This window comes from bacterium (assembly GCA_022763185.1).
Taxonomy (GTDB): Bacteria; Bdellovibrionota_G; JALEGL01; order JALEGL01; family JALEGL01; genus JALEGL01.
Genome location: JALEGL010000006.1, coordinates 115,343 through 230,685, shown reverse-complemented (window position 1 = coordinate 230,685; position 115,343 = coordinate 115,343). Strand labels below are relative to the sequence as shown.

The window sequence follows — 115,343 nt, the reverse complement described above, 5'->3', positions numbered from 1 at the left end:
TTGTTGTCCCACAAGATAATGATTTGGATGGTCTTCTAAGCCAGGATAAATAACCTGCTTTACTTTAGCATGGCTACTCAAAAAGTCTGCTATTTCCACAGCATTTTGACAGTGTTTTTGCATTCTTAAGGCCAAGGTTTTAAGCCCTCTTAAAGATAACCAGCAATCAAAAGCTGAAGGTACGGCTCCAATTGAGTTTTGTAAAAACTTAATTTTTTTAAACCACTCCTCATCATTACACATGATGGCTCCACCAACTACATCAGAGTGCCCTCCAATATATTTGGTGGTTGAGTGAACAACCATATCGGCGCCTTGAATCAACGGATTTTGAATAAATGGACTGGCAAAAGTATTATCAACAACCAGCTTAACACCATTGTCTTGGCAAATTTGGCTCAAGCTCTTTATATCAATCAATTTAAGCATGGGATTGCTGGGAGTTTCTATCCAGCACACATCTACAGTATGTTGTTTAAAAAAATCTTCTACTTGGCTGAGATTAGAAAAATCTAGATAATCAAAATACAAACCATGCTTAGAAAATACTTTATCAAAGAGTCTGAATGTCCCACCATAGACATCATCGCTACAAACGATACGTACATTTTTATTTAAACTTTCAACAATACAGTGAATGGCTGCCATTCCAGAAGCAAAGCTAGCACAATACTGCGCTTTTTCTAATGATGCTAGACACTTTTCATAAGCATGTCTTGTAGGGTTGTCTGTACGCGAGTACTCATAGCCTAAATGCTCACCTGGAGACTTTTGTGCATACGTGCTGGTCTGATACAGTGGAACAATAACTGATCCTGTTTTTTCATCCGGTTCTTGACCAACATGAATAGCCTTACTTGCAAAATTGAGCTTTGTTTTATCCATCATTAGATATAACCGTTTTCTTTTAGCCAGGTATTATCATAAACTTTGCTTATATACCGTGAACCGCTATCCGGTAAAATCATTAAAAATCTTTTCTTACCTTCTGTTTTTTCTGCTACTTTCAAGCCGCCAGCAATAGCTCCACCGCATGATCCGCCAGCAAAAATACCTTCTTTGGCAGCCAACTCTCTAGTCATATCAAAGCACTCTTTATCAGATACTTGAATGACATCATCGATCAAATCAAAATCAATGGTATCTGGCATGAAGTCTTCACCAAAACCTTCCACTTTATAACTTGTTACCACTTTAGGTATTTCACCAGTTTTAAAATAATCATAATATATGGAGCCAATAGGATCGATACAAATGGCTTTTAAATGTGGAATTTTTTCTTTTAAATATTTTGCTGTTCCACACAAAGTTCCTCCGGTTCCACTAGCCACGACCAAATAATCCAGCTCGCCTCCAAGCTGTTGGTAAATTTCAGGTCCAGTACTAAGTAAATGTGTCTTTGGGTTAGAAGGATTGTGGTATTGATCAACATAAAATGAGTTTTCAGTTTCTTCTGCCAATTTTTTTGCTACCGAGTAATAACTTCTAGGATCATCAGGTTCTACCGCAGTTGGTGTCACCACAACTTGACACCCCATGGCTTCTAAAATTTTTATTTTTTCATTAGATACTTTATCCGGCATCACGCATATGCATTTAAACCCTTTTACACAGGCTACCATTGCTAGTCCCATTCCTGTATTTCCTGAAGTACACTCTATGATTGTGCCGCCTTCTTTTAATTTACCTTCAGCAACCGCATCATCTACCATTTGCTTGGCAATTCTATCCTTAATTGAACTTCCTGGATTAAAAAACTCAACTTTTACCAAAAGCTCATGTTCAAAGTTTTGACCAATTTTATTTAAACGAACAATTGGAGTGTCTCCCACACATTCTAAAATATTATTACGAATCATCCTATGCTCCTTAATTTTATATTATTATTTAATATTAATGGTTGAATACACTTGTTCAGAAAAAATATTGGGCTTAAATCCCTTAACTTTATTACTGATAACACGGCCAGTGGTAATATGAAAAATGGGAACCAGCTCAACACTATCTAAAAGAACACCTTCAGCCTGCCTAATTCCTTGCAAAACTTGAGGCCAGTACTCATGAGTAAAAGCCTTTTTCAAAGTTTTCTCAAAACCAATATGATAAAAACTACCCGCACTGGCTCTGCTGGGTAAAAAGGCTTCCAAAATGCCGAATGCATTATCAGGTAAAGCTCCCACTGTATCAATGGCTATATCAAAATCACCTTTAACAACTCTTTGATCAAATTTGCTTTGTTTTTCGGCTTGTAAAACTACTCTTTTAAAGGGCAAAGCATTTAAAAAAAGTTGTTGAATTGCCAAAGCTATTTTTTCATTGCGAGCCGTATCAACATACATAAACTGTAATTCTCCTAATTTTTTACAGTTTTTCCGACCCTTCTCAACACAGTAACCCAAGCTTTCAAGTTCATTTATAGCTCTTGTTTTTGAAAATGAAAATCCCAATGGCGGTTGATATCCCAAAACATTTTTGGGCATCATTGAATACGCTGCCTGATAATTGTTAAAGTGTAAGGATTGTTTAATAAAATCTCTATTGATTGACATGGCAATTGCTCTACGGATAGCAACGTCCTGTAAATTCTGATGCTTATTATTAAGCCTTAAAAACATGGTTAATAAATCTGGCTCATAAATATACTTATAACCATGCTGTACAAAATGATTTTTATACTCATCAAAATCAATTGAAAAACCTCTGTTTCCAACTACATGAACTTGTTGAGGTCCTACTTTCTCTATATTTTCTAAACTTTTATTGTAAAAAAGACTGATTTCATCTAGTTCAATTTTACTGGCCCATCGATGATAAGGGTTTTTACGCAATAAAATAACTTCACTATTTTTTCTTACTGGAATAAACAAACCATTGCCTACCCATGATGAAAAGTCTTGTTGTGTTTGTAAAGAATCCATAGTGTTAATTTTTCTCAAAGGCCCTGTCCATGGTCGAGCAAACAACATAATAGTTCTTAAATCATAATGTTCAAATTGAATTTTAATTATTCTTTTCCCTAAAGATTGCACACCCAATTCATTTGGCGATAGAATTTCACCTTCAATTAGTTTTTGAGCCCCTTTAATATGAATTAATTTTGTAATATGCGGGCTCTTATTATTTTTATTTAAGATGTAGTTTAAAGTATTAACATAGTCATCCGCTGTTATGTCTTGGCCATTTGACCATTTTAAATCAGACCTGAGTTTAAACGTAATGCTTTTTTCATCAAAACTCTGGCTATAGCTTTCTGCTGCCAAAGGAACAATCTTTCCTGTCTCAGGAACAACATACAATAGAGGCTCATGTAGCTGTAAACCTAATATGGTTTCAGTATATGTTTTGAGTTGACCTGGATGCAATGTTTTTAGTGGGCTTTGTGTAAACAGTCTAAAAACTTTTTTTTGTCTTTGCCTACGATCCACAGTTGAAAACTGTGATGCACATGATCCTAAAATCAAAAAGCTTAGGCCAAGAATAAAATAACTCCAATTTAATTTTAGTTGCTTACTATGCATGTTAATAGTTCCTTTTTTGCTTGTTCAAGTTGAGCTATCTCTTGCTGTAAAATGGCAAGCCAAAAAGAGTAATGTGCCAAACTTGCTTGCTTGAGTAAATCAACTCGCTTGATAAACACGCCCTGCCAAAAAAAATCTGTCTCTTCTCCTAAGAAAGATTGAGGAATATTCATTGGTGTTCTGAATAAAAACTCAATCCCCTCATAAGGACATGGCTGGATCACAATTTTTATATGTTCTGATTGTTCAAGGTCTTTTAACTTTTGAGTACAAGCAAAAATATTTGATTCTTGGCAAAAAACAACAACACTTATAGCTTGAGCATTATCACATTTATATTGATCAATAAATTGTTCCAAAGTCATGCTTTGCCTCTTAAAACACCTATAGCACTATGATCCAAATCAAAAATTTTATTTGCACATTCATTAACTTGACCAATATTAACTTTTTTTAACTTGTGTTCATATTCAAACAAGTCTTGCATTTGACCACCATTGATTGCGGATTCAGCCATTAAATAGGCCAAACTACTTGAAGCTTGCATATCTACCGCATGTTGACAAATAGCACACTCTATAGCTTCACTAAGCTCTTGTTGAGAGACAACTTGGCTTTTAAGTCGCTCAAATTCAACCAAAACTCTGTTTTTCACTTCCTCTTCATGCTTTAAGTTGGTTTTAGCATAAACAAAAAAAGCTCCCGCTTTAAGCAACGCAATGTTGTAAGCCATACTTTGATAAACCAAAGCTCGTTTATCCCTAAGCTCATTAAACAGCCTTCCACCCAAACCTGATAAAATATGTGCCAAACAATCTAAAACAACTTTATCGTTATCATTAAATTTAACACCTTTAAAACCAAAAACAAAGCCGACTTGCGATCCTTTAGTCATCGCAATATTTTCTACTGGGCTACGTGGCGGCATAAATGATAATACACCTTTTTTTTCTTCCTTGTTCACACCAGAATTTAAATCAAACTGTGACAATACCATTTCTTGGACTTGTGCATAAGGTGCAGGGCCAACGTAAGCAATAACCATATTAGACAAACAAAAATGTTCTTTATGCCAATCTAAAATATTTTCAGCATTCACGTTCATGATTGAAGCCGCATGTCCATATCGTGGCCATGCGTAAGGGTGAATTCCCATCAGGGCCTGATAAAAAAGTTCTACAGGTTTAAAGAATAAATCTTTTTCAATACCCGCGAGTTGATTAAAAATTTTGTTTTTTTCTTGTTCCAACAGGTCAGCATTAACATAAGGTTCCATGATCATATCTGAGATCGTCCTTAAACCTTGTTTTAAATTAACTTGAGGTAAGGTCATGGAGTAACCAAAGTGATCTGCAGATGCATCATAGCTTAATTGTATACCATGCGCTTCTAGGTTATCTTTAAATTCAAGTTGACTTTGATGCATGGTTGCTTGTGCCAACAAGCCTAAAGACGCATTGGTATACCCACTGCTTGTAAAAGTTTCTTCTAAACGGCCACCTTTAAAACGAATGCTTAGATTTGCCATTTGCACTTTTGGTTTTTGACAGTAGATCAGCTGTGCGCCACAAGCAAAACTTTGTTGCCTAAACCTATCTTGCTCATTTGATTCAACGCTTTGCTCAGTAAAAAAGGTATGCTCTAAAACTTCTGAGGATTCCGTGTTTTCAACTTTTTTGCTGTTATAACTGTTGAGGTACTGATCAATTCGCTTTTGTAGAGAGGCTATTTTCTGTTCAGCTTCATAAGCATGACCCATATGTTTGGGAACCATTTCTAAAATTTTGGCTTGAGAGAAATTTAAATAATCGTGAATAAACTGCTGTACATCTTTTAACTGTATATTTTTTAAGGTCTCTAAATAACTTATTTCATCATGATCCAAAGCTAATTGCTGCAAACAATGATTCATGTAGCACTGCTTGTAAGTTGCGTTAATCAGGCTTAAGTCTTGAGAAAAGTAATTGCTATGCAATATGTTTTTTGCTTTTTGCATATCACTTTTGACCAAGTCAGTGTTCTCATTGATGTCTTTTGCAAGAGCATACAAACTACTCAGGAGTATCTCTTGTGTTTGCGCTAAATTTCTAACTTCACACTCTGCTTCTAATAAAAAAACACTTTTTTGATTAAAGTGTAAAACTGTACTGCCTGCATGATCACCAAAGTTTTTTCCTAAAATACTACTTTTCCCTTTGCCTAACATAATGGCAAGTAAGTCTGCCAAAATCATACGATTTAAGTTAAGAGGAAATTCAAAGCCAAATTTACAATGACTATGAGCTTGATCAAATAAAACACGTTTGTAATTCAAACTATGACTTAATACACTTGGTTTAGAGTTGATGTTAGCTGCTTGCGCTGAATTTTTTTCTATACTCATTTCTTCAACCCTATCCTTTAAACACTGCTCCAAATGCTCTAGTGTTTGATCTGGGCTAAAACTGCCATAAATACATAAGTTTATATTTTGCGCTTGATAATAGTGCTGATGAAAGTCTTTAATGTCTTTTAACTCTAAATCAATGGTCTTGTCCTTTAGACTGCGCTCTTTTAAGCCGTCATTGTCAGGAAAAATCATGGATAAAAGAGCTTCTCGGCCTTGAATGTGTGAATTAAAAAGCTTTTTTTTCAATTCCTCAAATATGACTGATTTTTCCAGTTGTAAATCTTCATTGTCATAGTGATTGGATAATATCGCTTGCAGTTGTGCAGAAACAATTGGGAAGAAGTTTTCTTTTGTAGTTACTGCATAAAAATGTGTATGGTCTTGAGCTGTAACGGCATTGTGCACAGCGCCATATTTACGCATGCTTTGCAACACACTACTTTTATTCCCTGTATGATCTATGATTTTTTTTCGATAATACAAATGCTCTAGCATATGCGCTATACCCAAATTATGCTTGGACTCATGTTCATAGCCAACATTGACCCACAGCATAGAGCACACCAATTTTTCATCTGGGCGCGGACACAGCAAGACATTCAAACCATTAGATAATTTATACACCTGATTTTCTTTCAAGACTGGGCAATATTAACACGCTCCTCCTCATGCGTCATGAAAAACTTCCGTATTATCTACTTTAACAAAAAAAAGCTTATTTTAATTTACAGACCATTATTGAAAAATTGCATTAAGAGCTGTGCGATCAAAAGCTATGACATAACTATTGCTATCGACTAGACGATCATTTTATGCTATTTCTGCCAATCATGTTTGGCTGGAGTACACAAAACATTCTTAATTTTATCTACACCATCACCTTAGAAACTGTATTTTTGGGGTTTTGTATTATTATAATGGGTTTATCCATCAGTGAAATTAAAAAACGGCGTCGAGTTTTTGGACATACGCTTCTCTTTCTCTTGGGCGGCTTTCTTATTTTGGTCAGTTTTTATGTGAGTAGAATTTTTCTTGAAGGATAACAACAATGGTCGAAAAAAAATCTAAAAAACTTGCCTTTGAAGTGGCTTTGGATGAGCTAGAATCTATTGTCAATCAACTTGAATCCAAAGATATGCCCTTAGAAAAATCTTTGGACTTGTTTGAAAAAGGAATCAACCTGTCAAAAACTTGTACCCAACAAATTACTGAAGCTGAAGAAAAAGTTGATCAGCTAATGCAACAACTGAAAAAACAAGACCTGGCTGATTAATCGCGATGACGTCTCCACAACTTACCCAACTTTTGCAGTTTAGCAAAGATTGCTGTGATCGTTATCTTAAGACCTATCTAAAACAACATAACAATTTATCTCCTCGTTTAAAGGAGGCGTGTGAATACAGCTTATTTGCCGGAGGAAAACGTATTAGACCAGCATTGAGTTTTGCTCTAGCAAAAGACTTAGGTGCAAAGAACATTGATCAAATCACGCCCATTGCAGCGGCCATAGAGTGCATTCATACTTACTCTCTTATTCATGATGACTTACCTGCCATGGACGATGACAGTTTACGTCGCGGTCAAGCAACCTGTCATATTGCTTTTGATGAAGCCACGGCTATTCTTGCCGGAGACGCCTTATTAAATATGGCTTTTGAAATTTTATCTTCTCCTCAATGGGATCTTAGCGCAGAGAAAAAAACTCAAATCATGTCATATATCAGTCAAAAGTCTGGTGCATGTGGCATGGTGGGAGGACAAATGCTAGACCTTCTTCATGAAAACAACCCAAATTTAGATCAACATACGCTTGAACAAATTCACATGGGCAAAACAGCAGCCTTAATTAATGCCGCCTTGGTCGCACCTGCCATTGCCTTTGATTTAAATTCCCAAAAACAAGAAAAGCTCAGTACACTGGCCAATGAAATTGGTCTTGCCTTCCAAGTGGCCGATGATATTTTGGATGTGACCCAAGACTCACAAACTTTAGGTAAAAATGCCAACAGCGATCTTGAACATCATAAAAGTACCTATGTTTCAATACTGGGTCTTGAGCAAGCTCAAAACACCATGCATCATCTGCTTCAATCTATTTTAGGTAATCTTAAAGCTTTAGAATTAAAACACCATAACCTAGAGTGCTTAAGTACATTTATTATTGAACGAAAATCATAGATGATCAGCAATAGGCAGTATGGTTAAAAAAAAAAATACCCGAATTCGTCTTGATCAACTCTTGGTTGATCAGCATTTAGCCGACTCTAAGACCAAAGCTCAAGCCATGATTATGGCAGGAGAAGTTTATATTGGCGAAGAAAAACAAAGCAAACCAGGACATAAGGTTGCGCAAGATAGCCTTATCCATATTAAAAACATCATCCCTACTTATGTCAGCCGTGGAGGTCTTAAGTTGGCTGGAGCCCTCAAAGATTTTAATATTCAGCCAAAGGACCTTATTTGCTTGGATGTAGGAGCATCCACCGGTGGTTTTACAGATTACTTGCTGCAACACGATGCCCAACATGTTTATTGTATTGATGTGGGTAAGAATCAGCTCCATTACAAACTGCACCAACATCCAAAAGTATCCTGGCGAGAATCGCTTCACGTTAAAGACTTTAATGCAGAAAAAACTTTTTCTCCAATTGACTTAAGTCAAACCGTTGATCTGGTGGTGATTGATTGTTCATTTATAGCTTTAGAAAAAGTTATCCCTCATATTACCCAAGCTCTTCATAAGCAAAGTCAAGTTGTAGCACTCATCAAGCCCCAATTTCAGGCACAAGCCAAAGATCTGAACAAAGGCGTGATTAAAGATGAAACGCTAAGACAAAGCTTAATTACAGCTTGTATTGCCGAGATTGAAAACAATCTTCCTTTTAAGTACATGGCAAAAAGCGACGCCCACATCAAAGGCCCCAAAGGCAATCAGGAATGCTTTGTTTTATTTCAATTTCAAGATTAAAAAATTAACGTCGATTAATGCACCGTAGGCTCAACGATCTCATCATTGATCTGACCATCAAGCAATTGGAAATAGCCAAAAATCATGGCTTTTTGCAATTCATTATCCAAGCTTTGTAAATATGCTTTTTTTTCTTCAAAATTATCCAGCAATAATAGATCATTGAGCACATCATTAATTTCTTCAATCCTACCTTCAAACAGATCTAACAAACTATCGTGCTCATCACGGAACGTTTGCCTTATCATATCCAAACTGAACAATAAGTGATTGCCTTTACGACCTTCGTCTAAAATAAAGTTTAATTTGTAAAGCTCACCAAAGGTATCGGCTATATCCATCTTCATGACAACTTTCCTCATTCATTCTACTTTATACGCTTGAGAAAAAACGTCAAGCCCCACTTCACCATCTATTTTTCTGAAACAACAACTTTAATGTCTGGCTTTTTTTCGGCATAAAGCTTGTAACCTAAACTGGAAATAAAAAAGTCCAGCGTATTCCTCAAATCTTTACGGTGCACAATCCTATCCACCATCCCGTGTTCTAACAGGAACTCTGAGCGTTGAAAGCCTTCAGGCAAGGTTTGCTTGATGGTTTGTTCAATCACTCTAGGTCCTGCAAAACCAATCAATGCATTGGGCTCTGCCAAATGAACATCTCCCAGCATGGCCATGGATGCTGCTACACCTCCTGTAGTCGGATGGGTCAGTAAAACAACATAGGGAATACCTGCTTTTTTAAGTTTTTTGATGGCGGCTGAACATTTGGCCATCTGCATGAGCGATAAAATCCCCTCCTGCATTCTGGCTCCACCTGAGGCTGTAATCACCAACACCGGCTTTTTTTCTTTTAAAGCCAATTCATAAGTCCGGGTAAGCTTTTCTCCTACCACGGAGCCCATGCTTCCCCCCATGTATTCAAACACAAATGATCCTAAAACAAAGTCCTTACCTTTTATTTTGGCTTTGCCATAAATATAAGCTTCGTTTTCATTGGGAAGGTTTTTGGCTGTTGATTTAATTCGATCACTGTATTTTTTACTGTCTTTAAAATGCAGAGGGTCTATAGGCTTTAATTCATGATCAATTTCTTCAAAACTATCTGGATCAACGATACAGTCAATTCTTTGCCTGGCTGTCAATTTAAAATGGTGTTGGCAGTTTGAACACACCATTAAATTTTTAGCCAAGTCTTGCGCAAACAAAACTTCCTGACAAGATGGGCATTTTTCCCACAAACCTTCTGGAACATCCTCACGCTTTTTGGTTTCATTGGATATTCTTGGGGCTTTAAATTTATTTAACCAGCTCATAATTGTGACCTAGTTCCACCCATATCAAAAAAAATAGCTTTCGTAAGGTTTTAAATATCTTTAGCAGAATTCATTATAACGAGTATTTACTTGATAAATTACGCGCCGTGCTATAAAAATGAAGCGATTTTAAAAAATTAAACGAAATAATACTTGGAGGCAAAGCAAAATGAAACGCTTATTTCTATACACAGTTTTTTGTACTTTTTTTGTAAACTTATCTGCTCAGAACCAATTTACCGAAAAAAATATTTCTGATCAAATTCAGTTTATTGATAACGCTTTTAGCCTTAATAAGGACTTTAAAGGTTTAAGAGTCAGTTTAAAGAATGAATGGCAGCAATACGCTTTGTCCGCTATAACTAAAAACAACATTGATCGGTATTCCCTTATTTCTCCTACACAATGCTACCCTGCTGTTGAAGTTCCAAATACGTACCTTTGTGTTTCATACAAACAAGAAGATCAAAATCAAATTTTTGGAAGAATCTCTTTATTTTCTGAAGGGGTTGCTGAAATTTCTGCTGGAACAATTGTAGATTTTGATACTCCTTGGTTACAGTTTATGTATGAAGAAGTTGGTGGTCACGATATTTCAAGTCCTGCAATACTGGGTTTTTTTAATGCTGCATCTGAGGATGATATTAAGCTTTCGCAAGCTGAAAGTGCTTTTAAAAACAATGTATTGGTTCCTATTGTGAAAAAACAGATGCAAACTCAAGAAGGAGCTGATTTTCATATTATAACGGTCTCTCTACAAAATGCTTACCCGGCTGAACAAGTGCTTAGTCATGAAGCCCTACATGCTCAATACTTTGAATATCGGTCCATTCAAGACGCTGTTAAAAAATATTGGAATAACCACCTAACCCCTACACAAAAAGAATGGATTAAAAATCAACTCAACATGATTTATGATGTTGAAAACGAGTTTGTTTTACTCAATGAGTTCTTTTCATACTCACTAATGAGAAATGCAAATAATAACCGGCTCAAAGATTTTGCAGTTACATATGGCAATCAGCTTAGAGAATTTATAGAACATGAGTCAGGTATAGCAACCATTAACTTCTAAAATCTTATTTATAAAAAATAAATGTATTTTACTGTGGGAGCCTTTGAATTTTGGCTCCCAAGTGACTCAGTTTTTTTTCCATACTCACATAGCCCCTATCCAAATGATAAATTCGCATAACTTCAGTTGTTCCTTTAGCTGCTAAACCAGCCAAAACCAAGCCTGCGCTTGCTCGTAAATCAGTTGCCATGACTGGCGCTCCGGTTAATTGTTTGACGCCTTTAATATGTGCCACTGAACCATCAATTTCAATATTGGCACCCATGCGATTGAGCTCTGCAACGTGCATAAACCTATTTTCAAAGATGGTTTCCTCAACACGGCATTCTCCTTGAGCAAGCGTCATCAAAGCCATGTATTGCGCTTGCAAGTCCGTTGGGAAACCTGGATAAACTTCTGTAGTCATTGAATAGGCGGTGAGACTGCCACTGGCTTTAACCCACACACCGCCATCTTTGGACAAAGACTCCAGACCACAGAGACTAAGTGCATCAAAGACCTTAGCCAAAGCTTGTTTATCACAGCCTCTTAGAAAAATTTCTCCGCCCGTAATACCCGAGGCCATCGCATACGTTCCAGCCTCAATTCGATCAGGAATTAAATCGCACTTAAATCCTGATAAATGGCTTGTACCCTGAATATGCACGGTTGATGTTCCCATGCCCTCAATTTGACAGCCCATAACAGACAGCATTTGACACAATTGAACAACCTCAGGTTCAAAAGCACAGTTTCTAAAAGTACTCTTACCAGAAGAAATCAATGCCGCTGCCATCAGAGCATTCATGGTTCCGGTCACCGTGACCATAGAAAAAGTAAAGTCCGTTGGCCTAAGTTGCTTTGCCTTAGCAAAAACATACCCATTTTCTACTCTAATCTCTGCCCCCATTGACTCCATAGCTTTTAGATGCTGATCCACAGGTCTCACACCAATCGCACAGCCTCCTGGCAAGGATATTTTTGCTTCTCCAAATCTGGCCAATAAAGGGCCTAAAATTAAAATGGAAGCTCGCATTTTGCGCACCATTTCATAAGGCGCTTCTTTGGCCTGTAATTTTTTACCCGATAAAACAAGGGTGCTTGGCCCTTGTTCAAAAAAACTTTCAACGCCCAAATGATTCAAAATACTCAATAAACCCTTAACGTCTTGTAAGTTAGGTACATTACTTAAAGTGCAGGGTTCTTCTGTAAGAAGCGGTAAACACATCATGGGCAAGGCTGCATTTTTGGCACCACTAATGCTAACTTCCCCTTTTAAAACGTGACCCCCTTCAATTGTTAATTTTTCCAACACATCGACTCTCTTTCTAAAAAAGGTACCCAAAGGTAGCCGGTTACTTTAGGTACCAAATAATACATAAAAGTACCCAAAGTAACCGGCTACCTTTTCTGAGCTATAATCACTCTGTCAATCTCACTTAAATCTTTGATGCAGTTTAACACGGTAAAATCATTTTGCTCAAAAACTTTGTGCACGGCTTGACTTTGATTGATGCCAAATTCACAGATCATCATACCTTGTGCAGTCAGATGCTGCTTGGCTTGTTCAATTAATTCTTCATACAAAGCCAAACCTTCTTGTTCCGCAAACAAGGCTTTTTCCGGTTCTTGCAACACTTCTTGACTAAGCTTAGATTGATCCTGCCATGGAATATAGGGTAAATTGGCAACAATTAAATCATAAGAATCCTTTAGCTCATGCAAAAGGTCTGAAATAAACCATTCAATCTCAACTGCATGCTTCTGGGCATTGGACTGTGCTACATTTAAAGCATCAGCACTGATATCAATGGCTGAAACTTCAGAATTCTTTAAATAATGTTTGAGTGTAATGGCCAAGACACCACTGCCAGTGCCTACATCCATAATTTTTTTAAAATCATATCCTTTGGTGTTTAGGCGCAATACTTCATCAACAATCAGTTCTGTTTCAGGGCGAGGTATCAGAACATGTTCATTCACCTTAAACATAAGTCCATAAAATTCTTTTTCACCAATGATATAGGCTAAGGGTTTGGCTTGCGCTCTTTGAGTGATATAGTTTTTGTAGGTTTCTTCTTGTTGTACATTTAACTCAACATTATTGTTCAAATACAATTGTGCGTTGCTGCATTCTAAAATTTTTTCTAAAAAAATACTAGGAGCTATAGCTGCATCGTCTTTTTCAGCATCCGATAATTTTAATTTCCCCCAAGCAATGGCTTCTGTAACAGTCATAATGATTGGGTTTAAAGGGCTGCGTCTTTAAGTTGTTCCGCTTGAAATGATGTTCTTAAAGCCGTAATAATCTCTGCCAAATCACCTTCCATGATCAAATCCAACTTATGTGAGGTTAAGCCTATTCTGTGATCGGTCAATCGATTTTGAGGAAAGTTATAGGTACGAATCCGTTCACTTCTATCGCCACTACCAATCATAGACTTTCTATTGGAAGATTCTTCTTCTTGTTTTTTGGCAATCTCTGCTTCTAGTAATCTTGACTTTAAAACTTTTAAGGCCTTGGCTTTGTTTTTGTGTTGGGATTTTTCATCCTGACAAATAACCACAATGCCTGATGGAACATGGGTAATTCTCACCGCCGAGTCTGTGGTATTTACACTCTGGCCTCCAGGTCCGCCCGCACGCATGACATCTATTTTTAAATCTTTGTCTTCCACTTTAACATCAACATCGTCGGCTTCAGGCAAAATAGCCACGGTGACGGCAGAGGTATGAACACGACCACTGGTTTCTGTTTGCGGTATTCTCTGGACTCTGTGCACGCCACTTTCATATTTCAGTTGGCTGTAAGCCCCTTGCCCTTGAATCAAAACAACAATTTCTTTGATACCACCCAAGCCGGTTTCATTTTTAGACATGACTTCCGTTTTCCAATTGAGATTTTCAGCATAGCGGAGATACAAACGCAACATATCCGCAGCAAATAAAGCTGCTTCATCGCCACCGGTACCGGCTCTGATTTCCAACATGACATTTTTATCATCATTAGGGTCTTTGGGCAGTAAGAGTAATTTGAGCTGACGAACCAACGCTTCATCTTGTTTCTCTAACTCTTCCAGTTCAGCTTTAGCCAAATTGGCCATGTCTGGATCTTCAGATGACTCTACCATTTCCTTGGCACCTTCTATTTCTTCGGTGATTTTTTTGTATTGTCTGTAGGTTTCAACCAACTCTTTTAAGTCAGCGTACTCTTTGGATAGTTTTTGAAATTGATTTTGATTGCTAACAACTTCTGGTAGGGACAATTGCTTTGATAAATCTTCAAAACGCTTTTCAACATCTTTTAAATGTTCCAGCACGCAAAGTCCCTTAACAAATGATCATCATACAACGCGTAAGCTTAAGCTTACTTGCTGCCGTACTTTTTCTTAAAGCGATCGATACGACCTTCAGTATCAACCAAACGTTGGTTACCTGTATAAAAAGGGTGACAAGCTGAACAAATCTCAACTCTAATTTCGTCAACGGTAGAGCGGGTTTCAAATGAGTTTCCACATGTACAAGAAACGTTAACGGTATTGTATTCTGGATGAATATCTTTTTTCATCATTATCTCCTAACTGTAATTACTTATGCCGCTTGCGGTCATACCACCCAGGGAAAAAGCATAACATTAAGCTTTCCCATCAAACTTTTTTATCTCAATAATTTTTTGCGAATACTTCCGCACTTTATTTGAGATCATAAAATGGTTAAGTAAGTGCTGCCACTTAACATATACGCACAAAGCTTGCAAGCAAGCTTTGTGTTATTTCAAATCCATGAACAGATAAACATTTCTCACTTTTTTTGGGCATGCATGCCTCTCATACGTACAGATTTTTTTGTCGAATCAAATCCTCAACAACCTCAATATCTTGGCTTAAGTATCGGTCTTCATTGGCTTGGGGACATTTTTCTCTAATAACGGTTACGGCTGTTTCTATGCTATGAGAGCTTTTTAAAGGCCTAAGCAATTCAATGGCTTCTGCTGAACACAGGGCTTCAATGGCCAAACAATGATAAGTATTATCTATGACTTGTATCAGCTTTCTGCCGGCATTGGGCCCCATGGACACATGATCCTCTTTATCATTGCTGGTTGAAACAGAGTCCACTGAGGCAGGATGACAAAAAATTCTGTTTTCTGCCACCAATGATGCCATGGTGTATTGGGCAATCATCAAACCATTGTGCAAACCTGAACCCTTAGCCAAAAATGCCGGCAACTGTGAAAACGTGGGGTTGAGTAACTTGGTCACCCGGCGTTCTGCGATATTACAGACTTCTGCCAAGCCCATCGCCAAGTAATCCATGATAAAGGCCAAAGCCTGGCCATGAAAATGGCCTCCAGAAATACTCTCACCTTTGTCTGCAAAAATAATAGGGTTATCGGTAACTGCTTGCAACTCAGTGTTCAAAACATCCTTGGCATGGCGTAAGGTTTGTTTGCAGGCTCCATACACTTGTGCAGCACACCGCAAAGAATATGGATCTTGCACGCGTGTACAATTTTCATGGTTTTTTAAAATATCTGAACCTTTAAGATACTGCCTGACTCGTTGCGCTGTTTCTACTTGCCCAGGATGGGCTTTAAGAGCATGCAAGTCTTCATCAAAAGCTCTGATGGAGCCTTGCAAAGCATCCAAACTCATGGCCAAAATAAAGTCGGCCGTATCCATCAGATACTCTGCATGGTTTACGGCTATAACGGCTTGCGCAGCCATCAAATGCGTCCCATTGATCAAGCCAATGCCGTCTTTAGGGCCTAAAACAACAGGTTTTAAACCAAGTTGTTGCATAGCCTGGCTGGCTTGCATGATCGTGCCTTGATAAACAACCTTCCCTTCACCCATTAAACAGTAGGCAACATGCGCCAAAGGTGCTAAATCCCCAGAAGCACCAACGGAGCCTTTCTCTGGAACCACGGGTATAATGTCATGGTTTAAAAAGTCAATGAGCCTTTGAATGATATTTTCTTGCACACCAGAGTGACCCTTAAGAAGACTTTGTGTTTGAATGAGCATCATAGCTCGAACAATTTTTCTAGATAAAGGCTTACCCACCCCTGTACAATGCGAACGAATCAAATTGACTTGTAACTCCGCCGTATCCTTGGCTGCAATATTGACTGAAGATAAAGACCCAAAACCGGTATTGATCCCGTACACTGGGGCTCCTTTTTCAACACAATCTAAAACATAGTCCCGTGCTTTTTTAACTCTAACTTTAGCCTCTTGAGAAAAACTAAACTGAGTGCATTCACCAGCACTCTGTTGAGCAAAAACAGCAATATTCTCTAAATGCAGATTGTATCCATCCAACTCAAATTCATTGTGCATGGTCTACCCCTAACATATTTGTGATTCTTTAGGAATCATGTATATCTTTAATCTATATGAATACCGACTTTATTAAAAATTTAGACTTGGCCCACATAGAAGCCCCTACTGGATCAGCATTGCATACCAAAGGTTGGCAACAGGAAGCAGTGTTGCGCATGTTGCTCAACAACTTAGACCATAGAGTGGCCGAAGCCCCAGAACAACTGGTTGTCTATGGCGGCACCGGCAAGGCTGCTCGCAACCGTGACTGTTTAGAAGCTATTTTATATGAATTGTGCCAACTTGAAGACAATCAAACCCTTTTAGTGCAATCCGGTAAACCGGTGGGCGTCATTCAAACCCATGCAGATGCACCCAGAGTCATGATTGCCAATTCCAACCTGGTGCCCAAATGGGCCAATTGGGAACATTTTCATGAACTGGATCAAAAAGGTCTGATGATGTACGGACAAATGACCGCGGGCTCATGGATTTACATTGGCAGTCAAGGCATTATTCAAGGCACCTATGAAACCTTTGCTGCAGCAGCTCAAAAACATTATCAACAAGATAACTTGGCGGGTAAACTTGTGGTCACTTCTGGCCTTGGAGGTATGGGCGGTGCCCAGCCCTTGGCGGCAAAAATAGCCAAAGCTTGCTCCTTAAGTGCTGATATTGATAAGGCTCGAATTCAAAGACGTTTAGACGATAAATACTTGGATATTATGGCTGGCTCCATTGATGAAGCCATTGATTTGGCCTTAGAGCATACCCAACAAAAACGTAATACCTCTATTGGTGTGCATTGCAATGCCGTTGAACTCTTGCAAGCTTTGTTGGATAGAAATATTACGCCTGACTTGCTCACTGATCAGACCTCAGCCCATGACCCTTTAAATGGCTATGTGCCTGAAGGCATGAATATGCAAGCCGCTTTGGACTTAAGACAGAGTGACCCACAAAGCTATACGCAAAAAAGCTTAGATACCATGATCAAACACGTCAGCTTAATGAATGAATTAATGGACCGCGGCGCCCATACCTTTGATTACGGCAACAACCTGCGTGGCTTTGCAAAAGAACACGGCATGCAAGATGCCTTTCGTTTTGAGGGCTTTGTACCCAAATACATTAGACCCCTGTTCTGTGAAGGCTCTGGACCTTTCAGGTTTGCAGCTTTAAGCGGTGATCCACAAGACATTGAACACTGCGATCAAGCTTTACTAGAACTGTTTCCAGAAGAAGAAAAACTTAAAAACTGGCTCCTGGCCGCCAAAGAGCATATTCCTTTTCAGGGCCTGCCCAGTCGTATCTGCTGGCTCAAGTATGGGCAAAGACAAAAAGCGGCTTTAAAATTTAATGAATTGGTGGCCAATGCTACGCTTAAAGCACCCATTGTGATTGGCAGAGATCATTTAGATTGTGGCTCTGTGGCTAGTCCAAATAGAGAAACAGAAGGCATGAAAGACGGCTCTGATGCTGTATCAGACTGGCCTTTACTTAACTTGATGTCCGCTACTGCCAGCGGTGCAACTTGGGTCAGCTTCCATCATGGCGGCGGTGTGGGTATGGGCTACTCACAACATGCAGGTTTAGTGGTTTTGGTTGATGGCAGCGAAGCATGCAAACAACGTTTAAGCAGAGTTCTAAACAATGACCCACAAATGGGGGTTTTACGCCATTGTGATGCAGGCTATGAACAAGCGCTTGACTTTGCTCAAGCGCATAATATTCACATCCCCATGGCCAACAAAAAATAAACATGAAAACTTTAATCTCTCATTTACGTAAGTTGCAACATTTTGATGCCAAGGGTCAGATTGTGCAAATGCAAGACTGCCATGTTGTCATTGATGCAGATGGTAAACTTGAACACGTTTCTGACAAGCCCATTCAAATCAATGAAGCTGTTAAAAGCATTGATGGTCAAAATTTACTTGGACTCCCGGCATTGATTGATTGTCATACGCATAGTATTTTTGCCGGTAACCGTGCCCATGAATTTGAGATGAAATGCCAAGGAAAATCTTATCTAGATATTGCCAAGGCAGGTGGCGGTATTCTTTCCACGCACGCAGCAACCAAACAAGCCAGCGATGATGAACTCCTATCCTTACTTAAACAACGCATCCAAAAATTTCAGGTGCAAGGTGTTTGTGGTTTAGAAATCAAAACCGGTTATGGCCTTAGCCATGAACAGGAAATCCGTCAATTGCGCTTACTCAAACAAGTACAAAAGGATTCTCCAATAAAGCTTTGGATCACATATATGGGTGCGCACGCTATCCCCAAAGGCATCCCAAAACAAGATTATCTTAATGCAATTTACAGCCAATCTTTACCTTTAATTGCCAAAGAAAAGTTAGCAGACTTTGTTGATATCTTTATTGATGACGGTTTTTTTTCAGCGCAAGACTTACAAGATATTATTCAACACTGTCGCAGCTTAAACTTAAACGTTAAAGCTCATATTGATGAGATCAAAAACCTAGGCGCTGCCGACATTGCTGCCAAACATAAAATTGTCAGCGTTGATCATTGTCGCCACACCACCCTTAAGCAACTCAAAGCACTACACGCCGCAGGCGTGCAAGTGGTTTATTTGCCGGCCACCAGTTTTTACATCAATGAAGGTTTTGTCCACATGCAAGACATTCGTCCGACCGGTGTCAAACCAGCCATCAGCTCAGATTACAACCCTGGCTCACAGCCCAGCATGTCTTGGCCTTTTTTACTGCATTTGGGCATGAAAAAAATGGGGATGACAGAACAAGAGTTATTGTATGCAAGCTGCATTGCGCCGCTAAAAGCTTTAAATGAAGACCTTGCTGATTGGTCATTGACGCAAGGACAGAACTGTAAACTCAATCTTTTTCAAGCCAAAACCTTATCCGAACTTGCCTATAGATATGGTGAAAATTTATGGCAACAATCCTTCATGTCTTTTTAGCAATGAACAAGAAACTTGAACACCACTTTTATTCACCAGAAAATTATACCGCAAAGGCAAGAGCCACTGTTGGCTCTCATTGCTTAACAAAAGACTTTAACCAAGCATTGTGGTTTATGATTGGGGTTCCAGATGACCGAGGGGTAAAAAATAACTACGGTCGTGAGGGAGCAAAAGAAGGTCCCAAGGCGTTTAGAGAGGCTTTTTATAATCTGTCTTTGGGTTCAAATGCACCTACTCCAAACAGTATCTGTGACTTAGGCGACATAAAACTCGCCCGAGACCTTGCGTCCAGCCATGAACAACTCAAACACATCATTGCCCAGATCAAAACAACGTTTACTCAAAGTAAAGTTTTGGTCATTGGTGGTGGCCATGACATCGCCTATGCAGAAATAGCCGGTTGCCTTACCACCAAAAAAGATGCTCAAGATCATCATATTGTTAATTTGGATGCTCACAGTGATGTCAGGCCCTATGAAAAAAACAATATTATATCCAGCGGTACCCCTTTTTATAGACTGATCACTGAATGTGGTATTTTGGGCAAACACTACCACCCCTTTGGTTTACAAAAAGCATCTAACAATGCCCAGCTGGTTGAGTGGATGCAAGATCAAAACGTTGATGCTCACTGGCTTGAATACATGCCCACCGATACTCAGCAACTAAAAAAATTTTCTCAATTGATCACAGCCATGAACACCGTGCCTTGGCATTTCAACATTGATTTGGATGCTTTTGCAGCATGCCATGCCCCTGGGGTTAGCGCTCAAGCAAGCTTTGGCCTAAGCCCACAGATTTTGTTAGACTTCGCTCCTTACAACCTAGCTCTAAACTCTTTACAAAGCATGGGCATTTATGAACTCGCCCCCAAATACGATACATATAACAGAACGGCCAAACTCGCCGCCAAAATAGTCTACAACGTTATGAGCGCATAAAGAAAAAGTATTGTTTTATTTGAAACCAATTACCATTTCCCTTTAGCACCGCCTACCTGGAAAGAAGTTGATCTATAAAACTTAAATCACAGTAAAAGGCAAGGCAGTACCTTTTCTAACTCTATCTATTTATTGATATTTTATAGACTCTCCGTCATAATAGGAGTTTGTGAGCAAACCTTTAGACCAGCAACAATCTATCCCCTCTATTTTTTTTAGACATGTTCATCAACATGCGCATAAGCCTGTATTTGCTGATCCTATCGATGGTTCCTGGTCTTGGATTACCTGGCAAGAAGCAGCACAAATCATTGCTTCTTATGCCATGCACTTGCAAAGATTGGGAGTAGAAAAAGGGGATGCTGTGGCCATCATGGGAGAAAACAGCTCAGCATGGATTATGGCAGACTTGGCTGTTCAGAGCATTGGAGGTGTTACCGTACCTTTATACCCTAGTGGCTCTAAGCAACAAACAGAGTTTATTTTAAACCACGCACAAGTTAAAGTCGCTCTTTTGGGAGAGTCTGTAATTCAGCACCCAGCATTTAAACATTTGACCCCTTACACCCATTTAAAACATGTTTTGTCGATTTCACCCAAGAAGGTCTTTCAATCTCCAATCGATAACTTGGACAAGAGTAATCTCAACAATAACAATATTGATATCGTCTTAAGCCATATTAATACGATTGATCCAAAAAGCTTATCCAGTATTATTTATACTTCAGGAACCACAGGTCAACCCAAAGGTGTTATGCTAAGTCACAAAAATATTTTCTGTAATGCCTGGGATTGCTCTAGGGTTGTTGACAATATTGGCCCAGAAGATTGTCACCTTGCATTTTTACCCTTGTGCCATGCATTTGAACGCACTGCTGCAACCTACACCTGCATGATGACCGCCTGTAAAATTGCTTTTGCTGATGATATCAATAAAGTTTCTATTTATTTAGGTCAGATCAATCCCAGCCTCATGTTTACTGTACCAAGAGTTTTAGAAAAAGTGCATACAGCCATTTTAAACAAACTCCATCCCATGCCACTAAGAATCGGTAAGCTCATTCTACGTTATATTGAGCTTAACAGTACACGTCAATCACGAAATGCACTAAACCTTAAACAAAAATTTCTGATGACGATCTTTAAAAAGACATTTTTCAAAAAAATAACACATAAGTTCGGGAAAAACCTACGCTTCATTGTCTCTGGTGGAGCTGCGCTTAATCCTGATTTGGCCAAGTTTTTTAATGGGATTGAATTAACCATCCTTCAGGGTTATGGACTAACAGAAGCGTCTCCTGTTATAAGTACAAATCGGCCTGATAATCCCAAAACAGATACCGTCGGTCCGCCCTTACCCGATATAAGTTATAAAATTGATCCTGACAGCCATGAACTGATGGTCAAAGGTCCGAGTATAATGCTGGGCTATTTTAAAGACGATGAAGCCACTGGCAATGCTTTTTCTGAAGACGGTTACCTAAAAACCGGAGATATTGCCCAAGTTGATGCGGATGGGCATATTGTTATTACCGATCGCATCAAAGATATTATTGTTAGCTCTGGTGGTAAAAATATTGCCCCAAGCCCCATAGAAAACACTTTAAAAAGTAACCCTTATATTGAAAATGCCTGTGTGATTGGCGAGGGTAAAAAGTATTTATCTGTACTTATTGTCCCTGATCATCATGGTTTGGATCAGTGGATAAAACGTAGGCAAATCAAGGCTCTTTATCCCTTAAGTCAAAATGATCGTTTGCAACATGCCCAAGTGATCAAACACTATCAAAAGATTATTGATAAAACCAATGCCTCTCTGGCATCTTATCAGACACTAAAGTATTTCACTTTGCTTGAAGAAGCTTTTTCTCAAGAAAACAATACCTTAACCCCCACGCTAAAATTAAAGCGAAAAGAGATTAGACAGCTTTATAAAGCACAAATTGACACAATGTACCGTTAAAATAAATTATACTGATACAAGAGTATAAATGATTAAAATAAATATAGGTTTTTTAAATTATTTACTTGCATTTTTTTTTCAAAAAACCTATTCTCTTAGATGAGTCGTTTGGAGGTTGAGTTGCGACAAATTGTCGTTGAGTGTTGGGTTCCGCCATCTCATTTCCCCCTACAAAATGGTGCCTAGCATTTTGCAACCCTTTCCTTCTTACGACTCTTTTAATTTCAAGCACTTAAAAAATCAAAACATCTAAGAATCAAACGCAAGCTATCACATTTGCGTCATTATGCAAGCTCCTTTTGCAAGAGGCTTCGCTGTCAATCAAAAAAATAGTCTTTTTTAAGCATCTTTCCGTCAAACACTACAACCGATTATGCATTAACTGACTTGCATTAACTCAATGCGTTTATTCCACTGTTCTTGCAATATTATTTGAAGTTGCTGATGGTCTTGATGCTCTAAGCTTGGATCATTCTGAAGGAGATTCACGATGTAGTGCCTTACTTTTTCTAATAAACTTAAGTCTCTGGGAAATAATGCTGATTTAAAATTTGGAAAACCCGATTGCTCCCGACCAAAAAAATCACCTGGACCTCTGGTTTTCAAGTCTTCTTCAGCTAAAATAAACCCATCTGTGGTTGAAGCAAATACCTGTAAACGCTTTTTGGCAAGCTGTGAAATACCTTGCGGATGTATTAAAAAACACTTTGCTTCGTGTTCACCTCGCCCAACTCTTCCGCGTAATTGATGTAGCTGAGACAAACCAAATCGCTCTGGATGCTCAATCACCATAATACTGGCATTGGGAATATTTATTCCTACCTCAATCACCGTTGTCGAGACCAAGATATCCAATTCATGTTTTTCAAAAGCCTGCATGATGGCATTCTTTTCATCACTTTTCATTCGGCCATGGACTAAACCAATTTTATGATTGGGAAATACACTGTTTTGCAATTGCTCAGCCATACTGCTTGCATCTTTAAGGTCTACTTTATCTGACTCTTCAACCAGAGGATAAATAATAAATGCCTGTCTACCCTGCTGCACAGCCAACTCTATATGTTGATAAACTTCATGCCTTCGTCTTTCTGGGCATACATGCGTAACAATGGTTTTTCTTCCTTGCGGCAATTGCTTGATTTGACTGACATCCAAATCACCATATAAAGTTAAGGCTAAGGTTCTAGGAATGGGGGTTGCAGACATGACCAAAATATCTGGATTATCGCCTTTATTTTTTAATTTTGATCGTTGATAAACGCCAAAACGATGCTGCTCATCAACAATCACCAAACCTAATTTTTCAAATATCACGTCATCTTCTAAAACTGCATGCGTTGCTACAACAATATTAATATCTCCCTGTTTTAATTGTTTAAGCAGTGCAACCTTTTCTGATTTTTTTTGTTTTCCCAACAAAAGTGCCAGCTTTATATTGAAGCCCTCAACAAGCTTTATTATGCTTTGATAATGCTGCTGACATAAAACTTCTGTTGGCGCTAAAAAAACCACTTGGCTGCCATTATCAACGGCATGCAAAGCCGCTAAAAGTGCAACAATGGTTTTTCCACTCCCCACATCTCCCTGCAAAAGCCGATTCATCGGGGACTGATTTTTCATGTCTTCTAAGATTTGTTTTAAAACCGTCTTTTGATCTTGTGTTAAGGCAAAAGGTAAATCATGTAATAGCTTTTCTTTTGCTTTTGAAGGCAAAACATGGGCAATGCCTAAATGTTTTTTTTGAATATTTTTACGTAGGTACATGGCTAATGTATAAAAAAATAATTCTTCAACAATAAATGTTTTTTGTAAGCCGTAGATCTCCAAATCTCTTAAAATCAACTGCGGGTAATGCAGCTTTTCAATACTGTTTTTTGGGTGGTTTAAATTCAAGCCTTTACAAAGATCTTTTGGCAGCACACAGGCAATTTTTTTTATATGCTGAGTTAAGGCGGATAAAATAATTTTTCTCAAGGTTTTTGGATAAACGCCCTGCACATCTTTGTATATGGGAACAAGCTGGCCAAAGCTGCTGTGATCTAATTTTGTCCCTTGTGCCTCTATATCAGGATGATGCATTTCAAAACCTTGCCCATACTGTTTTATTTGACCATAAATCAATAAGCTTTGCCCAACTTTGCATTGACTGGCCAATTGTTTTTCATAAAAATGAAACCACTTTAACTTCAACTCCCCATGATCATCTTTAACAATGACTTCATAGACGCGCTTTCGGGCTCCTTTGTAGTAAGCGACTCCAGAAAAAACAACCTCTGCCACAACAAAACAAATCTGACCATCCTGTAAGTTTTTTATATCTGTACGGTGGCGTCTATCTTCATATTTTTTGGGAAAAAACTTAAGCAAGTCTTCAACTGTTTCAATGCTTACTTTTTTAAGCTTCTTTGCTAAAGCCGGTCCAACACCCTTGATATACTGAACCGATTGATTCAGTTTTTTAAAATCTTTTTGCCATTGCTCAATATCAATCGGTGTATGCTCTTCTTCTTTGAAATATTGTTCCTTCTGCTCAGGTTTTTCCATACTATTGCTTGCATTACTTTCAAACGATGGCAAATGGCTTGGTTTTTCTTGGGTACAAATGGATTCAATCAATAAGACTGTTTGTTGTTTCTCTAACAAACTTTTATCATCATAAGCTACTAAAACAGACTGTATATGTTGGTAAATATCTGCGGGTATGGTGCTTTTGTATTTTTCTAAAACCTTAACCACATGTGCTGCAAAATTATTCACAGCCACTGGACTTTTAAAAGATGTCTTTTTTAAAAATTCAATGGCATTAATAATTGCTTGCAGGTCTGAATACAGCAAAGGCATAACATAGGTTTTTAACGTAAATTTCAAGATAAAGACAAATATTGCCTCTACTCTCTATAAAATACTTCCAGCATTTATGTGCTTGGGCTTTTAAGCATACATGGTTTGCAAAGCTATGGGCTCTACTTTACCTTGTTTGATTTTTTCTATCGCCTTGGAGGCAGCCATTGCTCCTTGCAAGGTCGTAAAATAAGATACGCCTTTTTCTAAAGTTGAACGCCGTATAGAGTAAGAATCTTTCACGGATTGTTTGCCCATGGTGGTATTGAACACCAAGTCCACTTCACCATTGACAATCTTATCAACAATATGTGGTCTGCCTTCAACCACTTTATTCACTTTTTGTGCTGGCACTCCGTGCTCAATTAAGTATTGAGCTGTTCCCCGCGTGGCTATTATAGAATAGCCATTATCTCGCATACGCTTGGCAATGTCCAAGCACTCTTCTTTGTCATTATTATTCAAACTCATAAAAACTGTACCGGATAAAGGTAATTCATTCCCAGCTGCAATCTGTGCTTTGGCATACGCCACTTCCCAAGACATATCATTACCCATGGACTCTCCAGTAGACTTCATCTCTGGCCCTAAAATGGTATCTGATTTTGAAAACTTTAAAAATGGAAAAACCGGTGACTTGACAGCAAAATATTTAAGATTTTTCAAATCAATTTTAGGCAATTTTTCAATGCTTTTGCCCATCAAAACATCCATGGCCATGGCAACCAAGTTTCTCCCCACAGCTTTACTCACAAACGGTATGGTCCGTGAGGCTCTGGGATTGACTTCAATCAAATACAAAACATCATTTTGAATGGCAAATTGAATATTTAAAAAGCCTTTAACCTTTAATGCGGCTGCAATTTTTTGAGTATGATCTTTAATTTGCTCCATCAATTTTTCTTTAATTGAAAAGGGTGGCAACACACAGGAGCTATCGCCTGAGTGGACACCCGCTTGCTCAACATGCTCCATGATACCGCAAACCGTAGCGTTTTGACCATCACTGATTGCATCCACATCCAGTTCAATGGAATGATCTAAATAATGATCCAACAGTATATGCTGCTGCTCAGTAAAGCCAATATTGCGTTTTAAGTAATTTTCCAATTCTTCTTGTGAGTAAACAATTTCCATTGCCCTTCCACCTAAAACATAAGACGGTCTGACCACCAATGGATACTCAATGCTTTTAGCCACTTGCAAAACTTCATTAAAGTCTTGTGCAATGCCATTTTGCGGTTGTTTAATGTTGAGCTCTTGCAATAGAGTTTTAAATCGTTCTCTATCCTCCGCCAAATCAATGGCATCATAATCTGTTCCTAATATAGACCAACCTTTATCGGCAATCACTTTGGCTAACTTTAGCGGCGTTTGCCCACCAAATTGCAAAACAACGCCATCAGGCTGTTCACGCTCTAAAATATTGAGGACATGTTCATAACTTAAAGGTTCAAAATACAAACGATCTGAAATATCATAATCTGTAGACACCGTTTCTGGATTACAGTTGACCATAATGCTTTCAACATCCATCGCCTTTAGAGCCAGGCTTGCTTGCACACAACAGTAATCAAATTCTACCCCTTGACCAATTCTATTGGGGCCGCTGCCCAAAATAATCACTTTTTTCTTGTTACTTGGTTCAGCTTCACTGGCATGCGCATAACAAGAATACAAATAATTGGTTGTTGCTGCAAACTCACCGGCACAGGTATCCACCACTTTATAGTTGGGTAAAACATTATTTTTAACTCGATGATTTCTCACACTATCTTCATCAACTTTGAGCAATTGCCCCAAACGATGATCAGAAAAGCCCAAAGACTTATAATGGTGCATATCCAAAGCTGAAATTTTTTCTAGGCTTTGCTCTTGAATTTTATTTTCTGCCACAACCACTTGATGAATTTGAGCAATAAACCATGGGTCAATTTGTGTGGCTTCAGCAAGATCTTCAATGCTCATGCCACGTTTTAAAGCTTCTGATAGCAACATGATTCTTTGTGGCGTTGCCGTTCTGACTTGGGCAAAGACTTGTTCATCGGATAAAGTGTGCGCATAGTCTGGATTTAAACTTAAACCATTAAGATTAATTTCTAGTGAGCATAAAGCTTTTTGAAAAGACTCCAAAAAATTTCTACCCATGCTCATTACCTCACCCACCGCTTTCATTTGAGGCGACAAACTACGGTTAGACTCAGGAAACTTAGCAAAATCAAAACGTGGGATCTTAGTCACCACATAATCAATACTCGGCTCAAACGATGCCTTGGTCACTTGCGTAATATCATTGCTAATCTCATCTAAGGTATAGCCAACAGCAAGTTTGGCAGCAATCTTGGCAATAGGGTAACCTGTGGCCTTTGAAGCCAAAGCAGAGCTGCGTGAAACTCTTGGGTTCATCTCAATAACATAAACTTCACCATTTTCTGGATTCACCGCATACTGGATATTAGATCCGCCAGAATCAACACCAATTTCACGCATGATTTTTAACGAGTAGTCTCGTAACTTTTGATAATCTTTGTCGCTGAGTGTTTGGCTTGGCGCCACAGTAATACTGTCTCCGGTGTGAACACCTACGGGATCTAGATTCTCAATGGTGCAAACAACCACAACATTGTCGTTTTTGTCACGCATCATTTCCAACTCATACTCTTTCCAACCTAAGATGGACTCTTCTATTAAAACCTCAGAAATAGGACTGAAATGCAGGGCATTGAGCACCAGTTTTTCAAACTCTTTATCATTGAACGCCATGCTGGCACCTGAGCCACCCAAGGTAAAGGATGGCCGGATAATTGCTGGTAAGCCTATTTCTTCTTTGAGTTTTCTGGCTTCCTCTAAACTATGTACATAACCATTCTTGGGTTGAGGAACACCAATTTTATTCATGGCTTGTTTAAAGCGCTCTCTATTTTCAGCTTTTTCAATCGATTCAATGTTGGCGCCAATGACTTCTACATTATACGCTTCAAGTACCCCTTCTTTGGCCAAATCCATGGCCAAGTTCAAGGCAGTTTGGCCTCCCATGGTAGAAAGCAAGGCGTTTGGTCGTTCTTTTTCAATAATTTTGCTTAGAGTTTCTACATTCAAAGGCTCAATGTAGGTCACATCTGAATAAATAGGATCGGTCATAATTGTGGCAGGGTTTGAATTAACCAAAATCACTTTATAGCCTTCTTCTTTAAGCGCTTTTAAGGCCTGAGTGCCACTGTAATCAAACTCACAGGCCTGCCCAATAACAATTGGACCAGACCCAATCACTAAAACACTCTTTATATCTGTTCTCTTTGGCATTTCACCCTCTCTTTATCCAAATAGAATAACCTTATATTTCTAACACAGCTCAACTTTTATCCTTTTTTTGCTGCATAACTTGCGCTCTTAGCTGTTTAATTTTTTCTAAGGAGTAGACATCTTTGATATCCACATGTGAAAACTGTTGACGCCTATGTGCCATATAAGCAAAGTCCAAAACAGTTGATATATTTTTTCTCACCAAATGCTGATTGTTTTTCAGCTCTTTTTTAATCACTGCACTTGCTTCCACACTGTGCGCAAAGATAGTATCCATGATATGAATTTTGTCCTGATATTTAAAGATCCGGGCGTCAATGACTTGGTTTTTATTTAAGCCAAGCAGCGCTTTTTCTTCAATACAAGATTGATCTAAGGTGTAGGTTGTTTTGGGTTGATACAAAAGATCTTCTAAAATATATTTTTTGATGTTTTTTATATTGAATAAACTGCGCTGACTTTCCAGCAGCGCTTGTAAAAACTCTTTATCAACAGCGTCCTGATGCGTTTTAGCAAAGTGTTCTGCGGGTGTTTCTCTTTCTTTATCCAATATTCGATCCAAAAGATACCACTCTAAAAAACCAGAAATTTTAAGTTCATAATCCGGTTCATCTTCAAAAGCCTTACCGGCTTCATCGAAGTAATCTTTTTTGGCTTCAGAAAACTCTTGCTGATAGCGCTCTTCTGAAAAAAAATCTGCTATTTGTCCCAAAACTTCTTTATACATCGCTTAAAATCCTCAAAAATATACTCTGCATCATTGGGGCCAGGAGATGCTTCTGGATGATATTGAATGGACTGTAATGCAATCGACTCAATATCAAAACCTTCTACGGTATTATCGGTTAAATGAATATGCGTTAACCGTAAATCTTTGTATTGTTTTACACCTTCGTTTTTTAAACTCTCAGCATCCACTGCAAAACCATGGTTTTGTGCAGTGATTTCAATTTTATTTTTGATCTTATTGTGCACCGGGTGATTACCGCCATGGTGACCAAAATCAAGTTTGTAGGTTTTTGCTCCAAGGGCCAATGCTAAGATCTGATGACCCAGACAAATTCCCAATATGGGAAAACGACCAAAACACCGTTGCAAGACTTCTGGCAAACCTTCAACCGCGTCTGGATCTCCAGGGCCATTGGACACCATGATTCCCTTTGGACTCAATTGAACAATCTGTTCAAAGCTGGTGTTATAAGGCACCACTTCCACTTTAAAACCCAAAGCCGCAAGATGACGTAAAATATTATGTTTAACACCACAATCAATCACCACCACACAATCTTCACTTTGACTGTCTGGATTCCAGGTATAGGGCTGCTTACAACTGACCTCCCCTGCTAAAGCTGCCCCTTGCATATCAGGGATATCGCTAAGCTTTGCTTTTAAATCTTGGATATCATAATCACCACAGGCCACTACACATTTCATGGCGCCTTTTTCCCTAATTTTCAAAGTAATATACCGGGTATCCACTCCCTCAATACCAACAATATTATTTTCTTTTAAATAGTTGGCTAGACTTGCTTCATTGCCATAGTGACTTGGATAATCAACATAATTACCCACCACCAGGGCACTGGCCCAAATATTTTTGGATTCCCAGTCTTGCTTATTGGTGCCATAACTCCCAATCATGGGATAGGTTAAGGTTAACACTTGGCCGCAGTAAGATGGATCGGTGAGCATTTCCTGATAACCGGTCATGGACGTATTAAATACCAACTCACCACAGGCAATGCCTTGCGCACCAAAACCTTTACCCTGAAGAACAGTACCATCCTCCAATAACAAAAGTGCCTTCATTTTAATATTCTCCATAAACTATTTTCCCCTCAACAAAGGTCATCAACACTTTTCCATACAAATCAATATCCCATAAGGGTGAATTGCTAGATTTAGAAAAGTTATGGTCTTGACTCAACTTTTCTCCTTTTTTTTGCATAAAAACACATAAATCTGCCTTGCTGCCAGGTCGTAACGTACCCGCATTCAAGTGTGCCAATTGAGCGGGTTGTGTACTCATTCTCTCAATGAGACTGAATAAACTCATTTTTCCTTCGTCCACCATCTGCAAACTGCTGGCCAATGCCGTTTGTAAGCCTAAAATACCGTTGGGAGCACTACAAAATTCATGACCTTTTTCATCTTCTGTATGCGGGGCATGGTCTGTTGCAATAACGTCAATCAATCCTTCTGCTAAGGCTGCCTGCAATACAACATTGTCCGCATCATGCCGCAAAGGTGGGTACATTTTGGCATTGCTTTCATACTGTAAAATACTTTGTGTTGTTAAAAATAAATGATGCGGGCAAACTTCAGCACTGATATTGGTCATCTTAGGCTTGATTTTGCGTAAAATTTCAATGGACTCTTTGCAGGATAGATGTGCCAAATGCAAATGGCATCCGGTTTCACTGGCTAGAGTTATACTTCTTAGAACATCCATGGTTTCAACATCACTATCTAAGCCTTCTAAGCCCAATTTTTTGGCAACCTCGCCGTTGCTGATGGTGGTCTTTCCTTTTGAAAGCTCTAAGTCTTCGCAGTGTTCAATAACAGGAACATTCAATTGTGCTGCAAGCTGCATGGCAGCTTTAAATACTTGGGTTTCTTTGCAAGGCCTGCCATCATCAGAGAAAGCGACACAGCCTGCTGCTTTTAATTCTTCTAAGGGTGCCATTTTCTCTCCCATCAAAGACTTTGAAATTGCACCCACTGGGTAAACATGGCAAACCGCTTCTTTTTTGGCTTTCTCAACAATATAACGCGTGGTCTCAACATTATCATTGGGTGGATAAGTATTGGGCATGCACATGACTGAGGTATAGCCTCCAGCAACAGCGGCCAAAGAACCACTTTTTAAGTCTTCTTTATGCACTTGCCCTGGATCTCTAAAATGCACATGCATATCCACCAAACCAGGAGCAACAAAGCACTTTTCATCAAGATCAATGCTTTGATCAAGAGATGAAACTGTTTCTTGAGGATCAAGAATGGCCTCTACAATAGAATCCTTGATCAATATGTTTTTTTTGGCATTTAAATTTTGGCTAGGATCTATAACAACTGCACCTCTAATCAATGTCTTCATTAAGTTTGCCCCCCAAGTAAGATATCAAAAATAGCCATACGCACATAAACACCATTGTGTACTTGTTTCCAAATGAGACACCTTTGATCCTGTAAAACCTCTTCATCAATTTCTACATTTCTTCTAAACGGCCCAGGATGCAAAATTAAAGCATCTTTTTGCAACAACTTCAAACGCTCTTGATTTAAACCATGGTGCTTTAAGTAACTTTTATTTTCAGCATGCCCGTTACTGTGCTCGGTGACTTGGTCACCCCAACGCTCATCTTGCGCTCTGAGCATCATCACCACATCACATTCAGCAAGGGCTTGGTCTAAGTTATCTTTGTACTCTAAGTGGGTGATATTCTCTGCAGATTTTAAATACTCCGGCACATAGGCCCAACATTCTGCTTGCATTTTGTGCATTAATTTCACATTGGAACGCACCACTCTACTGTGTTCCACATCCCCAACAAACAAAACTTTTAACCCTGGCAAAGATTTATTGTTTTGTTGCAAGGTAAACACATCCAACAAAGCTTGGCTGGGGTGGCCTTGTTTGCCATCTCCAGCATTGATCAAAATCATATCTTCCGGCAATTCATCTCTTAAATTAACATAATACTGATCCTGTGGATGACGAATCACAAAACAAGCTATCCCAGTGGCATAAAGAGTCAAAAGGGTATCGAGCAAACTTTCACCTTTTTCAGTGCTGCTTTGTTTGGCATACAAATACATGGGTCTGTGATTTAAATACTTGGCCGCCAGTTCAAACGAAACCCGAGTACGTGTGCTATTTTCCCAAAAACATAAAGCAATATCTCTGCCGTATCCAGTTGTTGTTAACGTGTTTGGATGCGAATAAAACTCATGGGCTTTTTGAAAAATACGTTCAATATCATTCAGGCTTAGATCATCAATATTGAGCAGATGCTGCGCCATAAGCCTAGTAAATGGCTCTTTCTTTTTCAAGATTAAAGGTTAACATCCGCCGATGACCAAAGCCCCAGTCAATAATAGGTTGCCACTTCAACTTTACTTCAACAAAGCCTTCTAGTCGTTTGATTTCAATATCATCAGCATCAATGGCTATACCCATTTTTCTGCGCGCAGCATCAATGATGGCGGCTTTAACCACTTCTGGATCTTGTCTTTTGGCTTTAAACGAAGCCTCACCCAAAATCTCAAGCAGTTGTGAACGGGTCTGGATGACAGGGAAATATTTAATAGAAGCATAAACCCCAAAAGCTAAAGCAAAAAAAAAGAAAATTTGAAAAAAATTAAAGTTAACTTTACCCAGATTAGAACTGTAAGAACGTTTCATCTTAAAGAGACGCTATATCAAAATTCATCACGGAAGCAATGTCTTTTTCTAAATCTGACTTAATTTAATATGCAATCTAGACCTAGTTTTGATCACCTCTATAAAAACTAGGACTTTTGGCAGCAGGATAAATTTTTATAGGATTCTTTTCATCCATGAAATAATAAGGGTTACTTAAATTAACCCATGTTTCAAACTTAACTCCACGATCGGACTCTCTACACTCAATATGGACAGTTCTTCTGTGAGCACAGCGTCCAAAGAAGGCCAGTTCAGCGGAAGAACAGTATTTAGACCAACGTGTACCATCCACCAAGCGGCAATCTGAATATGCATGCACTTGCTCTACCTGACAGTTTGATTCAGCATCACATGTATTGGCTTTAATCTCAACATCAACAGTGTATGTGCACGAATCGTAAAGCTTTTCAGTATTGCGAAAAGGCTTACCCGGCATATTTTCTTTTTCTATGATGTTAAATGTAGATACATTAGAGAAAAAAACGCCTTTATGAATCAATCCTTCCAAATGATCAATGACACCTTCATCAATACATTCACAGCCCTGAGAAGCTTGAGCCATAACTTTCAAACTAAAACCCAACACTATTGATAAAGATACGCACACTAGAAACTTTTTCATATTTTACCCTATCACTAAATTAAACAATAATAATGCGTAGCACAACAAACAGACCTTTACAATCGATAAATCCCTTAAACAGGTTTTTATGAACTAAAAGTTCAATGTTTCACCACTTTATCTCATTAATGTGTAATTATATAATATGAAAACGTATACTTAAAAAGCGTAAATAGATTGAAAGATATATTTTTCATAAAAACCAAAAAGGTGCTTTTTTAAAATATAAAAAATAGAAGCTTTATTCGCCTTTGTTTTCAATATAAATACCTTCCGTACCCATAATTTCACCTGAAACTGTGTCCTTATAAATTCCTCTCATCATCATCGTTAAGGTGTCCCAGTTGCTTCTTTCAGAAGGTTCCATGATGAGCTGACCTATTTCTTCACCGTCACTATCACAATCAAAATCTCCATCTAAATCTGCATACACCCATAATGAATTTGTAATTTCAATATCGTTGCTGGTTTCAAATGTTGCGTTCTTTCCCTCAGACGCAAGAAGTGTTGCCAAACTTGGATCTCCAACATTCGCAAAGGCAAAATATCCCGGCTTTGTATTGCTATACAGCGTGTCTGAACCAACATTTTGTTCAGACAAACTAAACCCAAAAATATCAATACCATGATTAGGGTTATTCATAATTCGGTTTCCGGACGGCCCTCGAAGAGACGGATCATTTAACTCAAAGTAGACCACTTCTTTTAAACCGTTTTTTGGCGGACACATAAAAGAGTAATCATTGTTATTATCAGGTACTCTGGAGTAAAAAGTGCCAAAAAGATGTTTTTTTGGATAAACCTGATTATCACTCGTGTACAACAAGCCTGGTTCACTTGCGTAGGTAACAGCCCCATCGTACATTTTTCTAAGGTACAAATAGCCTTCAGACAACTTTGAGTTTTTGATGTATTTATAGTAGCTGGTAGCCGCAATAGACGCTAAAAGCCCCGCGATAACAATAACAATCATCAATTCAACTAAAGTAAAGCCATCCACATCAAATTTTTTATGAATTTTCAGATGTAACATAGATAACTTATTGTAACACACTTCAAAAAAAAGAGTCTTTCTTTACTCTCAATTTAAGGGACCAAACGCCCCTCTCAAAACACAAACTCAGTTTATGTTTTTTTACTCCCTTGCCTATTCGCTTGTTACCCAGCTGATAAACTTCTTAATCTATCTTTAATATCGCCAAGAAGGCTTCTTGTGGCACTTCTCCCGCTTCGCTCCTTTTTTAAAAGGGTTTCACAACCCTCTCTAAAATGCAAACGCGGTTTGCATTTTATCACTCCCGTGACTCACTTGCTTCGCAAGTTCATTATTTTTAATCTATCTTTAATATCGCTAAAAACGCTTCTTGTGGCACTTCTACGTTGCCTAAACGTTTCATGCGTTTTTTACCTTCTTTTTGTTTTTCTAGGAGTTTGCGTTTACGGCTTAAGTCACCGCCATAACATTTGGCGGTTACATTTTTGCGCATGGCGGAGATGCTTTCTCTGGAAACAATTTTATTACCAATGGCTGCTTGAATGGCCACTTCATACATCTGTCTTGGAATCACTTCTTTGAGTTTTTTGGCCAACTCACGCCCTCTATAATAGGCATTATCTTTATGCACAATTAAGGATAAAGCATCCACAGAATTACCGTTGATCAACATATCCATTTTCACCATGGTTGAACGCTCATAGCGATCAAATTCATAATCCAAAGATGAATACCCCTTGGATACCGACTTAAGTTTATCGTAAAAATCAAACACCACTTCACTCAAAGGTAAATCATAGGTCAGGACCACTCTATTTTGACTGGCATATTCCATGCTGATTTGCTTACCACGTTTATCTTGGCATAACTTCATAATTCCACCCACATAATCACTAGGGGTATGAATGGTGGCTTTAATAATAGGCTCCGCAATATGGTCAATCTCTTGTGGTTCCGGCATCAACGCTGGGTTGTCTAGATACTGTACTTCACCATCAGTTCTGGTCACTTGGTAGACTACGGTAGGGGCTGTGGTAATCACAGACATGTCGTATTCTCGCTCCAGTCGCTCCTGAATAATTTCCATATGCAACAAGCCCAAAAACCCACACCTAAAGCCAAAGCCCAAGGCAGTCGATGTTTCCGCCTCAAAACTGAACGAAGAATCATTGAGTTTGAGTTTTTCTAAAGCATCACGCAATTCATCAAAGTTTTGATCCGCAGTGGGAAAAATCCCGCAAAAGACCGTAGGTTTAACTTCCTGAAATCCTGGAAAAGCTTGTTTGCATGGCTTTTCAGCTAAAGTAACGGTGTCACCCACCTTGGCTTCTGTCACCTCTTTAATGGATGCAGAAAAAAAGCCTACTTCGCCAGCTTCAATACTATCGACTTGCATGGGTTTAGGCGTTAACACCCCCACTTGATCAATATCGTATTTTTTACCCGTGGACATAAATTGCACTTTACTGCCTTTGACAATTTTACCACTGACCACTTTAATTAAAGAAATAACGCCCAAGTAGGCATCGTACCAGCTATCAAAAAGCAAGGCTTTAAGACCTTCTTCTTCTGTGTCAATGGTAGGGGCAGGTAACTTTTCTACAATTTGCTCCAACAACTCCACCACATTGGTGCCATCCTTGGCACTGATGGCAATGGTATCTGAAGTGTCTAAACCAATAATTTCTTCAACTTCCTGCTTAATGCGCTCAGGGTCGGCGTTGGGTAAATCCACTTTATTTAAGGCTAAAATAATTTCTAAATCTTGCGAGATGGCTTCATAAGTATGGGCTAAGGTCTGAGCTTGCACGCCTTGCGAAGCGTCTACCAACAATACCGCACCTTCACACGCAGCCAAACTGCGTGAAACTTCATAAGAAAAATCCACATGCCCAGGGGTATCAATCAAATTAAGTTGGTAAGTCTCACCATTTTTTGCAGTATACAACATGCGTGCTGCTTGCGCTTTAATGGTAATGCCACGTTCACGCTCCAAGTCCATACCATCCAGATATTGCGCTTTCATATTTCTATTTTCAACCGCACCACAAATCTCTAAAAAGCGGTCTGCAAGTGTAGATTTGCCATGATCAATATGGGCAATGATGCTAAAGTTTCTAATATTTTCTTTTTTAATCGACATAAATAACTCTGGCTTCGTACCTTATTTCAATAGCAAAAGACAACATATATTAGCTTTTGCATAAAGGGAGTACATATGAAAAGGATTGTTTCATTTGTATTGTGTTTTGTACCCAAAGGTAGCCGGTACCTTTGGGTACTGGTTGATAAAACTAAGTTAAAATGTCATTTGACCTGGGATTTCGTTTTCGTATTCTTTTAAGACAAGGTCAATACCTTGTCTGATATACTCTGCAATGGGGACTTTGGTTTTTTTATTTAATAACTTGAGCATTTCATTTTGTTCTTCAGTGATATACACTGTAGTAGATATTTTTTTACGTGACATTGTATACATCCTTTGTACAATAAACTATTAAATTGCCATTGATTGCCCTATGTTTCCATATATATAGTGCAAAATCAAGCTTTATTCATGCTTTTATTTTTTTCATAACTATTTAATTAAAAAGAATTAAATTTATTTTTTACTTTTTTTAAAAAAATGGTAAACTTTTATATAAATTCAACAAATTATTTTTATTATGAATTCTATTTTTAATTACACTGTATTACTTAATATCTTTTTTTGTGTTTTTTCTACAGTTCATGCCAACTCACTGTATATTTACTACGTTAATGGTAAAAAAGTCTACACCAACGCCCCACCCAACCATGTACAAGCAGAAAAGAAAACTTTAAAATCCTCGCGTATTATTATCCAACACAAGCTAGTTAAAAAACAAAAGCCCGCAGTGCCACAACGCGACATCACTCAGCTCATTCATACTTTAGCGCCAAAATACAATATTTCAGTGGCTTTGGCTAAAGCTGTGATCAAAGCAGAATCCAATTTTGACCCTATGGCGGTTTCAAAAAAGGGGGCTCAAGGCTTAATGCAGTTGATGCCAAAAACTGCGGCGCAACTGCAAGTAAAAAACTCTTTTGACCCTGAACAAAACTTACGCGCTGGTTTAAAACTTTTACGTACTTTATTGAGCCAATACCAAGACATGGATCATGCCTTGGCTGCCTATAATGCTGGAACCACTGCTGTTAACAAGTACAAAGGTGTGCCTCCCTATCAAGAAACTATTGACTATATCAAAAAGGTAAGACAGTATTACACTCACTTTGAAGCCAGCAACACCGCAACAAACTTACAGTCTTTCTAAAACCCACAACAAAGTATTAACTCTACCCAATTGTCTGAGTATGGGCCGTTTATTGCTGATTCCTTTACTCTATTTTGTTTTCAGTTATTTGGAGACCCACCAGTCTATTAAGTTTTATTCTTGTCTTATTTTTTCTTTGGCCATGTTCACTGATTTTTTGGACGGTTATATTGCTCGTAAAACCGGTCAGATCACTTTTTTAGGCAAAGTCCTAGACCCTATGGCTGATAAGCTCATGGTCACCAGTGCTTTATTATTACTCATGGGGCAAGATTTGGTGATGGTTTGGTTGGTGATTGTGCTGATTGGACGAGAATTGATCATCAACACCTTACGAAGTATTGCCATGCAGCGAGGTGTTCAAATTTTGTCCAGCGGTTTAGGTAAAAGTAAAACCATGGTTCAATCGTTTGCGATTGCACTTTTATTGTTAGGCAAAGTTATACTCCTTAAGCAATACAACATCCTTGCTTCTGAGTTAGGCTTAGTCCTGCTGTACATTGCTACAGGCCTTTCTGTATTTTCTGCTGGTGAGTACTTTTACCTTTTCGTTAAAAATACAAAAAATACTGCCACTTAGCCGGCTAATTTGTTACAATAATTGTATGAATGATCAAGATAAAGCGCTTTCTTTTTGGGATAAGGCCCTTGAAAAACTAAAACTATGTAAAAATGAGTCTGATCGCTTTTTTCATATTGGTAAGGTTAAACTGGATAAGACCTTTTTAGAAAAAGAAAAACAGCAACATCTCATGGTTTTAGGTGAAAAAGCACTTGAATTGGTGGAAAGCAATAAAATTAAAAATGCAGAGCTCAAAGCCTTAAGTGAAAAAGTGGTTGCCATCAACAATCGAATTAATAGCCAATCCAGTAAACTCAAAGACATCACCAATTCAAAAATAGAAGTTGAGGATGAAGCCCCAGTAAAACCCAAAGCAAGTCGCAAAAAAACCAAAAAGACCGCATCTGCAAAAAAAGCGGACTGATTACATTTTTATACTGGACATCATGGTAAAACAAAACGTTGCCTTGGTTACCGGTGCCAACAGAGGCATTGGCTTTGGTCTTTGTGAGGCATTACTTAAACAAGATTATACAGTGCTGATGTTGGGCAAAAGATCCAAAGCAGTGGAACAGTCTGCCCAAAATTTAAACTCTGACCGCGCCATTCCCCTTGTTTTTGATTTAAACAATTTAGAAGAAATTCCTTTACTCTTAGAGTCTGTTCAGAACTACACTTCGCATTTGAATATCCTTATTAACAACGCTGGTATCTTGCCTGGCCCAAAAATTGGCGCTGATGACCCTCTCCTGCAACAAAATTCAATTTCAGTACCAGAAAAGCAATCACAGTTTCATTCTGCTTTCACCGTCAACAGTTTAGCCCCTTATTATCTCAGCCATGCTTTATTGCCCTTATTAAAAAAGTCTCCGCATGCCAATGTAGTCAACGTTTCTTCACGCATGGGACAAATCGATAGCATGCAAGCCAATTACGCTGCTTACCGTGTGTCTAAAACCGCCCTCAATGCCATCACCTCGATCTTAGCCCAAGACTTTAAATCCTATTCCATCAATGTTAACTGTATCAGTCCCGGCTGGGTCCGCACAGATATGGGCAGTCCCTATGCAGATAGAAGTGTAGAAGAAGCTATACCAGGCATACTCTGGGCGGCACAACTTCCAAAGGGTGGTCCTACGGGTCATTTTTTTGCAGATGGCAAAAAAATTGCCTGGTAAAATTGATGCCGCTCAAAAAAAAAATTTGCATCTTTGCTCAAATACCATATAAGCACATATATCTTACGGGGCCTTAGCTCAGCTGGGAGAGCGCAACGCTGGCAGCGTTGAGGTCAGGGGTTCGATCCCCCTAGGCTCCACCAACCACCTTATATTTGTGTTTACTTTTGCTATGATTTTTTGCTCAAGATTGTCTTGGGATCGAACTAGTTCGTCTTTATTTAACGACTTAAGCCCACTGTTTCAACCAAACAGTCATTGCTTTTGTATCTTCTTGTTGTCGATCAACATCTTTCCATGAATAATAGACTTTCATGTCATCATGTTTTTTATATCCCATTCTCTGCCAAAAGTTATTCAGTGGTGTGTAGTCATCTGGTCTTAAAGGATGATCTTTTGCTCTGTCCACTGCGCAAAAACTTGTGTACTTTAAATCTTGCATGTGCTGTTTGGCATGGCTTTCTCTAAGTTTAAAAAATTCATGACCTATTTTATTGCCTCTAAATTCTTTTAAAATAACGGACTCACCAAAATAAAATACTTGGCTTATATCTATTTTATAATCTAAAAAGCTTTGATAAAATTCTTCTGTTTCATCTGCCATAGGTATACACGTTGTGGCCCCGATAATTTGATCATTATGCTTGGCCAAGACAAGTAAACTTTTTTTAGAGTTTTGATAGGTCTTTATGTATTGTTTTTCCTCAGCATAGCTACCTTCATAAAGATAAGGAAACTCTCTAAAGATGGTTATTCTTAAATGTGCAAGGTCTTCAAAGTACGCGTTAATCTGATTGCCAATTAATTTGATGTAGTCAATATGCATATTTAAAATTTATGCCTGATTGTTTTTTTGTTCAAGTGATAATTAAGTGCCATATGAATGCAGGCTTCAATGGTTTTTTTAGGAAGTCTGTCTTTTTCATAAAAAATCAAGCCTCGTTTGCCTTCATAGTTTAACGTTTCACCAAACATTAATTGATACTGGGCAATTAAATTGCTTTGACAAGGCACATATATTCCATACTGATGGGGTTTCTTTTTTGACCAACTCAGTCTAAGGGATGTTCCTATGTTTTTTTGTCTTGGCGTATAGCTAGGTTCACCCCATTTTAAAGATTCTATGAGACCATCAATGTGTTGGTTTTTTTCTGCTGTTGCAAAAATCAACTCTCTTAACTTTAACAACTTACTTCTCCAAGGTTCCGGGTACAGTTTGTATTTTTTTATGACTTCAGAACATGTCATTTTTTTCTTTACACCTTCTCCGTATAGATATGATGAATATTTAAACTCTAATATTCTTAGTTCAACTATAGACTCATAATGGTTAGAACCTTTAAAGCTCTAAATAAAAGATTTGCTAGCTTTGCATAGTTTAGCGCAGTTTATTTTTTACCTGCATAAATATTATTCTAAGAATAACTTTACCGACTTAACTTGTACTGTTTATAATTATCAATACTGACAAAATAATCTGGATCTTCCAGAACATTCACATCACAAATTTTTTCTGCTTTTTTGATCAGTCTTGTGCAATCTTTACTCAAATGTCTAAGGTGAATGTTTTTACCATGTTTTAAATAGTCTTCAGCAATTTTATTGATGATTTCTATAGCAGACTGATCCATCACTCGTGAGTCTTTAAAATCAATAATAACTTCATCCGGATCGTTCTCTGCATCAAATTTACTGGCAAACAGCGCTGTTGAACCAAAAAACAAAGGTCCATAAATTTCATAATGCTTGATTCCTTTTTCATCAATGCGTTTGCGGGCTCTGATTCGTAATGCATTTTCCCAAGAAAATAAAAGTGCTGAAATAATAACTCCACTGACTACCGCAATAGCTAAATCAAATACAACAGTTAAAACTGTAACAATAATAATAATGGCTACATCCCATTTTGGAACTTTGTTTATAATTTTAAATGTGTTCCAAGCAAAGGTTTTAAATACCACAAAAAACATAACGCCTACCAACGCTGCAATAGGAACTGCTTCAATGTATTGAGAGCCAAATAAAATAAACACCAATAAAGATAAAGCGGCCGTAATACCTGATAACCTTCCCCTTCCTCCTGAACTTATATTAATCATACTTTGTCCAATCATTGCACAGCCTCCCATGCCACCAAACAGACCGTTAACAAAGTTCCCTAAACCCTGTGCAATGCATTCCTTGTTGCCATTACCGCGAGTTTTGGTTAAATCATCAATAAGGTTTAAGGTCATCAGCGACTCAATCAAACCAATGGCTGCCAAAATCATGGCATAAGGAAAAATAAACTGAAGAGTAGTCAGGTTCATTGCCACTTTAGGAAAATGAAAGCTGGGCAACTGCCCCTTAATTCCTGTTCCTCCATTAGACTGAATAAAAGAAAGTACCGTTGATGTATCCAGCTTAAGGGCAAGAACCAAGAGTGTAACCACAATAATTGCGATCAACGCGCCGGGTGCTTTTTTATGAATTTTTGGAATTAAAAACAGTAAAATCAAAGTTATGCCAATCAATATCAGCATGGTCAGCATTGTTTGACCAGCCAACCACTGTCCATTCACTTTAAGCATGTTCAATTGAGACAAGAAGATAACAATAGCCAAGCCATTGACAAAACCCATCATTACCGGGCTGGGCACCAATCGAATCAGTTTACCCATTTTAAATATTCCTGCCAAAGCTTGCAGTATTCCAACCAGTAAAAGTGTTAAAAACAGATACTGTACGCCGGTGTATGCACCAGCAGGCCCCAAGGCATTTCCTTCACTGACCAAATGAACCATCACAACCGCCATTGCCCCAGTAGCCCCTGAAATCATGCCTGGGCGTCCACCAAAAATAGATGTGATTAAACACATCATAAATGCTCCATACAAACCTACAATGGGCGATACGCCTGCAACAAACGCAAAAGCTACAGCTTCTGGAACCAAAGCCAATGCTACGGTGATACCAGAGAAAATATCACTCTGGATACTGCCTTGATATGAATTTATAATATTTGATTTAGCTTCCATAATACATTCCCTAATAAGAACTTATTTTATTCTATAAAATTACGACGAAAGCTCGAAAACGTATACGATTATGCGCTAAAAACCAATGGATATCTTTAAAATCTGAAATTAAACCAAAGCCTAAAAGCCAAGCTCCATCTTTTGAGGGCGTTGCTGTATTTAATGAATTCTTTCTCCGGTGTTTGGATCAAAAAACAAAAAATTGGCTTGGTTTAAATACAAACTCATGCTCTCACCTTTTGCACACACGTGTTTTGGCCTGCACCTGGCCACTGCCGGTTTATTATTAATGGTGGTGTGAACCAAGGTATCTGCACCAGTGGGCTCAGTAAATTCTACTGCACTTTTTATTTCAAAAGGGTCTAAAGTTCTACTAGGCTTTGAAGTCATCCCTTCTGGCCGTATGCCCAATAAAACTTTTTCATGCTCTGTAAGTTTTTGTGGTGCTTCTAATTCATAGTTTGCGTCGGTTGACTCAAGGAGCAGAAATCTTTTTTGATTTTTATTGATAATTTTTGTTTCAAAAATATTCATACTGGGCGATCCCATAAATTGTGCAACATAGGTATTGACCGGATGCGCATAAATATTTTCTGGGGTATCCAATTGTACCACTTCCCCCTCTTTCATCACGGCAACCCTGTCTCCCAAGGTCATGGCCTCAATTTGATCATGAGTCACATATACTGTTGCACAATTTTGGCTATCATGCAGTTGCCTAATTTCTTTACGCATGCCTACGCGCAACTTTGCATCTAGGTTACTTAAAGGTTCATCAAATAAAAACAAAGAAGGCGTTCTGGCCATGGCTCTGCCCATAGCCACGCGCTGACGTTGTCCACCAGATAGCTTGGCCGGTTTTCGGGACAATAAATGTTCTATCTCCAATGACTTGGCCACTTCATCAATTTTTTGATTAATATACGCTTTAGAACGCTTACGCATCTTCATACCAAAAGCTAAGTTCTCTCTTACTGTCATATTGGGGTACAAAGCATAAGATTGAAAGACCATGGCAATGTCTCTGTCTTTGGGTAGAAGGTCCGTTACGTTTTTATCTGAAATAACGATATCGCCAGAATCTGGGTTTTCTAAACCGGCAATACAATTGAGCAAGGTACTCTTGCCACAACCACTGGGGCCCACCAAAATTAAAAACTCTCCAGCCTGTAAAGACAGATTGATATTTTTTAAAATCTGCTGCTGGCCAAAGGATTTATTTAAATTATTGATTTGTAAGGCTTGTGTCATTTCTTCGTCTATCCTTTTACTGAACCTGCGGTTAATCCTCTAACAAAATACTTGCCAGCTAAAACATACACCAAGAGTGTTGGAATAGCCGCAATAATGGCTGCTGCCATATGCACGTTGTACTCTTTTTCTCCCATAGAAACATTGACCAAATTATTCAAAGCAACCGTAATGGGTTGGGTATCGGCACTAGAAAAAATAACCCCAAATAAAAAGTCATTCCATATTTGAGTAAACTGCCAAATAACCGTCACCGTAATGATAGGTCCAGATAAAGGCAGTAGGATTTTAAAAAAAATGGTGAAAAAATGTGCCCCATCCACTTTAGCTGCATTGAGCAACTCTGCTGGGATATTGGTATAATAGTTTCTAAAAAATAATGTTGTACCGGCAATACCATAAATCACGTGCACCAAAACCAGGCCCCAATAAGAATTGGATAAACCAACTTTACCTAAAAGTTGCGCCATGGGTAAAATGATAATTTGAAAAGGAATAAAGCAGCCCACCAAAAGTGCCGTAAAACAAATATCAGACCCTTTAAATTTCCAATGAGAAAATATATAACCATTCAAAGCGCCAATGGCTGTTGATATTAAAACTGATGGAACAACAATTTTAATGGAATTAAAAAAATAAGGGCGCACTCCCTCACAGGCAATACTGGCACACGCACTATTCCATGCCCTAAACCAGGCAGAAAAATCAATATTCTTGGGTAAAGATAATAAACTACCCGAGCGAATATCTGCCATGCTTTTTAAAGACGTCATAAGCATAATAAAAAACGGAATTAAGTAGTATACGGCCATCACAATCAAGACAGTGTATATTGACCAACGGATCAGTATATTTGATCTTTGGGAGTGTTTTAGCATTATTTTGGCTCCTTGGTTTGAGCATAAACAAATGGAACGATAATGGCCATGACTGCCATTAACATCATGACAGCACTGGCTGAGCCCATGGCCATTTTACTGCGCTGAAAGGCAAAGGTATACATAAAGGTTGCCGGCAACTCTGTAGCATAGCCTGGTCCCCCTTGGGTCAAAGCCATGACCAAGTCAAAACTTTTAATGGCAATATGGGTTAAAATCATAATGGCGCTAAAAAATACCGGTGACATGCCTGGAATAATAATTTTACGATAAATTTGCCATGCGTTGGCACCATCGATCTGGGCAGCCTGAATCATTTTTTCATCCACACCTCTTAAACCTGATAAAAACAAGGCCATCACAAAACCAGAAGATTGCCAAACAGCTGCAATCACCACAGTATAAATGGCCATCTTGGGATTGACCAACCAATCAAAACTGGCATTGGCAAAACCCAGATTTTGCAAAACTGTTTCAAGTCCATAACTGGGATTAAGCATCCATTTCCAGGCGGTTCCAGTCACAATAAAAGATAAAGCCATTGGATACAAGTAGATGCTGCGAATGGTATTTTCCATTCTAATTTTTTGATCTAAAAAAATAGCCAAAGCCAAACCCAAGGCTATACACATCCCAACATACAAAACACTAAAAATCCCAAGATTTTTAATGGCCACCCACCAACGATCGTTTTGAAAAAGTTTATAATATTGTTTTAAGCCTACAAACTCATGACTGGGTAACAATGTAGAGTTGGTCATAGATAACCAAAGCGTCCATCCAATAAAGCCATAGATAAAGACCATAGCGATAATAAGCGTGGGAGAAATCATCACCTTAGCAACAACTTTCTCCCAGAGACGATGTAACTTAAGCTTCAAACTATTGACTGGCCTTGATGGATTGATAAAGTTTTGCAGCAGCTTCTTTTTCTGACTGTTGAGAGTTAAAGAAGTTGGTCACAACATCAAAAATAGCACCTTGAACAGCGGGTGAACTTGACATGCCGTGCGCCATGCTTGGCAAGAAACTTTTATTGCTGATGCTTGCATTGATATCTTTAATGGACTGTTGCCCACAGGCATCAAACTCACTGGCTTTGATATTTTTATTCACAGGTACTGAACCTTTATTGATATTGAATACTTTTTGAAACTCTTCCTGCAAAATAAGCTTGGCCATAGCATTTTGTGCTGCCTCAGATTTTGGGTTTTTACTTTTAAACATCACAAAGCTATCGACATTGTAAGTAAAATCACCTTGGGTGCCTGGCACAGGTACACATAAATAATCTACACCCGGTTTTTTACCGGCTTTTACAAACTCACCTTTGGCCCAATCACCCATGATTTGCATGCCGGCATTGCCTTTTATCACCATGGCTGTTGCCTGATTCCAATCTCTACCAGTGCTGCCTTTATCAGTATATCGCTTATAGTTTCTAAGTTTTTTAAAGACATTTTGCATGGCTGCGCCTGTCAGCGCTTCTTTTTTTAAGTTTATAAATGCATCGGTATATAGTTGAGAACCACCTTCAGACAAGACAATAGCTTCAAACACAGTGGCATCTTGCCAGTTTTGTCCGCCATGCGCTATGGGTGTAAAGTTTTTGAGTTTATTTTTAACGGCATAAGCTTGCAAGGCCTGTGCAGCAGATTCTAACTCTTGCCAGCTTGTGGGGACTTTAACTTTTGCCTTTTTAAAGACACTGGGATTTACCCATAACCAGTTGACCCTATGAATATTCACAGGAACCGCCACATAGTGTTTGTTGTATTTAAGGTGATCAATAAGCGGTGTATAAATTTTGCTGTCCCATTTTTCAGCTTTTGCAACCGCATCCAAGTTAGCATTCATTCCCATACTGGCCCACTCTTGAATTGCAGGACCTTTAATTTGCGCAGCCGTTGGCGCATTACCCGAAACCACTCTACTTTTTAATACGGTCATGGCATTTTCACCGCCACCGCCAGCAACAGCAAAATCTTTCCAAGCATGCCCCTCTTTTTCTAGTAAGTTCTTAAGGACATTAACCGATTCTGCCTCACTGGCTGATGTCCACCAATGTAAGACCTCAACCTGACCCGCAAAAACAATCCCAACTAAACTTAAAACAACTGCACCAAAAAACTGACTAACTGACTGATGATTCATGCCTGTTTTTTTATGTGCTCAAACTGCGATTGGCAAGAAATTCTTTAATATTTTATGGGATCTTATCCTTTGATTTTTGAAAAATACCCAACAGCTGCACCTATCATACCTGCATCATCGCCTAAATGCGCTGGCATAACTTCTACATCCCGACCAGGATGGTTTTTTAAGCGGGCTTTTAATTCTTCATTCAGTGTGTTTTCAAATAAATCTTTTGAGCGGCTCACCCGTCCACCAAGCAATATACGTTGAGGATTAAATAAATTAACCAATGAGGCTATGGCTACACCCAAATGTTTTCCCAGATCATGATAAACCTTTTGTGCAGCCTCTTCACCTTTTCTGGCACTATCAGCAATGGCTTTTAGACTCTTTTGGTGTTTAGCTTCCAATGCCGACGCTGAAACATAAGCTTCAATACAACCATAATTTCCACATCCACACAGTGGGCCATCCATGTGAATAGACATATGGCCCAACTCTCCTGCCATTGAATCATGGCCCATTAACAACTGGCCATCTGATACAATTGCTCCACCTATACCCGTACCTATACCCAGATACAAACAATCACTGATACCTTGTGCATTGCCTAATTTTTGCTCTGCTAGCATTACAGCATTGGCATCATTGAGCGTATGACACTGTTCTATAGATAAGTTCATTGCTTGGCATATTTGATCTATAATTTTGATATTGATCCACTGTGGAAAATTGGGTGCACAGGCAATGGTTTGGTCTTTTTTAACATAGCCTGGGATAGACAAACTGATGGGTAAAAGCTTATCCTTGCTTAAAGCCTGATAAAGGTTTTTTATCTGATCAATAACATCAGAAAGTTTACGACCAGAAACTGTTCGTTCAGATTTTTTTTCTAGAATATTAAGCTCTTGATCAATCAATGCTGCACGTAAATTATGGCCACCTAGATCAAAAGCAATAAGCTTTTTCTTCATTATAGTTTATTCTCTAAATAACATTATAGTATTTGCGATTATACTTTTACTTTTTAGTAGAGGTTTATAGCCATCTATCTAACAGCATGTTTTATCAGACTTTAATGATAACTCACGCATAAAAATAATTTTTTAAAAAACAATACATGAACTTAACTTCATGAATAATCAATGCTACATTGATGTTATGAAAGCAAGCCAATGGACTTTTTTTTCAAACCATGCTCATATTTTATTCGTCCTCAATCAAAAACACGATATTACCATGAAAGAAATTTCTACTACTGTAGGCATTACGGAACGTGCCGTTCATCAAATTATTAAAGAACTCAAAAATGATCATTACGTCACATGTAAAAAACATGGTCGCCAAAACACCTATACGGTTAAACATGATAAACCCTTAAGACATCCCATAGAAAAGCATAAAAAAGTTGCGGATTTACTTTCACTTATCAACACAACCAGGTAACCTCTGCAAGAAAAGTTTATGAAGCCAAGTCCATTTCAAATTTTAGGTCAATTGTTTACATTTATTTTACAGTCTAGCAGGGGCTTTGTTTTAAATATTCTGTTTTTTGGAGTTATTGTTTCAGTTTTAAGTTTGGCTATTCCGCTTTCTGTTCAAGCTTTGGTCAATAGCGTAAGTTTCACCTCATTGAGCCAGCCCATAATTATCGTAAGCTTACTATTGTTTATTGTTTTAATCAGCTCAGCCTTTTTTCAGGTTACCCAAGCATGGCTTATTGACTTATTTCATAGAAAAGTTTTTGCTCAACTTGGCTCAGAAGTAACCAATCGGATCTATCTGGCCAAAGCCAAACTTTTTCGGAATAAAAATGTTCCTGAATTGATCAATCGTTTTTTTGATGTTTTTAGTTTGCAGAAAAACATTTCTATTTTGATGACTGATGGCTTTGCACTTTTACTGCAACTTTTTGTTGGTCTAGTCTTTATCGGTTTTTACCACCCCCTATTTTTAGCCTTTGATGCTTTCTTGATTTTTTACTTGTTTTGCGTCTGGTTTTTATTTGGACAAAAAGCTATAAAAACTGCCGTTGAAGAATCTAAAGCAAAATACAAATTCATCAGTTGGCTCGAACAATCGGGTTTTGCTTATGAGCTTTTAGCTGCCTCTCAAATTCGAAGTATTTCACAAAAACAATCAGAAACATACATTGCCGGATATGTTGAAAAAAGAAAGAAACACTTTAACTACCTTCTTGGTCAGATTATTATGCTTTCTACCTTATTTGCTGTCTGTAGCTCATTACTTTTGGGCTTAGGTGGATACCTTGTTAATCAAAACCAATTGTCTTTAGGTCAGTTGGTTGCGGCAGAAATTATTGTCACCAGCATTCTTATAAGCTTAGCCAAGTCATCTAAATATTTAGAAATGTTCTATGATCTGATTGCCGCTTCAGAAAAAATATCACATCTTTTTGCTTTTGAAATTGAAGATTCAAACATGAAAGCAAAGTCATTTGAAAAGATGGATATTCATATTAAAGATATCTATGTTTCAAGTCGGAATAAGTTTTTTAAGCTATCTATGGATATCCCCTTTAAGAGTAAAGTACATTTTCAAGTTAATGAAAGCTCTTGTAAAGAAATTGTCATCGACCATTTGTTTGGACAAAACTCTGCCGGTTCAGGACATTTATTCATCAATAATATAAAGTCTAATAATATACCCATCCAAGATTTACGTTTAAATATATACGACTGCGGCTATCCTAATTTTATTGAAGGAAGTATCAAAGAAAATTTAACGCTAGGTTTACCTGACATTAAAGACCAAGATATTTATGCCATTTTGGAAATGCTTGAACTTGAAGAAAGCATCAGCCTATTAGATAAACAGCTTAACACCACCATGCTACCCAATGGTTCACCTTTATGGAAAAGCCAACTGCCTCGCTTAGATATTGCACGCGCTATATTGCTTAAACCCAAAGTTTTAATTTTAAATGAATCTTTTGAACTGCTTTCCCAAGAACGTCAAGACAAAGTCTTACACTATGTTAGTCAAGATCACCACGAATGGACACTGCTTCATTTTGGAAAACAACTCAATAACCCAAAAATCTATAACCAAAAAGTTCAACTTAAGTGGGAAATAAAACAATGAATGTCAATTTTAAACCTACAACAACACATTCTAATGTTTTTAAAACAAAATCATATATTCAATCACCTAAATTTGCCTCAGTTATTAGTATTAGTGTCATCAGCTTATTTTCAATTTTTATTTTGATGTTGTTTTTTGTTCCTTGGATTCAAACCACTGCCGGTGATGGTCATGTAATTGCCTTAGATCCAAACAGTAGAATTCAAAATTTAGAAAGCTTTGTCGATGGTATCGTTTCCAAATGGTATGTCCAAGATGGAAGTATTGTTAAAAAAGGCGACCCCATTGTTGAAATTATTGATAACGATCCTCAATTAATTAATCGCTTGAGAAAAGAAACCACTGCTAAACGTAAAAAAATGGAAGTCTCAAAAATTGCTTCAGAGACAGCAAAAAAGAATTACTTGCGACAAGAAAAACTTTATAAAGAAGGTCTTGCCTCACAAAAAGACTTTGAGTATGCAAAAATTAATTATAAAAAGCTACAGTCTCAGTTAGCTCAGGATGAGGCAGAACTAGCAAAAACTGAAGTCTCCCTATCACGTCAAGAGCTCAGAATTGTAAGAGCACCCTCTGATGGAACAATTCTCTACGTTATCCCCGGAGCCAACAACCTGAACATCAAAAAAGGCGATAAAGTTGCACGCTTCCTTCCAAAGTCAGAAAAGCAAGCGGTTGAAATTTTTGTTGATGGCAATGATTTCCCATTGGTCTATCCTGGTAGAAAAGTAAGAATTCAGTTTGAAGGTTGGCCTGCAGTTCAATCAACTGGCTGGCCGGCGCTTGCTGTAGGAACTTTTGCTGGTATTGTCTGGTCAACGGACTCTTCACAAGAAAAAAATGGTAAGTTTAGGGTAACAATAATACCTGATCCAGAAGAGTTGCCATGGCCAGATGAACGTTTTTTAAGACAAGGAACACGAGCTCATGCTTGGATTACGCTTGATGAAGTTAAACTGGGATACGAAATTTGGCGAATTTTTAATGGCTTTCCTTTAGCAGTTGATAAAGATCTCACCAGTGGTAAATTTGAAAAGAAAAAATGAATAAACAAAAAAAACCATTGTGGCTTATAGGCTTTTATTTATTAAGTATTTATGCGCAAGCATCTGAAATTAGTTTAGAGCAAGTGCTTCATTCTGCAAGTCAATTTCACCCCGCCATGCTAGAACAAATGGAAAAGTTAAAACAAAGTGAACAAGATATTCAAATTGCCAAAAGCTTATTTGATACCAAGTTAAATTTTGAAAACAATTATGCGGCAACAGGTTTTTATGATGGCAGCTATTTTTCTACTTATATTGAGCAAAGTCTTCCTTGGTCCGGTGTTGATATATACGGCAAGTTTAGAAAAAGCACAGGCGACTTTCCAGGTTACGAAGGCAACCTAGAAACCCTCAGTGATGGTGAGATGAGCTTTGGTATAGAGTGGTCTATTTTACAATCTTTTATCAAAGACCCAAGACGTCTTGCGCTCATTGAGGCGCAATATAAAAATAAAATTCAAAATCAACAATTGCAACTCAATAAAATTATTTTTCAAGAAATGGCAGCAAAAGCTTTTTTTAAATGGAAAGCCTATGCACAAACATACAAAATTTATCAGAACCTTTTGAACTTAGCTAAAAACAGGCAAGATGCTTTGGTCAAAAAAAATAAGGCGGGAGATATCGCAAAAATTTATCTTGAGGAGAACCAACGCTATATTTTTGAAAGGGAACGAAAACTTTTATTAGCGCAACAATTGATGGATAATTCAGCGATTTACTTATCTTTTTTTCTAAGAAATAAAAATGGTACCGCTGTAGATACAGTGGATAGCTCCAAATTAAAACCAAAAAACATTGATCCATCCTTACTTACTTTTCCTAAGGCTTCTGAGACAATACTTAACCGTTTTCCAAAACTCAGCATGATAGAATTTAAACAAAAAATCATTGATCAAAATTTACAGTTTTTAAAAGTCAAGCGCTTGCCTGACTTAAAAATTAAAGCAAAGTATAGTCGTGATCTGGGTGATGGTTCGCAAACTCTTGCACCTGAAGAACTTGATGTTTCATCTTTATTTTCTTTTCCATTACAAAACAGACGAAACAATACAAAGTACTTACAAGCAAAAAGTAAACTAAGAGAACTCAATCATAATTATACTGTTGAAAAAACCAAACTTTACAATGAATATGATCAATTGATTGTTTCAAAAAATATTGCTTTGGAGCAACTGAATATCATTAATAAAGAGGTCGCTATTGCTGAAAAGCTAGCCTTGGCTGAGCGAGTTAGATGGGAAAACGGTGATAGTAATTTTTTATTGGTTAATCTCAGAGAACAGGATGTTGCCAACACTCATATTGAAAGAGTTAAAACCCATTTAGCTTTAGAAAGCTTATGGACAAAAAATTTAAAAATTACCAATGGTTTTGATCAAGTTTTTGACCAAAGCGTAAATTAAATAAAGTTTAACTTTTTAAACGATAGCCTGTTTTAAAAATCCAGCGAATTACTAAAATACAGATTACAAGCATTACAGCTATCGCTTTTAGACTTAGCCAAACGCTAAAGTCTGAATTTTCATAGAAACTCCAACGAAAACCATTGATCAAATACACCACGGGGTTGAGCATGGATATTTTTTGCCAAAATTCTGGCAGCATCTTAATGGAGTAAAAACTCCCTCCCAAAAAAGTTAATGGTGTAATGATTAAAACAGGAATAATATTAAGTTTTTCAAACCCATCGGCCCATAATCCTAAAATAAAACCCAACATACTAAAAGTGACACAAGTTAAGCACAGAAATAAAATCATAATCAGTGGATGTTTAATGTAAAGATCTACAAAAAAAACAGATGTTAACAATATAATGCTCCCAATAATCAATGATTTTGTTGCAGCTGCGCCAACATAACCAATAATGATTTCAACATAAGAAACAGGTGCAGATAATATTTCATAAATGGTCCCGGTAAAACGTGGAAAGTAAATTCCAAATGATGCATTGGATATGCTTTGGGTCAGTACCGATAACATCACCAACCCAGGAACAATAAACGAACCATAACTCACACCATCAATATCTTGCATTCTTGAACCTATAGCTGAACCAAAAACTATAAAATACAATGCGGTAGAAATCACGGGTGAGGCAATGCTTTGCATGGCTGTACGCCACATTCTTTTCATTTCAAATTTATAAATGGCTTTGATGGCTTGAATATTCATTATTTCTCCACAAGTTTAACAAAAATTTCTTCTAAAGATGTTTCATGGGTCTTGATATCTTCAATCCCTACTTTACATGCCTCTAAACCACTGAAAAAGTCGGTTACATTTTTTCGTTTCATATCGTAGGTATACGTTATTGAAGATCCATCTTTAGATAAACTTAAATCAAATTGGTTAAGATCTTTTGGAATTGCTTGCAGTTTTGTTTTAAGAAAAACTGTTAAACTTTTTTTACCCAACTCGTTCATCAATGCTGATTTATCATCAACGACCACAATTTCCCCCTTATTAATCACAGCAATTCTGTCTGCCATACGCTCTGCTTCTTCAATATAATGTGTAGTCAAAACAACGCTAACGCCATTTTTACGCAGTTCATCGACCTGACGCCACATGCTCTCTCGCAACTGCACATCAACACCGGCAGTGGGTTCATCTAAAAATAATATTTTTGGCTCATGCGCTAAAGCTTTAGCAATCATTACTCGACGCTTCATTCCCCCGGAAAGAGCCCCAAGCTTTTCATTGTGTTTATCCCACAAAGATAAGTCTTCTAAAATTTTTTGGATATAAGCATCATTGGGCTTTAAACCAAATACACCTCTTGAAAAACTCACGGTATCCATTACTTTTTCAAACAAGTCTCTGGTAATTTCTTGCGGGACCAAACCTATCAATTGCCTAACTTTTCTATAGTCCTCAACAATATCCAAACCATTGACTGTAATTTGTCCTGAGCTCACATTGATTAAACTGCAAATAGCACTGATTAAGGTTGTTTTACCCGCGCCATTGGGGCCCAATAAAGCCAATATTTCACCTTGCTTTAACTCCAGATTAACATTTTTTAATGCCCTAAAACCTCCCTCATAGGTTTTATTCAGATTTTTGATTCTTAATATGGGTTGAGACTCTGTCTTCATGGTTCGTCAAAATAACCCTTGTAGCTTTTGATTACAAGACAAAAAACCTTTATCAAATTTAAATGTTACGATCTCTTCATCACTCTGTTTTGCTGAGTTTAACTCATAATTTTAGGTACTGAATTCTTTAAAAATAGGATTTCGTTTTTATTTTACCCAAGCTATGATAATCTTTGTTTAATTCTATGATCAAAAAAACACGTTTACGTATTGGTTTTACACTTTTAGAGTTGGTCATAGCGATTGCTATTATTGGTTTAATTGCTAGCGTTGCCATTCCCGCATATAAAAAATATATTTTAAAATCAAAAACCAGTGAAGCCTATGTAATGCTCAGAAAGATGTACGATGGAGCATTGATTTACGGATCACAATGGGAAATTGTTGGATATAACGGAGGACAACAACACAGCTGCCAAAAAATTACGCTGTTTGGTTCTTTTATTTCAGCTATTATACACGATGATGACCCTTACTATATTCCTCCTAAAAATGGCATTAAAAGTAAAATTTCTTTTGATAAACATAGTTTAGTAGCGTCTGTTAGAATTCATGGCGATGGGAAATGTTGGTATAGAAACTATAAAACCAATCCAGCTTTGTTTGGTTTTGACGTAGCGGAAAACAATGACAATCGCTTAGAAACTGTAAACCCCATGTATTTTGGTTATGCAAATTTGACTGACGGCAACTTGGCCAACCAATTGCAAAATGAAGGTAAAAATGCTTCGGCGCAACACAATGGTAGTGCCTCTACCAATGCATTATGGGCTTTTGCAGACTTGGATGGCGACTATGTTCACGAAGATGGTGAGGATGATTTTATTGCTGAAATTTATGATCCATCTTATGCCCCTGAGGTTATGCGTCTTATGCGGGGCATATACATCGATACCTCCACTGGCCAAATTATGGGTACTGAGGGAATCGCGACTTTTAATCAAGGTGAATAAACAAGTATCATCCATAAATTATGACGATACTTTACACAGCTTTTGACCATCACTTTAAAATTCGTTAATGAGTTGGATTATGAACTATTGGCTGATGAAAACCGAGCCCGATGCTTTTTCTCTTGAAGATCTTAAAAATGCTCCTAAGCAAACAACATTATGGGATGGCGTTAGAAACTACCAAGCCCGGAACATCATGCGTGATGAAATGAAACTCGGTGACAAAGTCTTCTTTTATCATTCAAGGATTAAACCGCCCAGTATTGTAGCTATAGCCAAGGTGGTTAAAGAGTCCCATCCTGACCCCAGCCAATTTGATGAAAAAAGTAAATATTATGACCCTAAAGCCAGCCCTGAAAAGCCAAGATGGTTTTGTGTGGACATTCAACTTGAACGGGAACTCAAACAAGCCATAGGATTAGATGAGCTCAAAAAGCACGCTGAGCTCGCAGATATGCCTCTTTTACAAAAAGGCCAGCGTTTATCGGTGCAGCCGGTAAGCCCAAAACATTGGACATTTATTCTTCAACTTATTGCCTAAACTACGCAATATTTGCATAATATGATTTTTTTGCATGCTTAAATTTTAAACGACTCACAATAAACATTTAAATATCAGTAGCTTACAATTTAACTGAGGTGGCCTAAAAATTGCTCACTAAAAGAGCATGAATATAAAACAGTATTTTTTAAGCACACCTAGCATTATAGCGCTAACATCTTTTTTACTCACTTCCTGTGGTGGAAAAATCAACGCCTCCTTAGACAGTAGTGAACAGTCGACAGTCAATCGAACGTACCACTTCAATCAGCAAGTTAAACATGTTTCAGTTAGAAGTGATGATAAAATCATTGTCGGTGGTAGCTTTACTGAATATGGCCCTTTAGACGTTGGTCGTTTCTTACGCCTTAATGCTGATGGATCATTGGATGAAAGCTGTCAATACTCTAAGTTTGATAATACTGTGATGGATGTTGCCTTACTTCCCGATCAAAGCATGATTGTTGTTGGCTTATTCATGAGCTATGGCAATCAGCCAGCAAGACGCATCGCTAAGCTTAAGCCAGACTGTACTTTAGACCAAAATTTTCATAATACCCCGAACACCGATAGCTATTTTATAAAAGTTGCCTTGCAAGGCAGCAAAATTTTAGTGGGTGGGCGATTTTCAAACTACGATGGCTACAGCCAAGGTGGCTTAGCACGATTACACTCAGATGGAAGTATTGATAGCAGCTTTAACAGTGGTCAAGTTGGCTTTGATGGCGCTGTTATGGCTATTCGCGTTCAAGATGATGATAGTATTTTAGTAGGCCACGGCGGCACTCACTATAATACTGTTGCCTTAAGCAATTTAACCAAACTTAATCCAGATGGTGGATTAGACACCTCATTTTTTAATGGAGATACACCTGGACATTCTACATATAGGTCTTCACTGATCAACCCTGTTTTTGCCATTGAAGAACTCCCTTGTAGCGCTTCTAATCCAATTGGATTTGAAGGCAACCCAGGATGCAAAAACATTGCTGCTGCAGGTGCGGTCACATGGTACGAAGACGCTACTTACATCTACAATCAGACATTGATGGATGGCATTGGTTTAATCAAAAACGATGGCTCTTTTAATGAGAGTTTTAAACGGTCTTATGATGGACAAATTTATGCACTGTATGACCTCATGTATGACAGTAATGAGCAGAGTCTTTGGATTGCAGGGGGAACAGAACTTTATGGTATAGAGGTTGATGGGATTGCTAAGATGGATATTAACGGAAATTTAGACCCTAACTTTTTCTCACACAATAATTTAGGATTTCATAGCCCAGCAGAAGACTTTGACTCTTCAGGCAACCCTTCTGACTTCCCTGAAACAACCGATGGTCGAATTATTGTCTATTCTCTAGCTCAACAATCCAATGGTAAGGTGATTGTAGGTGGCATGTTTACGCATTACAACCATGAAAAAGTTAACTACTTTACTCGTCTAAATACTGATGGCAGCTTAGATCTTAGTTTTGGCTTATAAAAATGCCCTAAAACGGTAAAACACAATGCTGAAAAATTTTTCAATCAGTGATAAATTTTTCCATATTGCATCACTTTGTTGTTTGCAATGTTGATCAATTGCATTTTGATAGAAGGTAACAAACTTCTTCACACACTCTTCATCAACGGTATGTGCAACCAACTCTAAATTGTGTAAAAGGCTTCTGTAATCAAAATTATAGCTTCCTAAAGATAACCATAGTTGGTCTACACATATGGCCTTGCCGTGAGAAAAGCCTGGCCAATGATAAACCTCTACACCTTTCTCTATCAACCGATACAAAACAACTTTTGAAGCATAATCAACAAACCTAACATCACTTCTTTCAGGTACAATAATTTTTACAGCAACGCCTCTATCAACCGCTTTAATTAAATTTTTTATAATGGCCTTATCTGGAATAAAATAAGGGTTAATAATCCAAATACTTTTTTTAGCTTGTTTAAAGGCATGTAAAAAATCTCTACGTATACGCCAACGCTGATAAATATGATGATTGCCTAAAACCTTTACAAGTTTTTTACTTTTGAACAAACCATTTTTTTTGTACTTTTTTTTACTGACCCAATGTTTAAATTTTGAAGTAAAAGTTTTAGTTTTCCAAACTTGATCAAAATAATGATAAACTTGCTTACATACTTCACCATGCATGATCAAACTAAAGTCATGAATACCCTGATCTTGCCATGACTTTACGTAGGCATCGCCAATATTAAATCCCCCCAACATCGCGTGAGAGCCATCAACAACTAAAGTTTTACGGTGGTTGCGTTTAAAAAACTTTTTTCCCACATCTTTGGATAAAAAAGAGTGGTAACATTTTACGTCTATACCCGCATTCTCCATTTTATTAAAAAAGCTTTTTCGACTTAAAATTGACCCCCAATAATCATAAATCACTTTAACATCGCAGCCTCTTTTTGCCGCGGCAATAAGCTCTTGGGCAACTTGGTGACCCACATCATCATCATGAAATTCATAAATCTGTAAACAAACACTTTGCCTTGCATTTTTAAGCAGTTCAAATAGCTTGGGAAAGATTTCTTCTCCACCCAGCAAAACTTCCACTGTGTTTGCAACAGTAAGCGATTCTTTGTCATAAAAATATTGATCTGCGTTCATAATACGTTTTTATTTAAAAAGGCTTGGTTGACATCCTCAGAGGGCTGTTTATTATAGTCGTCTCAATCAAGCAAGACATATTGGTTTTTGTCTATGTAGGAGTACAAATATGAAAAACGTTCTATTGATTATCTCAACTATTATCATCACCCTTTTTGCTCATCAAACTTACCTTCACTCAAAAACCAGTGATCAAGCCTTAGGGGAACCTGTACCTCAACAAACTCAAATAAACCCTTTGTTATCACAGTACATTGCAACCAAACCCAACCTATTTTCTGAAATTGCAGAAAATAGTGTTAACAGTATTGTTAATATTGCCTCTACAAAAATAGTTCGTTATCGAAATCGATCACCCTTTTTTAATGATCCTTTTTTTGAACACTTCTTTGGTCGCGGCCAAAACCCTTTTGGAGTTCCTCAAGAACGCAGACAACAAAGTTTGGGCTCTGGTGTTATTGTTAGTGCTGAAGGTCATATTTTAACCAACAACCATGTGGTAGCCAATGCTGATGAAATCACTGTACGCCTGACTGATCAATCCGAACATACAGCCAGTGTAGTCGGGACCGACCCACACACTGACCTTGCCTTGATCAAAATAAAACTGCCCACAACATTTAAACCTTTGCCTTTGGGCAATTCAGATAATTTACGTTTAGCAGAAACTGTTTTGGCAATAGGGAGTCCTTTTGGTTTAGGTGGAACCGTCACTATGGGAATTGTGAGTGCCAAGGGTAGAGCCAATGTAGGCATTGTTGACTATGAAGACTTTATTCAAACTGATGCTGCCATTAATCCTGGAAACTCTGGTGGTGCTTTGCTTAACCTTAAAGGTGAGCTCATAGGTATCAACACTGCCATTTACTCCAAAAGTGGCGGTTACCAAGGTATAGGCTTTGCTATCCCAATTAATATGGCTAAATATGTTATGGATCAACTCATAAAACGGGGTAAAGTTGAGCGTGGTTGGTTAGGACTTCACTATCAAGACATTACAGCAGATATTGCAAAAGCTTTAAAACTGGATAAATCTTCAGGTGTGATTGTAAGGGCATTATTTGAAGATGGTCCTGCTGCAAAAGCTGGGTTTAAACCTGGAGATGTGATTGTAAAATACAATGGCAAAACCTTAAAAAACGCCGGACATTTAAGCAAACTTCTTTCTGAAACCCCTGTCAATAGCAGCATCAAGTTTAATATCTTACGCAATGGTAAAAATAAAACCATTAACAGTAAGCTGATGCCCTTACCGGAATCTTACAAAAAGCAACGAAAAGGAATGTATCAGCAAAAGCCACGACGTCTAAGATAGTTCAACAGCAAAAACAATGTTTAACCTTGATTCATTGCTGTCATTTTTTTAAGTGTGTTAGTTTTCAAGAACACTTGCTTTATCTAAACTAAAACGTTTTTGGGCATAGGCCATCAGCTTCTGTCTTACTTTTTCGTTTACGGTACCCTCTGGGAAGGTTTTATCCTTTTTAATTTTTCCAGCCTTTTCACCGGTCAACAATTCAATGGCTTCATCTAAATGCTTAACAGCATATATCGTAAACTGTTTGTTTTTGATGGCGTCCACCACATCTTTTCTTAACATTAAGTTTTTAACATTAGACTCAGGAATGATAACAGCATGCTCACCATTAAGCCCACGTTGATGGCAGATATCAAAGAAGCCTTCTATTTTTTCATTCACACCACCAATGGCTTGGACATCACCATTTTGATTGATAGAGCCGGTAACCGCAAAAGTTTGTTTAATGGGAACTTCTGACAATGAAGAAATCAAGGCACACAACTCGGCTGTTGATGCACTATCTCCATCAATCATGCCATAAGATTGTTCAAAGGCAATGCTGGCAGACAAGGACAAGGGCATATCTGGACTGTAACGAAATGCCAATAACTGTGAAATAATAATGACGCCTTTGGTATGAATAGAACCACCCAACTCTGCTTCACGTTCAATATCAACAACCCGTCCTTTACCCATGGTGCTGGTTACAGAAATTTTGGTGGGTTGACCAAAAGCAAAATGACCTATACTCATCACCGACAAGCCATTGATCTGACCAATCTTGGCTCCTTTGGTATCAATCAGCTTGGTGCCTTCCATAATGCTTTCCTGCATTCTATCCCGTATTCTTGCTACTCTATGAATTTGTGTATCAATGGCTTGCTGAATCTCTTCTTTGTCTATAATTTTCTTTTTATCTTTACGGGCCCAATAGTCTGCTTCTCTTAAAATATCTGCTACATGTAAAATATTGGCTGATAATTTACGATGATCATCAATCAAGCGATGACTTTGTTCTATCACCCGTGCCACTGCACACGATGTAAGTGGCAACATTTTTTCTTTGCGTGCCATGGTAGCCAGCAAACGACTGTACTGTCTTATATTGGTCGTATTGGCTGGAATTTGATCTTCAAAATCAACCGCCACTTTAAACAGTTCATTAAACTCTGGGTCTAACTGACTGAGCATGTAATACATTTGCCGATCCCCAATAAGAATAACTTTAATGGATAAGGGAATGGTCTCTGGTTGTAAAGTCACGGTTGTTGCCATGTGATAGACCTGATTTAGGGACTCAATGCGAATTTCTTTGGTTCGTAAAATTCGTTTTAAACTTTCCCACCCCAGCGGCTGCATCAAAATTTTGTGGGCATCTAAAACCAAATAACCGCCATTGGCCTTATGCAAGGCGCCTGCTTTAATGTAATGAAAATCAGTAATAAAGCTTCCCATTTGCGGCTTTAATTCTATCCGTCCAACCAAATTGGGGTAGGTTGGATGACTTTCATAAACTACCGGCGCACCCTTGGTCTTGCTGTGATCCACAATCACATTGACATCATAGATTCTAAAAGAAAGTTTTTCTTCTTCAGCGGCAGCCTGTTCTTCACCCGCTTCAACATCTTTATGCAAAAAGTCATCAATATTTTCTACAATATTTTCTTTGACGTCTTTTAAATATTGTGTGACCTGTTCAAATTCTTTGTATTTTTTTGCTAAATCCTCAAACAAATACCCTACAGCCAACTCTGCTGTATCTTGATTTAATTTTTTTAACTCTTGTCTTATTTCTTTTCTGGCTTTAGGCAAATCTTGTAAAAGCTCTTTTAGTCTTTTTTGTAATTTTTCAATGGCTTTTTCATATTTATTTCTTTGGGTTTTGGGTAAAGACTCAAACTCTTCAGCAGAAAGCACTTTATTATCTTTTTTAGGTGCAAACACAAAACCAGTTTGTGTTTCCATTAAAGCTATGCCTTGCTTTTCACTATCGTCTTCTAAAACTTTAAATTTATCTCTTCGCTTTTTACGGAAAATTTCTTCTATATCTATTTTTCTACGTCTGTAAGCCTCATCATCAAAAGCAGCTGGGATTCCTACCTTAAGATCTCTGATCACTTGATTCATGTCCGCTTGTAATTTTTTACCCAAGCCTGGTGGAAGCAGTAAAGCCTTAGGTTGGTCTGGCTCATCAAAGTTATGAACATAACAACAATCCATGGGTGTTTCTTGCTCTTTGCAAACTTTATCCAGGTAACGGTTCACAACTGAATGTCTACCCGTTCCAGCATTGCCCAGAACAAAAAGGTTAAAGCCTTTACGTTGAATCCCCACACCAAAACCGAGCGCTTCAATGGCACGTTTTTGTCCTAAAAACTCTTTTAAATCTTTTAAATCTTCTGTAGTTTTAAATCCCAGTTTTTTTTCATCACACGCTTGGTACAAGTCTTTTATTTTAACTTCATTATTTTTTGGCATGTTTACCACAATAAATCATCCCAAGTTTATTGTGAAGTTCTAAGGCATTAAAAAAAAATATTGTCCCTAAAAAAGTGATACTAAAAGAATAGGTTTAAACCACATGATAAAAACATGTATCTCAAGAGCATTAAGTATTGAAACGTAGAATAAAAAACACTCTGTTTACCTAAACATTTTTACAGAACAAAAAAATCCATCATTAAGATCTTTTTGTTTGAAAAACGTTAAATACGGTCAATGCGCACAGCATCAGTAACAAAGTCAAGCCTTGACTCGTGCTTTGTTGTTGGCAGTTAGCCATAGCTAAATTTGATTGTATACCTGGGGTATCATTATAAGTAGGGTTATCTTCTGGTGAGGGTGTTGTTGTTGGATTGGGTGTGGGCGTTGGAGTAGGTGTGTTATTTTGATAAGGCACAGCAATGGTTGCTACGGTCGCTACAGTCGCTTGTGTGATGGCCTTGGCCAAGTTAGAGTTATTATAAGATTGACCAATGGTATCTCCGGTTGAGTGAATAAAGTTAGAATGAGCATTGCTGTCTTCAAAAAAGAAAACCGCGGGGTAACCTTCATTCCAAAAAGATTTATGATCACTACTTGCCCCGGGAGGCAAAGAACCCTCTACCACTGGCAAGTTTGGAACATAGGATTCTATGGTGGTTTTAGCTAAGTTATATAAAGTCTGGCTACCGGCATTTTTGACAATATCTAAGTCAAAGGCATCTCCTGCTTGCAGGTGACCAATCATATCCAAGTTGATCATGGCAATCACATTTTCATTTTCATCACTGAGATGTCCGGCATAAGATTTGCTGCCCAACAAGCCATATTCTTCTGATGCAAATGCTGCAAAAACAATGGTTTTTTCAAAGTCATACTGTGACAAAATTCTTGCTGCTTCTAAAACACCCGCTGTGCCTGAAGCATTATCATCAGCCCCTGGAGCAAAGGTATTCCCGCCAAAACCATTCAATATTGAGTCATAGTGACCACCAAGCACAATGATCTGATCTGGCTCACTGACTCCTGGATACACAGCAATCACATTATCATGATGTGTCGGTTGATTATTCACAGGATGTAAAGAAACATCGCTGATCCCTAGAGCCGAAAACTGTCCCCTTACCCATTCTTGAGCATCAAGTCCGCCTTGAGTATTGGCCTTTCTGGTACCAAAGTTGACCAGGTCTTCTACTGTCTGGTCAATAGCATTCACATCCACTTGTGCTACCATCGATTCAATTTGGAGATCGTTGGTCATGACCTGGGTATTGAACAATGCATCACTGACAATGGGCATTTCAAGGTCTTGATTTAACTCTTCAATGTGATACCCCTTATCCACTAAAGTAAAGGCCTGCTCTTTGCTCGCTTTTAACAATAAACTATCACTGGCTTGTGCTATTATTTCAAAATGATTGCGTAGATAATCTGTATCATGCTCATGTAAATGACTGATTAACCAAAACCTTCCCATACCTGAAAAGCTTTTAACGTTAAGGTTTAAAGATTTACACACGCGTTGTGAGTCTTGATTCCACTCAATAATGACAAAATCTTCCAACCAACCCCGAACTGGCAGTTTTTGCGCCCAATATTGTTGATCTGGAAAAGAAACCTTGGCTATTGCCAACTCTGGAGAAACATTAAAATAGGAAATATGTGCTGCAAACAGTCCCTGTGTCTGTAATACTAGTACAAACCCAATGAATCTAAATAATTTACTCAACATACACTGTATATTAAGCATGTTTTGTGCCTAAAAAAATACCCAGATTTTTAAGTAATTTCAAGCATTTGGATAGTTAGCTTTTTACATTTTTTTCTGAAACCGCAAAAAATGCGTAGCTATCTGTTATTCATTAAGCTTGATCATCAAAAAATTTTTTCTGCCGCTGTCTTTGTAAAAAGGCCTGCCACTGATGTTTGATCAAGTCACTACCCAAAAATAAAATATAGGGTAAAATAACTATCAATAAGATGAGTTTGGTCGTTGTAGAGCCGGTGATCATTTGCCACAGTAAAAATACTCCAGCCAAAATAGCCAACCACTTTGCTTTAACACGCAAAATAAAATACAAATAAAACTCAATGTCGGGAAACAGTGTTCCAAAAGCCAAAGACACATTGAGAGTAACATAGTACCAAATAGGAATGTATTGATTAAATATAAAGCCAGCGAAAACCCCAGCAAGGTAACTCATCACCACAAATAAACTTAAGGTGTTTTCACCCCAAGCACTTTCTAAAGCATCAACAATATAATAAACATACAGAACATAAAAGATTAACCAAAGTAAACTTTGCATGCTTGAGGGTAAAGCCAATAAACGCCAGTACTCACCCATTTTAATCAAGCTTGGATCAAACATATAGTAGTGTTGGGGATACCCCATAGACTCCAAAATCAAGCCTAAAACTGGGAGTGCCGCCAAAATAATGGGTAAATAAGGGATACTCAACCAAGAAAAATATCGGTTTAAAAATTGAACAAAGGCATTGTTTCTGTACATGGTTGATAGTTCTACAATGTCTCAATCAATAACTCAAGTTACAAACTCAGCAAACAAAGGAAATACCCTATATAAAAATGAGCCTACTATGATCTAAATATTAAAAAAGCCAGACTTTGGTCTGGCTTTTATGGGAGATTCAATAATCTATATTTTAGAACTTGACTTATACGCAGTTACCCTCGTCTAAAATATAAACAGCTTGTACATTAGTCACCTGGTTAAAGGGAGACATGATGGTAAAACGAGTATTGCTAACCTCAACAATATTGCCTGGATCAATGACTTGCCCATCACCACTCACTTGCAAACTGCCCGTGCATCTGGCTTGCGTATCAAAGGTTTGCTGATACTGGGCAACTGTGCTTAGGCTTTGTGCCAATGCATCAAATTCATTAACAAATTCTGGAATATTATTATTTAACAAATGTTCAATCGGTACTTGAAACTCTTCAAGATTTGAATGAAATCGCTGAACCATTTCCATTTCTGCAAATGCCACTGTGGTATGGCCACTTTCACCTTGCCTTGCCACTTCATCCTTAAAGCCTACAGATATAAAACCACCTGGTAATGCACCAAAGAAGTTTCTAAAGAAGTTTTCATGCTGGTCAAAGGTTCTGGTAACATTCCATTTGTTATTAACAGAGTTCCAATCTGCATAGGTCATTGCTGCACGTGTGTCCCCTGAGGCTTCGGTATGGACATTAAAGCCAGAGTATAGCGGATCATCACTGGTAAACAATTCATTATGACCATCATTGTTAATATCTTGTGGAATGTCTTTAGGTCCCATCACCGGCGATGTTTCATCTCCAGCTAAAACAAAGTAAATTTGCTGCTCCGGCTGCATACATTCTCCAGCATTCATTAACGGGCTTAAAATTTCAGGTTTCGCTAAAAGTGCTGCGGCTGATTCAATTAAGGCTTCACCATTACCGGTAACCTGAGTCCCCAATTGCTCAGCATTGGCTTTGACTTGGTTTTTAAGTGCTGTAACTGACGTATACTCATTGGTACATACACATTTATTATCCATACTGTTATCCGATGAAACAGGAACCCCAGCAGGGTTATCTAAAATCAAACCATTGGCCAATTGAACCCGAGATTGGTTTGCCGGAATAACAAAGTTAGGGTTATTTTGATCATCAACGTATCCCCCTAAAACCATAAAACAAACATCTGTATCTTGACTATCAAAGTACTCAACAACCTTGGGGATACCTTCTGATACCAACGTTTCCCTTTCCTCATCAAATGAACCAGAGCCATCTAACACGAAGGCAATCACTGCTGAACTTTGATCTATTTGAGTATTGGTCCAAGTATCTGTGATTTGTGTTTGGCCATTACCCAGGTCTTCTGTGTCCGTAAGGTCCGCCTCAACAATTCCACTCCTAGTCAAAAGACCAAAAGGTGATGGATTTTCATTCAAAATCTCACAATTGTACAAACTGGTACTCAGTATTATTGCCAAGGCCAGCATTCCTATTCGTTTCTTAATACTCATCTATGATTCTCCTCAATAAAATAAAATATATTTCAACTTCATCTTATATAATTTGAACTACTTGTGCCGCATTTGGGCAAAAAAACAGCACTTTGGTTGTTTACCTAACATTCAGCAAAAAACAAGCCAACCCCTAAACCTATGAAATTACTAGAAGTGACTTTAATTTTACACCGTTATTGAGCAAAAATAAAGCACTATTTTGAAATGTCGCAGCTTTTTGCGCAACTTTTAAGCTGTTTTAATAAAGCTTTATGAAAAACTTTTTAAGAAAAAATTGATAAAAAGGTCTAGCTCTACCCTGAATGATTAACATGCCACATACAGCTTGGAGTGAGCCATTTAACTAAAATACAGCCTTTTAAGCCTATTTGCAAAGCTAACCCATAGTATATATGTAATTAAGCCCTCGATTAAAAACAACTTAGTCCAGCAACAAACAAGATACATGGACACGCAAGACTAAGACAAAAAGCCTCTAAGTTTTGCTAAAACCTTGTCTCAGAATGTCCTAACAGTCTCCTGAACCTGTATCCAGTTGATATTCAATTTTAACTTCCGTACCCTGATTGTAAGGTGATTTAATGGATACTCTAGTCAATGATAACTCTATATATTGAGAAGGGTCCAAAACTTGCCCATCTATTCTTACTTCCGTTGTCCCTGGACACCTAGCCTGTGTATCAAAAATATTAAGATAAGAAGCATCTGCTTTCAACTGCTCTGCTAAGTTGTTGAATGCAGAAGAGAATGCAGTCTCATTAAAGTCTGTCGCATACTCCATAGGTATATGATAGGCGCCGCTGTCAGAAAACCGCTCCGATAAAGCTAACTCTGCATAAGCAGGTGATTCATAAGTTGATTGGGCGTAACCCGACTGATCATATCCCACCGTTGCCCAGAAAAAAGGCAATGTTCCAGCATAATTTCTTAAATCTGCCTCTACGGAGTCAATGGTATCGTTCATTTCCCAGATATCATTCGTACTATTATACGTTGAAAACAACATGGCTCCCACAGTATCGCCAGCATATTCACGAGAGGTATCCGAACCACAGTCCGCATCAAAATTGAAGCTGCTGGTCACTTCATCTAAACTCCAATATTCCCAGGTATATCTTGTGTTAGGATTGCTGATTGCAGCAGGGTCATTGTTATTTTGTGCTAAGCTGAAGTCTTTAGGACATAGCGTATAGTCGGTTTCATCTGACATACTGACCACAATAATCGTATGATCATTGGCAAAACATTTCCCCCCATTAACAATTGGGTTGATTAAAGATGGCGTGGTAAATAAAGTTTTGACGGAATTTACCATGGCCTCACCTGCACCTACTTTTTGTGTAAAACTATCATTGGCCGGTCTCAAAGCAAAATTTGCTTTAACCGCATTGACCACTTCTTGAGTGGAGCTATAATCATTGACTGAAACACAGGCTTGATCCAAATTATTGGGGGGCCATATTTTACCCGCTGGATCATTAACCACCATGCCATTGGATAAAGTGACACTGTTGTTGATGGTTTGAGTGCCGTTATTGTATCCTGAGTAGGGCTCATGATTGGTAAACCCACCGGTAACTGCAAAATAAGTTTCAAACTCACTGGCAAAACGTTCAACCAAAGCCTTAATACCCTTATCCGCTAAGAAGGTAATTTCATCATTCAATGATCCAGAAGCATCAACACTAATTAGAATCGTAGCTTTTTTAGCAATACTTTGCAGATTTTGCCAGGTGTCCACAATAGTAACACTACCATCTGGGTTTTCTACTTCATCGCTTAGGTCCGCCTCAGAAACACCCGTACGACTCAAAAAGCCAAATCTTGCTGGGTTTTCATTCAAACAATTCATCAGCAAAAGTCCGCTAAGTAAAAATGCTAAGCTTTTTGTTGTCCATCGTAAGGTACGTTGTATCACTTTCATAATAAATGTTTTCCTAAAAAATAAAGTTTAACTTCTGTGCCAACTCGTTACCATCGCCCCAAAGAAAGCCAGGAAACTCTATCACATTGCCGGATAAACTCAAGGCTTGATTGTGCTTCAGTCTTAAAGGTTTATCGTTTGATTCTGTGTTAATTTATTTTTTTTAGGAAAACATTTTTTTATCAATATCATAACCCAGCTCAATTGCTCGATCATAAAAACTAGGTAAAGCACCACTGGCAACATGAGTGTATTCAACTGTGGCTGATTTTTGTTGTTTTGCTGATTTGTTTTTGTTTTTTGCTTTTAAACTAAAAATTTCTGCCAGTTGGGCATTGCCATTGGCATCCATGCCTAGAACTTCCGTAATACTAACAATTTTCCTTTGTCCATCCTGCAAGCGACTGGTCTGTATAATAATATCCAGGGCCGAACAAATCTGTCCACGTATTGCCGGCATGGGCATTTTTACATCAGACATCATGGCCAGGGTTTCCAAACGACCAACTGCCCCCCAGGGTGAATTGGCATGAATGGTTGCCATGGAACCACCATGCCCAGTATTCATGGCCTGAATCAAATCCATCCCTTCTGGGCCTCTAACCTCTCCAACAACAATCCTATCCGGCCGCATGCGCAACGATGCTTTAACCAAATCCCGCATACTCACGGCACCTTCTCCTTGACTGTCTGCTGCTTTTGTCTCCAAAGACACAACATGCTCCTGCCTAAGCTGCAGCTCTGAAGCGTCCTCAATAACAACAATCCTATCTTGCGGTGGAATTAAAGACGACACTACATTAAGCAAGGTTGTTTTACCGGATGAGGTTCCACCGGACACCACAATGTTCTTGGCCATTTGCACAACCAAGTTTAAAAATTTTGCCATATTGACATTTAAAGCCCCGTTTTCCACCAACTGACGCAAGCTCATTTTTTCTTCCTGAAACTTTCTAATGGTCAAATAGGGTCCGGTTCTGGCACTGGGTGCCAGAACAACATGCACACGCGAACCATCTTCTAGCCGGGCATCCATGATGGGGTTCTGATCATTGATGATTTTACCCACCATCTGACCTATTCTACGAATAGCCGCCATCAATTCATCTACATCCTTAAACTGTGCCTTAGTTTTAATCACTTTTCCATGCTGTTCAATAAAAATTTGCTCTGGCCCATTGACCATAATCTCAGCAATATCAGGGTCTTCTAAAAAGTCTTTGATGGGTCCTAAAAAGCTGGCCGTGGCTTCAGAAAAAAAATCTGACATAAATTTAAGTGTAACACACTTTATTGAATGGAGAAGCCATTTTTCATTGATTATTATCAAAGTTTACGGCAGGCTTAGCTTATGAAATATTTTTTGTTTCTTGCTTTAATTAGTGCCTCGCTTTCTTCCTGCATGCTCAAAAGCCAACATGATGCCAGCATTGCTGACTACCAAGAGCGCGCTAAAAATGCAGAGCAACTCCAACAAGAAAATAATCGCTTAAGACAAGAAGTCTCTGACCTTGAGTTGCGCAACCAAGACCTTTCAACCTTAAACCAACAATTGGTGCTTAAAAATCAACAGCTAACAGAAAATCAATTCAATCAAAAAAATCTAAGTTTGGACGAGCAAAAGAAAAAGCAAGCCAGTAAACAAATCTACCTCAAAATCTATGATGAATTGGTTAAAACCTTGCCCAATAGAATGCTGATGCTAAAAGATGATTTTGTTGGGATCAATTTAACTCGTCAACAATTGTTTTCCGGTTCAAAACCTAGCTTATCTTCATCCGGTATAAACGTTCTCAATCAAATTATTGATACACTCCCTTCTCAACAGAACTTTGCTGTTGATGTTAGCTATCAAAATAAGCCACAGTCCATTAAACGCTGGCTCGAAAAAACCTATGATTCACAGCACGGTCTAAGAGCATTGGAAGCCGCATTGATCAGCAACTTTTTTGCAAAAAGTAAGCACGTTCGCATACATTCAGTTCAAACTGCTATTGGTGAAGTCTCAAGTAAGAATACCGATCAAATGTTCACAATTAAAATTAGCCATTTCTCTCAAATCTAAGGTTGGCACTTGACAAAGCGTCACTCTTTCAATATATGTCCGCACATTATTAATGACACACACCATTTGCGAGTCATTGTTGAGTAAGATAATGCTCAGGCCTTAGGTGCCTTTTTAAAGAAGGTTTTACGGTCAAATATGTAAAAAAAACATATTATTAAAATGGTGGAGGATTAACCTAAAACAAAGGAAGTGATATGTCTTTATCCATTAAAGCCCTCTTAGAGGCAGGTGCGCATTATGGCCACCAAACCCGTCGTTGGAACCCAAAAATGAAAGAGTATATTTTTGGAGCACGCAATGGCATTTATATTATCAATTTAGAAAAAACAGCTGCACAATGGAAACATGCGCGTAAAGCAATCTTAGATACTGTTGCTACAGGTAAAGATGTTATTTTTGTAGGTACAAAACCTCAGGCACAAGAAATCATTCAAGAAGAAGCGACACGAGCTGGCCAATACTTTGTTAATCGTAGATGGTTAGGAGGCATGCTCACTAACTTTGAAACCATCAAAACCAGAATTAAACGTATGGACGAAATTCAAGAAATTAAGTCCTCCAAAGCAGGTGAACTGTTAACCAAAAAAGAGCATGTTGACTTAGACAAGGAATATCAAAAGCTTGAGAAAAGCTTAAGCGGTATTCGCGAAATGAAAAAAATCCCTGGCTTGATGTTTGTTGTTGACCCAAAAAAAGAACACATCGCCATTAAAGAAGCCAATAATCTCAATATTCCGGTCATAGCCATTACTGATACCAACTGTGATCCAGTGGGGATTGACTATGTTGTACCTTCTAACGATGATGCATTAAAATCAATTCGTATCTTTCTAGAAGACGCTGCCAACGCATGTCTAGAAGGTGGTAAAAACCTTGAGAAAAACATTCAATCATCAACAGCTAAAAAGGAAAAGTCTGTTGAAACGTCAAGCAAGGCCGCGGTTAAGCCCGCAAAAGAGGTAAAAGCTGATGCTGTTGACAAAAAAGAAGTCAAGGCTACCGCCAAAGAAGATACCTCTAAAGCAAGCTCTAAAAAAGAAGTCGCTCCTGCAAAAGTAAGTGCAAAGGCAGCTTCAACAGAAGATAAAAAAGAACCTGCTAAAAAGGCTGCTGCTAAAAAAACAACTAAAAAAACTACTGCTAAAAAAGCAACTAAGAAAGATGGAGAATAAAACTATGGCCCTAAACATGGAACAAATCAAAAATCTTAGAGAAATGACCGGTGCTGGTATTGCTGACTGTAAAACTGCTTTAACTGAATCCAATGGTTCAATTGATAAAGCGGTTGATTTTTTACGTAAAAAAGGTCTAGCAAAGGCTGCTAAAAAAGCGAGTCGTATTGCTAAAGAAGGCAATATAACATCATACATTCATGGTGAAGGTAAAATTGGTGTTATGGTTGAAGTTAACTGTGAAACAGACTTTGTTGCTAGAAACGAAGACTTTCAAGTTTTATGTAGAGACGTGGCCATGCACATTGCTGCTGCAGCGCCTTTACATGTTAAACGTGAAGAAGTTCCTGCAGAGCTTATTGAACGTGAAAAAGAAGTTCTGACCACGCAAGCCAAAGAGTCTGGCAAACCAGAACAGTTTATTGAAAAAATCATCTCTGGTCGTATGGACAAATTTTTTGCTGAAACCTGTCTTTTAGAGCAAAGCTTTGTTAAGAATCCTGATGTGACTATCAATGACTTGTTGCAAGAATCAATTGCTAAAATGGGTGAAAACATTACGATTGCCCGTTTCTCTCGCTATGTTTTAGGAGAAACTGCAAAAGAGAATACCGAAGAAGAACAAGAATCTTAATTGATTTATTTTAGGTGGACCTCACAAAACAAACAATGCAATGTGGTATTAGCATAATGGAAAAGAGGTTTTATACCGAATTTTCCCAGGGTGGGATGAATTTGGTGAAAACCGCGTTTTTTAGCAACAGTTGTGACGCAGGAACTACTGTTGTTTATGCAGAGCCCCCAAAGAAGGGGGGACAGGTCCCCCCTTTGTTGAAAATAGTTATTGATTCTTGTTCTTGTATTGACCAATTGTTTTTGCCCACGTAGTCTAAATGCCAATGAATCATCAATACAAAAGAGTCTTATTAAAATTAAGTGGCGAAGCCCTATGTGATGACAATGGCTACGGTATCAGCCCCAGTATTTTGTCTCGTTTATCGTTAGAGTTAAAAGAGGTCATGTCAACAGGCGTTGAACTTGCTATAGTCATTGGTGGCGGAAATATTTTTAGAGGCGTTGCTGGTGCATCCAAAGGTATGGATAGAGCCTCAGCCGACTATATGGGCATGCTGGCAACAACTATTAATGCCCTTGCCTTGCAAGATGCTTTAGAAGCACAAAATGTTAAAACAAGAGTCTTAAGCGCTATCTCCATGCAGCAAATTGCTGAGCCCTATATCAGGCGGCGTGCTACAAGACATTTAGAAAAAGGCCGTGTGGTTATTTTTGCTGCCGGTATCGGCAGTCCATTTTTTACAACGGATACTACAGCATCTTTACGAGCCATGGAAATCAACGCTGATGTCATTTTAAAAGCGACGCGCGTAGATGGTGTATTTGATAAAGATCCTTTAAAGCACAACGATGCTGAAAAATTTGACACCTTAAGCTATCTTGAGGTTTTACAGAAAGGTTTAAAAGTCATGGACTCTACCGCGACTTCACTGTGTATGGACAATAAGATGCCTATCATTGTATTTAACATGATGAAAGAAGGCAATATACTTAAAGCTATTGCTGGTGAAGATATTGGTACCACTGTATCCAATGCCTAGAGTCACAGATAATTATTGAAGGAGACCACTTTATGGAAAGCTTACTACAAGAACTGAATGAAAAATGGGAAAAAGCCATAGCTGCATTTGAAAGCGATTTGAGTAAAGTCAGAACAGGTCGCGCCAACCCCAGCATGCTTGATATTATTAAAGTAGATTATTATGGCACACCTACACCCATTGCACAAATGGCAACAGTTTCAACTCCAGACGCAAAAACACTTGTAGTTCAACCCTGGGATCAAAGTGCATTGGATATGATAGAGAAGTCTATTCAATCATCTAACTTGGGCTTTACCCCCCAAAACGATGGTAAAATTATACGCATTCCTATTCCTGCATTAACTGAGGAACGCCGTAAGGAGTTTGTAAAGCTCGTAGGCAAACATGCTGAAGACGCGAAAATTGCCATCCGCAATATTCGTCGCAATGGTATGGATGAACTGAAAAAAGCAGAAAAAGATAAAGAAATTTCAGAAGACGAACATAAACGTTTTCAAGCCGATATTCAGGAAAAGACCGATTCAAATATCAAAAAAATTGATGCCTTGGCTGAGCTTAAATCAAAAGAGATTTTAGCTATATAGCTTGTGATCGTACTGCCTCATGTGGCCATTTAAAAAAAGTTCTTTACCCAACTCTACAAAAACACTGGATACACAGAACATTCAACATTTGGCTATTATTATGGATGGCAACGGCCGGTGGGCTAAAAAAAGAAGCTTACCCAGAATCTTTGGTCACCGCAAAGGGGTAAGCACAACTGAATCGATTATTGAAGCTTGTAGGTCATTTAAGATTCCTTACCTAACCTTGTATGCCTTTTCACAACAAAATTGGCAGCGCTCACCGCAAGAGGTAAGTGGCCTAATGAACTTATTAGAGCAGTTTCTTAACAGTAAGCTAGAAAAAATGATAGACAATGATATTACTTTTAATACCATTGGTGATCATCAGTTTTTACCCAAAAAAGTTCAAACTCTCGTTGAAAAAACCAAACAAAAAACTCAAGAAAACAATAAAGACATAAAAATGACTTTAACTTTGGCCTTAAGCTATGGCGGCAGAGAAGAAATCACGCGTGCAGTTCAAAAACTTGGAAAAGACCTGCTTGATAAAAAAATCACTCTCAACGACATTAACCCAAAACGTATTGCAAGCTATCTTGATACTCACAATATACCTGACCCCGACCTTATTATCAGAACGAGCGGTGAGTACAGGAGCTCAAATTTTTTACCTTGGCAAAGCACATACAGCGAGTATTATTTTACACCCACACTCTGGCCGGACTTCTCTGTTGAAGAACTGAAAAAAGCCATAACTGTATTTAATCAAAGAGAGCGGCGATTTGGCGATAGCAAAGCCCACAAAACAACCGAGGTACAAGCATGAAGTCTATTTCTATTTTAGGTTCAACCGGCTCTGTTGGCTTATCCAGCCTAGACTTAATTGATCAGAATCCACAGCAATTTAAAGTAGTGGCCTTAGCAGGAGGCCGTAATATTGATCTTTTAAGTCAGCAGTGCCTTAAATACCAACCCCTATTGGTTTCTTGTGTTCAGGAATCTGACTGTAAAGTTCTAAAAGAGCGTTGTGCAAACTTAGAACATACAGAGTTTATGTACGGTGAAGAAGGTGCATGCGCAGTAGCTGCAATCGACCAAGCAGATTATGTTATTTCTGCTATTGTTGGGGCAGCGGGTCTCAAGCCAACCATTGCTGCGATTAGAGCTGATAAAACGGTTGCTTTGGCCAACAAAGAATCTTTAGTCGTTGCTGGAGCGTATGTTAATCAAGTTCTAAAAGAACATCCCAAAAGTACTATCTTGCCTGTTGACAGTGAACACAGTGCTATTTTTCAATGTCTAGAAAACAAGAAAGACCCATCTCATGGCAATATCCATAGAATGATTTTAACTGCCTCAGGTGGCCCTTTCTTTTTACAAAAAGATAAAGATTTAAATACCATCACCTTAGAAGAAGCCTTAAAGCATCCCAATTGGTCTATGGGTAATAAAATTACAATTGATTCTGCTACTATGATGAACAAAGGCCTTGAAGCCATCGAAGCATATTGGCTGTTTAATATTCCCGCAGATAAGTTGGATATTGTTATCCATCCGCAGTCTATTGTTCACTCTATGGTTGAATACATTGACGGTTCTATTTTAGCACAATTGAGTAAACCCGATATGAAAGGCCCCATTGCTTATGCTCTGTCTTATCCTAATAGAATTGAGCAGGCTGTTGAATTTCTTAATTTTTCTACATTATCAAAACTTGAATTTTTTGCTCCAGATACTGAGCGTTTTCCAGCCACGCAACTGGCGATGAACAGTCTCACAGCAGGTCCAGACTACCCCGCTGTTCTCAATGGGGCCAATGAAGTGAGTGTTGACGCTTTTTTAAATCAACAAATTTCATTCACTCAGATCACCCAAATCAATGAAACCGTTTTAAACTGTTACAAAGGCCAAAAAACTGTTAATTTAGACGACTTTCTACAAGCCGATACTTGGGGTAGACAAACTGCCCAAGCGTGTATAAATAAGCTGTAAGATATAATTTTAAAATAGTAAGGAATGATTCGAATATGTTTGCAAGTATAGTTTTACCCATTGTTCTGTTTGGTGGATTGGTTTTTTTCCATGAGCTTGGACACTTTTTGGTGGCCAAAAAATGTGGCGTCTATGTTGAACGTTTTGCCATTGGCTTTGGCCCGGCTATTTTTAGAAAACAATGGGGTGAAACCGAGTATGCGATTTGCGCCTTTCCTTTGGGTGGTTATGTTAAAATGCATGGTGAAGAGATGGAAGCTATTCAAGGAGATGTTGAAAAAGAACTTCCTGCTGATGACCCACGCTCATACATGAATCAGCCAGTCTGGAATCGTATTGCCATCGCCTCTATGGGGCCAATTTTTAATCTTATTTTACCTATTTTTGTGTATGCCATTATTTTCTGGGTGGGAACGGACACTTTAAAACCGGTTATTGGTGATGTACGCCCTGGACAGCCCGCTGCTGTTGCTGGCTTAAAAGCTGGTGATGAAATTCTTTCTATCAACGGTGAACAGGTCAGTACCTGGAGTCATTTCGTTAATATTTTAAGAACTCAAGAAGCCGGTGACATTGATTTGGTTTATAAACGCAATCAACGCCAACAAAGTATTACTGTTAAGGCCACAAAATCAGAGGTTGAAAATGTTTACGGTGAGAAAACCCAAGCTTCACAAATTGGTGTGAGTTACTTACCTTTCTTGCCTATTGTAGGTATCAACAATGAAGATAGCGCTGCATATAAAGCCGGCTTACGCACTGGTGATCAAATCACTAAAATCAATAACAAAGATATTAACCATTGGTGGCAGGTAGAGCAATACTTTGACCAAGAACTGAGTCAAAACATGACTCTACATGTCAAACGCTACAGCACTGAAGCCTTACAAAAAAACACGCTTGATCAGGCTCAAGAAAAAACCATTGCTTTAAATGGCAAGTTTCTTTCTGCTGCCCATGCTGGCATAGAAAATGGCCAACTTTATATTAGACACGTCCTTCCCGACAGCGTGGCTGAAAAAGCTGGTTTAAAAGTCAATGACAAAGTTGTCAGCCTCAATGGTCAAGAGCTTAGTGATTGGTCACAATTTCACCAAGGCATTCAGTCGGCAGATGAAGCTTTAAAGATAGGTGTGTTAAGAAACAATGTTCCTTTAACGCTAACAGCGGAACCACAACTTGTTTCTGAAAAAGATGAGTTGACTCAAGATAAAAAGCAATTCAAACGCTTGGGTGTACAGTCGGCTGCCTTAACCGGTATGCCAGCCTTCTTTAAAGAACGTTACACAAACCCCTTTAAAGCTTTATACAAAGGTGTAGAGGAAACCATAAAGTTAACCGTACTCACTGCCAAGGGTCTGGGTAAACTGTTTACAGGCAACCTATCCATGAACTCCCTGGGTGGACCTATTTCTATTTTTTACCTTGCCGGCACCTCTTATAAAAAAGGTGGTTTTGATGCATTTTTTAGAATGATGGCCATGCTGAGCATCACTTTGGCCTTATTGAATTTGCTACCCATTCCCATGTTGGATGGTGGACACTTGCTGTTCTTTTTCATTGAAGTCATCAAAGGCAGCCCAGTTTCAGAGAAAGTAGTACGTATCGGTCATACTTTAGGTTTTGCTTTCATCATTGGATTGATGATCTTAACCTTCTATGTCGATCTCAATCGCTTTTTATTTGATCGAATAAGAAGCTTGTTTAATTAACCTAAACGGATGAAATTTTTATTTATACTGAGGCATGTTGCATTTAATACTTGATAGCAGTCAGCCGCATGTTCATTGGGTTTTAGCTAAACATGATCAAGTTTTGGACGAAATCAAAAGTAAAAATCGCTTTGATGCCGCTGAACAAACTTTAGTCCTCTTGCAAGCGCTACTCAAGAAACATGATCTAAAGCTTGATGAGATTAATGCCTATGCTTATATCGCTGGCCCAGGGTCATTTACAGGCCTAAGAATAGCCGCAGCAAGCCTCAAAGCTCTATCTTTTGCTCAAAAACAGCAAAACATTGTTGCCCTTGATCCTTGTCATTTGTTGGCACAGCAGTACATTTCTCAATGCAAACCTGAAAATAACTGCACCTTGGTTCCTATTATTGCATCGAGAAAAAATCACATCTACCATTGCTCTTATCGCTATCAGCAAGGGAGTTTAAGTTTATCCAACCCTATTCAAGAACAAGCCATTGATCAACTTGATCAAAAAAGTTTTACTCAAAACGATCATGACTCAATCCTATTTTTAGGTCCCGATAGTCTGCTGCTAAATCCATTTGACTTTTTTCATCATCACAATGACAGCCCGATATCAGCCAATACTTTAGCGTGGTCAGCTGACCAACACATCAGAGCACAAAATTTTATTGATAAAGCCCATTTCAGCCCAAATTATATTGTTCAAAGCGTTGCCAAACCCAAACACAACAGGTAAAAGGGGTCTATGTTAAATTCATTTCGTGCCTTGAGCTTTGCTTTATTTTTAGCCTTGGTTTTTAGATTCAGCGTTGCTTCACCTTATAGAATTCCAACCGGCTCTATGATCCCAAGCCTAAAAATTGGTGACTTTTTATTTGTTAGCAAATTAAGTTATGCTGTAAAAGTTCCTTTTACCAACAACAACTTAATTCAACTCTCGGCACCCAAGCGTGGGGATGTTATTGTTTTTCCTTTTCCAGATGATCCAACGGTAGATTATATCAAACGTGTTGTTGGTATTGGTGGAGATATTATTGAAATCAATGATAAACAGCTCTATGTTAATGGCGAGCCTATCGCAAAAACTGAGTTTGATTCACAAAAATATTTGTATGACCATCGCTTTATTGCTGACCCTACAGATTACCACCTTTATAAAGAAGATCTCTTTGGTGTTGAACATATTATTATGGAAAGATCTAATACCATACCTGAACAAAACTATTTTGGTCCATACAAAGTTCCTGACAACCATGTATTTGTTATTGGAGATAACCGCGATAACTCTTTGGACGGACGCTATTGGCAAAACCAGGCCATTCCAGTTAAAAGCATCCGTGGCAAGGCAATGTTTGTCTGGCTATCTTTGGACAACAAAAACCCTTTATTTTATCTGGGCAATATTGCTGTGCCTTCTATTCGTTCACATCGTTTTGGGATGACCATCAAATAAGGCCATGAGCAAATTGATGCTTGCGCTTGTAATTAATCTAATGCTAAAATAAGGACACTGTGGGAAAAATGAATAAATCTAAGCAACCTTTGAACCATGCTATAGACATGGTGGAAAAACCTAAAATTGAGTTTAATCGCAGAATCAAAGGTGATCGTCTTGAAACCTTTTTTCCCATATACATCACATCTTTATCTGGAGACCTGATTCAAGGCTATGCTGAGTCAATCAACCTTAGCTGGTCCGGAATATTGATTGAAACCAATATTCTCTTAGAAAAAGACGATGTTGTCTTTTTGGAGTTTACCCTTCCTGATACAGATCAAACCATTGTTCTCAAAGCAAAAGTTGTTCGCGTTCGTTCAGAAGAAGATTTAGAGTACCATGTTGTTGGTTTTATCTTTAAAGAAATGGATGTAAATATTCGCCGCATGCTCAATGGATATATTCTAGAACACTTGGATGCCCAATAAAATTATTAACTGTCTTTGAACATCGTTTAAATCCAATGAACATAAGCCAATTTCAAAAGCAGCTGATGTCTTGGTATAAAAAATATGCTCGTGACCTACCTTGGCGTCGTACAAAAAACCCTTATTACATATGGTTATCCGAAGTCATGCTTCAACAAACTCAGGTCAAAACTGTTATTCCTTATTATAAAAAATTCATTCAAGCCTTTCCAACAATAGAAGACTTAGCACAAGCTTCAGAAGATAATCTTATGCAATACTGGCAAGGCTTGGGCTATTACCGAAGAGCCAAACATTTGCATCAAGCCGCAAACCAAATTGTATCTAATTATGACGGCAAACTACCACAAACTGCACAAGAGCTCATTCAACTCAAAGGCTTTGGAGAATATACCAGTGCCTCAGTTGCTTCTATTGCGTTTGATCAAGCTATAGCTTGTGTTGATGGCAATGTAAAACGGGTGATGGCCAGACTGTTTGCCGATGATTCCAAACCCTGTGAAAAATCTCAATCGCTATTGGATGAAAAAAATCCGGGTGATTACAATCAAGCCATCATGGAATTAGGAGCCACTGTTTGCACTCCAAAAAACCCTCAATGCTTATTATGCCCAGTGCAGAAACAGTGCACTGCTTTAAAGAAGGGGCAAGTGGATCAATTTCCTATAAAGGCCAAAAAGATCAAACAAAAAAATATTTATGCGGCAATTGTATTGGTAGAGTACGAAGGACATTTTTTAATGCAGAAACGTACCCAACCTGGCCGCTGGGAGAATTTATGGCAAAACCCCAGCCTGGAGAGTGAAAAAAAACTATCACACCATACCATCCTGCACTGGTTAGAGAGCATTACAGAGAAACAAAGCTCAAACTTAACATCCGTTGCCAATATCAATCATCAATTGACCCATCAAAAAATTATTGCTCAAGTTTTACATTTAAATTTAAAAAAAAATCTAAACCTCAAAACATTAGCCTCACAAGATTATCAGTGGATTAAAAAAAACAATTTAGCTACTCTGGGGATTTCAACCTTTCAAAAAAAGGCTTTTAAAAATTTTGGTATTATAATTTAATCATGCTCGATTGCATTGAATGATGGTGTCTATACGTTGCAGTAACTCTATTTTTTTTTCATAAAATATTTCAGTTGGACTCTGTGCAGAAAAATCAACAAAAAATAAATTGTGACGGTCTACAACTCCATCCAGCGTATCAACAAGCTCATCTTTATCTATCTTACGATGTACAAGTAACATAACAACCTGAATATGATTTGTTGCCAACATATGGGCAAAAAAGTCTTTGCTTTGTAGAAAAGCTTCCTTGAACACATCGTCTTCTTCTAACACAAAGACCAAAACCTTTTGTTGATTTATGTCTGTATTGATGACCATCTGTCTTTCTATGCCAATCCTTAATGCTAGAGGTAAAAAGAGATAAGAGTTTAAATATGAAAATTTTTCAGTACGGGTGATATCAAAATTGTCTATTTTGTTTTTCATTTCAAACTGAGATCTTGAAGGAGAAAGCAGCCAATGCTGTGAAGGCTTATAATCATAGTTTTTAAAATCAATGACTGGGAACCAGTCTTCTTCTGGCGCTTCTCTTCCCTCAAAACCACCACTGTAATCAAAATTTGCATGGTAGCTTCCAAACAAATGCTTGTTCTGACCATAATGATCTTGCTTGGTGAGCAGCCCAAAGATGTCTTTATCTAACTGTTCATACTGCTTAGATAATGCTCTTAGTGTTTTTAAACGTTGTCCGCTAATTTTTTCTTGCCAAACTTTTTTTGAAAAACCTTGTTGTAAAAGAACTGTACTGTAACAAGGTAACTCCTGAGCAATAATTATTTTTTCAATACCCAAACCTAGAAAAAACAAAGTAATAAATATTAACTTTATAAGATTGTGTTTCATTTATAGCTCACTGAAAGTCGTATTGTTAAATAACTACAGCTTATTTTATAAATATCTTAAATAGCCCATAGGTCATTAAACTAGGGTTTAAGACAGCAAACTCTTCCGTCCCTTGGCTTAGGAGGCTGAGGAATTTTCTTTGGATCTTTTTTACACTGAGCCGACCATGTTTTGCTAAGGAGCTTTTTAGGATCTTTAATTTTGGAATACACTTGTAAACCTTTGTTGGTTTTTAAAAAGGTTTTGTATACCGTTAAGGGTCTGTCTTGGTGATAGACTTTACCTTTAAAGGTCAACTCTTCTTGACCCATTTCTTTACCCATAGCCATGGACCAGGCATGCTTAGAACTTAAACAAATTTGTCTATAAGTTTCTTCATTGGCTACATAGTCATAATAACACTGGTTTTGATAGATATCCTGATTGTTGTAACGCATGGATACCCATGATTTTTCTAAATCATAATCAATGATCATATGATCCACGTAGTTTTTTTCATTTTGGATCTTACCAAGCTTATTGACTTCCTCATCGGATTTACAAGTCCACTCCCCCAATAAACTTTTAAAATAATGATCTTCTGCTTTAACTGCCGTTTTCTTGGCTTCATTGGCAAATCCAGTATTGGCTAATCCAACCAAAATAGCCAAAAAGCCCATACTCAAAATAAACATGTGTTTTTTCATCATGTTTGATGACATAGCATGTCGAAAAGTATATTGTAAAGCCCTGTTTTTAATAATTATTAATCCTGGTCTATACCCCGCTTTTCATATTTTCATTGGCTATTTATGTCATATGGTCTATAAGAATGACTCAATTCTAAGTGCCTGGGTGGTGGAATTGGTAGACACGCTAGCTTGAGGGGCTAGTGAGAGCAATCTCGTGCTGGTTCGAGTCCAGTCTCAGGCACCATTCCCGCTTCGCTCTTTATTTAAGAGGGGGCCTTGCATAAGTTACTGTAACAACAAGTTGTAACAATAACTAAAAACGCTTCCCCCTCGCAAGCAAAAAACGTCGTTTTTGCTTGCTCACCCCCTGCGCGCTCAACCATATAAAATAGTTTCGCGTAATTAACCAATAGTTAGACACTCAGCCTGGTTAGGAGGAACAAAAAGCACTGCTTTTTGTGACGGAATACTGGGAGCATCGTCTTCAGACGATGCGAGAGACCAGTCTCAAACATCTTCATGTTGGGGTAAAAAGCCGCCGGCTTGCATGCTCCATAGTTTGGCGTAGTGGCCATCTTTTTCAATCAATTGATCATGACTGCCATCTTCAATGATTTTGCCTTCATGAAAGACAATGATTCTATCCAAATTGGCAATGGTGGATAAACGGTGCGCCACCACCACCACGGTTCTGCCTTGCATTAAAGTATCAAAAGATTCCTGAATGGCTTTTTCTGTGACCGAGTCCAAACTAGACGTGGCCTCGTCCAAAACCAAAATACGCGCATTTTTTAAAATGGCTCTGGCAATGGCAATACGCTGACGTTGGCCACCAGAGAGCTTAACGCCGCGTTCTCCCACCAAAGCTTGATAGCCTTCTGGAAGTTGCGTAATAAAATCATGGGCTTTGGCCGCTTTGGCGGCTGCATAAACCTCTTCATCCGTTGCATCCAGTTTGCCATAACGGATGTTTTCCAACAAGGTTCTGTGAAACAGCATAGGCTCTTGCGGAATCATACTCACTTGCTCACGTAAACTATCTTGCGTGCATTTTGCAACGTTCTGTCCGTCCAATAAAATCTGTCCAGAGTTCACTTCATACATGCGCAAAAGCAGATTAATAAAAGTTGTTTTTCCAGAGCCAGAAAAACCCACCAAGCCCACGCGCTGACCAGGCTCAATTTTTACACTCAACTGCTCAAATACCGGTTTATTGGGCGTGTAAGCAAAATTAACATCATCAAATTTAATCTCCCCTTGTTTTATTTTAATTGGCAGAGCATCCTTTGCATCAATGATTTCATGGTTTCTAACAATGATATTGACACCATCGGAAATATTGCCCATGTATTCAAAAAACTCTAAAAAGCGCCGACTCAGGCCACGGGCATCATTAATGACCACCAAAGCCAAGCTGGTTATCATAGCAAACTGGCCCACTGAAATTTCATTCATGACCCAAAAACGCAAAGCCAAAACAATGACACCGATTTGCAAAAGCATGGTGGATAAAAATTGAAACCAACGCATGGCTTCCATAAACCAATAGGTTTTGCGTGCTGCCTTTACTTCTAAATCAAGGTAGTTGTCCAAATAACTGCGCTCAAAACCTAGCTTGGCAAAAATTTTTGTATTGAGTGAGTTGGTCACAGCATCAACAATTTTACCACTGAGCGTACTGCGCGTTGCTGCATGAGCTTTGGCATATTTTTGACAACGCTTGGCCAATAAAAACGATACCATGATATAAATAATGGTCCATAAGCCAAAGGCCAAAGCAAGCGTAGTATGCGTGGTATACATCAAGTACATGGATGCACTAAAGCTCACAACAACCGGCCAAAAATCAAACAGTACGGTCCAAGTGCTGTGATTCACAGCTTGCGAAATTTCAGAAATTCTATTGGCCAGAGAACCAGAAAAATTACTGATAAAAAAACGCTGTGAGTGAAACTGCAAATAATTAAACACCGTTCTTCTCACTCTGCGCCGTAAAGCCGGCCCCGTCATCACCAAAATACTGCCACTGGCCCGACTAAATAATAATACCCCTAGGCTTAGGCCAACAAATAAAGTTAAAGCCGGTTTCAATGTTTGTAGGGCTTCACTAAAATGACCACTAACACTTGTACCTGTATCAATCAATTGTCGTATGGCGTAAGGAACCAAAATCTGACACATAGCCTGACCCATTTCAAAAACAAACATGCCTATCAGAGGCCACCTGTAAAAGCCTAAAAAATACATGACAAAGGCCCACGGCGTATTGGGCAAATGCGGCGCCTGTGGATCATGCCTCAGTTCTTTTTTTAATGACTGCTTCATACACTCCCTATGCATTTAAAAAACGATCAACCACTTCTTTAAAGATTGCTTCATTATTGAATGTTGGATTTACAGCAAACAACATTGAGTCAATTTTTGTTTGGGTAAAGAAAAAAGTGAGAAAAATTCTTTTGCCATCGAACACATACAAAAAAAACTTATGTAAGTTTTTTTACACAAAGATGCAATGGAATAAAACCATTTTGCTGTAAAATGTTTAAACTTTTTTCATTGTTCAACACCACACCCGCTCCCATGGCATAATGCTCATTATTTTTTAAAATCCGTGTGATGTGGGCATGAATGATTTTTCTTTCTTGTTTGGGTAAACTTTGCTCTATCCAGCGATGCGGATCAAGAGCCTTACCTCCAAAGGGTGGCCAATCAAAAATCTGCATTGAGTAATGACCCACAATTACATCGTTTTTATAAAACAAATACTGTGTTTTATCTTGATGAAACTCCAAACCTTTACTGAATTTTTCTAGCTGCTGTTGTTTAACTTTTTGAGGATAGCTTTTTAAAACAACATCAAGGTATTGTTCCTGCCACTTTTGGATCAAAAATTCCTTTTCAAAGTCTCCTAAACGATTCATTTTTTTAAATTTTATTTTTCTTAACTCTATAGCAGGCATGTTGGCTTGCTCAGGAAAAGTTGTATCTTTCAAGCGCCCACATCCATACCAAGCATAATATTGATTAACATCCAAAACTGTTGGGAGTCGCCTTTGCTGTAAATGAAAATCATAAGAAAATACAAAGCGTAGGATACCGTCTTTTAAATATTGCTGAGCTTCATCGATCAATCGTAAAAAGTCTGCTGCTGTTTTTGGCTGTTTTAAATTAATGCATGCTTTACCTTGAACCAAAAAAATCTCTTCATCATCTAGCTCTATACCACTGACACCATCGAAAAAATAATACAGCTTGTTCATTAGCATTTGTTCAAAAGCACGCATAAAGAACTTTATAAACAATTTCCTGGCATGGGTCACTTTTTCTGGACGTCCATAGCAATCAGTTTTATAAGGTGCCTATGACACAACAAAATATTACCAATATTCTTTTATCGATTATTGCTGTTTTACTCCTCATTATGGTCTTACAAAATCAGGGGCCTATTCAAATGCAATCCAAAAATACACCGCCTCCTTACCCACAAGAATCCAGTTATGATCAAGATCCGCACGCTGGTCATAACCATGGTCCAGATGTTTCGCATGATCCGCATGCTGGTGATTTTAACCCCTCTGAAATGGTCTATGCCGCCTTAAATTGTCCGAGTGATCCAACACTGCCTTTGGCCTCTCCATCTTGTTCTGACAAAGCTGCCAATGAGAGAAGAAAAGCAGTGGACAATGCTTTTGCTCAAGGCTTGACCATTTCCAAAGTCTTTGATGCCATCATTGAAAAATACGGTATGAACGCCCTAACGCCTGAAGCTCAAGAAATTATTAAATCTCGTCAAAACCAATAAAATTGAGCTAACTCAATCTCTTTTCGATGCGCGCTTCACACTGAGGCGCGCATTTTTTTTGCAATTTATAATCTTCGTCAACATAACAACAACTTAAGTCTTTGAAATTATTAGACTTAAAAAGCTTATTTTAAGCCATTGATCTGCAAATTTTGCAGAGTTGCGCTAAAAATAAGCGTTTAAGGGGATATGTGCAAAAAACACTTAGCATTATTTTAACATCATACCTTTTGCTTTTTCTCAATGCTTGCAAGATAGAAAATGCAACCATCAATGCTTTAAAGCAAAGTCCACCTTTAGATTTAGGTAGAGATAACGATAATGATACATCACCCAATCAACACCTTTTCCCTATTCCTTATCAACTTGATAATTGTGACTGCACACAAACGATAAGCCCAAACACCTCTTTTATGGATGCTCAAGATTTTAATCCTGGAGATGTGCTATGCTTTGATGCTCAACAAGGTTCAACACGAGGTCCCATAAAATTTGATAACTTAAATGGCAATGCTCAAAATCCTATATTCATTAGAAGTTGTAATGGCTCAGTAACAATAAGATCAACAAACTCGCAAGCTGCCATTAAAATTTTGTCGGGTTCTTATTTTAGAATCAGTGGTATGCAAAGCAACAGCACTTTAGGCATTGCTTTAGATGCACCAAATTCACCGCATACCCTTGCTATTGGTAAAGCCCATCACTATGAAGTGGATAATATACATATTCAATCTTCTTCATTTGCAGGGATTATGGCAAAGGTTGACCCCTCATCTCAAGACTGCCACATCAATGACCGACGTTACGATAACTATGTTATGGACACTGTATATATTCATGACAACTTGGTTGAAAATGTTGATGGTGAAGGGTTTTATTTAGGCAATAGTTTTTTTACCGGTGTGAGTGATCAGTACTGCGCCAGAAATAGCGCCTGTGACCTTTCACAATGTGATGGCATTCAATACCCTCACCTGCTAAAAAATATTCATATATTTGACAATCATATAGAAAATACCGGTTGGGATGGCATACAAGTAGGATCGGCCATTGAAAATTGTACCATAGTCAACAACACAGTTATCAACTGGTCTACAGCAAACAGAAGCAGTCATAACCATGCCATCCAAGTTGGAGATGGCTCTTCCTGTACTATTGAAAACAATATTTTGGATGGGGGTGGTATTGGAATTCATTTGGCAGGCATTGGAGGCAGTTTGTTAAGAAACAATAGCATTCAAAATTTCAATGAATACGGTATCATTGTCAATCCAAGACCGGCACCACTTGACTCAGATTTAAATGGGAGTTTGTACAAAGGTGGGTTCTCAATTGTAGATAATACCCTTGTATCCAACATCAACACTGGTCCAGCCATCAGAGATGTCAATGTTCCTAGCAACCCTGTACCTACAACTGGAAACCTTATTGAAAACAACAGCATTACTTCTTTGGGACCCTTTTTTCAGCTCAATGGTCGTTACAACTGGCAAGAGATCAATAACCAAACCAACTAAGTGAGTAAAAAAAACTTATGCGCCAACAGCCTTTAAGCGTTGCAGACTGCGATCTTTGCCAAGTATTTCAACAATCTCCATGATTCCTGGACTGTAAGGCGAGCCGGTAAGGGCTATTCTCAAGGGCTGTCCTAAAAACTTAAACTTGATGTCTAGCTCTTTTAAGGTTTCATCAAAAATACTTTTGATATGATCATGATCACAGGTCTCTATTTTTTCTAACTTTTCACGAAACACTGCCATAATCTTAACAGACTCTGGGGTTATGAATTTTTCTTTCACACCTTCAAAGAAAACCAAGTCATCGTGAAAGTAAAATCTGGCCAATTCTGCCAGTTCTTTGGTGGTTTTGGCTCTATCTCTCAAAGCATTAAGCGTGGCAAAACCTTTAGCGGTATTTTTGCGTTCATCTGGAATACCAATAAAATAATCCACTTGTTCTTGAAGAACGCTTTGATCGGCTTCTTTGATGTAGTGCTGATTCAACCAAATCAGTTTTTCTTCATTAAAAATACCGGCAGATTTACCAATATTGTCCAAGCTAAATAGATCTTCTAAGTCTTGTGCAGAAAAAATTTCTTTATCTTCATACGACCAGCCCAAGCGCACCAAAAAATTAACCATGGCATGTGGCAAGTAGCCCATATCTCTGTACATTTGTACGGCCGTAGCACCATGACGCTTAGACAAACGCTTTTTATCCTGACCCAAAATCAAAGGAACATGCGCAAAAACAGGTAACGCTTCTCCCAATGCTTTGTAAAGCAGTATTTGTTTGGCTGTATTGTTCAGGTGATCATCACCTCGGATGACATGCGTGATGTTCATATCCAAATCATCGACAACATTGACAAAATTGTAAGTGCATGTTCCATCGGTTCTGGCTACCACAAAATCTTCCAGTTCTTTGTTTTGATAGGTGGTTTTACCCTTCACCTGATCGTCAATTACCGTTTCACCTTCTGGCACTTTAAAGCGCCAAACAAAAGGTTTGTCTTGATCTTGGTTTTTTAATTGTTCTTCTCGGCCATCATATTTTGGTGTTTTTCCAGCTTGTTTTAAAGCTTCACGTCTAGCATCCAGTTCCTCTTTGCTTAAAAAGCACTTATACACTGCTCCGGTTTCAATCAAGCGTTGCAAATACTGCGCATAAATTTCATCACGCTCACTTTGAAAAAAGGGGCCTTCATCTGCGTGAATGCCCAACCAATCTAAACCTTCTAAAATGGCCGCAATGGATTCCTGGCTGGAACGCTCTCTATCTGTATCTTCTACACGGAGGATAAACTGTCCTTTATGCCTTTTGGCAAACAAATAATTAAAAAGGGCAGTTCTGGCACCGCCTACATGCAAATAACCGGAAGGACTGGGGGCAAATCTAACTCTTACTGACATCATACTCTTTCTTTAAAAAACGTTTAATCTTCCAATAGTTGTAAATAAACTGCTGGCCATACATGCTTTTGATACAAAAAAATTTAAAAAGCAATCAACTGTATTTTGCCTATAGCACAGCCTATACATATCACCAACTCAAAACAAAACATTAAAAATGTAAACTTTTGTTATTTTTGGAAACTTTTTTTACTTTTATCTTGATTTTCACTTTTTTTACGCATATAGTTAAAGTATAGAAGTTACAAAAAATGATTATTTTAAATAAAATTCTTTAATTTAAAATAGTTAGAAAAGGAGGAAATTTGCAAAATATATCAAAAATCCTCATCGCTGCTGCTCTTATTCTTTTTAATGTCCCCTCTGCCTTAGCCTCGTTGGTCGAATTTTTAGACACTGCTCAAATGACGAATATGTCAGAAGCTGTCCGCGTCGGTAAAGTTACTCGCACCTACTCTAGTTGGGATCCGGAAAATAAAATGATCTACACTTATGTTAAACTTAACGTCTCTCAGACCGTAAAAGGTGAACCCGCCAAAGAAGTTCTTATGAAAATTCCTGGAGGAGAATCCAATGGTGTACAAATGCGCGTTCATGGCGTAGCACACTTTAAAAAAGGTGAAGAAACCATGGTTTTTTTACGCAACCATCAAGGCGCACCTACTGTTGTTGGCATGGCGCAGGGAAAGTACATTGTTAGCACCGACCCCCAGTCTGGAAAAAAAATGGTTTCAAGACATCTGCCAAAATCATTGGAGTTTGTCCAAAATAAAGCTGTCCAACAAATTCAAGGCTTACACAAAGCCCACACACATCAACATGAACACGCTGTAACTGTAGAGAATGACAGCATGGAACTATCAGAGATGGTTCACCATATTCAAGAAGCCATGGAAAAGGAGGTTCACTAGCCTCATGCCCAATACGCAACTTTACCTCATCATAAGCATTATTTTAAGCAGCCCCTGGGCTTTTGCATTTAAAATGATTTCTTTCAATGGTAGTGTTGCCCGTTGGCATAACAGCGTTGTAGATTACGTGATTGATTCTAGAGGCAGTGACAACTTTAGCGGTGGCTGTGATAGCCATGGACCCTGTGAAAGCGAACGCCAAGCCATCAACAAAGCTTTTCAAAGCTGGGAAAATATTGACCATATCAATTTAAAGTTTAATGAGCAAAGTTCAAAAACCATCAGCAGAACCGGATACAACAATGAAAACTCTATTAAATGGGTAGAAAGCAACTGGACCAGTCAATCTTTTGCACCCAGTTCAAGAGTTATTGCTGTCACCGTACAAACCTTTAAAACATCCAACAATGAAATTTTGGATATGGATATTTATGCCAATGGTCAGTATTTTGAATGGGGTGTCATCAACAGTGCCACTGAAAGAAATGCTGGCAACATCATGGATATTCAAAACATCTTTACCCATGAAATTGGACATGGAATTGGCATAGATCATAGTTCAGAAAATTTTTCAGAAAAATCAACTGCGCATTATTTGGCGACCATGTTTTACGCTTCTGGACCTGGAGAAACATTTAGGCGGGATTTGGAAGCCTTAGATATTGCTGCAGCTCAACATGCTTACAATAACCAAAGCTTACCCAAACCTTCTGTTGATCACATTTCACAAAAAAGCTTTAACTTAAGTAACCAGTATATTTATCAGGTCAATATTGAAGGCAGTAATTTTAGAAACACCACATTGGTTTCTTTAAAGGTGGGGATTTACAATGATGACTTGCAAGCAAAAATCGTTAGTCAAGACAGTGACAGTATGTTGGTTGAGTTTAATTTTTTAGGCATGCCCAGTGGAACTTATGATTTAAGGGTTGCCAACAGCTATCAAGATAATGATTTAGCCATCGTTTCAGATGCAATTGTGATTGAATCACCTTATGCTGCCGCTGAAGAATACAGTAACACCACAGATCCTCTTGCAGATAAAAAAGCTTGCCAATCCAACAGCTCTCCTTCCTTGATTATGTTACTTTTAACCGTATTAAGCATGCTTATTATACAACGAAAATCAATACGTTTATCTCATGCAGCTTAAGACTTGTAAGATAATAAACTTTAAAAAATAGTTTTCGTAGGCTAAAGATTGTATAGTCAATGCTTTGTATGACGACGATCGCCAATAAAAAAATTTCTGAGCCCATTGTTATTGTTGGCGCTGGTATTACAGGTTTGGCCAGTGCCTATTTTTTAAAATCAAGTCATAGACCGGTATATATTATTGAAAAGTCATCACAAGCTGGGGGGCTACTCTCATGCTTTGAACATGATGGCTATAAACTTGAAAAATTCTACCACCATTTTTTTAATGAAGATGCGGAGCTAAAACACTTAATCAACTATCTTGACCTTGAGCAAAAATTTCAGTCTTTTCAAAGTAGTGTTGGCTTAGAACATCAAGGGAATATTTTTCCTTTTACAACTGCCAAAGATCTTATCAATTTCAAACCCCTTTCTTTCTTTAACCGTATTCGCTTTGGTCTTTGCTCTCTCGTTCTTGGTAAATTTCTTAATTGGCAAAACTACCATAATGTTCCTGCCTACGATTGGTTTTTAAAATATCTTGGCAAACAAGCCACAGAAATCATTTGGCAACCGATGATGCAAGGAAAGTTTTCTGATATTTATAAGACTATTCCTCTATCGTGGTTTATTGGTCGGCTCAAACAACGCATGAGCAGCAGAAAACAGTCCGGTGCTGAACATTTATCCTATATTGTTGGAAGCTTAGAAGTGTTTATTGTGGCATTAATTGAAAATTTACAACAAAACAATGTTCACATTATTTATGAGGATCAAATTGAATCTATCGTAACGCAAGACAATGTTATCCATAACATCAAAACACAAACCGGCTTCAGTTTTGATCACCCTTATCTTATTTTAACAACTCCCACACATGTATCAGCCAATATTTTAAAAAATGCTGATCCACAATTAAGCCAAAACCTTCAAAGCATAGACTATTATCATGCACACTGCATGGTCTTGATTTTAAAAAAATCTTTATCTCCTGTGTATTGGCTCAACATCACTGACAAAGAGTCTCCCTTTGTTGGTATTATTGAACATACAAAGCTCATTCCCAAACATCACTATAACAATGACCATATTGTTTATTTAACCAAATACAGTTTAAAAACCGACCCATTGGTCATGATGCGTGAAGATCAAGTGAAGCAGGTTTTTATGCAACATTTAAAGAAAAAGTTTCCTGATTATAATTTTAATAAAAATTTAAGTGAAACTTTTCTTTTTCATAGCTCAACAGCTGCGCCAGTTTTTCCATTAAATTTCGATCAAAAACTACAAAACTGTCAGAGCAAGCTGAAAAATTTTCATCTGGCCATGATGCCACACGTTTATCCTGATGAACGCAGTGTCAATAATGCGATAAGAATTGCTTACAACACCTGCAAAAAAGCAGGCTTTCACCTTGCCCCATTGCCACAAGGCAACAATATTGCCGCAAAAATTATATAGCAGTAGCAGTAAAAGCCTTTTAGTCTTATTACTCTATTTTGTCCCAAACAATTTAGTTCGTTGATCTATTTTGACCAATTGCAAAAAAATAACAGATTTTTGCTCTAGCTTTTAAAGTTTTTAATATCTACTTTTAGACTTCTAAGAAACCACAAGAATACTGTTAAATCATCAATTTGACCCAAAACAGGAATAAAATCAGGGAGTATATCGGTAGGCAATATAAAATAGCCAATGGCCAGAATAAGTTTTAAGTATGTTTTTCCACTAAACACCTTGATTTTACCTTTGAAAACAAGGCCTACCATCTGTTTAAGCAAGTGAATATCTTTGACAAAACTTTGCATAAAAGAGCTTTGTTTTATTTTGTTTAAGACTCTCTTCTTTTTATCTGTCATGGCCCACTTCTTTACGGCTTGAGATTATTTCTTTTAGCGAACTGCTCAATGAGCTGTTTTGATTGTTCATCAATCTTTTTTGGAACTTCAATGACAATTTCTACAATCTGATCGCCGCGTTCGCCATTGTTTTTATAGACGCCTTTACCTTTCATGCGCATTTTGGTTCCACCTGATGTTCCAGGCGGCAAAGTCATTTTACTGCTGCCATCAATGGTGGTTACATCAATAACGCTTCCCATGATTGCTTGAAAAACATTCACTTTAGCCTTAACGTAAATTGTATCATTTTTGCGCTCAAAAACAGAGCTGGGCAAAATACTGATTTCAATTACAGCATCCTGTTGATTGACGGCTTTGGCCAGTCTAATCTTTTGTTTATTTTTTATGCCTTTAGGAATGTTGATTTTTTTTTGACTGTTACCAATCTTAACGTCAACTTCACCACCTTTAACAGCCGTTAAAAAATCAATATCCAGTTTATAGACGGGCATGCTTTGCTGTTGCTGACTAGCGCCTCGGTATGCTTGACGTTGTTGACCAAAGCCTCTACCAAATAAAGGTTCAAAAATATCTTCCAGGCCTCCCATATCAAAACGGAAGCTCTGCCCTCCAGGGCCGCCAGCGGATGAAAATCCACCACCGCCTGCACCGGCTTGACGGAAAAAATCTGAAAAATCAAAATTAGAGTTGAATTGATTGTGCCCAACGGCATCATATTGCTGGCGTTTTTTCTCATCACTGAGAACTGCATAAGCTTCGGTGACCTGCTTAAATTTATCTTCAGCAGCTTTATCACCTTGATTGACATCTGGGTGATATTTTTTAGCCAATGCTCGATACGCTTTTTTTATTTCTTGTGCCGATGCGTTTTTACTTACACCTAAAATATCATAAAAACTTTCTGCCATAACCAATACTCACACCACTCTTTATTTTTTTTCACTGTATTTCATTGCGTGTTCCAAAATTATTTTTGCAATATTAACACCTGTGCAACCTTCTATCCCTTCTAAACCAGGAGAAGAGTTCACTTCTATCACTCTTGGACCTTGTTCGGATTCCAAGATATCCACACCAGCAACCTCTAAGTTAACAGTTTCACTGGCTTCAATGGCAATTTTTTTAATACTTTCAGGCAAGTCAATTTTTGTTGTCAGGCCACCCCGATGAAAGTTTGACCTAAAATCACCAATGCGTGCTTGTCGGCGCATACTTGCAATCACTTTACCTCCAACCACGACGACACGTAGATCCTTGCCTAAAGATTCCTTAATACACTCTTGTATTAAAATATCTTGTCCAAGGCTCCACAAGGTATCCAAGGTTGCTTGCATGTTTGCAATGTTTTCAACCAGCATAACACCAATACCTTGTGTACCACTGAGTAACTTCAAAATTACTGGAAAGCCACCCACTGTTTTAACTGCTGATGACAATTCACTAGGTTTTCTAATAATCACCGTTTTAGGAATGTCAATGTCCTTTTGGCTTAAACGCTGAATACAACTCAATTTATTTTTGGTAGTTGAAATAGCAGAGTAGCTATTTAAGACCGGTACTTGCATCATTTCAAATTGAGAGACTACAGATAAACCATAGTTGGTGATAGACGCACCTAAACGCGGAATAACACAGTCGACAGGGTGAAAATTTCTTCCCTGGCGAATAATATTAGGAGATTGCTTACCCAAGACCATATCAAACTCAGCTGGATCACAAACTTGTAATTTAATATCCAGCTTTTTGGCCTCTTCATGAAAACGCTTGTTTGAATAATTAAACTTATTTCTTGATAAAACTAAAAAATTCATTGCCTACTCTTGATAAAATTTCTGCCAATCAAACGCCAAAGACTTTAAGTTGTCATCACTTAAATTAGTGATGTTTGCATCTACCCTATAAACGGAAAAGTTCTTCTTGCTCTTACTGGTCAACAAATCTTTATAAACATCCTTAGCTTTTGCCAATAAATTCAGCATTTCAAATACATTTTCCGACTGTTTCCTAATCTCTTGGTAAAGTTGGGTCAATTGTTCTAATTGTTGCTTTTGATTTTTGTGACTTGACACTCAAACTCTCCTTTAAACATATGGATCTGTAAAATATCCTCTTTTTTTAAGTTTTGCGTTTTACTTATGATTTTACCTTTTTGATCTTTAACCACACTGTAACCTCTTTCTAAAATAGCCAGAGGGTTTAAAGCCGACAATTGGCCAGCAAAATTCTCAAACTTTGCTTTTTTAGGCTGCACACACTGTTCGAGCAACAATTTTAATTTCATCGGATAATGTTCAAACAAGCGTTTTTTGACCAACACATTTTCTTTGCCCATTTGCATCAACTTGTCTTTAAGTAGGTCCAATCGCTGCACTTTCATCCCAAGTATTTCATAAGGATCTTGAAGCACCCTGGCTTTTAATAGTTTTTCTAGGCGCTGAGATAAATGTTCTTTTTTCAATACAATGTAATCAAACATGGCATGCATCAAGGCTTGCGCTTCTTCATAGAAACTGACCATATCTGGAACTGCCAACTCAGCTGCTTGAGAAGGTGTTGCAGCTCTTTGATCAGCAACAAAGTCTGCCACTGTAAAATCTGTTTGGTGTCCAACAGCAGAGATAATAGGTATTTTAGATTCACTGATAGCTCTGGCCACTTTTTCTTCATTAAAGGCCCAAAGATCTTCCATAGACCCCCCACCGCGACCTACAATTAAAACATCTGTCTGATCACGAGCCACCGTATTAAACCATTCTATGGCTTGGCTAATCTCATGCTGAGCGTTATCACCTTGAACACTAACGGGGTACAATAAAATTTTAACATAGGGGCAACGATGTCTAACCACATGAATGATATCACGAATCACTGCACCTGTAGCTGAGGTAACTACACCAATACTTTCTACGCTTTGAGGCAAAGTTTGTTTTTTATTCTGATCAAACAAACCTTCTTGCTGTAATTTTTTTTTCAGTTGTTCAAAACGTAAATGAAGTTCCCCCACACCGGCAGGCATCACATCTTCTATGGTGAATTGATAATTGCCGCCTTTTTCCCAAAGATCAATCCTTCCACCAACAATAATTTCCATGCCTTCACTTAATTCAAATTTAAGCTTTGCATTGGCACTGCGGAAAAAAACACAGGTCAGAACAGCTTGCTCATCTTTGAGCTTAAAATACATGTGGCCTGATTGATGTCTTCCCCTGTAATTGGAAATTTCACCTCTAACCCAAATTTTTTTTATGCCGTAGGATTGCTTTAACAACTGCTTGATACCAGAGGTCAACTCTCCTACCCCATAAATTTTACGAGACTCTGGGTCTATTTTTTTTTCTTGTTTTTGCTGCTGGGTTTTTTCAGCGTATTCAAATAAATCCACATCTCACGCTAAATCGACTGAGAAAATAGGTCAACTGATCTTTGCTGTTCTTCTTTATTTTTTTCAATAGCAATATCATGGCTGAACAAAGTCGCTTGGTTACGTCCATTCATTTTTGATTGATACAGAGCTTGATCTGCTTGAGAAATTAGCTTTTCCTTGTCTTGTGCGCTTTGAGGAAAACTTGCAATCCCCATGGAGACTGTAATGCTCAATTGATAGCCTTTAAGATCAAACTGAGTACTGGCAATATCTTTAACGATTCTATCAGCCCAAATATGAGCTTCTTTAGAAGCGGTATTGAGTAAAATTAACGCAAACTCTTCACCACCATACCTAAACACATAATCAATTTTTCGTACGGACTCCTTAAGCTTTTTGGCAACGCACTTAAGCACTTCGTCTCCTACTGGATGCCCGTATTGATCATTAAACTGTTTAAAATGATCAATATCCAGCAAAACGACACTAACATCTCCTGGGTGCCGCTGACAGCGCAATAACTCAGCATCCAAAATATCCTGAAAAGAGCGGTGATTTAAAATCCCTGTTAAACCGTCTGTGGTGGCCAAAGTTTCTAAGCGATCAACCATTTTAGCATTTTTGATGGCTACCGCAGTGTGTTGAGAAAAAACTTCCAACATGTGCCTTTGTTCAAATGATAAGGCATCTGCTTTATTATGCATGATGACTATTGCGCCAATTTTTTGTTTTTGAACCTGTAAAGGTACAATATAAACAGACTCATAATCATTAGAATAGTCTATAGTGTTTGGAAATAGTACTGAACGCCCACTGCGCAGTTTGTAATCTGCATAGTATAAAGATTTTTGATTTTCTATCACCCAAGAAACCAAGTTTTGTCTAAAATCAAGATCAAAACTCTGATCTTTGATCCTTTGTTGCAAGCTCATGACCAAACAGCACTGATTATCATGTTCATTGTAAGCAATAACATAAGCTTCATCACATTGACTCATCCTCTGGATAGAACTGATAGCACTTGCATACACTTCCTCTAAACGAAAACAACGATTCAAGCGCTCTCCTGCCTCAACATAATGCGCAAGCTCTCTCTGAAAATTTTTAAATTTTTGTTTTTCCTTTGAATAGTCAAACTCATAAACAATTTGTTGAGAAAGAAAGTTCAAGAAGCTTTCTACTTTTTCTAAAATATCTTTTTTTTCAGAAAAATCTAAAAGTACCACTCCTAAAAAAACTTCTTTTTTTTTGATGGGTACCAGCCAGACACAACTTAGAGGTATTGGCTGCTTATATAGTCTACTGTCATACAAGACTCTGGTTTGTGTGATACAGGTAGGTGTATCAATTCGTTGTCCCAGTTTAAAAATGCCTTTATTTTTTTGTGGACGTTCATCTAAGACCTGGCTTGAGCTAAAACCACATGAAAAGGTGAAACAATCTTCAAAACTTTGGTAAGCAAAAAAGCTACCACTTCTGGCACTACAGGCATCAACCGCCATTTTAATTAGATTTTCTAACCCTTGCTCAGCCATTATTTAATTTTTAAAAACAAACCTCACTTCATCATGACCGCTTAATTTTAATTCTTCTCGAGCATACTTTTCTATAGTACGCAGGTCATCTCTAAAATAATAAATTTTTTGACTTAAATCTTTAATTTCACCATCTATTTTGTAGTTCTCTTGCTCAAGTATTTGTTTTTTTTGCCAAAGACGATAGCTTTTGAGTAAACCTTGATCACCAAAAAAAGCCGCAACACACAAAACAAAGATATAAGAGCCCAAAGCATAACTAAGCCAACGCTGTTTTATATTCAACTGAATCCATAACTTTTTAATATGAATTTTAATGTTTCGCGACATGAATTTTTATTCTACGTGGAGTAGAAAAAATCAGCAATATTTTAATCAATCTTCACCGTAATATTGTGTTAATCCATTTTACATAGTAATTTTGCACTGTGGCGTGGTGGTCTAAAAATCCAAAAAATGTTCCTGCAGTAGTTCTTTCTGGCGGTGGCACACGTGGAGCTTATGAAGCCGGTGTTATACATTATATTAGAACAGGTCTGCCTACCAAACTTGCAAAAAAGCTAATTTTTAAAATACAAGTTGGTGCCAGTGTAGGAAGTATCAATGCAGCATTTATGGCTGCATATGCTCATGAGCCAATTGTACAAGGTCAACAGCTTCATGATCTATGGTCTAACATTAAATCTGAAGATATCTATAAACGTGGCCCGATGACGTCCAGTAAGTTTTTAATCCAAAGCTCTTTTGGAGCGATTGCCAGTCTTTTTGGTGTAAAAGATCTTTACAAAGAAGATGATAAAAAACTGGGCTTTAGCTCTCTATTTAATACAAAGCCCTTTCAAAATTTTTTAACCAAAAATTGCTCCTTTCAAAATATACCTAACAATATTAAAAAAGGGATTATTCAAGCTGTTGCAGTATCTGCGACCAACTTAAATACTGGCCAGGTAGAAATTTTTGTTGATAAACATCCAGATTTAAAAATTGATGCTAATCCAGACTTTAGATTTCAGAAAATCACAGCCCGTCACGTCATGGCCTCTGCGGCTCTCCCTGTTTTATTTCCTCCCGTGACCATCGATGAAACCTATTATAATGACGGAGGTTTACGCTTAAGAACTCCGCTTAAACCTGCTTTAGATTTAGGTGGAAATATGGTCTTGGTTATAGGTACAGCATCTGCTGAAGAAGAGCTGGAAAACTCTCAACCTAGAATATCTGAGTCAGATACTATCCAGAGACCTGGCCTTGGTGATATTATGGGTAAACTTCTTGAAGCAGCTCTAATTGATAGACTTGAAGCCGATGTTCATAATGTTCATAAAATAAATAAAATTCATGCCATCACTGAAAAACTTCTAAGCAAAAAAGACTATCAGTACTTTTGCCAGGAAACCAATACCCGTCCAATTGAAATTCTTAATATTGAACCCAGTATTAATATATCTAAGCTAGTTGATGAACAACTCAAACAGTCTTATAAAAATATGGAAAGCATAGGGAGTATTGAGAAAATCATCCTTAAACTTTTAGAAATAGACGAAAAACGCGGAACAGAATTCTTAAGTTACTTTCTCTTTGAACCTACTTTTATTAATCAGTTATTACGCTTAGGTTATAATGATGCCAAAGCCAAGCATGATGAGCTTTGCGATTTTGCAGAAAAAGCAATTCAATAAAAAGATAATTTTTTTATGCTACAATACTTCTTGAATTTTCAAGTTCATTTTTAATGGCATAAAAATCTTCTAAAACTTCTGGATTGGCAATAGCTCCTTTATTTTCAATGAGTTGTCCATGCATAATTTGTTTAACCGCTAATTCTACTTTCTTTCCACTCACCGTATACGGAATATCACTGACCTGAAAAATAAGACTTGGCGCATGCCTTGGAGAAGCTTGTTGTTTCAAAACATCTTTTATTTTTTGTTTTAAATCAGAAGATAAGTTGTTCTCACCTTTAAGCTTAACAAATAAAACCACCCTCACATCATTTTCATGGTCTTGCCCAATAACAACACTGTCTTCAAGTTCTTCCAATTGATTAACAACCCTATAAATTTCTGAAGTCCCTATTCTTACACCGCCAGGGTTCAGAGTTGCATCACTTCTTCCATAAATAATACATGCATAATCTTTAAGTAAAACAATATAGTCCCCATGGCGCCACATATTTTCATAGGTAGAAAAATAAGCTTGGGTATAACGCTCATGGTCTGGGTCATTCCAAAACATAACAGGCATACTGGGCACGGGTTGCAAACAAACCAATTCTGCCTCTTTTTCATAAACAGCTTGTCCTTGCTCATCAAAAGCTTTAACATCCATGGCCAAACCTGCACACTGTAACTCGCCTCTATAAACTGGACGTAATGGATTACCTAAAAAGAAACACGATACAATATCAGTACCGCCAGAAATAGAACAAAGTTGAACATCTTTCTTTACTTTCTGGTAAATCCAATCAAAGTTTTCAGACATTAAGGGTGACCCAGTTGAGAGAATACACCTTAAGTCTTTGCCTGAGCTGGGTTGAAAACTTTTCTCTTTTCTGCAAGCATCGATAAACTTTGCACTGGTGCCAAAAACATTGATTTTTTCCTCATCAACAAAACTCCATAACCTATCCATATCAGGATACACTGCACTGCCATCGTATAAAACCAGCTCAACTCCTAACATCAAGGCAGAAACCATCCAATTCCACATCATCCAACCTGTAGTGGTGTAATAAAAAAACTTCTCACGTGGTTTAAGATTGGTATGCAAGGCCAATTCTTTGTAATGCTGTAATAAAACACCACCCACACTATGTACAATACACTTAGGCTTACCTGTAGTCCCAGATGAAAATAAAATATAAGCTGGATCATTAAAATCCATCGGTGTAAACTCCAGTTCACCTTCTGTATATTGCGTAACGGCATCACTCCACGAGTACCAATTATCTGCCGGATACATATGTTTCATGGCCACTTGGTGAATGATAATCACTTTTTCTACGCTGTCTAAAGAGTTAATCATATCCACCAGCTGCTCATGTTTATGATATACCTTACCATTGTATTGGTAGCCATCAACCGCAATAACAACTTTTGGATGGATTTGCTCTAAACGATCCAAAACTGTACTTTGCCCAAACTCTGGAGAACATGATGCCCATATGGCACCTAAACTTGTTGCCGCTAACATAGCTACAACTGGTTCAACTGTATTTGAACAAATACCTACAACCCGGTCACCTTTTTCTACACCGTGATTCCTTAAATAATTGGCTAAAGATTTTACTTGATCAATTAATTCTTGCCCTGAGATTTTACTTTTGGCACCGTTTTCTAAAAAACTACAAATAGCATTTTCTTCGGGGTTGGCTTGGTAATAAGCCAAAATATTCTGAGCAAAGTTTAATTTTAAGCCCTCAAACCAGTTTACTCCTGGCATGGTTTCCTGGCTTTTAACTTTTTTATATTCACCTTGCGTGTGTAATTTGGAATAATGAAGTAATTGAGTCCAAAACTGATCAGTATTATTCACAGACCACTGATATAAATCATCATAGCTTTGAATATTTTCTTTAGTCTGATGGTTTACATCATTTATGAAATCACTCATGTTAGAAGACTGCTTAAACGCTTCACTGCCTTCCCACAATTTTACTCTACTCATTTTTTCTCCAGTCATTATTCCGTGCTCAATACACTAATATTATTTAAACCTGCTAGTTTTATTTGATCAAGAATTTGCATAACTTTTCCATGTGCTGCCAATTCATCTGCAGCTAAAATAACCGGTATAGACTTGTCTTGCTGACGGCTTAAAGTCTCAATAAGAGAATCCTGACTGATTTTCTCTTTATTTAAAAAAACTCCGTTGTTATTATCTAGCGCTATCGCTAGTATTTTGTTCTCTGTTGATACTTCTCCAGACTCAGTCTTGGGTAAATTAATTTGAATCCATTTGTTTTGACTAAAAGATGTAGAGATCAAAAAGAAAACCAAAATATTTAAAAACAAATCAATCAACGGGGTTAACGATATTTCCACATCTCTCAATTTATTACTTGTCTGTCTAAACTTCATGATTCTTTTTTGTGCTTATTGTCTTGCACTGAGGTGTCATTTTCCTTGGTCTTAAAATTATTCAACAAACTTTGTGACAATTCTTCAAGTTTTAATCCATAATGATCAATTTTTTTGTAAAAGTGACGATGCAAAACATATGCAGGAATCGCTACCAATAAGCCAGCGGCTGTGTTTAATAATGCCTCTGAAATACCGGCAGAAAGCTCTAAAGGGTCACCAACACCTACCAGCTTAATTGCTGCAAAGGTCTTAATCATCCCGGTTACGGTTCCTAATAAGCCTAATAAAGGTGAAATACTGGCAATACTGCCCAGAAGATTTAAATTTTTTTCCAAGCCTTCAAGCTCTAAGCGTCCCTGCATTTCTACAGCATCTTTTTTTTGTTGGTAATTACTATTGCCATGGCTTAAGACCAAAGAACTTAAGCGTGTTAAGGGAACATCGTAAACTTGAGACAATTGAGCAATACTTTGCCAGTCTTTTTTGCGCATGCTTTCATTAAAGGATCGCATCATGGGCTTTGGGAAAATAACTGTTTTTTTTAGAGCTAAATATCTTTCAATCACAATGGCCACAGCAACAATAGAACACAAGCCAATTAAAATCATAACTGGCCCACCTTTGGCCAAGTAATTATAAGCTTGTACTAAAGTTTCTGTCATGCTGGCAATCAGTGTATACCCTACTTGAGGATTTCTCTAGAAATAACTTCTCTTTGAATTTGACTGGTTCCTTCACCAATCTCGCACAGTTTCACATCTCTATAAAAACGCTCTACCGGATATTCAGAAACATAACCATAGCCGCCATGCACTTGAATCGCCATATTACACGCTCTCCAAGCTGCTTCTGAAGCATACAGTTTGGCCATGGAGGATTCTTTTTTAGCGTATTTTTTTTGATCATGTAAGCTCGATGCTCTTTTCAATAAAACATCGGCAACTTCAAGCTCTGTCGCAGCATCTGCCAGTTTCCACTGTATGGCTTGAAATTTGGAAATAGGTTTACCAAAAGCAGTTCTTTCAATGGAGTACTTGGTGGCTTCTTCCAAAGCCGCTTTACCTAAACCTAAAGCCATGGCACCAATGACAACTCTTCCTTTGTCCAAAATTTTTAAAGCATCTTTGAACCCTTGTCCCACTTCTCCTAAAAGGTTAGCCTTAGACACCCTGACATTATCAAAACTGACTGAGGCTGTATCACTTGATTTTAACCCTAGTTTATCTTCTGGCTTACCCGGTGTGAGACCACTACTATTTCTTTCCACAACAAATGCAGAAGGACCTTTATCTTCACCTTCAATGATTGTATTTGTAATCACAACATACGTTTGCGCAACGGACCCTTGGGTAATAAACATTTTAGAGCCATTAATAATATAATCATCACCATCCAAAGTTGCGGTTGTTTTCATGGCCAGTGCATCAGATCCTGAATCCGGTTCAGTCAAACACCATGCCCCCAAGTGCTCTGCTGAAGCAAGTTTTGGCAAGTACTTTTGTTTTTGCTCATCATTACCTGCAAGACTGATATGTCCGCAACACAAACCATTGTGTGATGCAATTGTCAGAGCCACAGAACCATCTACTTTGGCTACTTCTTCTACTACAATGGCAAAACTAGTAACGTCCATCTCTGAACCACCAAACTTTTCTTCCACGGTCAGACCCATCAAACCCAATTCACCCAACTTTTTACAAATTTCCATGGGAAACTCTCTACTCTCATCACGCTCTGCAGCGCCTGGTTTAATTTCATTTTGGGCAAACTCACGAACCATATTTTGAATCATTTTGTGATTTTCATTGAGATCGAAATCCATCTATTTTATCCTTTCGTTGACTTTACGTTGTCTCTAACCCAGCTGGTGTTTTCTTCTCCCGCTTCGCTCTTTTCTTCAGAGGGTCTCACGACCCTTTCAAAAACGCAAACGCGGTTTCCGTTTTTTCACTCCCGTGAGCTTTTTATCAACTTATTCCTTTCGTTGATTTTACATTCTCTCTTACCCAAGTTGTTATTTCTTCTAAAGAAACCCCTGGAGTAAATATTTTAGCTACACCTTGTTCATACAGCTTAGGAATATCTTCGTCAGGAATAATACCACCACCAAAAACAGCAATATCACTGGCATTTTTTTCTTTCAGTAACTTTATGACTTCAGGAAACAAAAACATATGCGCCCCAGACAAGACGGACATACTCACTGCATCAACGTCCTCATCAACCGCTGCATCCACAATCATTTGTGGGGTTTGATGCAAGCCGGTGTAAATCACTTCAAATCCAGCGTCTCTAAGCGCTCTTGCAACAACTTTAGCCCCTCTATCATGACCATCAAGACCGGGTTTGGCCACCAATATTCTTAACTGACTCATTCAGACATCCTTTCAATTTCTACAACCACTTAGGATCGTGGTACTCACCAAAGTTTTCTCTAAACACATCACAAATCTCACCCAAAGACGCATAATTGCGAACAGCCTCAATAATATACGGCATTAAGTTTTCTTGGGTTTTGCTGGCTGCATTTAAGTTACGCAAACTTTCTTCCACCTTTGCATTATCCCTGCTTTGCTTAATACGCTTAACGTTTTCAATTTGCTCAGCTTCTACTTTTTCATCCACCACCAAGGTAGGAATATCTTCTTCTTCATCAACCAAATATTTGTTCACGCCAACAACTGTTTTTTCACCCCGTTCCACCTGTTTTTGAAACTTGTAAGCAGAGTTGCCAATTTCACGTTGCGGGTAACCTTTTTCAATGGCTTCTATCATACCACCCATGGCATCAATTTTTTCGATATAAGCCAAAGCATCTTTTTCAATACTATCGGTCATGGCTTCTACAAAATAGCTACCGCCTAAAGGATCTATGGTTGAAGCTACGCCAGACTCTTCAGCAATCACTTGCTGAGTTCTTAAAGCCAGCCTTGCCGTTTCTTCTGTAGGTAAGGCCAAGGTTTCATCCAAAGAATTGGTATGCAAAGACTGGGTTCCACCTAAAACCGCTGATAAGGCCTGCATGGTGGTTCTAACCACATTGTTGTAAGGCTGCTGAGCTGTTAAAGAGCAGCCCGCTGTTTGGGTGTGAAACCTGCACATTAAACTCTTTGGGTTCTTGGCACCAAAACGTTCTTTCATGGTCCGTGCCCAAATTCTTCTTGCCGCTCTGAACTTTCCAATTTCTTCAAAAAAATCATTGTGGGCATTAAAAAAGTAAGACAAACGTGGCGCAAAGTCATCAACATCCATTCCTCTTTCAATACCAGCTTGTACATATGCAATACCATCTGCCAAAGTAAAGGCTAACTCTTGAGCTGCGGTAGAGCCGGCTTCACGGATATGGTAGCCAGAAATTGAAATGGTGTTCCAACCCGGTACCTCTTTACTGGAAAACTCCATCATATCCACAATTAATCGCATGGAAGGTTTGGGTGGATAAATCCATGATTTTTGTGCAATGTATTCTTTTAAAATATCGTTTTGGGTTGTCCCACGCACTTTCGTCCAAGGAACCCCTTGTTTTTCTGCAACCGCCAGGTACATGGCATACAAAATTGTTGCTGGGGCATTGATGGTCATGGAAGTGGTTACTTCATCCAAGGGAATCCCTTCAAACAATGTTTCCATATCTTCCAAGGTATCAATTGATACCCCTGTTTTTCCAACTTCTCCACGAGAACGGTCATGATCAGAGTCATAGCCCATAATGGTGGGCATATGAAATGCAACAGAAAGACCCGTTTGTCCTTGGCTTAATAGATATCTAAAACGTTTATTGGTATCTTTAGCTGTACCAAAACCGGCAAACTGACGCATGGTCCACAACTTGCCTCTGTACATGGTTTCATGCACACCGCGCGTGTATGGATACTGACCAGGCAAAGACAAATCTTTTTCTAAGTCGAGATTTTCATTATCTAATGGTGTGTACAGACGCTTGACCGGCTTGTCTGATAGAGTATAGAATTCTTCTTGCCGTTCAGGACGTTTTTCTAAAACTTTTGCAAGCTCATTGCTTTCCCAGTCAGCAAAGGCTTGTTTTAAACTTTTGGTTTTATCATCAGCCATGGGCTCTATCCTTCCTCAATCTTCACTTCTTCTAAGACTATGCATACTCTTTAATCAAGCGATTGGCAATCACCAAGCGTTGGATTTCACTGGTACCTTCATAGATTTCTGTAATTCTTGCATCTCGCAAAAAACGCTCCAAAGGATATTCTTTAATATATCCGTATCCACCATGAATCTGTAAAGCTTGATTGCACACCCTTGAAGAAGCTTCAGATGCAAAAAGCTTGGCCATAGCCGAATACTTGGAATAGTTTTGATTTTTCCACTTTTTATAGGCTGCTTGATAAACCATCAAGCGTGCAGACTCAACATCCGTTGCCATATCGGCCAACATCCAACGAATGCCTTGAAATTGACTTAAACTCTGATCAAACTGCTTTCTTTCTTTAGAATATTTAACAGCTTCTTCTAAAGCTGCTTGCGCAATCCCTAAAGCTTGGGCGCCAATACCAATACGGCCATTGTCCAAAGTCATCATGGCTATTTTAAAACCTTCTTTTTCTTCTCCCAAGCGCTGGGTAACAGGCACACGGACTTCATTGAAACTTATGGTACAAGTACCCGATCCTCTAATCCCCATTTTATCTTCGTCTTTTCCAATCTCTACGCCCTGAGTTGTTGTAGGAATAATAAAAGCGGTGATGCCCTTATTGCCTAACTCCGGTTGGGTTAGACAAAATAAAATCAAGGTATCACTTTGTGGGCCATTGGTAATCCAGTTTTTAGCACCGTTAATAATGTAATCATCACCTTCACGCACCGCAATCGTCTTTTGATTGCCCGCGTCTGAACCGGATTGCGGTTCAGTTAAGCAATAAGCCCCTAAGTGTTCGCCTTTGGCTAGAGGAATCAAGAACTTTTGCTTTTGTTCTTCTGTGCCAAAATTTTTGATCACTTCAGAAACCAATGAATTGTTCACAGATGTTATCACGGATGTAGACGGACATACTCTGGCCAACTCCTCTATCACAATAGCATAAGAAACAGGATCCATCCCTGCCCCCCCGTACTCTGTTGGAATACACACGCCCATTAAGCCCATTTCACCCAACTGTTTCACTTGTTCTGCAGGAAAACAATGCTCTTGATCTGTTTTTTTAATAATGGGTCGCAGTTCTTTTTCTGCAAAGTCACGGACTAAATTTCTTATTTCTTGTTGTTCTGTCGTTAATTCAAAGTTCATCGCTGAAACACTGCCTTTCTTTTATTGATAAATGCTTCCATGCCTTCTTGTTGTTCTGCAGTTTCAAAACAAGAGGCAAACAAGTCTCTTTCCAGGTCACACCCTTCTTTAATGTCTAAAGCGTAGCCTTGGTCAATAGCTTTTTTGGTCAAGCTCAAAGCCCTTGGCCCCTTAGCCAACATCTGGTCCACAACCTTTTGCACTTCAGTATCAAAATCATTTGCCAAAAACACATCACAAACCAATCCTAAGCGTTTGGCTTCCTCTGCGCCTATCATTTTTCCGGTAAACAAAAGCTCTTTGGCTTTAACAATTCCAATGGCTCTGGGTAAACGTTGGGTTCCACCAAAGCCCGCAATCACACCCAAGTTCACTTCAGGTTGACCAAACTTGGCTTTATCAGAGGCATAAATCAAATCACAGGCCATGGCCATTTCACAACCACCGCCCAAAGCAAAACCATCCACACAGGCCACAGTAATTTGTGGCATGGTTTCTAAGGCATAACCAATAGACTGACCTAAAGCTGCTAGTTTCTTAGCTTCATCTTGTGTTAAAGCTGACATGGCTTTGATGTCTGCTCCGGCAATAAAAGCTTTATCTCCAGCTCCTTTTAAGCAAACAACACCAATACTTTTATCTTGAGCAATTGTTCTTAAATGTTCAAGCAAAGTCTCTAAAACTTCTTGATTCAAAGCATTGAGTGCTTCAGGTCGATTAAAAGTTAAAGTAACCTGACCTTGATTGTGTTCTTTTAAAATAACCGACATGATTACCGCCTCCCCCTATCTTTAAACTTTTTTAAAACCAACTTTTCCTCAGAGGTAAGTAACAACACCCTCTTCAATTCTTGCAAATATAAAAAAGATTCTCGTACAGCGAGTTTTGCTTGGCATAGCCAAGCATCTGTCTGAGCTGTTAGAAAACTTTTTTCTATTTGCAACAGCATTACTGGCATTTTATTTCCCCTCATAAGTGTAAAAGCCGCGTCCAGACTTTCTACCCAATAAGCCAGCCTGTACGTATTTTCTTAATAAGGGTGCGGGTCTAAATTTATCTTCTCCTAAGCCAGTATGCAAAACTTCCATGATATAGAGGCAGGTATCCAGGCCAATAAAGTCCGCCAATTCTAAAGGACCCATGGGTTGATTGGTGCCTAATTTCATTGCCGTGTCAATGTCTTCAGCTTTGGCAATACCGCTCTCTAAAGCAAAGACAGCTTCATTGATCATAGGGCATAAGATTCTATTGACCAAAAAGCCCGGAAAATCTTCCACGGCTACGGTTTCTTTGCTCATTTTTTGCGATAACTCAATGACTGTATTGTAGGTTTCATCAGATGTAAGCAAGCCGCGAATGACCTCCACCAATTTCATAATGGGAACGGGGTTCATAAAGTGCATGCCAATGACTTTATCAGGCCTACTGGTTTGCGCAGCAATCTTGGTGATGGGAATAGAGGAGGTATTACTGGCCAAAATACAGTCTTTTTGGGTAATTGAATCAAGCGATTTAAAAATTTCAAACTTGATGGTTTCATTTTCTGTTGCGGCTTCAATCACCAAGCCACAGTCGGCAAAGGCTTGTATATCTGTACTTGTATGCACCTTGGCCATAATAGAATTTTTATTCTCAGGAGAAATTTTTTCTTTTTTCACCAAACGGCTTAAACTGCTTTCAATATTGTTTTTTCCCCAGGCAATTCTATCTTCACTAACATCATACAAAACCACATCAAAATCATGCGCAGCTGCAACTTGCGCAATACCTGAACCCATTTGTCCAGCTCCAACAACCCCTATTTTCATCATATCAACTCCACCTTATCCACAATTCTTTCCCCATAGCTACGGCGGGCTCTTGGGAATGCAAAAATACTTTATAGTCTTATAAGTTTAAATAATTAAAAATGCAAAATAGACCGGCATCCTATTCATAATTATTGGAATTGGGTGCATGATTGATGCTTGACTTTTAAAGCTTGAATACAGTATACCCGATGACTCAAATCGAAAAAGGGGAGCCATGTTTAAAAAATTCAATAAAACTTCTATGGTATTAACATTACTCACACTACTTTTGAGCTTCAATGCTTTATCTCAATCTTATGAAAGTTATGTTGCACAAGATGAAGTGTGTCTTGATCTTATCACTTCTATCAAAGAAATCCGAACTGTTTCCGCCACATATGAAGCCTCGGTTAAAGCGCTGTTTTTTGTCCGCCCAGGTGCAACTTCTATTCATGCCGGACAGCTTCACAGCAACCAAGCTTTTATCAATCATATAAACTCGATTAATGGCTTAAACCTTGAGGAAAGCAAACACACCGATAATTTTGGTAATACAGAATATGATCCTAATATTGTTTTTGGTTACAGCTATAAAGCAGATTTAGATTCAGATAAATCTGCTGTTTATTCACTGCCCAGCGATACAAAAGAATTTACCTTTGCTGTTCGTAACCCAGAGTCCCCCCGCATTTGTCATTGTGTGTTTGCAGAAGAAAGAAGTCAACTTAGCTGCGATTCATGGCAAGGTGATTATGATAAAATTCAAGCTGAATATGAAGCCCGTATGCAAGACCACATACGTTTAAAAAACACTTATTCTAAAGTACGCTTTTTCAATTCAGAAGCTGAACATGAAAAACGACTAAAAATGCAAAAAATTGATAAGCCTTGATACCTTAAAGGGTCTGTCTCACCGTGTCTATTTGCGAGTTGTCGATTTTATTGATCAAAAACAACCAAAAAGTCTCGGCGCTTTTTTAAAGCCACTTCAAAAAGTCAAGTGCCAAGGCTGCAATTCCGCTTGATCTGAAGGTGATTTGCTTCACCTTTCTCAAAACCAAACATTTAAAACATCAAGCATTGATACACTGTTGTAGAATTAAATTCTGTTTGTTGTAAAGCTTTCCATGAGCAGGAGCTATTGTGCTGTGCATGTCTAAAAATGATCCCATGCGATGCACCAGAGGGATTTTTCTCAATGAACTTAAAACTTGGTAAACATCATCACTCACTAATTCTGGACACCAAAATGTCGAATCTACTGCTCTAGGGTCTGTTTGAATTTGTTCTAGAGCATCTTCAAAGCATTGCAGTATATAGTTTCTTGAATCATCAAAAAACAATGTTTCAGGCATCGATTTGTATTCTTCTAAAGCATCCTCATACAGTTGACCTATATCTTTTTTTAAACTTGCAATATTAGATTGCATTGCTTTCAAAGCAATATCAGTCTTACCAACATAATGATAACAGACATTCGATAAATGTTCGCCCTGAGAAATGCTCATTTTCCAAAAACTGCTGTGATTTTCGTAAACAAGCAACACATATAAAGAACCTTTTTCCTCGTAAACAACAGGGTTGGACATTGTTTTTAAATCGGCGTCAGAACCAACATAGCATAAAATATCGTTAATCTTTTGTCCTTTGACGAGCTTTACAAAGTCGAGCAAGGATTGCGCAATCACATGATTATTTGATAAAAACTTACAGGATTCGATTTTGTCAGAAAATAAAGCATCATCAAGTTTAATATGATTTTTAATATGGGCTTTTAAGGTAAGGACAATATTCCAATGAACGATAGCTTCCAATGACTGCATACTTTGTTTAAAGTAATCTAAACAAACTAAAAAATAAACTATAAAGTATTTTAGCCTAACCCAGTTGGTATAAAATAACGATTAAAATCTCTACTGCATGTGAACAGCCAAAGCCACTGCTTCGCCGCCGCCAATGCATAAGCTGGCAATACCTTTTTTAAGCTTGTTTTGCTTTAAGTGATGTAAAAGCGTGACCAAGATTCTGCAACCACTGGCGCCAATAGGGTGACCCATGGCTACAGCACCGCCTCTTGGATTGACTTTGGCTAAATCTAAACCAAGCTGTTCGCTCACCGCCAGGGAAACCAAAGAAAAGGCTTCATTGATTTCATAAGCATCCACATCATCTTTATTCCACGATAATTTTTGATGTAAAGCATTTACTGCGTCTGCTGGCGCCATGGTAAACCACTGTGGTTCACGGGCAGCTTGTGTACTTCCTTCAATTATGGCCAGATAAGGAACATTATTTTTCTCACACCATTCTTTACTGGCTAAAACCACTGCCGCTGCTCCGTCATTGATGTTAGAGGCATTGGCAGCTGTTATTGTACCCTCTTTATCAAAGGCCGGCCTTAATGTGGCGAATTTATCAAATTTGGCTTTATCAATATCTTCGTCTCTATCTACAGTAATCGTTTCTTTTCTTTGCTGAATCTCTATGGGAACAATCTCATCTTTAAACAAACCCTCGTTGCTAGCTTTTTGCGCGCGTTCATAACTACTTTTGGCATAGGCATCTTGCTGCTCACGACTGATGTTTTTTTCTTTGGCACACAACTCTCCAGCTTGACCCATATGAAAATCATTGTAAACATCCCATAAACCATCATGCAACATGGTATCGATAATTTTGCTGTGTCCCAGTTTTTGCCCTTGACGCATATGCATGGCGTGAGGTGCATTGGACATACTTTCCATACCTCCTGCAACAACCACATGGGCATCACCACAACGAATAGCTTGACTAGCCATCATGACTGATTTTAGACCAGAGCCGCAAACTTTACCAATGGTAGTACACGGAATATGTTTAGGGAGACCTGCAAAAATAGCAGCTTGTCTCGCTGGCGCTTGGCCAATAGCTGCTGTCAGCACATTGCCCATAATGACTTCATCAATTTGATCTTTATTGATTCCCGCTTTTTCAACCGCAGCGGAAATAGCTTTTGCACCCAATTGCGGTGCGGTTAAAGAGGTCAATGACCCTAAAAAACTTCCAATAGGGGTTCTTACTGCGCTGACGATGCATACTTCCTGTGTCATTTTATACCTCTTGATTGTAATGAATTATTTTTTTTCTGTATCAGTTGCTTCTTCCACTTTTTTTGCAGCTTCATTGACTGTTTTTGTTACTGTTTCTTTAACTTCCTTTGCAGTTTCTTTACTTGCTTCAACTGTTTTATCAACAACAACTTTGGCTTTTTCAGACACTTCATCCGCTGCTGTACTCCCTGCATCAACAACTTCTTTACCTGCTGCTTTAACATCCTCTGCAACTTCTTCTGCGTCCTGCGCAATACCCGTTGCTGCACTTTCTGTTGCTTCCTCTAAGGCTTCACTGGATGTTGTTGCTTCTGTACCATCAAAAACGGTTTGATTGGCCTCTTGCGATGAAAAATAAACCAAACTCAAACTGGTCAACATAAATATAACAGCACAGCTTGTTGTCACTTTACTTAAAAAGCTTGCTGCTCCTCTTGCACCAAACACCCCTGACTGTCCACCACCCAAGGCTGCACCGGCATCGGCACCTTTTCCGTGTTGCAGCAATACAATAACTATTAACAACAAACACACTGCAATATGCACAAACGATACTAATCCTATCATAACTACTTATCTCCATATTTGACAATGCTTGTAAAATGTTTGGCATCTAAACTCGCTCCGCCGACCAATGCACCGTCTATATTCTCTTGATCCATCAATAAACCAATATTATCCTGGTTTACAGAACCTCCATACAGGATTCTTAAGCTGTTGGCTACATCCTTTGTAAAGATTACCGCAAGTTTTTCCCTGATAAAGGCATGTATTTTATCTGCCCAATCTGGGCTTGCCGACCTTCCTGTACCAATAGCCCAAATTGGCTCATAAGCAACCACCAATCTAAAGCCTTCTGCATGACTTAAGCCCCGTAAAGCATTTTGCAACTGTTGTTCAATTACATCAAAACTTTGACCAGCTTGATTTTGTTCATCACTTTCGCCGACACAATAAATTGGAATCAAGCCATGATCTAGAGCAGCCTTGATTTTCTTACTTAAGCTCTCTTCATTTTCGGCATACATTTGTCGCCGTTCACTGTGTCCCAGAATAACATAATCACAGCCGACATCAACCAACATTCTAGGCGACACTTCTCCAGTAAAGGCCCCAGAATCCAAGGCATGCATATTTTGAGCACCTGTAAAAACAGAAACTTCTTGTAAAACAAGCTCTAAGGCAGATAGGCTTGTAAATGGCGGACAAATAACGACTTCATGCTCTTGCTTACCAGATAATAAATTTTTCAACTCTGTGGCACAACGGATGGATTCTGATACCGTTTTGTTCATTTTCCAATTGGCAACAAATAGTTTTCTTCTCTGCATGACTTTAACCTACTCTTTTATTTTTTGACCACCATACTACTTAAGCCTGGTAAACGCTTACCTTCTAAAAAGCTTAAAGTCGCGCCACCACCGGTAGAAATATGTGTCATTTTTTGGGCGTAACCTGACTGAACCACAGCTGCAGCCGAATCGCCGCCGCCAATGATACAATTGGCATCCAAATTTGCCAGCTCTTTGGCCAAGCCTATACTACCAGCATCAAATGGTTGTTGCTCAAACCAACCCATAGGCCCATTCCAAAACACAGTTTTACAATCCCGCAGCTGCTCAGAAAAATACTCCAGCGTTTTTGGCCCAATATCAAGGGCCATAACGCCATCATCTATTCTGTCATTTCTGGTCACATAAGCTTGGTCAATTGCATCCATACTGCTGGCCACATGGTAATCTTTAGGGAAACAAATCCTAACTTTATAATCTCTGGCCATTTGCAATAGTTTTTTGGCATAGTCTACTTTATCGGCTTCAAATCTAGATAAGCCAATGTTTTTACCTTCTGCCTTAAGAAAAGTAAAGACCATGGCGCCACCAAGAAACAAGTAGTCTACTTTTTTAAGCAAACTTTCTAAAACCTTAATTTTATCCGAGACCTTAGCTCCGCCCATGATTAATGCAAAAGGTTTAGCTGCATCTTTGAGCAAGGGCTCTATGGCTTTGATTTCTTGCTCAACCAGCTTGCCTATGCATTTATGCCCATTGGCAAACAAACGCGGTAATGCATCCACACTGGTATGCGCACGATGGCACACACCAAAGGCATCATTAACAAAAATATCATGGTTGGCTTTTAAGCCTTGAGCAAAAACAACATCATTTTCTTTTTCTTGGACGTGAAAACGTAGGTTTTCCAGCATCAACAGTTGTTGTTGGTCACGGGTATTTAAAATTTTTTTAACCCCATCTCCCACGCAATCATCGGTTAAAATCACCTCTTGATCAAGCTTGTCGCATAAGTAAGAGGCCACCGGCAGCAAGGAAAAAGCTTTAGTATACTTACCTTTAGGCCGCCCCAAATGCGATATAAGCGTTACATAGGCCCCTTGTTCAAGAAGATAGTTCAAGGTTGGCAAGCTGGCTTGGATTCGCGTATCATCGGTAATGTTAGACTCTCCATCTAAAGGGACATTGTAATCCATACGACACAACACTTTTTTCCCGGCCAGATCAATATCCTCCAAACAGGGGATCTGATCTTGATTCAAGGTGATCATGAAGCATCCTTAAATTGCATTGAATCAATTTTATGAAAAGGCAAAAAAATCTGTTGCGCAGGAACGTTTTGCAAGTTTATTAAAGTGCTGCCTACAGCACTGATTTCAAACACCAAACCGGAGTTTTTTTCTGCTATAATTTTACCAGAAATACTTTCTACCGGCACTTGCAAGTCACGCATATTATCAAAATAACTGGTGGGTAAGGGTGTACATAACCATGCCACCACTTCTTTATCTACAAATGAATCTAATGCTTTAGCCATGGCTAAGGTGTTAACGCCACTGTTGTATAAATGCAAGCAATTTAAGTGTTTATTCCTTAGGCCTAAAACATAAATTATATTTAATGTTGATGTGAATGCCCTGGATGTCCGTGATCCGCATTGGCCACTACTTGCGCTTGCGCTGATTTTAAAATTTGGACTTGGTATGCATTGCCATCCTGTTCAATTTGCACGGGTGCTGTAACTTTACACCAACTGGGTTGACTTTGACCTCGCAACTGTTGATAAACGGCAAAACTAAGGCTAGGCCCCTCAGGCTGTTGACTATTGTTTTCATGCAGTGCAATCCTCACCAGTGCAATACGTAAATTTTGAGTTTCTAGAATATCTTTAGCGATGGCTTGCGTTTTAATTGTTGCACCTTCTTGCTTAAGCTCCAGCAGTTGCCAAGTGTGATGAAGCTGCTCATTATTATGGTCTGTTGATTCAAAAAGCAGATATTCCGTATTTTTCATTAAATCTTGAAACTCCAAAAAAGGGCTTTGTGGTTCATTGCTGTCCAGTTCAAAATCACTTAATTTTAGCCTTAAATGTTCTTTGTCCTTACTCAAAACTGCCTCAAAGCCTGCCATGGCTAATCCACACTGATAACTTTGCCTATGTTGTTTAGAAATAACATCCCTTGTTTGAGGAGGCTTACATGCTGCACATAAAACCATGACAATTAAACACAATATATTCTTATACTTTATCATCATTCATCCTCCTTGTTTGCAAAGACAGGTATGTCAGGAACTTTATCTTTTTCAACCGCTTGGCAATCAATATGGCCTTGATGCGCCTGACATGAAAAAAACAACATTGGATTGGCATCTTTTAATACCGCCCTAGCCCAAACTTTCTGTTGCGTTTGCCAGATAATCAGTTGTCTGAGATCTTTGTTTTCCAGTTGATCAACAAGCTGTTCACTGACAGTGTCATACCAAGTTTCCATTTCAACAATGCTTAAGTTTTTGAGATCTTGGCTGTGATCATGGTCATCACCATGATCATCTCCCTGGTGTTGATCTTCGCTATGCTTGTTTGCTTTATCTTCGTGATCATGTGCATGAAGATCTTCTACATCTCC

Annotated in this window: 109 protein-coding genes and 2 tRNA genes (2 of these 111 running past the window's edge); 42 read left to right on the top strand and 69 right to left on the bottom strand. The window is 38.3% G+C overall.

What is annotated here, in order from left to right:
- The 5 genes in view from MRY82_03750 to MRY82_03730 are tightly spaced (at most 24 nt apart) and all read right to left on the bottom strand, a layout consistent with a single transcriptional unit that may run on beyond the window.
- On the bottom strand, positions 1–885 hold the 5' portion of the coding sequence (locus tag MRY82_03750) for a PLP-dependent aspartate aminotransferase family protein (GenBank protein MCI5072046.1). The gene continues 279 nt to the left of window position 1, outside the view; 885 of the gene's 1,164 nt are visible here — the first part of the coding sequence; the start codon lies at positions 883–885; its stop codon lies beyond the left edge, outside the window.
- 2 nt (positions 886–887) lie between these two features.
- The gene (locus MRY82_03745; protein MCI5072045.1) at positions 888–1,859 is read right to left on the bottom strand and encodes a cysteine synthase family protein; all 972 of its coding nucleotides are present in this window, start codon (positions 1,857–1,859) and stop codon (positions 888–890) included.
- A 24-nt stretch (positions 1,860–1,883) separates the two neighbouring features.
- Complete coding sequence (locus tag MRY82_03740) at positions 1,884–3,518, bottom strand: ABC transporter substrate-binding protein (protein ID MCI5072044.1); 1,635 nt, start codon at positions 3,516–3,518, stop codon at positions 1,884–1,886.
- Entirely contained in the window at positions 3,500–3,883 is a 384-nt protein-coding gene (locus tag MRY82_03735) for a hypothetical protein (protein ID MCI5072043.1), read from the bottom strand. Before MRY82_03735 ends, MRY82_03740 begins: the two co-directional genes overlap by 19 nt.
- Positions 3,880–6,531, bottom strand: coding sequence for an insulinase family protein (locus MRY82_03730; GenBank protein ID MCI5072042.1), 2,652 nt, complete (start codon positions 6,529–6,531; stop codon positions 3,880–3,882). The genes MRY82_03735 and MRY82_03730 overlap by 4 nt, the downstream gene beginning before the upstream one ends.
- Positions 6,532–6,719: 188 nt before the next feature.
- Between MRY82_03730 and MRY82_03725 the strand changes: the two genes are divergently transcribed.
- Genes MRY82_03725 through MRY82_03710 form a run of 4 tightly spaced genes read left to right on the top strand, consistent with a single transcriptional unit; the run spans position 6,720 to position 8,875 of the window.
- Positions 6,720–6,950, top strand: a complete 231-nt coding sequence (locus MRY82_03725; GenBank protein ID MCI5072041.1) for a hypothetical protein — start codon at positions 6,720–6,722, stop codon at positions 6,948–6,950.
- A gap of 5 nt (positions 6,951–6,955) precedes the next feature.
- Positions 6,956–7,180, top strand: coding sequence for an exodeoxyribonuclease VII small subunit (gene xseB, locus MRY82_03720; GenBank protein ID MCI5072040.1), 225 nt, complete (start codon positions 6,956–6,958; stop codon positions 7,178–7,180).
- Between the two features lie 5 nt (positions 7,181–7,185).
- Positions 7,186–8,085 (top strand): polyprenyl synthetase family protein, encoded by a 900-nt coding sequence (locus tag MRY82_03715; protein MCI5072039.1) that lies wholly within the window; start codon positions 7,186–7,188, stop codon positions 8,083–8,085.
- Between the two features lie 19 nt (positions 8,086–8,104).
- A complete protein-coding gene (locus tag MRY82_03710; protein MCI5072038.1) occupies positions 8,105–8,875 on the top strand; it encodes a TlyA family RNA methyltransferase in 771 nt (256 codons plus the stop codon).
- 14 nt (positions 8,876–8,889) lie between these two features.
- On the opposite strand, the gene MRY82_03705 is transcribed toward MRY82_03710, so the two are convergent.
- Together MRY82_03705 and accD are read right to left on the bottom strand one after the other, a co-directional pair.
- Positions 8,890–9,222 carry a hypothetical protein gene (locus MRY82_03705; GenBank protein MCI5072037.1) on the bottom strand — a complete coding sequence of 111 codons (333 nt, stop codon included), beginning with the start codon at positions 9,220–9,222 and terminating at the stop codon, positions 8,890–8,892.
- A gap of 65 nt (positions 9,223–9,287) precedes the next feature.
- A complete protein-coding gene (gene accD, locus MRY82_03700) occupies positions 9,288–10,190 on the bottom strand; it encodes an acetyl-CoA carboxylase, carboxyltransferase subunit beta (protein ID MCI5072036.1) in 903 nt (300 codons plus the stop codon).
- Positions 10,191–10,359: 169 nt separating this feature from the next.
- Between accD and MRY82_03695 the strand changes: the two genes are divergently transcribed.
- Positions 10,360–11,265 carry a hypothetical protein gene (locus MRY82_03695; GenBank protein ID MCI5072035.1) on the top strand — a complete coding sequence of 302 codons (906 nt, stop codon included), beginning with the start codon at positions 10,360–10,362 and terminating at the stop codon, positions 11,263–11,265.
- Between the two features lie 28 nt (positions 11,266–11,293).
- Here MRY82_03695 and murA read toward each other — a convergent pair whose 3' ends face one another.
- From murA to hutH, 5 genes are all read right to left on the bottom strand, one after another.
- Positions 11,294–12,556 (bottom strand): UDP-N-acetylglucosamine 1-carboxyvinyltransferase, encoded by a 1,263-nt coding sequence (murA, locus tag MRY82_03690; GenBank protein ID MCI5072034.1) that lies wholly within the window; start codon positions 12,554–12,556, stop codon positions 11,294–11,296.
- A gap of 89 nt (positions 12,557–12,645) precedes the next feature.
- Positions 12,646–13,482: a peptide chain release factor N(5)-glutamine methyltransferase gene (gene prmC, locus MRY82_03685; GenBank protein ID MCI5072033.1), complete on the bottom strand. Its 837-nt coding sequence runs from the start codon at positions 13,480–13,482 to the stop codon at positions 12,646–12,648.
- 11 nt (positions 13,483–13,493) lie between these two features.
- Positions 13,494–14,564 carry a peptide chain release factor 1 gene (prfA, locus tag MRY82_03680; protein MCI5072032.1) on the bottom strand — a complete coding sequence of 357 codons (1,071 nt, stop codon included), beginning with the start codon at positions 14,562–14,564 and terminating at the stop codon, positions 13,494–13,496.
- A 47-nt stretch (positions 14,565–14,611) separates the two neighbouring features.
- Positions 14,612–14,812: a 50S ribosomal protein L31 gene (rpmE, locus tag MRY82_03675; GenBank protein MCI5072031.1), complete on the bottom strand. Its 201-nt coding sequence runs from the start codon at positions 14,810–14,812 to the stop codon at positions 14,612–14,614.
- A gap of 259 nt (positions 14,813–15,071) precedes the next feature.
- Complete coding sequence (gene hutH, locus MRY82_03670; protein ID MCI5072030.1) at positions 15,072–16,586, bottom strand: histidine ammonia-lyase; 1,515 nt, start codon at positions 16,584–16,586, stop codon at positions 15,072–15,074.
- A 56-nt stretch (positions 16,587–16,642) separates the two neighbouring features.
- On the opposite strand from hutH, the gene hutU reads away from it, so the two are divergent.
- The 4 genes from hutU to MRY82_03650 all read left to right on the top strand — a co-directional run bounded on the left by hutU (position 16,643) and on the right by MRY82_03650 (position 22,425).
- Positions 16,643–18,328: a urocanate hydratase gene (gene hutU, locus MRY82_03665; protein ID MCI5072029.1), complete on the top strand. Its 1,686-nt coding sequence runs from the start codon at positions 16,643–16,645 to the stop codon at positions 18,326–18,328.
- A 2-nt stretch (positions 18,329–18,330) separates the two neighbouring features.
- Positions 18,331–19,518, top strand: coding sequence for an imidazolonepropionase (hutI, locus tag MRY82_03660; protein ID MCI5072028.1), 1,188 nt, complete (start codon positions 18,331–18,333; stop codon positions 19,516–19,518).
- 2 nt (positions 19,519–19,520) lie between these two features.
- Complete coding sequence (locus MRY82_03655; GenBank protein ID MCI5072027.1) at positions 19,521–20,462, top strand: formimidoylglutamase; 942 nt, start codon at positions 19,521–19,523, stop codon at positions 20,460–20,462.
- A 169-nt stretch (positions 20,463–20,631) separates the two neighbouring features.
- Complete coding sequence (locus MRY82_03650) at positions 20,632–22,425, top strand: long-chain fatty acid--CoA ligase (protein MCI5072026.1); 1,794 nt, start codon at positions 20,632–20,634, stop codon at positions 22,423–22,425.
- 378 nt (positions 22,426–22,803) lie between these two features.
- Here the strand turns inward: MRY82_03650 and recG are convergent, their stop codons facing one another.
- From recG to MRY82_03595, 11 genes are all read right to left on the bottom strand, one after another.
- Complete coding sequence (recG, locus tag MRY82_03645) at positions 22,804–25,296, bottom strand: ATP-dependent DNA helicase RecG (protein ID MCI5072025.1); 2,493 nt, start codon at positions 25,294–25,296, stop codon at positions 22,804–22,806.
- A gap of 63 nt (positions 25,297–25,359) precedes the next feature.
- Positions 25,360–28,572 carry a carbamoyl-phosphate synthase large subunit gene (gene carB, locus MRY82_03640; protein MCI5072024.1) on the bottom strand — a complete coding sequence of 1,071 codons (3,213 nt, stop codon included), beginning with the start codon at positions 28,570–28,572 and terminating at the stop codon, positions 25,360–25,362.
- A gap of 49 nt (positions 28,573–28,621) precedes the next feature.
- Positions 28,622–29,299: a hypothetical protein gene (locus MRY82_03635; GenBank protein MCI5072023.1), complete on the bottom strand. Its 678-nt coding sequence runs from the start codon at positions 29,297–29,299 to the stop codon at positions 28,622–28,624.
- Complete coding sequence (gene carA, locus MRY82_03630) at positions 29,272–30,396, bottom strand: glutamine-hydrolyzing carbamoyl-phosphate synthase small subunit (protein MCI5072022.1); 1,125 nt, start codon at positions 30,394–30,396, stop codon at positions 29,272–29,274. Before carA ends, MRY82_03635 begins: the two co-directional genes overlap by 28 nt.
- The gene (locus MRY82_03625; protein MCI5072021.1) at positions 30,383–31,669 is read right to left on the bottom strand and encodes a dihydroorotase; all 1,287 of its coding nucleotides are present in this window, start codon (positions 31,667–31,669) and stop codon (positions 30,383–30,385) included. Before MRY82_03625 ends, carA begins: the two co-directional genes overlap by 14 nt.
- Positions 31,669–32,595, bottom strand: a complete 927-nt coding sequence (locus MRY82_03620) for an aspartate carbamoyltransferase catalytic subunit (protein ID MCI5072020.1) — start codon at positions 32,593–32,595, stop codon at positions 31,669–31,671. Before MRY82_03620 ends, MRY82_03625 begins: the two co-directional genes overlap by 1 nt.
- Before the next feature lie 4 nt (positions 32,596–32,599).
- Positions 32,600–32,977: a hypothetical protein gene (locus MRY82_03615; GenBank protein ID MCI5072019.1), complete on the bottom strand. Its 378-nt coding sequence runs from the start codon at positions 32,975–32,977 to the stop codon at positions 32,600–32,602.
- Between the two features lie 82 nt (positions 32,978–33,059).
- A complete protein-coding gene (locus MRY82_03610; protein MCI5072018.1) occupies positions 33,060–33,620 on the bottom strand; it encodes a hypothetical protein in 561 nt (186 codons plus the stop codon).
- A 241-nt stretch (positions 33,621–33,861) separates the two neighbouring features.
- Positions 33,862–34,653, bottom strand: coding sequence for a prepilin-type N-terminal cleavage/methylation domain-containing protein (locus MRY82_03605; GenBank protein ID MCI5072017.1), 792 nt, complete (start codon positions 34,651–34,653; stop codon positions 33,862–33,864).
- Positions 34,654–34,951: 298 nt separating this feature from the next.
- Positions 34,952–36,757 (bottom strand): translation elongation factor 4, encoded by a 1,806-nt coding sequence (lepA, locus tag MRY82_03600; protein ID MCI5072016.1) that lies wholly within the window; start codon positions 36,755–36,757, stop codon positions 34,952–34,954.
- A 156-nt stretch (positions 36,758–36,913) separates the two neighbouring features.
- Positions 36,914–37,084: a ribbon-helix-helix domain-containing protein gene (locus tag MRY82_03595; GenBank protein MCI5072015.1), complete on the bottom strand. Its 171-nt coding sequence runs from the start codon at positions 37,082–37,084 to the stop codon at positions 36,914–36,916.
- Between the two features lie 196 nt (positions 37,085–37,280).
- Here MRY82_03595 and MRY82_03590 point away from each other — a divergent pair, with 196 nt between their 5' ends.
- The 5 genes from MRY82_03590 to MRY82_03570 all read left to right on the top strand — a co-directional run bounded on the left by MRY82_03590 (position 37,281) and on the right by MRY82_03570 (position 39,793).
- Positions 37,281–37,910: a lytic transglycosylase domain-containing protein gene (locus tag MRY82_03590; protein ID MCI5072014.1), complete on the top strand. Its 630-nt coding sequence runs from the start codon at positions 37,281–37,283 to the stop codon at positions 37,908–37,910.
- A complete protein-coding gene (gene pgsA, locus MRY82_03585) occupies positions 37,870–38,490 on the top strand; it encodes a CDP-diacylglycerol--glycerol-3-phosphate 3-phosphatidyltransferase (GenBank protein ID MCI5072013.1) in 621 nt (206 codons plus the stop codon). Before MRY82_03590 ends, pgsA begins: the two co-directional genes overlap by 41 nt.
- 25 nt (positions 38,491–38,515) lie before the next feature.
- Entirely contained in the window at positions 38,516–38,896 is a 381-nt protein-coding gene (locus tag MRY82_03580; GenBank protein MCI5072012.1) for a hypothetical protein, read from the top strand.
- A 22-nt stretch (positions 38,897–38,918) separates the two neighbouring features.
- Entirely contained in the window at positions 38,919–39,650 is a 732-nt protein-coding gene (locus MRY82_03575; GenBank protein ID MCI5072011.1) for an SDR family NAD(P)-dependent oxidoreductase, read from the top strand.
- A 67-nt stretch (positions 39,651–39,717) separates the two neighbouring features.
- Positions 39,718–39,793 (top strand) — tRNA-Ala (locus MRY82_03570).
- 86 nt (positions 39,794–39,879) lie between these two features.
- Here MRY82_03570 and MRY82_03565 read toward each other — a convergent pair.
- The 8 genes from MRY82_03565 to MRY82_03530 form a co-directional block, all read right to left on the bottom strand.
- Positions 39,880–40,476 (bottom strand): GNAT family N-acetyltransferase, encoded by a 597-nt coding sequence (locus MRY82_03565; GenBank protein ID MCI5072010.1) that lies wholly within the window; start codon positions 40,474–40,476, stop codon positions 39,880–39,882.
- 2 nt (positions 40,477–40,478) lie between these two features.
- Positions 40,479–40,898, bottom strand: a complete 420-nt coding sequence (locus MRY82_03560; protein MCI5072009.1) for a DUF1801 domain-containing protein — start codon at positions 40,896–40,898, stop codon at positions 40,479–40,481.
- Between the two features lie 179 nt (positions 40,899–41,077).
- The gene (locus MRY82_03555) at positions 41,078–42,667 is read right to left on the bottom strand and encodes a SulP family inorganic anion transporter (protein MCI5072008.1); all 1,590 of its coding nucleotides are present in this window, start codon (positions 42,665–42,667) and stop codon (positions 41,078–41,080) included.
- Positions 42,668–42,826: 159 nt separating this feature from the next.
- Positions 42,827–43,918 (bottom strand): sn-glycerol-3-phosphate ABC transporter ATP-binding protein UgpC, encoded by a 1,092-nt coding sequence (gene ugpC / locus MRY82_03550; GenBank protein ID MCI5072007.1) that lies wholly within the window; start codon positions 43,916–43,918, stop codon positions 42,827–42,829.
- An 8-nt stretch (positions 43,919–43,926) separates the two neighbouring features.
- Positions 43,927–44,796 (bottom strand): carbohydrate ABC transporter permease, encoded by an 870-nt coding sequence (locus MRY82_03545; GenBank protein MCI5072006.1) that lies wholly within the window; start codon positions 44,794–44,796, stop codon positions 43,927–43,929.
- Positions 44,796–45,629, bottom strand: a complete 834-nt coding sequence (locus MRY82_03540) for a sugar ABC transporter permease (GenBank protein MCI5072005.1) — start codon at positions 45,627–45,629, stop codon at positions 44,796–44,798. The genes MRY82_03545 and MRY82_03540 overlap by 1 nt, the downstream gene beginning before the upstream one ends.
- Before the next feature lie 49 nt (positions 45,630–45,678).
- The gene (locus MRY82_03535; protein ID MCI5072004.1) at positions 45,679–46,950 is read right to left on the bottom strand and encodes an ABC transporter substrate-binding protein; all 1,272 of its coding nucleotides are present in this window, start codon (positions 46,948–46,950) and stop codon (positions 45,679–45,681) included.
- 62 nt (positions 46,951–47,012) lie between these two features.
- Positions 47,013–47,906: an ROK family protein gene (locus MRY82_03530; GenBank protein MCI5072003.1), complete on the bottom strand. Its 894-nt coding sequence runs from the start codon at positions 47,904–47,906 to the stop codon at positions 47,013–47,015.
- Positions 47,907–48,066: 160 nt separating this feature from the next.
- Between MRY82_03530 and MRY82_03525 the strand changes: the two genes are divergently transcribed.
- Genes MRY82_03525 through MRY82_03510 form a run of 4 tightly spaced genes read left to right on the top strand, consistent with a single transcriptional unit; the run spans position 48,067 to position 52,489 of the window.
- Entirely contained in the window at positions 48,067–48,378 is a 312-nt protein-coding gene (locus MRY82_03525; protein ID MCI5072002.1) for a winged helix-turn-helix domain-containing protein, read from the top strand.
- An 18-nt stretch (positions 48,379–48,396) separates the two neighbouring features.
- Complete coding sequence (locus MRY82_03520) at positions 48,397–50,037, top strand: ABC transporter transmembrane domain-containing protein (GenBank protein ID MCI5072001.1); 1,641 nt, start codon at positions 48,397–48,399, stop codon at positions 50,035–50,037.
- A complete protein-coding gene (locus MRY82_03515; GenBank protein ID MCI5072000.1) occupies positions 50,034–51,083 on the top strand; it encodes an HlyD family efflux transporter periplasmic adaptor subunit in 1,050 nt (349 codons plus the stop codon). Before MRY82_03520 ends, MRY82_03515 begins: the two co-directional genes overlap by 4 nt.
- The gene (locus MRY82_03510) at positions 51,080–52,489 is read left to right on the top strand and encodes a TolC family protein (GenBank protein ID MCI5071999.1); all 1,410 of its coding nucleotides are present in this window, start codon (positions 51,080–51,082) and stop codon (positions 52,487–52,489) included. Before MRY82_03515 ends, MRY82_03510 begins: the two co-directional genes overlap by 4 nt.
- A 7-nt stretch (positions 52,490–52,496) precedes the next feature.
- Here the strand turns inward: MRY82_03510 and MRY82_03505 are convergent, their stop codons facing one another.
- Positions 52,497–53,258: an ABC transporter permease gene (locus MRY82_03505; GenBank protein MCI5071998.1), complete on the bottom strand. Its 762-nt coding sequence runs from the start codon at positions 53,256–53,258 to the stop codon at positions 52,497–52,499.
- Positions 53,258–54,184 carry an ABC transporter ATP-binding protein gene (locus MRY82_03500; protein ID MCI5071997.1) on the bottom strand — a complete coding sequence of 309 codons (927 nt, stop codon included), beginning with the start codon at positions 54,182–54,184 and terminating at the stop codon, positions 53,258–53,260. Before MRY82_03500 ends, MRY82_03505 begins: the two co-directional genes overlap by 1 nt.
- A gap of 185 nt (positions 54,185–54,369) precedes the next feature.
- Here MRY82_03500 and MRY82_03495 point away from each other — a divergent pair, with 185 nt between their 5' ends.
- The 3 genes from MRY82_03495 to MRY82_03485 all read left to right on the top strand — a co-directional run bounded on the left by MRY82_03495 (position 54,370) and on the right by MRY82_03485 (position 57,167).
- Positions 54,370–55,137 (top strand): prepilin-type N-terminal cleavage/methylation domain-containing protein, encoded by a 768-nt coding sequence (locus MRY82_03495; GenBank protein ID MCI5071996.1) that lies wholly within the window; start codon positions 54,370–54,372, stop codon positions 55,135–55,137.
- A gap of 79 nt (positions 55,138–55,216) precedes the next feature.
- A complete protein-coding gene (locus MRY82_03490; protein MCI5071995.1) occupies positions 55,217–55,678 on the top strand; it encodes an EVE domain-containing protein in 462 nt (153 codons plus the stop codon).
- Positions 55,679–55,805: 127 nt separating this feature from the next.
- Positions 55,806–57,167, top strand: a complete 1,362-nt coding sequence (locus MRY82_03485; protein ID MCI5071994.1) for a delta-60 repeat domain-containing protein — start codon at positions 55,806–55,808, stop codon at positions 57,165–57,167.
- Here MRY82_03485 and MRY82_03480 read toward each other — a convergent pair.
- Positions 57,162–58,310: a phospholipase D-like domain-containing protein gene (locus MRY82_03480; protein ID MCI5071993.1), complete on the bottom strand. Its 1,149-nt coding sequence runs from the start codon at positions 58,308–58,310 to the stop codon at positions 57,162–57,164. The two genes, MRY82_03485 and MRY82_03480, sit on opposite strands and share 6 nt — an antisense overlap.
- Positions 58,311–58,419: 109 nt before the next feature.
- Here MRY82_03480 and MRY82_03475 point away from each other — a divergent pair, with 109 nt between their 5' ends.
- A complete protein-coding gene (locus MRY82_03475; GenBank protein MCI5071992.1) occupies positions 58,420–59,625 on the top strand; it encodes a Do family serine endopeptidase in 1,206 nt (401 codons plus the stop codon).
- Positions 59,626–59,682: 57 nt separating this feature from the next.
- Here MRY82_03475 and MRY82_03470 read toward each other — a convergent pair whose 3' ends face one another.
- The 6 genes from MRY82_03470 to MRY82_03445 form a co-directional block, all read right to left on the bottom strand.
- Positions 59,683–62,088: an AAA family ATPase gene (locus tag MRY82_03470; GenBank protein MCI5071991.1), complete on the bottom strand. Its 2,406-nt coding sequence runs from the start codon at positions 62,086–62,088 to the stop codon at positions 59,683–59,685.
- Positions 62,089–62,290: 202 nt separating this feature from the next.
- Positions 62,291–63,841: a M20/M25/M40 family metallo-hydrolase gene (locus tag MRY82_03465; protein ID MCI5071990.1), complete on the bottom strand. Its 1,551-nt coding sequence runs from the start codon at positions 63,839–63,841 to the stop codon at positions 62,291–62,293.
- Positions 63,842–63,953: 112 nt separating this feature from the next.
- Complete coding sequence (locus tag MRY82_03460) at positions 63,954–64,604, bottom strand: hypothetical protein (GenBank protein ID MCI5071989.1); 651 nt, start codon at positions 64,602–64,604, stop codon at positions 63,954–63,956.
- Positions 64,605–64,770: 166 nt separating this feature from the next.
- A complete protein-coding gene (locus MRY82_03455; protein MCI5071988.1) occupies positions 64,771–66,117 on the bottom strand; it encodes a hypothetical protein in 1,347 nt (448 codons plus the stop codon).
- 511 nt (positions 66,118–66,628) lie between these two features.
- Positions 66,629–68,044 (bottom strand): hypothetical protein, encoded by a 1,416-nt coding sequence (locus MRY82_03450; protein ID MCI5071987.1) that lies wholly within the window; start codon positions 68,042–68,044, stop codon positions 66,629–66,631.
- A gap of 163 nt (positions 68,045–68,207) precedes the next feature.
- Complete coding sequence (locus MRY82_03445; GenBank protein ID MCI5071986.1) at positions 68,208–69,314, bottom strand: CpaF family protein; 1,107 nt, start codon at positions 69,312–69,314, stop codon at positions 68,208–68,210.
- 81 nt (positions 69,315–69,395) lie between these two features.
- On the opposite strand from MRY82_03445, the gene MRY82_03440 reads away from it, so the two are divergent.
- The 12 genes from MRY82_03440 to mutY all read left to right on the top strand — a co-directional run bounded on the left by MRY82_03440 (position 69,396) and on the right by mutY (position 80,166).
- Positions 69,396–70,109, top strand: coding sequence for a hypothetical protein (locus MRY82_03440; GenBank protein MCI5071985.1), 714 nt, complete (start codon positions 69,396–69,398; stop codon positions 70,107–70,109).
- A gap of 197 nt (positions 70,110–70,306) precedes the next feature.
- Positions 70,307–71,284, top strand: a complete 978-nt coding sequence (gene rpsB / locus MRY82_03435; GenBank protein ID MCI5071984.1) for a 30S ribosomal protein S2 — start codon at positions 70,307–70,309, stop codon at positions 71,282–71,284.
- A 4-nt stretch (positions 71,285–71,288) separates the two neighbouring features.
- Positions 71,289–71,918, top strand: coding sequence for a translation elongation factor Ts (gene tsf / locus MRY82_03430; protein MCI5071983.1), 630 nt, complete (start codon positions 71,289–71,291; stop codon positions 71,916–71,918).
- A gap of 265 nt (positions 71,919–72,183) precedes the next feature.
- The gene (pyrH, locus tag MRY82_03425; protein ID MCI5071982.1) at positions 72,184–72,900 is read left to right on the top strand and encodes a UMP kinase; all 717 of its coding nucleotides are present in this window, start codon (positions 72,184–72,186) and stop codon (positions 72,898–72,900) included.
- Between the two features lie 32 nt (positions 72,901–72,932).
- A complete protein-coding gene (frr, locus tag MRY82_03420) occupies positions 72,933–73,487 on the top strand; it encodes a ribosome recycling factor (protein ID MCI5071981.1) in 555 nt (184 codons plus the stop codon).
- A 19-nt stretch (positions 73,488–73,506) separates the two neighbouring features.
- Complete coding sequence (locus tag MRY82_03415) at positions 73,507–74,295, top strand: isoprenyl transferase (protein ID MCI5071980.1); 789 nt, start codon at positions 73,507–73,509, stop codon at positions 74,293–74,295.
- Complete coding sequence (locus MRY82_03410; GenBank protein ID MCI5071979.1) at positions 74,292–75,461, top strand: 1-deoxy-D-xylulose-5-phosphate reductoisomerase; 1,170 nt, start codon at positions 74,292–74,294, stop codon at positions 75,459–75,461. Before MRY82_03415 ends, MRY82_03410 begins: the two co-directional genes overlap by 4 nt.
- 35 nt (positions 75,462–75,496) lie before the next feature.
- Positions 75,497–77,173: an RIP metalloprotease RseP gene (rseP, locus tag MRY82_03405; protein MCI5071978.1), complete on the top strand. Its 1,677-nt coding sequence runs from the start codon at positions 75,497–75,499 to the stop codon at positions 77,171–77,173.
- A 34-nt stretch (positions 77,174–77,207) separates the two neighbouring features.
- Positions 77,208–77,900, top strand: a complete 693-nt coding sequence (tsaB, locus tag MRY82_03400) for a tRNA (adenosine(37)-N6)-threonylcarbamoyltransferase complex dimerization subunit type 1 TsaB (GenBank protein MCI5071977.1) — start codon at positions 77,208–77,210, stop codon at positions 77,898–77,900.
- A gap of 9 nt (positions 77,901–77,909) precedes the next feature.
- The gene (lepB, locus tag MRY82_03395) at positions 77,910–78,617 is read left to right on the top strand and encodes a signal peptidase I (protein MCI5071976.1); all 708 of its coding nucleotides are present in this window, start codon (positions 77,910–77,912) and stop codon (positions 78,615–78,617) included.
- Between the two features lie 68 nt (positions 78,618–78,685).
- On the top strand, positions 78,686–79,090 hold the full coding sequence (locus tag MRY82_03390) for a PilZ domain-containing protein (protein MCI5071975.1): 405 nt from the start codon (positions 78,686–78,688) through the stop codon (positions 79,088–79,090).
- 65 nt (positions 79,091–79,155) lie between these two features.
- Positions 79,156–80,166, top strand: coding sequence for an A/G-specific adenine glycosylase (gene mutY, locus MRY82_03385; protein MCI5071974.1), 1,011 nt, complete (start codon positions 79,156–79,158; stop codon positions 80,164–80,166).
- Here mutY and MRY82_03380 read toward each other — a convergent pair whose 3' ends face one another.
- Both MRY82_03380 and MRY82_03375 read right to left on the bottom strand, forming a co-directional pair.
- Positions 80,167–81,012 carry a hypothetical protein gene (locus MRY82_03380; protein ID MCI5071973.1) on the bottom strand — a complete coding sequence of 282 codons (846 nt, stop codon included), beginning with the start codon at positions 81,010–81,012 and terminating at the stop codon, positions 80,167–80,169.
- An 80-nt stretch (positions 81,013–81,092) separates the two neighbouring features.
- Positions 81,093–81,701 carry a hypothetical protein gene (locus MRY82_03375; protein MCI5071972.1) on the bottom strand — a complete coding sequence of 203 codons (609 nt, stop codon included), beginning with the start codon at positions 81,699–81,701 and terminating at the stop codon, positions 81,093–81,095.
- Between the two features lie 139 nt (positions 81,702–81,840).
- Here MRY82_03375 and MRY82_03370 point away from each other — a divergent pair.
- Positions 81,841–81,927 (top strand) — tRNA-Leu (locus MRY82_03370).
- Between the two features lie 263 nt (positions 81,928–82,190).
- Here the strand turns inward: MRY82_03370 and MRY82_03365 are convergent.
- A complete protein-coding gene (locus tag MRY82_03365; protein ID MCI5071971.1) occupies positions 82,191–84,008 on the bottom strand; it encodes an ABC transporter ATP-binding protein/permease in 1,818 nt (605 codons plus the stop codon).
- A gap of 158 nt (positions 84,009–84,166) precedes the next feature.
- Positions 84,167–84,967, bottom strand: coding sequence for a hypothetical protein (locus tag MRY82_03360; protein ID MCI5071970.1), 801 nt, complete (start codon positions 84,965–84,967; stop codon positions 84,167–84,169).
- 77 nt (positions 84,968–85,044) lie between these two features.
- On the opposite strand from MRY82_03360, the gene MRY82_03355 reads away from it, so the two are divergent.
- Together MRY82_03355 and MRY82_03350 are read left to right on the top strand one after the other, a co-directional pair.
- Positions 85,045–85,485 (top strand): hypothetical protein, encoded by a 441-nt coding sequence (locus MRY82_03355; protein ID MCI5071969.1) that lies wholly within the window; start codon positions 85,045–85,047, stop codon positions 85,483–85,485.
- A gap of 191 nt (positions 85,486–85,676) precedes the next feature.
- Positions 85,677–87,002 (top strand): right-handed parallel beta-helix repeat-containing protein, encoded by a 1,326-nt coding sequence (locus tag MRY82_03350; protein ID MCI5071968.1) that lies wholly within the window; start codon positions 85,677–85,679, stop codon positions 87,000–87,002.
- A gap of 15 nt (positions 87,003–87,017) precedes the next feature.
- Here the strand turns inward: MRY82_03350 and gltX are convergent, their stop codons facing one another.
- A complete protein-coding gene (gene gltX / locus MRY82_03345; GenBank protein MCI5071967.1) occupies positions 87,018–88,400 on the bottom strand; it encodes a glutamate--tRNA ligase in 1,383 nt (460 codons plus the stop codon).
- Between the two features lie 410 nt (positions 88,401–88,810).
- On the opposite strand from gltX, the gene MRY82_03340 reads away from it, so the two are divergent.
- The 3 genes from MRY82_03340 to MRY82_03330 all read left to right on the top strand — a co-directional run bounded on the left by MRY82_03340 (position 88,811) and on the right by MRY82_03330 (position 91,906).
- On the top strand, positions 88,811–89,308 hold the full coding sequence (locus MRY82_03340; GenBank protein MCI5071966.1) for a hypothetical protein: 498 nt from the start codon (positions 88,811–88,813) through the stop codon (positions 89,306–89,308).
- A gap of 4 nt (positions 89,309–89,312) precedes the next feature.
- Positions 89,313–90,461, top strand: a complete 1,149-nt coding sequence (locus tag MRY82_03335; GenBank protein MCI5071965.1) for a matrixin family metalloprotease — start codon at positions 89,313–89,315, stop codon at positions 90,459–90,461.
- A 68-nt stretch (positions 90,462–90,529) separates the two neighbouring features.
- On the top strand, positions 90,530–91,906 hold the full coding sequence (locus MRY82_03330) for an FAD-dependent oxidoreductase (GenBank protein ID MCI5071964.1): 1,377 nt from the start codon (positions 90,530–90,532) through the stop codon (positions 91,904–91,906).
- A 104-nt stretch (positions 91,907–92,010) separates the two neighbouring features.
- Here MRY82_03330 and MRY82_03325 read toward each other — a convergent pair whose 3' ends face one another.
- From MRY82_03325 to MRY82_03295, 7 genes are read right to left on the bottom strand one after another with little or no spacing between them, the layout of a single operon-like run.
- On the bottom strand, positions 92,011–92,304 hold the full coding sequence (locus MRY82_03325) for a YkvA family protein (GenBank protein ID MCI5071963.1): 294 nt from the start codon (positions 92,302–92,304) through the stop codon (positions 92,011–92,013).
- A gap of 11 nt (positions 92,305–92,315) precedes the next feature.
- On the bottom strand, positions 92,316–93,215 hold the full coding sequence (locus tag MRY82_03320; protein ID MCI5071962.1) for a DnaJ domain-containing protein: 900 nt from the start codon (positions 93,213–93,215) through the stop codon (positions 92,316–92,318).
- Between the two features lie 21 nt (positions 93,216–93,236).
- Positions 93,237–94,118 carry a RimK family alpha-L-glutamate ligase gene (locus tag MRY82_03315; GenBank protein MCI5071961.1) on the bottom strand — a complete coding sequence of 294 codons (882 nt, stop codon included), beginning with the start codon at positions 94,116–94,118 and terminating at the stop codon, positions 93,237–93,239.
- A gap of 3 nt (positions 94,119–94,121) precedes the next feature.
- Positions 94,122–94,376 carry a hypothetical protein gene (locus MRY82_03310; protein ID MCI5071960.1) on the bottom strand — a complete coding sequence of 85 codons (255 nt, stop codon included), beginning with the start codon at positions 94,374–94,376 and terminating at the stop codon, positions 94,122–94,124.
- A complete protein-coding gene (gene xseA / locus MRY82_03305; GenBank protein MCI5071959.1) occupies positions 94,343–95,689 on the bottom strand; it encodes an exodeoxyribonuclease VII large subunit in 1,347 nt (448 codons plus the stop codon). Before xseA ends, MRY82_03310 begins: the two co-directional genes overlap by 34 nt.
- 8 nt (positions 95,690–95,697) lie before the next feature.
- Complete coding sequence (locus MRY82_03300; GenBank protein ID MCI5071958.1) at positions 95,698–97,206, bottom strand: GGDEF domain-containing protein; 1,509 nt, start codon at positions 97,204–97,206, stop codon at positions 95,698–95,700.
- 3 nt (positions 97,207–97,209) lie between these two features.
- Entirely contained in the window at positions 97,210–97,536 is a 327-nt protein-coding gene (locus MRY82_03295; protein ID MCI5071957.1) for a septum formation initiator family protein, read from the bottom strand.
- A gap of 98 nt (positions 97,537–97,634) precedes the next feature.
- Here MRY82_03295 and MRY82_03290 point away from each other — a divergent pair, with 98 nt between their 5' ends.
- Complete coding sequence (locus MRY82_03290) at positions 97,635–98,885, top strand: patatin-like phospholipase family protein (protein MCI5071956.1); 1,251 nt, start codon at positions 97,635–97,637, stop codon at positions 98,883–98,885.
- A 13-nt stretch (positions 98,886–98,898) separates the two neighbouring features.
- On the opposite strand, the gene MRY82_03285 is transcribed toward MRY82_03290, so the two are convergent.
- From MRY82_03285 to MRY82_03245, 9 genes are all read right to left on the bottom strand, one after another.
- Entirely contained in the window at positions 98,899–100,887 is a 1,989-nt protein-coding gene (locus MRY82_03285) for an acetoacetate--CoA ligase (GenBank protein MCI5071955.1), read from the bottom strand.
- Complete coding sequence (locus MRY82_03280) at positions 100,887–101,285, bottom strand: biopolymer transporter ExbD (protein MCI5071954.1); 399 nt, start codon at positions 101,283–101,285, stop codon at positions 100,887–100,889. Before MRY82_03280 ends, MRY82_03285 begins: the two co-directional genes overlap by 1 nt.
- Entirely contained in the window at positions 101,282–101,950 is a 669-nt protein-coding gene (locus tag MRY82_03275; protein MCI5071953.1) for a MotA/TolQ/ExbB proton channel family protein, read from the bottom strand. Before MRY82_03275 ends, MRY82_03280 begins: the two co-directional genes overlap by 4 nt.
- A gap of 20 nt (positions 101,951–101,970) precedes the next feature.
- Entirely contained in the window at positions 101,971–103,110 is a 1,140-nt protein-coding gene (locus tag MRY82_03270) for an acyl-CoA dehydrogenase family protein (protein ID MCI5071952.1), read from the bottom strand.
- A gap of 145 nt (positions 103,111–103,255) precedes the next feature.
- On the bottom strand, positions 103,256–103,663 hold the full coding sequence (locus MRY82_03265) for a cobalamin B12-binding domain-containing protein (protein ID MCI5071951.1): 408 nt from the start codon (positions 103,661–103,663) through the stop codon (positions 103,256–103,258).
- Between the two features lie 19 nt (positions 103,664–103,682).
- Positions 103,683–105,359 carry a methylmalonyl-CoA mutase family protein gene (locus MRY82_03260; protein MCI5071950.1) on the bottom strand — a complete coding sequence of 559 codons (1,677 nt, stop codon included), beginning with the start codon at positions 105,357–105,359 and terminating at the stop codon, positions 103,683–103,685.
- 37 nt (positions 105,360–105,396) lie between these two features.
- A complete protein-coding gene (locus tag MRY82_03255; protein ID MCI5071949.1) occupies positions 105,397–106,545 on the bottom strand; it encodes an acyl-CoA dehydrogenase in 1,149 nt (382 codons plus the stop codon).
- Entirely contained in the window at positions 106,542–107,315 is a 774-nt protein-coding gene (locus MRY82_03250) for an enoyl-CoA hydratase-related protein (protein ID MCI5071948.1), read from the bottom strand. Before MRY82_03250 ends, MRY82_03255 begins: the two co-directional genes overlap by 4 nt.
- A 189-nt stretch (positions 107,316–107,504) precedes the next feature.
- Positions 107,505–108,356, bottom strand: coding sequence for a 3-hydroxybutyryl-CoA dehydrogenase (locus MRY82_03245; protein MCI5071947.1), 852 nt, complete (start codon positions 108,354–108,356; stop codon positions 107,505–107,507).
- 214 nt (positions 108,357–108,570) lie between these two features.
- On the opposite strand from MRY82_03245, the gene MRY82_03240 reads away from it, so the two are divergent.
- The gene (locus MRY82_03240; protein ID MCI5071946.1) at positions 108,571–109,227 is read left to right on the top strand and encodes a hypothetical protein; all 657 of its coding nucleotides are present in this window, start codon (positions 108,571–108,573) and stop codon (positions 109,225–109,227) included.
- Between the two features lie 181 nt (positions 109,228–109,408).
- On the opposite strand, the gene MRY82_03235 is transcribed toward MRY82_03240, so the two are convergent.
- From MRY82_03235 to MRY82_03200, 8 genes are all read right to left on the bottom strand, one after another.
- The gene (locus MRY82_03235) at positions 109,409–110,158 is read right to left on the bottom strand and encodes a hypothetical protein (GenBank protein ID MCI5071945.1); all 750 of its coding nucleotides are present in this window, start codon (positions 110,156–110,158) and stop codon (positions 109,409–109,411) included.
- A gap of 90 nt (positions 110,159–110,248) precedes the next feature.
- Entirely contained in the window at positions 110,249–111,424 is a 1,176-nt protein-coding gene (locus MRY82_03230; protein ID MCI5071944.1) for an acetyl-CoA C-acetyltransferase, read from the bottom strand.
- A 24-nt stretch (positions 111,425–111,448) separates the two neighbouring features.
- On the bottom strand, positions 111,449–111,991 hold the full coding sequence (secG, locus tag MRY82_03225) for a preprotein translocase subunit SecG (protein MCI5071943.1): 543 nt from the start codon (positions 111,989–111,991) through the stop codon (positions 111,449–111,451).
- 2 nt (positions 111,992–111,993) lie between these two features.
- Positions 111,994–112,755 (bottom strand): triose-phosphate isomerase, encoded by a 762-nt coding sequence (gene tpiA / locus MRY82_03220; GenBank protein ID MCI5071942.1) that lies wholly within the window; start codon positions 112,753–112,755, stop codon positions 111,994–111,996.
- A 17-nt stretch (positions 112,756–112,772) separates the two neighbouring features.
- Positions 112,773–113,987, bottom strand: coding sequence for a phosphoglycerate kinase (locus MRY82_03215; protein ID MCI5071941.1), 1,215 nt, complete (start codon positions 113,985–113,987; stop codon positions 112,773–112,775).
- Positions 113,984–114,253 (bottom strand): hypothetical protein, encoded by a 270-nt coding sequence (locus MRY82_03210; protein ID MCI5071940.1) that lies wholly within the window; start codon positions 114,251–114,253, stop codon positions 113,984–113,986. Before MRY82_03210 ends, MRY82_03215 begins: the two co-directional genes overlap by 4 nt.
- A gap of 80 nt (positions 114,254–114,333) precedes the next feature.
- Positions 114,334–114,972: a hypothetical protein gene (locus tag MRY82_03205; protein ID MCI5071939.1), complete on the bottom strand. Its 639-nt coding sequence runs from the start codon at positions 114,970–114,972 to the stop codon at positions 114,334–114,336.
- Positions 114,969–115,343 carry the 3' portion of a hypothetical protein gene (locus tag MRY82_03200; protein MCI5071938.1) on the bottom strand. The gene runs 156 nt beyond the window's last position, so the window shows 375 of its 531 coding nt (coding positions 157–531); its start codon lies beyond the right edge, outside the window; the stop codon is at positions 114,969–114,971. The genes MRY82_03205 and MRY82_03200 overlap by 4 nt, the downstream gene beginning before the upstream one ends.

Bases quoted from the DNA above. Each gene is read 5' to 3' on its own strand.
- MRY82_03745 (MCI5072045.1), bottom strand. From the start codon at position 1,859: ATGATTCGTAATAATATTTTAGAATGTGTGGGAGACACTCCAATTGTT.
- MRY82_03740 (MCI5072044.1), bottom strand. From the start codon at position 3,518: ATGCATAGTAAGCAACTAAAATTAAATTGGAGTTATTTTATTCTTGGC.
- MRY82_03735 (MCI5072043.1), bottom strand. From the start codon at position 3,883: ATGACTTTGGAACAATTTATTGATCAATATAAATGTGATAATGCTCAA.
- MRY82_03725 (MCI5072041.1), top strand. From the start codon at position 6,720: ATGCTATTTCTGCCAATCATGTTTGGCTGGAGTACACAAAACATTCTT.
- xseB (MCI5072040.1), top strand. From the start codon at position 6,956: ATGGTCGAAAAAAAATCTAAAAAACTTGCCTTTGAAGTGGCTTTGGAT.
- MRY82_03715 (MCI5072039.1), top strand. From the start codon at position 7,186: ATGACGTCTCCACAACTTACCCAACTTTTGCAGTTTAGCAAAGATTGC.
- MRY82_03710 (MCI5072038.1), top strand. From the start codon at position 8,105: ATGGTTAAAAAAAAAAATACCCGAATTCGTCTTGATCAACTCTTGGTT.
- MRY82_03705 (MCI5072037.1), bottom strand. From the start codon at position 9,222: ATGAAGATGGATATAGCCGATACCTTTGGTGAGCTTTACAAATTAAAC.
- accD (MCI5072036.1), bottom strand. From the start codon at position 10,190: ATGAGCTGGTTAAATAAATTTAAAGCCCCAAGAATATCCAATGAAACC.
- MRY82_03695 (MCI5072035.1), top strand. From the start codon at position 10,360: ATGAAACGCTTATTTCTATACACAGTTTTTTGTACTTTTTTTGTAAAC.
- prmC (MCI5072033.1), bottom strand. From the start codon at position 13,482: ATGACTGTTACAGAAGCCATTGCTTGGGGGAAATTAAAATTATCGGAT.
- rpmE (MCI5072031.1), bottom strand. From the start codon at position 14,812: ATGAAAAAAGATATTCATCCAGAATACAATACCGTTAACGTTTCTTGT.
- hutH (MCI5072030.1), bottom strand. From the start codon at position 16,586: ATGCACAATGAATTTGAGTTGGATGGATACAATCTGCATTTAGAGAAT.
- hutU (MCI5072029.1), top strand. From the start codon at position 16,643: ATGAATACCGACTTTATTAAAAATTTAGACTTGGCCCACATAGAAGCC.
- hutI (MCI5072028.1), top strand. From the start codon at position 18,331: ATGAAAACTTTAATCTCTCATTTACGTAAGTTGCAACATTTTGATGCC.
- MRY82_03655 (MCI5072027.1), top strand. From the start codon at position 19,521: ATGAACAAGAAACTTGAACACCACTTTTATTCACCAGAAAATTATACC.
- carB (MCI5072024.1), bottom strand. From the start codon at position 28,572: ATGCCAAAGAGAACAGATATAAAGAGTGTTTTAGTGATTGGGTCTGGT.
- MRY82_03635 (MCI5072023.1), bottom strand. From the start codon at position 29,299: ATGTATAAAGAAGTTTTGGGACAAATAGCAGATTTTTTTTCAGAAGAG.
- carA (MCI5072022.1), bottom strand. From the start codon at position 30,396: ATGGAGAATATTAAAATGAAGGCACTTTTGTTATTGGAGGATGGTACT.
- MRY82_03625 (MCI5072021.1), bottom strand. From the start codon at position 31,669: ATGAAGACATTGATTAGAGGTGCAGTTGTTATAGATCCTAGCCAAAAT.
- MRY82_03620 (MCI5072020.1), bottom strand. From the start codon at position 32,595: ATGGCGCAGCATCTGCTCAATATTGATGATCTAAGCCTGAATGATATT.
- MRY82_03615 (MCI5072019.1), bottom strand. From the start codon at position 32,977: ATGAAACGTTCTTACAGTTCTAATCTGGGTAAAGTTAACTTTAATTTT.
- MRY82_03610 (MCI5072018.1), bottom strand. From the start codon at position 33,620: ATGAAAAAGTTTCTAGTGTGCGTATCTTTATCAATAGTGTTGGGTTTT.
- MRY82_03605 (MCI5072017.1), bottom strand. From the start codon at position 34,653: ATGTTACATCTGAAAATTCATAAAAAATTTGATGTGGATGGCTTTACT.
- lepA (MCI5072016.1), bottom strand. From the start codon at position 36,757: ATGTCGATTAAAAAAGAAAATATTAGAAACTTTAGCATCATTGCCCAT.
- MRY82_03595 (MCI5072015.1), bottom strand. From the start codon at position 37,084: ATGTCACGTAAAAAAATATCTACTACAGTGTATATCACTGAAGAACAA.
- MRY82_03590 (MCI5072014.1), top strand. From the start codon at position 37,281: ATGAATTCTATTTTTAATTACACTGTATTACTTAATATCTTTTTTTGT.
- MRY82_03580 (MCI5072012.1), top strand. From the start codon at position 38,516: ATGAATGATCAAGATAAAGCGCTTTCTTTTTGGGATAAGGCCCTTGAA.
- MRY82_03575 (MCI5072011.1), top strand. From the start codon at position 38,919: ATGGTAAAACAAAACGTTGCCTTGGTTACCGGTGCCAACAGAGGCATT.
- MRY82_03565 (MCI5072010.1), bottom strand. From the start codon at position 40,476: ATGCATATTGACTACATCAAATTAATTGGCAATCAGATTAACGCGTAC.
- MRY82_03560 (MCI5072009.1), bottom strand. From the start codon at position 40,898: ATGACATGTTCTGAAGTCATAAAAAAATACAAACTGTACCCGGAACCT.
- MRY82_03555 (MCI5072008.1), bottom strand. From the start codon at position 42,667: ATGGAAGCTAAATCAAATATTATAAATTCATATCAAGGCAGTATCCAG.
- ugpC (MCI5072007.1), bottom strand. From the start codon at position 43,918: ATGACACAAGCCTTACAAATCAATAATTTAAATAAATCCTTTGGCCAG.
- MRY82_03545 (MCI5072006.1), bottom strand. From the start codon at position 44,796: ATGCTAAAACACTCCCAAAGATCAAATATACTGATCCGTTGGTCAATA.
- MRY82_03540 (MCI5072005.1), bottom strand. From the start codon at position 45,629: ATGATTTCTCCCACGCTTATTATCGCTATGGTCTTTATCTATGGCTTT.
- MRY82_03535 (MCI5072004.1), bottom strand. From the start codon at position 46,950: ATGAATCATCAGTCAGTTAGTCAGTTTTTTGGTGCAGTTGTTTTAAGT.
- MRY82_03530 (MCI5072003.1), bottom strand. From the start codon at position 47,906: ATGAAGAAAAAGCTTATTGCTTTTGATCTAGGTGGCCATAATTTACGT.
- MRY82_03525 (MCI5072002.1), top strand. From the start codon at position 48,067: ATGAATAATCAATGCTACATTGATGTTATGAAAGCAAGCCAATGGACT.
- MRY82_03520 (MCI5072001.1), top strand. From the start codon at position 48,397: ATGAAGCCAAGTCCATTTCAAATTTTAGGTCAATTGTTTACATTTATT.
- MRY82_03515 (MCI5072000.1), top strand. From the start codon at position 50,034: ATGAATGTCAATTTTAAACCTACAACAACACATTCTAATGTTTTTAAA.
- MRY82_03510 (MCI5071999.1), top strand. From the start codon at position 51,080: ATGAATAAACAAAAAAAACCATTGTGGCTTATAGGCTTTTATTTATTA.
- MRY82_03505 (MCI5071998.1), bottom strand. From the start codon at position 53,258: ATGAATATTCAAGCCATCAAAGCCATTTATAAATTTGAAATGAAAAGA.
- MRY82_03500 (MCI5071997.1), bottom strand. From the start codon at position 54,184: ATGAAGACAGAGTCTCAACCCATATTAAGAATCAAAAATCTGAATAAA.
- MRY82_03495 (MCI5071996.1), top strand. From the start codon at position 54,370: ATGATCAAAAAAACACGTTTACGTATTGGTTTTACACTTTTAGAGTTG.
- MRY82_03490 (MCI5071995.1), top strand. From the start codon at position 55,217: ATGAACTATTGGCTGATGAAAACCGAGCCCGATGCTTTTTCTCTTGAA.
- MRY82_03485 (MCI5071994.1), top strand. From the start codon at position 55,806: ATGAATATAAAACAGTATTTTTTAAGCACACCTAGCATTATAGCGCTA.
- MRY82_03480 (MCI5071993.1), bottom strand. From the start codon at position 58,310: ATGAACGCAGATCAATATTTTTATGACAAAGAATCGCTTACTGTTGCA.
- MRY82_03475 (MCI5071992.1), top strand. From the start codon at position 58,420: ATGAAAAACGTTCTATTGATTATCTCAACTATTATCATCACCCTTTTT.
- MRY82_03470 (MCI5071991.1), bottom strand. From the start codon at position 62,088: ATGCCAAAAAATAATGAAGTTAAAATAAAAGACTTGTACCAAGCGTGT.
- MRY82_03465 (MCI5071990.1), bottom strand. From the start codon at position 63,841: ATGCTTAATATACAGTGTATGTTGAGTAAATTATTTAGATTCATTGGG.
- MRY82_03460 (MCI5071989.1), bottom strand. From the start codon at position 64,604: ATGTACAGAAACAATGCCTTTGTTCAATTTTTAAACCGATATTTTTCT.
- MRY82_03455 (MCI5071988.1), bottom strand. From the start codon at position 66,117: ATGAGTATTAAGAAACGAATAGGAATGCTGGCCTTGGCAATAATACTG.
- MRY82_03450 (MCI5071987.1), bottom strand. From the start codon at position 68,044: ATGAAAGTGATACAACGTACCTTACGATGGACAACAAAAAGCTTAGCA.
- MRY82_03445 (MCI5071986.1), bottom strand. From the start codon at position 69,314: ATGTCAGATTTTTTTTCTGAAGCCACGGCCAGCTTTTTAGGACCCATC.
- MRY82_03440 (MCI5071985.1), top strand. From the start codon at position 69,396: ATGAAATATTTTTTGTTTCTTGCTTTAATTAGTGCCTCGCTTTCTTCC.
- rpsB (MCI5071984.1), top strand. From the start codon at position 70,307: ATGTCTTTATCCATTAAAGCCCTCTTAGAGGCAGGTGCGCATTATGGC.
- tsf (MCI5071983.1), top strand. From the start codon at position 71,289: ATGGCCCTAAACATGGAACAAATCAAAAATCTTAGAGAAATGACCGGT.
- pyrH (MCI5071982.1), top strand. From the start codon at position 72,184: ATGAATCATCAATACAAAAGAGTCTTATTAAAATTAAGTGGCGAAGCC.
- frr (MCI5071981.1), top strand. From the start codon at position 72,933: ATGGAAAGCTTACTACAAGAACTGAATGAAAAATGGGAAAAAGCCATA.
- MRY82_03415 (MCI5071980.1), top strand. From the start codon at position 73,507: ATGTGGCCATTTAAAAAAAGTTCTTTACCCAACTCTACAAAAACACTG.
- MRY82_03410 (MCI5071979.1), top strand. From the start codon at position 74,292: ATGAAGTCTATTTCTATTTTAGGTTCAACCGGCTCTGTTGGCTTATCC.
- rseP (MCI5071978.1), top strand. From the start codon at position 75,497: ATGTTTGCAAGTATAGTTTTACCCATTGTTCTGTTTGGTGGATTGGTT.
- tsaB (MCI5071977.1), top strand. From the start codon at position 77,208: ATGTTGCATTTAATACTTGATAGCAGTCAGCCGCATGTTCATTGGGTT.
- lepB (MCI5071976.1), top strand. From the start codon at position 77,910: ATGTTAAATTCATTTCGTGCCTTGAGCTTTGCTTTATTTTTAGCCTTG.
- MRY82_03390 (MCI5071975.1), top strand. From the start codon at position 78,686: ATGAATAAATCTAAGCAACCTTTGAACCATGCTATAGACATGGTGGAA.
- mutY (MCI5071974.1), top strand. From the start codon at position 79,156: ATGTCTTGGTATAAAAAATATGCTCGTGACCTACCTTGGCGTCGTACA.
- MRY82_03380 (MCI5071973.1), bottom strand. From the start codon at position 81,012: ATGAAACACAATCTTATAAAGTTAATATTTATTACTTTGTTTTTTCTA.
- MRY82_03375 (MCI5071972.1), bottom strand. From the start codon at position 81,701: ATGATGAAAAAACACATGTTTATTTTGAGTATGGGCTTTTTGGCTATT.
- MRY82_03365 (MCI5071971.1), bottom strand. From the start codon at position 84,008: ATGAAGCAGTCATTAAAAAAAGAACTGAGGCATGATCCACAGGCGCCG.
- MRY82_03360 (MCI5071970.1), bottom strand. From the start codon at position 84,967: ATGCGTGCTTTTGAACAAATGCTAATGAACAAGCTGTATTATTTTTTC.
- MRY82_03355 (MCI5071969.1), top strand. From the start codon at position 85,045: ATGACACAACAAAATATTACCAATATTCTTTTATCGATTATTGCTGTT.
- gltX (MCI5071967.1), bottom strand. From the start codon at position 88,400: ATGATGTCAGTAAGAGTTAGATTTGCCCCCAGTCCTTCCGGTTATTTG.
- MRY82_03340 (MCI5071966.1), top strand. From the start codon at position 88,811: ATGTCAGAAGCTGTCCGCGTCGGTAAAGTTACTCGCACCTACTCTAGT.
- MRY82_03335 (MCI5071965.1), top strand. From the start codon at position 89,313: ATGCCCAATACGCAACTTTACCTCATCATAAGCATTATTTTAAGCAGC.
- MRY82_03330 (MCI5071964.1), top strand. From the start codon at position 90,530: ATGACGACGATCGCCAATAAAAAAATTTCTGAGCCCATTGTTATTGTT.
- MRY82_03325 (MCI5071963.1), bottom strand. From the start codon at position 92,304: ATGACAGATAAAAAGAAGAGAGTCTTAAACAAAATAAAACAAAGCTCT.
- MRY82_03320 (MCI5071962.1), bottom strand. From the start codon at position 93,215: ATGGCAGAAAGTTTTTATGATATTTTAGGTGTAAGTAAAAACGCATCG.
- MRY82_03315 (MCI5071961.1), bottom strand. From the start codon at position 94,118: ATGAATTTTTTAGTTTTATCAAGAAATAAGTTTAATTATTCAAACAAG.
- MRY82_03300 (MCI5071958.1), bottom strand. From the start codon at position 97,206: ATGGCTGAGCAAGGGTTAGAAAATCTAATTAAAATGGCGGTTGATGCC.
- MRY82_03295 (MCI5071957.1), bottom strand. From the start codon at position 97,536: ATGTCGCGAAACATTAAAATTCATATTAAAAAGTTATGGATTCAGTTG.
- MRY82_03285 (MCI5071955.1), bottom strand. From the start codon at position 100,887: ATGACTGGAGAAAAAATGAGTAGAGTAAAATTGTGGGAAGGCAGTGAA.
- MRY82_03280 (MCI5071954.1), bottom strand. From the start codon at position 101,285: ATGAAGTTTAGACAGACAAGTAATAAATTGAGAGATGTGGAAATATCG.
- MRY82_03275 (MCI5071953.1), bottom strand. From the start codon at position 101,950: ATGACAGAAACTTTAGTACAAGCTTATAATTACTTGGCCAAAGGTGGG.
- MRY82_03270 (MCI5071952.1), bottom strand. From the start codon at position 103,110: ATGGATTTCGATCTCAATGAAAATCACAAAATGATTCAAAATATGGTT.
- MRY82_03265 (MCI5071951.1), bottom strand. From the start codon at position 103,663: ATGAGTCAGTTAAGAATATTGGTGGCCAAACCCGGTCTTGATGGTCAT.
- MRY82_03260 (MCI5071950.1), bottom strand. From the start codon at position 105,359: ATGGCTGATGATAAAACCAAAAGTTTAAAACAAGCCTTTGCTGACTGG.
- MRY82_03255 (MCI5071949.1), bottom strand. From the start codon at position 106,545: ATGAACTTTGAATTAACGACAGAACAACAAGAAATAAGAAATTTAGTC.
- MRY82_03250 (MCI5071948.1), bottom strand. From the start codon at position 107,315: ATGTCGGTTATTTTAAAAGAACACAATCAAGGTCAGGTTACTTTAACT.
- MRY82_03245 (MCI5071947.1), bottom strand. From the start codon at position 108,356: ATGATGAAAATAGGGGTTGTTGGAGCTGGACAAATGGGTTCAGGTATT.
- MRY82_03240 (MCI5071946.1), top strand. From the start codon at position 108,571: ATGTTTAAAAAATTCAATAAAACTTCTATGGTATTAACATTACTCACA.
- MRY82_03235 (MCI5071945.1), bottom strand. From the start codon at position 110,158: ATGCAGTCATTGGAAGCTATCGTTCATTGGAATATTGTCCTTACCTTA.
- MRY82_03230 (MCI5071944.1), bottom strand. From the start codon at position 111,424: ATGACACAGGAAGTATGCATCGTCAGCGCAGTAAGAACCCCTATTGGA.
- secG (MCI5071943.1), bottom strand. From the start codon at position 111,991: ATGATAGGATTAGTATCGTTTGTGCATATTGCAGTGTGTTTGTTGTTA.
- tpiA (MCI5071942.1), bottom strand. From the start codon at position 112,755: ATGCAGAGAAGAAAACTATTTGTTGCCAATTGGAAAATGAACAAAACG.
- MRY82_03215 (MCI5071941.1), bottom strand. From the start codon at position 113,987: ATGATCACCTTGAATCAAGATCAGATCCCCTGTTTGGAGGATATTGAT.
- MRY82_03210 (MCI5071940.1), bottom strand. From the start codon at position 114,253: ATGGCTAAAGCATTAGATTCATTTGTAGATAAAGAAGTGGTGGCATGG.
- MRY82_03205 (MCI5071939.1), bottom strand. From the start codon at position 114,972: ATGATGATAAAGTATAAGAATATATTGTGTTTAATTGTCATGGTTTTA.